Source organism: Streptomyces sp. GD-15H (assembly GCF_045291515.1).
Taxonomy (GTDB): domain Bacteria; phylum Actinomycetota; class Actinomycetes; order Streptomycetales; family Streptomycetaceae; genus Streptomyces.
The window spans coordinates 2232724-2348066 of record NZ_CP149447.1; the positions used below are offsets into that span (position 1 = coordinate 2232724).

Annotated in this window: 58 protein-coding genes and 12 pseudogenes (2 of these 70 only partly in view); 24 read left to right on the forward strand and 46 right to left on the reverse strand. The window is 72.2% G+C overall.

What is annotated here, in order from left to right:
- The 3 genes from WJ438_RS10690 to WJ438_RS10700 form a co-directional block, all read right to left on the reverse strand.
- Positions 1 to 1180, reverse strand: partial view of an MFS transporter gene (locus WJ438_RS10690; protein ID WP_406725022.1) — the 5' portion only. Its footprint begins 203 nt before the window's first position; the window shows 1180 of its 1383 coding nt (coding positions 1-1180); it begins with the start codon at positions 1178 to 1180; its stop codon lies beyond the left edge, outside the window.
- A gap of 381 nt (positions 1181 to 1561) precedes the next feature.
- A complete protein-coding gene (locus tag WJ438_RS10695; protein WP_406725023.1) occupies positions 1562 to 2665 on the reverse strand; it encodes a Zn-dependent alcohol dehydrogenase in 1104 nt (367 codons plus the stop codon).
- A gap of 47 nt (positions 2666 to 2712) precedes the next feature.
- Complete coding sequence (locus WJ438_RS10700) at positions 2713 to 3396, reverse strand: hypothetical protein (RefSeq protein WP_406725024.1); 684 nt, start codon at positions 3394 to 3396, stop codon at positions 2713 to 2715.
- Positions 3397 to 3658: 262 nt separating this feature from the next.
- Between WJ438_RS10700 and WJ438_RS10705 the strand changes: the two genes are divergently transcribed.
- From WJ438_RS10705 to WJ438_RS10730, 6 genes are all read left to right on the forward strand, one after another.
- On the forward strand, positions 3659 to 4027 hold the full coding sequence (locus WJ438_RS10705; protein WP_406725025.1) for a LysR family transcriptional regulator: 369 nt from the start codon (positions 3659 to 3661) through the stop codon (positions 4025 to 4027).
- Positions 4028 to 4056: 29 nt separating this feature from the next.
- A complete protein-coding gene (locus tag WJ438_RS10710) occupies positions 4057 to 4596 on the forward strand; it encodes a LysR substrate-binding domain-containing protein (protein WP_406725026.1) in 540 nt (179 codons plus the stop codon).
- 124 nt (positions 4597 to 4720) lie between these two features.
- A complete protein-coding gene (locus tag WJ438_RS10715; RefSeq protein WP_406725027.1) occupies positions 4721 to 6184 on the forward strand; it encodes a 2-hydroxymuconic semialdehyde dehydrogenase in 1464 nt (487 codons plus the stop codon).
- Positions 6185 to 6207: 23 nt separating this feature from the next.
- Complete coding sequence (locus WJ438_RS10720) at positions 6208 to 6996, forward strand: 2-keto-4-pentenoate hydratase (RefSeq protein WP_406725028.1); 789 nt, start codon at positions 6208 to 6210, stop codon at positions 6994 to 6996.
- Positions 6989 to 7417, forward strand: a complete 429-nt coding sequence (locus WJ438_RS10725) for a RidA family protein (protein ID WP_406725029.1) — start codon at positions 6989 to 6991, stop codon at positions 7415 to 7417. Before WJ438_RS10720 ends, WJ438_RS10725 begins: the two co-directional genes overlap by 8 nt.
- A 34-nt stretch (positions 7418 to 7451) precedes the next feature.
- Positions 7452 to 8429, forward strand: a complete 978-nt coding sequence (locus WJ438_RS10730) for an amidohydrolase family protein (RefSeq protein ID WP_406725030.1) — start codon at positions 7452 to 7454, stop codon at positions 8427 to 8429.
- A 637-nt stretch (positions 8430 to 9066) separates the two neighbouring features.
- On the opposite strand, the gene dmpG is transcribed toward WJ438_RS10730, so the two are convergent.
- The 3 genes and pseudogenes from dmpG to WJ438_RS10745 all read right to left on the reverse strand — a co-directional run bounded on the left by dmpG (position 9067) and on the right by WJ438_RS10745 (position 11840).
- On the reverse strand, positions 9067 to 10083 hold the full coding sequence (gene dmpG / locus WJ438_RS10735) for a 4-hydroxy-2-oxovalerate aldolase (RefSeq protein WP_406725031.1): 1017 nt from the start codon (positions 10081 to 10083) through the stop codon (positions 9067 to 9069).
- Positions 10080 to 11026 (reverse strand): annotated as a pseudogene (locus WJ438_RS10740) (acetaldehyde dehydrogenase (acetylating)). Before WJ438_RS10740 ends, dmpG begins: the two are co-directional and overlap by 4 nt.
- A pseudogene (locus WJ438_RS10745) lies at positions 11023 to 11840 on the reverse strand (2-keto-4-pentenoate hydratase). Before WJ438_RS10745 ends, WJ438_RS10740 begins: the two co-directional pseudogenes overlap by 4 nt.
- A 181-nt stretch (positions 11841 to 12021) precedes the next feature.
- On the opposite strand from WJ438_RS10745, the gene WJ438_RS10750 reads away from it, so the two are divergent.
- A complete protein-coding gene (locus WJ438_RS10750; protein WP_406725032.1) occupies positions 12022 to 12768 on the forward strand; it encodes an IclR family transcriptional regulator in 747 nt (248 codons plus the stop codon).
- Between the two features lie 105 nt (positions 12769 to 12873).
- Here WJ438_RS10750 and WJ438_RS10755 read toward each other — a convergent pair whose 3' ends face one another.
- Positions 12874 to 13845, reverse strand: coding sequence for a LysR family transcriptional regulator (locus WJ438_RS10755; protein ID WP_406725033.1), 972 nt, complete (start codon positions 13843 to 13845; stop codon positions 12874 to 12876).
- 102 nt (positions 13846 to 13947) lie between these two features.
- Between WJ438_RS10755 and WJ438_RS10760 the strand changes: the two genes are divergently transcribed.
- The 3 genes and pseudogenes from WJ438_RS10760 to glpK all read left to right on the forward strand — a co-directional run bounded on the left by WJ438_RS10760 (position 13948) and on the right by glpK (position 17088).
- Positions 13948 to 14313 carry a YybH family protein gene (locus WJ438_RS10760; RefSeq protein WP_406725034.1) on the forward strand — a complete coding sequence of 122 codons (366 nt, stop codon included), beginning with the start codon at positions 13948 to 13950 and terminating at the stop codon, positions 14311 to 14313.
- Between the two features lie 309 nt (positions 14314 to 14622).
- Positions 14623 to 15507, forward strand: a pseudogene (locus WJ438_RS10765) (MIP/aquaporin family protein); the annotation flags it as partial.
- A 64-nt stretch (positions 15508 to 15571) separates the two neighbouring features.
- Positions 15572 to 17088 (forward strand): annotated as a pseudogene (gene glpK / locus WJ438_RS10770) (glycerol kinase GlpK).
- Between the two features lie 22 nt (positions 17089 to 17110).
- On the opposite strand, the gene WJ438_RS10775 reads toward glpK, so the two are convergent.
- Positions 17111 to 17302, reverse strand: coding sequence for a hypothetical protein (locus WJ438_RS10775; protein ID WP_406725035.1), 192 nt, complete (start codon positions 17300 to 17302; stop codon positions 17111 to 17113).
- A 173-nt stretch (positions 17303 to 17475) separates the two neighbouring features.
- On the opposite strand from WJ438_RS10775, the gene WJ438_RS10780 reads away from it, so the two are divergent.
- Entirely contained in the window at positions 17476 to 18609 is a 1134-nt protein-coding gene (locus WJ438_RS10780) for a glutathione-independent formaldehyde dehydrogenase (protein WP_406725036.1), read from the forward strand.
- A gap of 228 nt (positions 18610 to 18837) precedes the next feature.
- On the opposite strand, the pseudogene WJ438_RS10785 reads toward WJ438_RS10780, so the two are convergent.
- From WJ438_RS10785 to WJ438_RS10820, 8 genes and pseudogenes are all read right to left on the reverse strand, one after another.
- Positions 18838 to 19170, reverse strand: a pseudogene (locus WJ438_RS10785) (HAD-IA family hydrolase); the annotation flags it as partial.
- A gap of 322 nt (positions 19171 to 19492) precedes the next feature.
- Positions 19493 to 20437 (reverse strand): SDR family oxidoreductase, encoded by a 945-nt coding sequence (locus WJ438_RS10790; protein ID WP_406725037.1) that lies wholly within the window; start codon positions 20435 to 20437, stop codon positions 19493 to 19495.
- A gap of 435 nt (positions 20438 to 20872) precedes the next feature.
- A complete protein-coding gene (locus WJ438_RS10795; protein WP_406725038.1) occupies positions 20873 to 22375 on the reverse strand; it encodes an ATP-binding protein in 1503 nt (500 codons plus the stop codon).
- A gap of 528 nt (positions 22376 to 22903) precedes the next feature.
- Positions 22904 to 24277: a TIGR02679 family protein gene (locus tag WJ438_RS10800; protein ID WP_406725039.1), complete on the reverse strand. Its 1374-nt coding sequence runs from the start codon at positions 24275 to 24277 to the stop codon at positions 22904 to 22906.
- The gene (locus WJ438_RS10805) at positions 24268 to 28512 is read right to left on the reverse strand and encodes a TIGR02680 family protein (protein WP_406725040.1); all 4245 of its coding nucleotides are present in this window, start codon (positions 28510 to 28512) and stop codon (positions 24268 to 24270) included. The genes WJ438_RS10800 and WJ438_RS10805 overlap by 10 nt, the downstream gene beginning before the upstream one ends.
- Positions 28509 to 29603, reverse strand: a complete 1095-nt coding sequence (locus tag WJ438_RS10810; protein ID WP_406729646.1) for a TIGR02678 family protein — start codon at positions 29601 to 29603, stop codon at positions 28509 to 28511. Before WJ438_RS10810 ends, WJ438_RS10805 begins: the two co-directional genes overlap by 4 nt.
- 227 nt (positions 29604 to 29830) lie before the next feature.
- Positions 29831 to 31348, reverse strand: a pseudogene (locus WJ438_RS10815) (TIGR02677 family protein); the annotation flags it as partial.
- Positions 31349 to 31372: 24 nt separating this feature from the next.
- Positions 31373 to 32730, reverse strand: a pseudogene (locus WJ438_RS10820) (3'-5' exonuclease); the annotation flags it as partial.
- A gap of 282 nt (positions 32731 to 33012) precedes the next feature.
- On the opposite strand from WJ438_RS10820, the gene WJ438_RS10825 reads away from it, so the two are divergent.
- Positions 33013 to 33174 (forward strand): helix-turn-helix domain-containing protein, encoded by a 162-nt coding sequence (locus WJ438_RS10825; RefSeq protein WP_406729647.1) that lies wholly within the window; start codon positions 33013 to 33015, stop codon positions 33172 to 33174.
- A gap of 4 nt (positions 33175 to 33178) precedes the next feature.
- Here the strand turns inward: WJ438_RS10825 and WJ438_RS10830 are convergent, their stop codons facing one another.
- The 22 genes and pseudogenes from WJ438_RS10830 to WJ438_RS10935 all read right to left on the reverse strand — a co-directional run bounded on the left by WJ438_RS10830 (position 33179) and on the right by WJ438_RS10935 (position 98443).
- Positions 33179 to 33337 (reverse strand): hypothetical protein, encoded by a 159-nt coding sequence (locus WJ438_RS10830; RefSeq protein WP_406725041.1) that lies wholly within the window; start codon positions 33335 to 33337, stop codon positions 33179 to 33181.
- Positions 33338 to 33985: 648 nt separating this feature from the next.
- A complete protein-coding gene (gene fabD / locus WJ438_RS10835; protein WP_406725042.1) occupies positions 33986 to 36823 on the reverse strand; it encodes an ACP S-malonyltransferase in 2838 nt (945 codons plus the stop codon).
- Positions 36811 to 37245 (reverse strand): acyltransferase domain-containing protein, encoded by a 435-nt coding sequence (locus WJ438_RS10840; RefSeq protein ID WP_406725043.1) that lies wholly within the window; start codon positions 37243 to 37245, stop codon positions 36811 to 36813. Before WJ438_RS10840 ends, fabD begins: the two co-directional genes overlap by 13 nt.
- Complete coding sequence (locus WJ438_RS10845) at positions 37242 to 42701, reverse strand: beta-ketoacyl synthase N-terminal-like domain-containing protein (protein WP_406729648.1); 5460 nt, start codon at positions 42699 to 42701, stop codon at positions 37242 to 37244. Before WJ438_RS10845 ends, WJ438_RS10840 begins: the two co-directional genes overlap by 4 nt.
- Entirely contained in the window at positions 42692 to 49264 is a 6573-nt protein-coding gene (locus tag WJ438_RS10850) for an amino acid adenylation domain-containing protein (protein ID WP_406725044.1), read from the reverse strand. Before WJ438_RS10850 ends, WJ438_RS10845 begins: the two co-directional genes overlap by 10 nt.
- Positions 49265 to 49419: 155 nt before the next feature.
- Positions 49420 to 55080: pseudogene (locus WJ438_RS10855) on the reverse strand (SDR family NAD(P)-dependent oxidoreductase); the annotation flags it as partial.
- A 260-nt stretch (positions 55081 to 55340) separates the two neighbouring features.
- Positions 55341 to 57980, reverse strand: a complete 2640-nt coding sequence (locus tag WJ438_RS10860; RefSeq protein ID WP_406725045.1) for a type I polyketide synthase — start codon at positions 57978 to 57980, stop codon at positions 55341 to 55343.
- A gap of 27 nt (positions 57981 to 58007) precedes the next feature.
- Positions 58008 to 59141: an OzmP gene (locus WJ438_RS10865; protein ID WP_406725046.1), complete on the reverse strand. Its 1134-nt coding sequence runs from the start codon at positions 59139 to 59141 to the stop codon at positions 58008 to 58010.
- Positions 59142 to 59209: 68 nt separating this feature from the next.
- The gene (locus WJ438_RS10870) at positions 59210 to 61285 is read right to left on the reverse strand and encodes a non-ribosomal peptide synthetase (protein WP_406729649.1); all 2076 of its coding nucleotides are present in this window, start codon (positions 61283 to 61285) and stop codon (positions 59210 to 59212) included.
- Positions 61286 to 61311: 26 nt separating this feature from the next.
- Positions 61312 to 62682, reverse strand: coding sequence for a formyltransferase family protein (locus tag WJ438_RS10875; RefSeq protein WP_406725047.1), 1371 nt, complete (start codon positions 62680 to 62682; stop codon positions 61312 to 61314).
- A pseudogene (locus WJ438_RS10880) lies at positions 62679 to 77719 on the reverse strand (SDR family NAD(P)-dependent oxidoreductase). Before WJ438_RS10880 ends, WJ438_RS10875 begins: the two are co-directional and overlap by 4 nt.
- Before the next feature lie 134 nt (positions 77720 to 77853).
- Positions 77854 to 85857 carry an amino acid adenylation domain-containing protein gene (locus WJ438_RS10885; protein ID WP_406725048.1) on the reverse strand — a complete coding sequence of 2668 codons (8004 nt, stop codon included), beginning with the start codon at positions 85855 to 85857 and terminating at the stop codon, positions 77854 to 77856.
- Positions 85858 to 85873: 16 nt separating this feature from the next.
- Positions 85874 to 88357, reverse strand: coding sequence for a beta-ketoacyl synthase N-terminal-like domain-containing protein (locus WJ438_RS10890; RefSeq protein ID WP_406725049.1), 2484 nt, complete (start codon positions 88355 to 88357; stop codon positions 85874 to 85876).
- A complete protein-coding gene (locus WJ438_RS10895; RefSeq protein ID WP_406729650.1) occupies positions 88321 to 92439 on the reverse strand; it encodes an SDR family NAD(P)-dependent oxidoreductase in 4119 nt (1372 codons plus the stop codon). The genes WJ438_RS10890 and WJ438_RS10895 overlap by 37 nt, the downstream gene beginning before the upstream one ends.
- Positions 92439 to 93530: a phosphopantetheine-binding protein gene (locus WJ438_RS10900; protein ID WP_406725050.1), complete on the reverse strand. Its 1092-nt coding sequence runs from the start codon at positions 93528 to 93530 to the stop codon at positions 92439 to 92441. Before WJ438_RS10900 ends, WJ438_RS10895 begins: the two co-directional genes overlap by 1 nt.
- Positions 93531 to 93727: 197 nt before the next feature.
- A pseudogene (locus WJ438_RS10905) lies at positions 93728 to 93997 on the reverse strand (hypothetical protein); the annotation flags it as partial.
- Between the two features lie 184 nt (positions 93998 to 94181).
- Positions 94182 to 94832, reverse strand: coding sequence for a 4'-phosphopantetheinyl transferase (locus tag WJ438_RS10910; protein ID WP_406725051.1), 651 nt, complete (start codon positions 94830 to 94832; stop codon positions 94182 to 94184).
- Between the two features lie 54 nt (positions 94833 to 94886).
- On the reverse strand, positions 94887 to 95759 hold the full coding sequence (locus tag WJ438_RS10915) for an aspartyl/asparaginyl beta-hydroxylase domain-containing protein (protein WP_406725052.1): 873 nt from the start codon (positions 95757 to 95759) through the stop codon (positions 94887 to 94889).
- Positions 95760 to 95827: 68 nt separating this feature from the next.
- Positions 95828 to 96073, reverse strand: a complete 246-nt coding sequence (locus tag WJ438_RS10920; RefSeq protein ID WP_406725053.1) for an MbtH family protein — start codon at positions 96071 to 96073, stop codon at positions 95828 to 95830.
- A 739-nt stretch (positions 96074 to 96812) separates the two neighbouring features.
- Positions 96813 to 97097 (reverse strand): hypothetical protein, encoded by a 285-nt coding sequence (locus tag WJ438_RS10925; RefSeq protein WP_406725054.1) that lies wholly within the window; start codon positions 97095 to 97097, stop codon positions 96813 to 96815.
- A 332-nt stretch (positions 97098 to 97429) separates the two neighbouring features.
- The gene (locus tag WJ438_RS10930; protein ID WP_406725055.1) at positions 97430 to 97681 is read right to left on the reverse strand and encodes a transposase; all 252 of its coding nucleotides are present in this window, start codon (positions 97679 to 97681) and stop codon (positions 97430 to 97432) included.
- A gap of 360 nt (positions 97682 to 98041) precedes the next feature.
- Entirely contained in the window at positions 98042 to 98443 is a 402-nt protein-coding gene (locus WJ438_RS10935; protein WP_406725056.1) for a nuclear transport factor 2 family protein, read from the reverse strand.
- Between the two features lie 66 nt (positions 98444 to 98509).
- On the opposite strand from WJ438_RS10935, the pseudogene WJ438_RS10940 reads away from it, so the two are divergent.
- From WJ438_RS10940 to WJ438_RS10965, 6 genes and pseudogenes are all read left to right on the forward strand, one after another.
- Positions 98510 to 99148: pseudogene (locus tag WJ438_RS10940) on the forward strand (zinc-binding dehydrogenase); the annotation flags it as partial.
- A 1059-nt stretch (positions 99149 to 100207) separates the two neighbouring features.
- Positions 100208 to 100777: a hypothetical protein gene (locus WJ438_RS10945; RefSeq protein WP_406725057.1), complete on the forward strand. Its 570-nt coding sequence runs from the start codon at positions 100208 to 100210 to the stop codon at positions 100775 to 100777.
- 247 nt (positions 100778 to 101024) lie between these two features.
- Complete coding sequence (locus tag WJ438_RS10950) at positions 101025 to 101483, forward strand: DUF4383 domain-containing protein (protein ID WP_406725058.1); 459 nt, start codon at positions 101025 to 101027, stop codon at positions 101481 to 101483.
- A 1949-nt stretch (positions 101484 to 103432) separates the two neighbouring features.
- Complete coding sequence (locus WJ438_RS10955; protein WP_406729651.1) at positions 103433 to 103705, forward strand: glutamate-cysteine ligase family protein; 273 nt, start codon at positions 103433 to 103435, stop codon at positions 103703 to 103705.
- The gene (locus WJ438_RS10960; RefSeq protein WP_406725059.1) at positions 103702 to 104169 is read left to right on the forward strand and encodes a GAF domain-containing protein; all 468 of its coding nucleotides are present in this window, start codon (positions 103702 to 103704) and stop codon (positions 104167 to 104169) included. The genes WJ438_RS10955 and WJ438_RS10960 overlap by 4 nt, the downstream gene beginning before the upstream one ends.
- Positions 104154 to 104414, forward strand: a complete 261-nt coding sequence (locus WJ438_RS10965; RefSeq protein ID WP_406725060.1) for an ANTAR domain-containing protein — start codon at positions 104154 to 104156, stop codon at positions 104412 to 104414. The genes WJ438_RS10960 and WJ438_RS10965 overlap by 16 nt, the downstream gene beginning before the upstream one ends.
- Before the next feature lie 43 nt (positions 104415 to 104457).
- Here WJ438_RS10965 and WJ438_RS10970 read toward each other — a convergent pair whose 3' ends face one another.
- Together WJ438_RS10970 and WJ438_RS10975 are read right to left on the reverse strand one after the other, a co-directional pair.
- On the reverse strand, positions 104458 to 104865 hold the full coding sequence (locus WJ438_RS10970) for a DEAD/DEAH box helicase (RefSeq protein ID WP_406725061.1): 408 nt from the start codon (positions 104863 to 104865) through the stop codon (positions 104458 to 104460).
- Positions 104850 to 105005 (reverse strand): DEAD/DEAH box helicase, encoded by a 156-nt coding sequence (locus WJ438_RS10975; protein WP_406725062.1) that lies wholly within the window; start codon positions 105003 to 105005, stop codon positions 104850 to 104852. Before WJ438_RS10975 ends, WJ438_RS10970 begins: the two co-directional genes overlap by 16 nt.
- Positions 105006 to 105127: 122 nt before the next feature.
- Between WJ438_RS10975 and WJ438_RS10980 the strand changes: the two are divergent.
- A pseudogene (locus WJ438_RS10980) lies at positions 105128 to 105274 on the forward strand (hemerythrin domain-containing protein); the annotation flags it as partial.
- Positions 105275 to 105312: 38 nt separating this feature from the next.
- Here WJ438_RS10980 and WJ438_RS10985 read toward each other — a convergent pair.
- The 3 genes from WJ438_RS10985 to WJ438_RS10995 form a co-directional block, all read right to left on the reverse strand.
- Entirely contained in the window at positions 105313 to 105561 is a 249-nt protein-coding gene (locus WJ438_RS10985) for a hypothetical protein (RefSeq protein WP_406725063.1), read from the reverse strand.
- A gap of 77 nt (positions 105562 to 105638) precedes the next feature.
- Positions 105639 to 106268 carry a Rho termination factor N-terminal domain-containing protein gene (locus tag WJ438_RS10990; RefSeq protein WP_406725064.1) on the reverse strand — a complete coding sequence of 210 codons (630 nt, stop codon included), beginning with the start codon at positions 106266 to 106268 and terminating at the stop codon, positions 105639 to 105641.
- A gap of 368 nt (positions 106269 to 106636) precedes the next feature.
- Positions 106637 to 107110, reverse strand: coding sequence for a hypothetical protein (locus WJ438_RS10995; RefSeq protein ID WP_406725065.1), 474 nt, complete (start codon positions 107108 to 107110; stop codon positions 106637 to 106639).
- Positions 107111 to 107294: 184 nt separating this feature from the next.
- Between WJ438_RS10995 and WJ438_RS11000 the strand changes: the two genes are divergently transcribed.
- Positions 107295 to 107894, forward strand: a complete 600-nt coding sequence (locus WJ438_RS11000; protein ID WP_406725066.1) for a hemerythrin domain-containing protein — start codon at positions 107295 to 107297, stop codon at positions 107892 to 107894.
- 177 nt (positions 107895 to 108071) lie between these two features.
- Here WJ438_RS11000 and WJ438_RS11005 read toward each other — a convergent pair whose 3' ends face one another.
- The 3 genes from WJ438_RS11005 to WJ438_RS11015 form a co-directional block, all read right to left on the reverse strand.
- On the reverse strand, positions 108072 to 109166 hold the full coding sequence (locus tag WJ438_RS11005) for a glutamate--cysteine ligase (protein WP_406725067.1): 1095 nt from the start codon (positions 109164 to 109166) through the stop codon (positions 108072 to 108074).
- Between the two features lie 93 nt (positions 109167 to 109259).
- Complete coding sequence (locus WJ438_RS11010) at positions 109260 to 109628, reverse strand: hypothetical protein (protein ID WP_406725068.1); 369 nt, start codon at positions 109626 to 109628, stop codon at positions 109260 to 109262.
- The gene (locus WJ438_RS11015) at positions 109559 to 109990 is read right to left on the reverse strand and encodes a hypothetical protein (protein WP_406725069.1); all 432 of its coding nucleotides are present in this window, start codon (positions 109988 to 109990) and stop codon (positions 109559 to 109561) included. Before WJ438_RS11015 ends, WJ438_RS11010 begins: the two co-directional genes overlap by 70 nt.
- A gap of 246 nt (positions 109991 to 110236) precedes the next feature.
- Here WJ438_RS11015 and WJ438_RS11020 point away from each other — a divergent pair, with 246 nt between their 5' ends.
- The 4 genes from WJ438_RS11020 to WJ438_RS11035 all read left to right on the forward strand — a co-directional run.
- Positions 110237 to 110971, forward strand: a complete 735-nt coding sequence (locus WJ438_RS11020) for an IclR family transcriptional regulator (protein WP_406725070.1) — start codon at positions 110237 to 110239, stop codon at positions 110969 to 110971.
- Positions 110972 to 111205: 234 nt separating this feature from the next.
- Complete coding sequence (locus tag WJ438_RS11025; protein WP_406725071.1) at positions 111206 to 113290, forward strand: hydantoinase/oxoprolinase family protein; 2085 nt, start codon at positions 111206 to 111208, stop codon at positions 113288 to 113290.
- 23 nt (positions 113291 to 113313) lie between these two features.
- A complete protein-coding gene (locus WJ438_RS11030; protein ID WP_406725072.1) occupies positions 113314 to 115065 on the forward strand; it encodes a hydantoinase B/oxoprolinase family protein in 1752 nt (583 codons plus the stop codon).
- Between the two features lie 46 nt (positions 115066 to 115111).
- On the forward strand, positions 115112 to 115343 hold the beginning of the coding sequence (locus tag WJ438_RS11035) for a hypothetical protein (protein ID WP_406725073.1). Its footprint extends 635 nt past the window's final position; the window shows 232 of its 867 coding nt (coding positions 1-232); the start codon lies at positions 115112 to 115114; its stop codon lies beyond the right edge, outside the window.

The window sequence follows — 115343 nt, forward strand, 5'->3', positions numbered from 1 at the left end:
AGGTGGGGAACCGCTCGTTGATGTATGCGGGCATCAGCCCGAACGGCGCGACCACGATGGCGACCATGGCGATGGTGGCAGCCACCGCGATCGTGGCGTTGCCCGTCCCGAACTCCAGCAGGATGTAGTAGAGCGGCGAGCAGACCACGGTGATGAGCACCCCGCCGGTGATCAACACGGGCAGGCGGCCGAAACGCTGGCCGGCCAGGCCGAAGAGCACGTTCATCCCGGCGAGCAGGAGGTAGCCCACGACCAGGGTGGCGGTCGTGCCGCGCGCCGACAGCCCGACATCGTCGACGAGCACCTTCGGCAGCGTCGCGGCGATCGGCTGGGTCGCCAGCCACAGTCCGGACAGCAGCAGGAACACCTGCAGAAGGGTCTTCCGGGTGTCGCCCCTCATCAGCCGGCGCAGGGGCGCTTCGCGCTTCTCGGTGCCGGACTTGGCCTTGGTGTCGGTGAACGCCTCCGACTCCGGGATCTCGCGGCGCACGTAGTTCGCGGTGAGGAACGCCATGAACGCGCCGATGACGAACGGGATCCGCCACCCCCAGTAGGCGTACGGCGACTCCGGACCGTCGGCGGGGATCAGGAACAGCAGCAGCAGGGTGAGCAGGGAGATGGCCGCGTAGGCGAGGGGGAAGCCGGTGTTGATGAGCGCGCTGTACAGGCCCCGCTTGCGGATCGGCGCGTTCTCCATGGCCAGGGGGTTGGCCCCGGTGTAGGCCCCGCCGAGGAACACCCCGCCGATCAGGCGCAGCGCGATGAACAGGAGGGCGCCGGCGATGCCGATCTGCGCGTGGCCGGGCAGGAAGGCCATGAGCAGGGTGATGCCCGCGGCGCCGTACATGGAGATGATGGTGGCCTTCTTGCGGCCCAGCGCGTCGCCTATCCAGCCGAAGATGATCGAGCCGAGCGGCCTGGCCACGATGGTGGCACCGAAGAGCAGGCCGCCGAGGATCGCGGTCGTTCCGGCGTCGAGCGTCTCCGGCAGGAAATAGGCCATGATCGGCGCGAGCACGACCACCGGAAGGTAAATATCGAACAGGTCGACGAAATAGCCCACCCAGGCGCCGATCATCGACTTGCGGCCACCCACGTCAGCTGTGGCGGCGGCGTCCGGCGACGCGGGCGGAGAGGAGGGGGCCGTGTGCCCTGGCTGCATGGACTGTTGTACGGACACGGGGTTTACTTCCTTGGTTCTCAGAGGTGCTGGAGAGTGATGCAGGCTCCGTGTGAGGTGGGGCGGAGGCGTTGCGCGGCGTTTGTCCAGGCCGACGGCCGGAGGCCAGGAGTCGGCGGTCGGCGATCTGCGGGCGGTCGGCGGTCGGTTCAGGAGCCGGCCAAGGCCCAGTGGGTCGGTGAGGGGTGGGATCTCGCAGGCCGGCGAGCGTCCGGGAGACCCCGCACGGAACCAGGGGCGATGCGTACGACCGCCGCCGCCTCGCGATCACGGGGAGGGGGTCGTCCCGCTCGCGTGCCATGGGGACGGGGGAGGGTTCGCCTCGCCGGACACCGTCCGAAAAAGGTCCTGGCCGAGCCGGCGAGGACGGAGACCGGTTTCTCAGTCGAAGAGGATCACGCCTCGGAGGTTCTTGCCCGAGTACATGTCCTCGTAGCCGAGGCTGATGTCGTCGAGCGCGTAGGTGCCCGAGACGAGCTCGTCGAGCCGCAGGTCTCCGCTCCGGTAGAGGGAGATGAGCCGGGGGATGTCGATCTGGAAGTTGCAGCTGCCCATGGCGCTGCCGACGATCCTCATGTCGGCGCGCGCGATGAGGCTGACGGGCAGGTCCAGGCGAAGGGTGTCGGCGTTCCCCATGCCGGCCAGCACCAGGGTGCCGCCCTTGCGCAGCATCGAGAAGCCCGACTCGGCAAGTCCGGGGACCCCCGCCGTGACGATCGCCTTGTCCGCTCCGTGACCGCCGGTGAGTTCCTGGACGATCTCCTTGGCCTCGTCCGCGGTCGTCGCGGTCCTCGTGGCGCCGAGCTTCTTGGCGATCTCGAGCTTGTCCTGCACCGGGTCGACCACGACGGTCTCCGCCGCGCCCGCCATCCGGGCGCCCTGCACCGCGTTGATGCCCACGCCGCCCGATCCCAGGACGACGACCACCTCGCCGGGCCGCACGTCACCGGAGTGCACGGCGGCGCCCCAGCCGGTCGGCACCGCGCAGCCGAGCATCGCCATGCTCGTCAGGGGGAGGTCCTCGGCCACCTTGATGCACGAGAAGGCGGGTACGACCGCGCGCTCCGAGAAGGTCCCGAGCATCGCGTTGGCACCGACGTCCAGGTCACCGTGGTGGAACCGGAAGGTGCCGTCCGGCAGCGAGCCCTCGAACAACCGCGCGCCCTCGTCGCACAGGTTGCTCTTGCCCATCGCGCAGAACCGGCACCGCCCGCAGGCGGGCCGGAACGAGCAGACGACCGGGTCGCCGACCGAGAGCCCCGTCACTCCCTCGCCGACGGCCTCGATCACTCCGGCGCCTTCGTGGCCACCGACCAGCGGATAGCGCGGGCGCAGTTCGCCCAGGCGCATGTATTCGTCGGAGTGGCACAGACCGGCGGCGACGAACCGCACCTGCACCTCCCCCGCCTTCGGCGGGTCGAGCTCCAGCTCCACGACCTCCCAGGGGCGTCCGGGCTCGAACACCACAGCGGCTTTCGTCTTCATCTCACTCCTCAGGGCATGCTGGCGGGCACAGCCCACCACTCGGGCGGTTACGGACGGTGAAAGCGGGCGACGATCTCGTGGTAGGAGCGGCAGAAGGTGTCCTGGTCGATGACTCCCGCCCAGAGACCACCCCACGGCGCCTTGCCGGCCCGGCTCCGGACCAGGTCCTCCGCGGCGTCGGACTCGTAGAAGACCCAGTAGGTCTGGTGGTCGCCCGACGCGTCCCGCTGCATGCGCCAGCCCCGGTGGAACCCCTGGCCGCGGCAGATGTCGCCGACGTGTTCGTAGGTGTACCACTCGTTGAAGTCCCGCTCCTGCGCCTCCGCGTCCTGCTCCGTGGCGCGGAAGTCCACTCGGACGGCGACCAGCCAGCCGCCGTCGAGCGAGGACGCGTCGAAGGAGCAGAGCTCCGCGCGGGAGTGCACGGCCGGGTCCGTCACCGCTGCCGCCAGCGGCCCCCAAACCTCGTTCCCGCGCCGGACCAGCTCCTCGGTCACGATGCCGGGATCGATGGTCCGCCACGCCATGACCACGTCGAATCCCGGATCCACACCGGCACTGTGCTCGTGGTCCCGCGTCAGCAGGACGAAGGCGTCACGGACCGTTGCGGACGCACCGACCTTCTCCAGAGCGCTCTGCAGGTTCTCACGGTCGAGCGTGTGCGCGTCGACGCTCGGATCACGCAACCTCGCCGTGGCGAACACCCACGTCCATCCAGTTCCCGGTGCCATCGTTTCTGTCCCACTTTCCTGTGTCGCCGAGACCGGCCTTGTCTGCCGGTTGTTCACCCCTGCGAAGTGAGGAGTCCGCCTCAGTGCGCTCACCTCCGGCTGTGGCGCACACACTGGTCGACAGGGCCGGGAGCGCGCCAATACCTCTTTCCTGACGAGGTATGCCTTTTAGGTGTGGACGTCGGCGCCGACCCTCAGCAGGTATGCCTAAAATGGACATTACGGCGTCTATCCCATGCTCTTGGCGCTAGTATCCATGGGCATGGAGACACCACGCCTGCTCGACGGCCGACTCAAGCTGCGCCACCTCCTGCTCGTCGACGCCCTCTCCGAGCAGGGCAGCATGGTGGGTGCCGCCGCAGCCCTGCACATCACCCAGCCCGTGGTCACCCGCGGCCTTCATGATCTCGAGACGATCCTCGGCGTCCGCCTCTACGACCGCGGGGCCCGCGGCATCACACCGACCGAGTTCGGCGTCGCCTTCACCGAGCACGCCCGTACGGTGCTCGCGCAGCTGCGGCAGGCGGCCCGCCATGTCGAGGAGCTGGCCGACGCCACCCGCGGGCAGGTCGTCGTGGGCACCCACCTGGCCGGCTCGAACCTTCTCCTCCCCGGGCCATCGCCCTGCTGAAGCGCGACCGGCCCCAGCTGGGGGTGGTGGTGCGCGAGGCGAACCCCGAGGCACTGCTCACCGAACTGACCGCCGGCCGGGTGGACCTGATCGTCGGACGCCTCACCGGACGGGCACCTGACGGCGTACACCGCCGCAAGCTCTACGACGAGTCAATCCGCATCGCGGTGGGCACCCACCACCCCCTGACCGGACGGCCCCGGCCCACCCTGCAGGACCTGTGCGACTTCCCTTGGATCCTGCCGACCGTGGAGACCGCGTTGCGTCAGGAGCTGGAGACGTTCTTCGCCCGCCAGGGCGTGGAGATCCCCGGCAACCAGGTCGAGGCCACCTCGTTCCTCACGGTCCGGCAGCTGCTGAGGGAGACCGACATGGTGGCCGTCCTCCCCGGCCTGATCGTGGGCAGCGACCCGCAACTGGCCGCACTGCCCTTCTCCCTCGAACCACTGGGGCACAGCGTCGGACTGACCCTCCCCGCTCACCGGCAGCTCAACCCGGCGACCCGCGCACTGGAGGAGGCACTCCAGGCTGCCGCCGAGGACCTGCGGCAGGAACCCGACGTCGGCTGAAGCCGGGCGCGGACGGCCAGGGTCCCGACCTCGCCGCGCCACCCCGCAAGGCATACCTAAAAGACATACCTGATACCGCATTCGGCATTGGTCAGGCATGGCCGCTGTCTCTACGCTCGGCAGCATGACCGCACCCACCGAGGCTCTCAACCACGTCGGGGGCAAGTTCGTCACCGGACTCAGCACCTTCGACAAGGCCAGTCCCGTCGACGGCCGACCCGCCGTCACCGTCCATGAGGCCGGGCCCGAGCTCGTCGACGCCGCAGTCACGGCGGCACGCAAGGCGCTGAACGGCTCCTGGGGCTCCTCCACCGTCAGCGAGCGGACGGCTCTGCTCCGCCGGGTGGCCGACCGGATCGAGGCCCGCTTCGACGAGTTCGTCGCCGCGGAGGTGCGCGACACCGGCAAGCCGGAGACGCTGGTCCGCGAGCTCGACGTGGCCCGCGCGGCCATGAACTTCCGTTCCTTCGCCGACACCGTCGCCGCCACCGGGATGGACTCGTTCCTCACCGACCTGACCGACGGCCGTCAGGCACTCAACTACGCGGTCGCCAAGCCGCTGGGCGTGGTGGCGGTGATCGTGCCGTGGAACCTGCCGCTGCTCCTGCTCACCTGGAAGGTGGCGCCGGCGCTGGCCTGCGGCAACGCGGTCGTGGTGAAACCCTCGGAGGAGACCCCGTCCACGGCGACGCTGCTGGCCGAGGTGATGGCCGAGGCGGGCGTACCGGACGGCGTCTACAACGTGGTGCACGGGTTTGGCCCCGGTTCCGCGGGCGAGGCGCTCACCACCCACCCCGGCGTCGACGGGGTCACCTTCACCGGGGAGTCCGCCACCGGCTCGGCGATCATGCGAGCGGTGGCGCCGCGGGTGAGGCCGGTCTCCTTCGAGCTGGGTGGCAAGAACGCGGCGGTGGTCTTCGCCGACACCGACCTGGACCGCACCGTCGCGGGTCTGTCCCGCTCGGTGTTCCTCAACACCGGCCAGGTGTGCCTGTCCACCGAGCGGGTGTACGTCGAACGCCCGCTGTTCGACGACCTCGCCGCCGGACTCGTCGAGGCGGCAGGCAAACTGCGCCTGGGCCGCCCGGACGACCCGGCCACCACGACCGGCCCGCTGATCTCCCACAAGCACCGGGAGAAGGTGCGGTCCTACCTCGACCTCGCCGTCGAGGAGGGTGCCACGGTGCTGACCGGTGGCGGTGTACCGGACCTGGGGCCCGGGCTCGCCGGGGGTTCCTGGATCGAGCCCACCCTGTGGACCGGCGTGGACAACACCGCCCGCGTCGTACGCGAGGAGGTGTTCGGCCCGGTGGCGGCGCTGATCCCCTTCGACTCCGAGGAGGAGGCGGTCCGCCTGGCCAACGACACCGACTACGGCCTGGCCGCGGCGGTGTGGACACAGAACCTGGAGCGCGGGCACCGGGTGGCGCAGGCGATGCGGGTGGGGATGTCCTGGGTGAACACCTGGTACCTGCGCGACCTGCGCTCGCCGTTCGGCGGTGCCGGCCTGTCCGGCATCGGCCGCGAGGGCGGACGGCACTCGCTGCACTTCTACACCCAACCGACCAACGTCTGCGTTCAGCTGTGACCGCGGCGGGGACAGGAGAGACCATGACCGACCGCAGGATGCTGGCCGCCCGCCTCGACGAGGCGGTGCGCACCGCGGTGCCGATCCCTCAGCTCACCGCGGAGACCGAGCTGGACCTCGAGGAGGCCTACGCCGTGCAGGCCGCCGGCGTCGCGCTGCGCGTGGACCGGGGTGAGCGACCGGTGGGCGTGAAGCTGGGCTTCACCAGCAAGGCCAAGGCCGAGCAGATGGGTGTCAGCGACGTCATCATCGGCGTGCTCACCAGCGGGATGGAAGTCGCCGACGGTGGTGTGGCGGACGTGGACCGGATGATCCACCCCCGCGTCGAGCCCGAGGTGGCGTTCCGCCTGGGCCGCGACATCGACCCTCACGACCCGGACGACGATCCGCTGACCGCCGTGGACGCGGTGGCGCCGGCCCTGGAGATCATCGACAGCCGCTACCGCGACTTCAGGTTCAGCCTGGCCGACGTGGTCGCCGACAACACCTCGGCGTGCGCCTTCGTGATCGGACCGTGGCAGCAGCCGGGCTCGGCCGACCTGTCCGATCTCCCGGTCGACCTGCACGTGGACGGCGAAGTGGTGGCGACGGGTTCGTCGGCCGACATCCTCGGCCACCCCGAACGGGCGCTGGAAGCGATCAAGCGGATGGCCCGGCTGCACGGGATCGCGCTGCCGGCGGGCGCCGTGGTGCTGGCGGGTGCGGCCACGGCCGCCGCTCCGCTCACCGCGGGCAGGGAGGTCGTCGCCACGGTCGGCGACCTGGGCAGGGTGTCGGTGCGCACCGCCGGAGTGGAGGCGCACGATGGCTGAGGCGCAGGTCGTCGAGGGGAAGGCCACGCCGCGCGGCCGGTTCCCCCACGTGAAGGTCGTCGGCGACCTGGTCTTCGTCTCCGGGACGAGCAGCCGCCGGCCGGACAACAGTTTCGCCGGAGCCGACGTCGACGGGATGGGCGTGACCGACCTCGACATCCGGGTGCAGACCCGGGCGGTGATCGAGAACATCCGCGACATCCTCGAGGCGGTCGGGGCGGACCTGTCCGACCTGGTCCAGGTGACGACGTATCTCGTGAACATGAACGACTTCGGTGGCTACAACGAGGTCTACGCGGAGTTCTTCGACGAGTCCGGACCGACCCGGACCACGGTCGCGGTGCACCAGTTGCCCCACCCCCACCTGCTGATCGAGATCCAGGCCGTTGCCCGCCTGGCACCCAAGGAGGAAACCCGATGACCGCCGTCCCGTCCGTCTGCGAGGGATGAGTCCTATGGGCACCATCGATGTGCATACGCACTACGTACCCAACGGATGGCCCGATCTCGGTGAGGGCCTGCCCTGGCTGAAGGTGGAGTCCGAGCGCGAGGCCGTCATCATGGTCGGCGACTCAAAGTTCCGCCGGATCCAGGACGACTGCTGGAACGCCGAGGTGCGGCTGAAGCACATGGAGGAGGACGGGGTCGAGATCCAGGTGGTCTCCCCCACCCCGGTCTTCTTCGGCTACGACCTGCCCGGCGGACAGGCCGAGAAGATCTCCCGGATCTTCAACGACCTCGCCCTGGAGATCTGCGCACCCGCACCCGACCAGCTGCTGCCGTTCTGCCAGGTTCCGCTGCAGGACACCGACGCGGCCTGCCGGGAGCTGGAGCGCTGCCTGGAGGCCGGCCACGTCGGCGTGGAGATCGGCAACCACGTCGGCGACCAGGACCTCGACAGCGAGGGCATCGTCACCTTCCTCCAGCACGCGGCCTCCCTCGGCGCACCGGTCTTCGTGCATCCCTGGGACATGCCCTTCTCCCCGCGCCTGGACCGGTGGATGGCCCGCTGGCTGACCGGCATGCCCGCCGAGACCCACCTGTCGATCATCGCCATGATCCTCGGCGGCGTCTTCGACCGCGTCGACGACTCCCTGAAGATCTGCTTCGCGCACGGAGGCGGCTCCTTCGCCTTCTGGCTCGGCCGCTTCGAGAACGCCTGGACCATGCGCCACGACCTGATCGGCACATCCGAGCACCCGCCCTCGCACTACCTCGACCGGTTCAGCGTCGACAGCGTGGTCTTCGACCCCGCCGCCCTGCGCACCCTCGTCGACGTCCTCGGCCCCACCCAGGTCATGACCGGCAGCGACTATCCCTACCCCCTCGGTGAACGACCCGTCGGCGCCGTCGTCAAGAACGCCGAGTTCCTCGACGACACCACCAAGCGACTGCTGCTCGTGGACAACGCTCGGAAGTTCCTCGGCCGCTGACCTGCCCCTGGTCATCGGCGCGTTGTCCACAGGGAGCGCCGGTGCGTCGGGGACGTCGAAGCGCCGGTGGCGTGATACAGCCGGCCCGCCCTCCCCCACGTGCGACGTGTGGGAGGGCGGGCCGGCTGATGCGTGTCGGCTCCTTGAGTACGAACGCGGATACGGGTAACGCTGAGCTGTGACCAGGTGCTTCCGGGCGCCTGGGTGCTTCATGGGCGTTGAGGAGCGAAACTGGCGGGTTCGTGGATTCTGAAGGTCGACCGGACACGAACCTGCTGGTGAGGGCGGACTGTCGAGCGGTGGGAGAGGTGACGCCGCACAGGCGCATCAGCCGGACCGGGTCCGCGGTCTCTCGTGCCTCGTCGAGGAACCGGTCCTGCCGAAGCTGTGGCGTTGACCCCTGTCCGGTCGCGGAGCGCTTGGAAGTGCGAGGTGCCGACCGCCGGCTGGTCGACGTGCAGGACCGGCTGGTCGACGTGCAGGACGGTGAGGGGGCCGGCGATCAGAGGGGGACGGGTGCTCAGCGGCCGGCGGCGGTGACGCTCGACCAGCCATCCGCGAGAGCGAAGCCGGCGGCCCGGCACGCGAGGGGCCCGGCCGTCCCGAACAGGACGGCCGGCCCCTCGCGTGCTCCGGTTCAGACGGCGGTGCGGGCCGCTGCGAGGTCCAGCGCGATGTCGGTGATCATGTCTTCCTGGCCGCCGACCAGCCCGCGCTTGCCGACCTCGACGAGGATGGCGCGGGTGTCCAGTCCGTGGCGGGCGGCCGCGGTCTCGGCGTGGCGCAGGAAGCTGGAGTACACCCCGGCGTAGCCGAGGGTGAGCGTCTCGCGGTCGACGCGGACCTCCCGGTCCTGAAGGGGTCGGACGACGTCGTCGGCGGCGTCCATCAGCGGGAACAGCTCGCAGCCGTGCTGCCAGCCCATCAGGTCGGCGACCGCGACGAACGCCTCCAGCGGGCAGTTGCCCGCGCCGGCGCCCTGGCCGGCCAGCGAGGCGTCGACGCGGGTGACGCCGTTCTCGACGGCGACGACCGAGTTGGCGACGCCCAGGCCGAGGTTGTGGTGGGCGTGGATGCCCAGCTCGGTGGCCGGGTCCAGGACCTCGCGGTAGGCGCGCACCCGGTCGCGCACTCCGTCCATGGTGAGCCTGCCGCCGGAGTCGGTGACGTAGACGCAGCCGGCGCCGTAGGACTCCATCAGCTTGGCCTGGCGGGCCAGTTCGGCGGGCTCGGCCATGTGGGACATCATCAGGAAGCCCGCCACGTCCATGCCCATCTCGCGGGCGGCGGCGATGTGCTGGGCGGAGATGTCGGCCTCGGTGCAGTGGGTGGCCACGCGCACCGAGCGGATGCCGAGCGCGTGCGCCTGCTTCAGGTCGTGCAGGGTGCCGATGCCGGGCAGCAGCAGGGTGGTGGGCACCGCCTGGGTCACGGCGTCGCAGACGGCTTCGATCCACTCCCAGTCGGTGTGGGCGCCGACGCCGTAGGTGATGCTGGAGCCGGACAGGCCGTCGCCGTGGGCGATCTCGATCGCGGCGACCCCGGCGGCGTCCAGGGCGGTGGCGATGGTGCGGGCCTGCTCGACGGTGTAGCGGTGGCGGACGGCGTGCATGCCGTCCCGCAGGGTCACGTCCTGGACGTAGAGGGAAGTCATCGGGATGCCACCTCCGTGGCGCGGTGGGCGGCCATGCGTTCGGCGGTGCGCAGCGCGGCCGAGGTCATGATGTCGAGGTTGCCGGCGTAGGCGGGCAGGTAGTGGGCGGCGCCCTCCACTTCGAGGAAGACCGACACCTTGGCCGCCCCACCGGTCCGGGAGGCCTGCGGGAGCAGCGAGCGCAGCGGGTCGTCGGCGGCGACGCGCTCGAACTGCACCCTCTGCTTGAGCCGGTAACCGGGCACATAGGCCTGGACGCGGGCGACCATCTCCTGCACCGAGGCGGTCACCGCCGCCTCGTCGCAGTCGCCGACCAGGCAGTGCACGGTGTCCCGCATGATCAGCGGCGGCTCGGCCGGGTTGAGGACGATGATCGCCTTGCCGCGGGTGGCGCCTCCGACCTGCTCGATGGCCGCCGAAGTGGTCTCGGTGAACTCGTCGATGTTGGCCCGGGTGCCCGGTCCGGCCGAGCGGGAGGAGATCGAGGCGACGATCTCCCCGTAGTGCACCGGCGTCACGGCGGCGACGGCGGCGACGACGGGGATGGTGGCCTGGCCGCCGCAGGTGACCATGTTGACGTTCGGCGCGTCGAGATGGGCGTCACCGTTGACCGGCGGGACGACGTACGGGCCCAGCGCGGCCGGGGTGAGGTCCACGACGGTGCGGCCCAGCGCGCGCAGCACCTCGTCGTGGCGGCGGTGGGCGCCGGCGGAGGTGGCGTCGAAGACGAGCGAGACGTCCGCGAACTCGTCCAGCTTCACCAGGCCGTCCACGCCCTGGTGGGTGGTGGCGACCTTCGCCGGCGGGCGCGGGCCAGTCCGTCCGAGTCGGGGTCGATGCCGGCCATGGCGGCGATCTCCAGGGATTCGGACAGCCGCAGAACCTTGATCATCAGGTCGGTGCCGATGTTGCCCGACCCGATCACGGCGACCTTGGTGGTCATGCTCCCGCTCCTTCCGTGGCGCCGGCCGCGAACGCGGTCGTGACCGTGCCCAGGCCTTCGATGTGTGCGGTGAACTCGTCCCCTTCGGCGGCGAGGGCCATCGGCCCGAGCGCGCCGGTCAGGACGAGGTCGCCAGCCGCAGCGGGTCGCCCAGGCGGGCGAGGGTGGAGGCGAGCCAGAGGGCGGCGGTGAGCGGGCCGCCCAGGCAGTCGGCGCCGGTGCCCCGGGAGACCGTTTCGCCGTTCTTGGTCAGCGTCATTCGCACCGCGCGCAGGTCGACCCGGTCCAGCGGCACCGGGGTGCCGCCGAGCACGAACAGGCCGCAGGAGGCGTTGTCGGCGACGGTGTCGACGATGGTGATGTCCCAGTCGGCGATCCGGCTGTCGACGATCTCCAGTGCGGGCAGGGCGAAGGCGGTGGCCCGCAGCAGGTCGGCGACGGTCGGGTCGCGGTGCGGCAGATCGGCGCCGAGCACCAGGGCGACCTCCGCCTCCACCTTCGGCTGCAGCAGCCGGCCGGGCGCGATCGGCTCCCCCTCCGGGACCGCCATGTCGGCGAACAGCGCGCCGAAGTCGGGCTGGTCGACGCCGAGCTGGCGCTGCACGGCGGGCGAGGTCAGGCCGATCTTGCGGCCCACCAGCCGCCGGCCCGCCGCGAGGCCGCTCTCGACGTACCGCCGCTGCACCGCGTACGCGGCGTCGAGGTCTCCCGCGGGCAGGAGCGTGCGGACCGGCGGGCACGGCACACCGGTGCGGGCGGCCTCCTCCAGAACGGCTGCCGCCTCGGTCACGGCGGCGGACTCGTCGGCGCTCATGCCCGCCTCCTCGGGGCGGTGGTGCTGTGCTGCGGAACGGACATGCGGGCTACCTCCGGAACAGAAGCGAGCGTGCGATGAAAGCCGCGGGGACCATCGCGTCGTGATGGGACAGGTATAGGAGTGCGGCCTGAGCGATGGCAAAATCTGTTCCATGACACGGAACAGCGCGCAGGGAAATATGCTCGACAAGGCGGTCCTTGTCCTCGACTGCTACCGACCCGAGGGTGGCGCGTTCCGTCTCACAGAAATCGCCTCGCGTACGGGACTGGCCAAGACGACCGCGTTCCGCCTCTGCGCAGACCTGGTCCGCCTCGGCCTGCTGGAGCGCGACGCGGAGACCTACCGGCTCGGCGGCAAGCTCTTCGAACTGGGTTCGCTGGTGCCGCACCGGTACGACCTGCGGGAGGCGGCCCTGCCGTTCCTGCAGGACCTGTTCGAGGCCACGCACGAGACCGTGCACCTCGGGGTGCGCGAAGGCCACGACGTGGTCTACGTCGAACGCATCCACGGTCACGAGGCGCTGTCCCTGCCGTCCCGCATCGGCGGCCGGCTACCCCTGACGTGCACCGGGGTGGGCAAGGCCCTGCTGGCGTTCTCCGGCGCCGAGCTGGCCGAAGAGACGCTGGCCCAGCCGCTGCCCCGGCTGACCCCTCACTCGATCACCGACCCGGCGCGGCTGCGTACCGCCCTTGAGCAGATCCAGGTGTCCGGCCTCGCCTACGAGGAGCAGGAAGCGGCCCTCGGCGTGAGCTGCATCGCCTCGCCGGTCTTCGACGGACCGACAGCGGTGGCCGCCCTGTCGGTGGCCGTGCCGCGCGCTCAGTTCCACCCTGCCCGGCTGGCGCCCGCCGTGCGGACGGCCGCCCTGGGCCTGTCCCGAGTGCTGCGTTCGGGCACCTACGCCGCGCGCGGGACGCCTTCCTGAGACGCCGCCCGGCCGCACCGGGCGGCGGCCCGCCCGCACCCGCCCGCTCCCGCCGGTGGCACGGCGCACCGGTCACCGCGCCGGGCCCTCGGTGAATCGACCCGATCAGCCCGTACCTGCCGCACGGCACCGCCGACGGGTACGGGCCGGTCGCCGCTGTCCGGCGGTGGCCTCACGGGGCGGCGCGAGCGCCTCGCCGGCCGGGTCGCCGAAGGACTTCCGGCAGTGCACCAGCAGTTCCCGCAGCGCCGGGCTCTTGGTGGGCGCGGAGACCAGTGCCAGCACCGCGGCGATGTCGGCGTCGGTGAGGGGCACGGTCCGCAACTGCGGGTGCTGGGCGAGCATGGACTCGCTCAGCACGGCCACCCCCAGTCCGCGCTCGGCGAGATGGACCACCGCTCCCGGCGCGGCGGCCTGCAGGGCCACGGTGGGTGCGAGGCCCCGCGCGGCCGACGCCTGGTCCAGTACCGCCCGGATGCCGGTGCCCTTGGGCAGGCAGATGACGGGGTGGGCGCTCAGCTCGGCGAGGGTGACGCCCTCCGCGTCGGCCAGCGGATGTCCGGGCGGCACCGCCGCGGCGATCGCCTCGCTGATCACCTGCTGTCCGTCCAGATCCTCCGGTGCCCGGCCGGCCGCGCCGATCAGCGCGAGGTCGACGGCACCTTCGCGGACGTACTCGATCAGCTTGGCCGAGTCGTCCTCGACGAGGCTGATCTCGACGCCGGGATGGGCCGCATGGAAGCTCGACAGCGCTTCGAACAGCGGGGTGACGGTGCACGCCGTCACCATGCCGACGACCAGCCGGCCGCGGATCAGCCCGTTCATCTCGTCCACCGCGTGCCGGAGCGCCTCCACCGCGGCCAGCACCGCGCGCGTGTGGTCGAGGGCCACCTCCCCCACCGCGGTCAACCCGACGCTGCGGCCGGACCGGTCGATCAAAGTCGCGCCGAGGTCTTTCTCCAGTTGGCGGATCTGGGCACTGATCCCGGGCTGGCTGACATGCACGCGCTCAGCTGCCCGGGTGAAGCTGGATTCCTCGGCAACGGCGAGGAAGTATTTCAATTGCCTGAGCTCCATAACCTCAGATTATAGAGGCGATCGAAACGATTGATTAGACTTCTTCTGAGTCAATGCCGGACGATGGCTGGGCTTGAATTCGGCACCCTGGAAAGGAACGTCGTGTCCGAGAACGAGAAGGCCCTGAAGCCGGAGGACCTCACCCGTCTCTTCGTGGAACGCGCCAACGCCGGTGACGCCGCCGGCCTCGCCGCGCTGTACGAGGAGAACGCGGTGATGGCCTACCCGCCCGGCAGCACCACGGTGGGCCGGGAGGCCATTCGTCAGCTGTGGGAGAAGGTGCTCGTCAACGCGCCGCCCTTCGAGGCGGAGGACCCGCTTCCGACCCTCGTCTGCGGCGACATCGCGCTGACCGCCACACCGCCGAAGGACGGTTCGGGCGCCCGTGCCCAGGTGGTCCGGCGGCAGGCCGACGGCAGCTGGCAGCGGATCATCGACCAGCCGGAATTCCGACCGCCCACCGGCTGACGGCCACCGGGATCCAGCCCTTCACGTCGGGTGCCGTCGGTGACCCTTTTCCGTGGAAGATCCACGACCGTGCGATCCCGCGCTGAGCCGCCACACCCCGCGGGAACCGGCCTGACGGCGGGCCGCCCCGCCCCGGACACCGAGGTGCGGTTCGGCGCGAGACGCGGGTGAAGGCGGCGGACGGCGCGGAAATGGCGCATTACTCCATGGGAGGGAATTCTGGCGCCGCGCAGGCGGGATCCCCTCGGTGGACATAGGCTTCCGGTATTGGGGAGGGCAAGTCTGCGCCATTCCAGCCGAGGAGAACCGATGGCTGAACGCATTGTCCGTCGACGTGGTTACCGAAAAGGCCTCGCCGGTGAGATGCTCGCAGAATTCCTGGGAACATTCGTCCTGATTCTGCTGGGCGTCGGCTCGGTGGCCGTTGCCGTCGTCGGCCTGCCCGGATCAGGTCGACAAACGGTGGACTTCGGGCCCGCCAACTGGCTCATCATTTCGTGGGGCTGGGGTCTCGCCGTGGTGTTCGGCGTATATGTGGCGGGCGGTATCAGCGGCGCCCACATCAATCCCGCGGTGACTCTGAGTTTCGCCGTCCGAAGGGATTTCCCCTGGCGGAAGGTCCTGCCCTACTGGCTGGCACAGGTCGTGGGGGCGTTCGTCGCCGCCGCGCTCGTCTACGCGTCCTACCGGTGGGCGATCGACGCGGCCAACGCCCAGGCGGGGGTCCAGCGGGACGAGTCACTGGCGACATACTCGATCTTCGCCACATTCCCCGCCGAATACTTCGGGAATTCCTGGTGGGGCCCCTTGCTCGACCAAATCATCGGCACCGGGATTCTACTGCTGCTGATCTGTGCACTCATCGACACCCGCAATATGGCTCCGATGTCCAACCTGGGCCCGTTCCTCATCGGCCTGGTGGTCGTCGCGATCGGCCTGACGTTCGGCACCAACGCCGGATACGCGATCAATCCCGCCCGGGACTTCGGGCCCCGGCTGTTCACTTTCTTCGAAGGCTGGGGCGCCATTGCCCTGCCCGGAACCTTCGAATGGTTCAGCGGCTATTGGTGGATCCCCATTGTCGGCCCCCTCATCGGCGGAGTCATCGGGACCGGCGTGTACGACCTGCTCATCAGCCCGGTGCTCAAGGCCAGGCTCAGTGAGGCCGAGGAGGGCCCGGCCACCAAGGAGCCCTGGGCAGGCCACAGGCGGACGCGCCCGCACACATCTCGCACGACCACGAGGAGAGGTGGCCACAATGCCCGAATTCGTCGGCGCGGTGGACCAGGGCACCACCAGTTCACGCTTCATGATCTTCGACCACGACGGAAACGAGGTGGCGAAGCACCAGCTCGAGCACCGCCAGATCCTGCCGCGGTCGGGGTGGGTCGAGCACGACCCGGTGGAGATCTGGGAGCGCACCAACACGGTGATCCAGAACGCCCTCCGTGCCGGAAACCTGTCGGCCACCGACCTGCAGGCCATCGGCATCACCAACCAGCGCGAGACGACCGTGGTCTGGGACCCGCGCACCGGCCGCCCGTACTACAACGCCATCGTCTGGCAGGACACCCGTACCGACAGCATCGCCGCCGCCCTCGAACGTGACGGCCACGGCGAGGTCATCCGCCACAAGGCCGGCCTGCCGCCGGCCACCTACTTCTCCGGCGGCAAGATCAAGTGGCTGCTGGAGAACGTGGACGGACTGCGCGAGGCCGCCGAGGCGGGCCACGCCCTGTTCGGCAACACGGACGCCTGGGTGCTGTGGAACCTCACCGGCGGGCCCAACGGCGGTGTGCACGCCACCGACGTGACCAACGCCAGCCGCACCATGCTGATGAATCTGGAGACCCTGGACTGGGACGACGAACTGCTGGGCATTTTCGGCATCCCGCGCGCGATGCTGCCGGCCATCCACCCCTCGTCCCATCCCGAGGCGTACGGCCAGGCCCGCACCTCGCGGCCGCTGGGCGCCGCCGTTCCTATCGCCGGGATGCTCGGCGATCAGCAGGCGGCGACCGTCGGCCAGGTCTGCTTCTCCCCGGCGAGGCCAAGAACACCTACGGCACCGGCAACTTCCTGGTGCTCAACACCGGAACGGAGCTGGTGCGCTCGCAGCACGGACTGCTGACGACGGTGGCGTACCAGTTCGCCGGCAGCCCCGCGGTCTACGCGCTGGAGGGGTCCATCGCCGTCACCGGCGCGGCCGTGCAGTGGCTGCGCGACCAGTTGAAGATCATCACGAGCGCCCCGGAAAGCGAGCGGTTGGCGCGTTCGGTGGACGACAACGGCGGGATGTACTTCGTCCCGGCCTTCTCCGGTCTGTTCGCCCCGTACTGGCGCTCCGACGCCCGCGGCGCCATGGTCGGCCTGGCCCGTTACAACACCGGTGGTCACCTCGCACGGGCCACGCTGGAAGCCATCTGCTACCAGAGCCGCGACGTGGTCGACGCCATGGAACAGGACTCGGGCGTGCACCTGGACGTACTCAAGGTCGACGGCGGCGTGACCACGAACGACCTGTGCATGCAGATCCAGGCCGACGTGCTGGGTGTGCCGGTCAGCCGTCCGGTGGTCGCCGAGACCACCGCGCTGGGCGCCGCCTACGCCGCCGGGCTCGCCACCGGATTCTGGCGCGACACCGACGAACTGCGCTCGCACTGGCAGGAGTCGAAGCGCTGGAGCCCGGTATGGAGCGAGGAGCAGCGCCAGAACGGCTACCGGGACTGGAAGCGTGCCGTGGAACGCACCCTTGACTGGGTCAAGGTCACCTGACGACCGGCGGCCGACACGGCCGTCAGCGGTCGGCGATGTCCTCGCGGAGGCCGTCGGAGAACTCCCACCATGCCAAAGAAAGCCAGTCGCCGTTGACGAAGGCGTCGACAGTCGCGCCGCGACCACGGACGGTCACGGTCGTTCCCGGCGGGTAAGTGGTGCCGGACAGTCCTGGCACGGGGACGAGCAGGGTTCCCAGCCTCTGTGCTGCCATTTTCCGCCGCTCCCCTTTCATGATTCATGGTACTGCACCGGACACATATTTATGCGGAGAGTACTTGACTTGCCCGATCGGGCGGGCCGGAGAATCATGAGAGATGCGTCACGCGGAGAATTCCGGGGGCGCGGCAACCAGCAGCGCATATCGTCAAGCGGAAGGTTGCAACCATGAAGGCCGTCGTTTATAAGGGCCCGTTCAGCGTCGCTGTGGAAGACGTGGACAAGCCCAGCATCCAACACCCGAACGATGTGCTCGTACGCGTCAGCTCCACCGCGATATGCGGCTCCGACCTGCACATGTACGAGGGCCGCACCCGTGCCGAGCCCGGCATCGTCTTCGGCCACGAGAACATGGGGATCATCGAGGAGGTCGGTCAGGGCGTCACCTCGCTCAAGGAGGGCGACCGCGTGGTCATGCCCTTCAACGTCGCCTGCGGATTCTGCATGAACTGCGTCGAGGGGTTCACCGGATACTGTCTGACCGTCAACCCGGGTTTCCCGGGCGGCGCCTACGGCTACGTCGCCATGGGGCCCTGGAAGGGCGGCCAGGCCGAATACCTGCGTGTCCCCTACGCCGACTTCAACTGCCTGAAGCTGCCGCCAGGAGAGGAGCACGAAACCGATTTCATCCTGCTCGCCGACATCTTCCCCACCGGCTACCACGGCTGTGAACTCGCTCAGGTCCGCCCGGGAGAGAGCGTCGCGGTGTACGGCGCGGGGCCGGTCGGACTCATGGCCGCCTACTCGGCTCTGCTGCGCGGCGCCAAGAAGGTGTTCTCCGTGGACCGGGTCCCCGAGCGCCTGCAGAAGGCCGAGGAGATCGGCGCGGTTCCGATCAACTTCGCCGAGGGCGACCCGGCCGAGCAGATCAAGGAGCAGACCGAGGGCGCCGGCACGGACAAGGGCATCGACGCCGTCGGCTACCAGGCGACGGTGGGTGGCACGGAGCGCGAGGAGCCGGCGACCGTCCTGAACTCGCTCGTCGGCACGGTCCGGGCCACCGGAGCGCTCGGCGTGCCCGGCCTCTACGTCCCGGCCGACCCCGGAGGTCCGGACGAGCAGGCCAAGCAGGGCATGCTCCTCGTCGCGATCGGCAAGCTCTTCGAGAAGGGCCTGCGGATGGGGACGGGACAGTGCAACGTGAAGCGCTACAACCGGTTCCTGCGCGACATGATCATCGAGGGCAGGGCGAAGCCCAGCTTCGTCGTCTCCCACGAACTGCCCCTGGACCAGGCGTCGTCGGCCTACGACAAGTTCGACAAGCGCATCGAGGGCTACACCAAGGTGGTGCTGCACCCGTAACACCACAACCCTCCGTCCCAGGAAGAGAGGAGCGTGAGCACCGACCCGGTCGAGTGCTCACGCTCCCTTTCTCTGCGCCTCGCCCTCTCGGACACCCGACTGCCCACGCAGCAGCCCCGGCGCTCGACAGGGTGGAGAAGGGGGAGACACTCGGCGGTCCGGAGGTCGTCCAGGCGTCGGCGGACACGCACTACGGAGCGCCGGGCGGAACAGGCGACCGTTGCGCTTCTATGCCGCTGTGAGCGTGGTGGACAGTTCGTCCAGGCCGTCCGACCGCCAGTCGAAGGCGTCGGCCCTCCGCGGCGGATCCCCCACGGGTCGCCTCACGTAGGCGGTGCGCATGCCCACCGCCTGGGCCCCGCGGAGATCCCAGGCGTGGGCGGCGACCATCAGCATGCGCTCCGGCGGGCAACCCGCCGCGTCCAGTGCGAGCCGGTAGACCTCCGGTGCGGGCTTGCAGGCCCGTGCGTCCTCGGCGGGCAGGGCCTGGTGCCGGCGCAGCCCCGCGTACGCGTTGAGCCGGAGCAGGGACGCGCGACTGGCATGGGCTGGTCCCGACACGAGCAGGCGTGGCTGGACTTGACCATGATGTCCGCGCTCCGGTCGATGCCGAATCTGGTCGGCGCGACCCTGCGCATGGCCCGGCACGAGGTGACGGCGCAGACGGTCCGCGGTCTCCTCCGGAACGGAGGGATCCGTCGCCCGCCATCTCCGTCCCCGGACAACGGCGAGGTGTCCGTCGGGGGTCTTCTCCGGAGCCCGGCCCGCGTCCATGGCGCCCCTTCCGTCCCTCGCCGCCTCGCTCGGCCGTCCCGGTCATCCGGTCGAAGCGACGAGGACGCCGGTCAAGGCATTCGACCGGAACCGTCCGCCGCCAGAACTCCTACTCCCGTCCCGGAGCGGTTCCGGGACGGGTGGTGGACAGGAACACCTCCCAGTCGGCACGGCCGCCCGCGCCCAGCACTCCGACATCGGCCCCGAGCTCGCCGGTGGACGGCTCCCGCAGTTCGCGGCGGGCGATGCGGGCGACCACGGACGGGAAGAGCGGTCGCAGAGGCTGGCACCAGCGCAGCCACGGCGGGGCGTAGACGTGCCGGGCGCGGTGTGCGATGCCGGTGGCGAGCCAGTCGGCCACCTGATCGGGGCTGTGCACTCGGCGTGCGAACCACGGCTGATGCCGCCGCAGGGCCCGCAGGACCGGATGGTCGTCGATGCCGGCGACCATGTCGGTGCCGGTCCAGTGGAGGTAGGCGATGCCGACGGTGACCCCGTCGGGCTCCACCTCACCCCGTAGGGCCTGGGCGAAGGACTCCGCGCCCGCCTTGGACGCGCAGTACGCGCTCATCATGGGCGCGGACCCAAAGGCGGCGGTCGAGGCGATCTGCAGGAAGTAGCCGTGGGTGCGGGTGAGCTGCGGCAGGAAGGCCCTGGCCGTGTTCGCCGCCCCGACGAGGTTGACGTCGACGACGCGCCTCCACAGGTCGGCCGCCGTACGGCTGAAGGGGCCGCCCGCAGCGATCCCCGCGTTGGCCACGACGACGGCGGCCGGTCCGAGCCGCTCCTCGACCTGCCGTGCGGCCTCGTCGAGCGCGGCCTGGTCGGTCACGTCCGTTTCGACGCAGATGCTCGGAGAGGTCAGTGCGGCCGCCGCCCGGTAGAGGGTCTTCTCCTCGCGGCCCAGCAGGGCGATGCGCATGCCGTCCGCGGACAGGCGCCTGGCGAGGGCTTCGCCGACGCCGCGAGCCGCCCCGGTCACCACGGCGACGCGCCCACGCAAGGGGCTGTCGTGAGCTGCGGTGTGTACGCGTGTGCCGGTGAAGGTGCGCATGCGTTCCTCCTCTCTCCCCGCCCGAAAAGCCGGCTGTCCCTGTGCGTACCCGGAATCGCGACGTGCCCGCCACGGCACCGTCACCGGGCCGAGAGGGGGCCGCCGACCGGGCAGCGCTCACCCGCGTGGCCGTCGCGATTCCGCGAGAGGGCCACCGGCCCACCGGCAGCGTGTCCACTCCTGCGGTCGCGCAGGTGCCGACCACCGATTCCGCCGTCCGAGCGTCGGCGGGCCCGAGGGGGTCCGCATCCAGTGTCCTGTGGAGGAGCCGTACGCGCATCACCGGCACGAGGACCGCGGACCGGACCGGATGCCGTCCTGACGGGCCGCGCGTATGCGTCCCGCGCGATCCGGGGGCATCTCCGCCGGCGCTGTGCGCGGGCACGCCCCATCGCGCCGCCGGGGCCACCGATGACTTCGTGACAGGACTGGTGGTTAGCCGATCCCGTAGAGAGTCGCCAGGTCGACCAGGAGCAGATCTACGCGACCGGCCGCGGACTCGATCAGGTCCGGGTAGAAGCCGTGCAGGGAGAAGAGGGCCAGGGTGGTGCCCGTGGTGTCGTAGCCCTGGTCGGTGAGCAGGGTGCGGATGTGCTCCAGGCGTTGCAGGTCGCCGGTGCCGCGGCGGGCGGCGGTGGCCTTGGCCTCGCCGATGAGGGCGATCCTGGCACGGGGAGCCTGCGGGCGCTCGCCCAGGGCCAGGGCGAGGACATCGACCTCGTGCTTGGTGCGGGCCGCGGGGTCCGCCACCTCGGTGGTGCCGACCGGGCCGGGCAGACCGCCGGGAAGCAGGGTGTGGGCGTATCGGCGGGTGAAGGCGCGGGCGAGGTCCTCGAAGTGGGGGCCGAGGATCTTGGAGTTGAAGGTCGGCGCGGCGGCCTGCCACGCCTCTTCGGCGAAGCCCTGTTCGACGGTGGCCGCCTGCGGCAGGGTGATCAGCTGATTGAAGCGGATGACGGGGTCGGTCAGGGTGATGACGGGGTGGCGGGGACGCAGGATGTCCTGCTCGCGCTGGATGTAGCCGGTGGACTCCAGGACGTCGAGAGGGTGGGTGACCGCGTTGCGCTGCCGTTCCAGGGCCGCGCCGATCCTGGTGGGGGTGGTGGCGCCCCGGGCGATCGCGGTGAGGATGTCGTAGTAGAGGGTGTGCTGGGTGATCCGCGGATCCTCGCGCAGCAGGTACTCCGTCTCCGTGCGCGAGTACACCGCCCGCCCCGGGTCCAGGAGCGTCCGCGTCAGCCAGGCGGCGAAGCCGTCGCTCGGGTGCGGGCGGGCCGCCACCGGCCGGTAACCGGGAGCACCGCCGAGGACGGCGTGCACCCGCAGGGCGGTCAGCGGGTCCTCGATCTGCCAGAACACACGGCTGGCCCGGTAGTCGAAGGCCCCCAGCCGCAGATCAACCACCGCACGGCCGCGCAACGGCTTCGTTCCCGACAGCAGTTCGTGCATGACGCTCATCGCGGACCCACACAGGATCACCCGCGCTCCGGGTCCGGCCCCGGTGCCCCGCTGACGCTCGTCGTAGAGCTGCTGGAGCAGGCCGGGGATCTCGGGAGAGTGCTGGAGGAGATACGGCAACTCGTCGATCACCAGCAGCGGAGTCCGTGAACGCGCGGTGACGTCAAGGGCGTTGGACAGGACCTCACGCCAGTCGGTCAACCGCAGCGTGCCGGGCTGCAGACCGGCGTGAGCCGCGATGGCGTCGCTGAACCGCCGGAGCGCCGGCAGCCGTCCTTCCTCCCGCACCGCGGTGACGTACAGCCCCCCGACCCGCTCCGACAGCGCCTGCGGGAGATACGACTTCCCGTGCCGCCTGCGCCCCGACACGGTCCCCAGACGCATCGCCGGATCCGGGTCCGTGACGAACTCGGTGAGCAGACCCCACTCACGCTCACGGTCGACCACGTCCTCGGGCTTGGCAAGCACGCTCTCGTCCACCGAAACTCCCCACCAGCCTGGATCGACCACGATTCTGTCTCAGTCTCCTTAGACAGAATCCGTCCAGCCCGACTTTCCTGACGGTCGGCAGCAGAGGTCACTCGCGGTGATCGCCACAGAGCCGTGTCAGCGACTCCCCGACAAGGCCGTTACGGGCGTCACGCAGCCGCTCCCACCAGTCACTCCCGCACAGATCCCCAGGTGGACGGGCCCGATCCGCTCGACCTGCCAGATATCGCGAAACAGGTCGAGACCCACCGGCGCTGCTATCGAACCGCAGGTCAGCCGCTCTTTCCCGCAGGCTCCAGGATCGCCACGCACTCCACACGTGGTGCGTCATCGGAAAGACATCCGATGCCGAGGGAGCAAAAAAGCACCAGGTCAGAGGGTATTCATCGATCCTCCGAGTGGGCTGCTGGGCTCCCGGAGCGCCAAACGGGCGTCATGATCCCCAAGACGGCAGAGCTCTGGTCGCCAATGGCTCGGTACTCGTCGGATTCCGTGCTCGCCACACGTGGGGGACGCACCTCAACGGGACCCTGGCCCGAGGTCCGCGAGCAAGTCGTCCAGCACCGCTTCCTCCTCGACCCGGACACCTCGCTCGACGAGAGCGACGGCCAGGGCGGGGTCCCAGGGAGTCGCGGCGGGCGGGCCCGTCAAGTCCGGGGCTTCGGTCACTGCGGCCACTGCCGCTCGGTAGTGGACGGCCTCGTAGCGCCACGGCTGCCAAGGGACGTTTCCCGCCAGTGCTGCGGCAATGCGTACACCGCCCCAGTCGAAATCGCCATGGTAGAGAAGGCCGGCTCCCCGTGCGGACAGGTCGCGCAGCAAGGTGAGAGCGGCGGCCGACGGTTGCCCCTGGAGGCACACCATGGGCGGGCATGCCGGGCCGAGGGTGTCGGCGGCGGCGGACAGCACAGCCGGGTTCTCGCAGATGTAGAGGGCTCCCGTCACCGGAACGGCGACAACCGGTGCGCGACGGGTGAGGGAGCGGAGCGTCAGCACCGCCGGCTCCCCCGCGTCGGCCATCCAGTCGAGGGAGGGAGTGCCGCGCAGGTTGAGGGTGAGGACGGTCGAGGACAGGTCGTCCATGAGCAGACCCGCCGAGGCCCATGCCTCCCGCCGCCACTGCGCACCGGAGCCGTCGGGGAAGCCGGTGAGGGAACGGATGCCGGACAGGACGAGAGTGGCGAGCGGCGTCCCCTCATCCAGGGCATGAGCGCCCGAAAGGTTCCGTGCCGCGAACGTCGCTCGCGAGATCGGGGGTGACGCGGGCAGCGCACGCAACGCGCGCACGACCGCCTGCACCAGGGGGCCCGCGGCCTCCGGTGTACGGGCGAGGCGCCGTATGAGACCGTCCCCGCGGGCCCGCTCGGCCCAGGGCGCCAGTCCGGCACCGAGGGTGCCGAGCGGGGCGTACGCCTCCGCCCAGGCCCGTTCCTCCCTGTCCCGTGTCTCCGCACGGAGGGGGACGGGGCCGGTGAGGGCCACCACGGCGGCCGCCAGCCCGTCGGGGCTGACACCGGAGCGGCGCAGGACCGCGTCCACGGTGTCGAGGCGGACGCTCAGGGAACCGCCCGCTCGTGGCGCCCTCCCCAGCAGGCGCTCGGCGGCCCGGCGTTGGGACGCGTCGGGGGCGGACAGGGTGACGGAGCCGGTGAGCGGCCTCCCGCGTGCCATCCGCTGTCGGACGCGGTCCACGAACCAGGCGAGGCCGGGATCACCGAGCAGACGGCCGAGACGCTCGGCGTCGACGCCGGCCCGGTCTCCGGCCCGTGGCGGCGCGGTCGGCGCCGCGTCCACGACGGTGTCGTCCGCCGGTGTCTCCCCTCCGGCCACCGCCTGGATTCCGGGACTCCGGCAGCCGTGGGCGGACGGAGTCGCCGCAGGATTCACCTCCACCGGGGCTCCTGTCCGCCGGTGCCAGTGCCGTTGGCGGTGGCAGTGGCGGTGGCAGTGGTGATTCGCCCCGGCTCACCGTGGGAACTCCCAGGCTCCTCGGCCGCCTCGCCGGGGGCGTCGGCAGGGGAGGCCGCCTCCGACGTGTCCATCCGCGCACCGGGCTCCGGGCCGCGCCGCCGGTCGCTGCCGTCCCACTCCCACCGCGTCACCAGCACGGCGTCGATGTCGTCGACGCGGGAGAGCTGGGCGATCGCGATGCCGGGCACCTGCGGGTAGCAGGCCCATTCGCGTTCGCTGGTCATGACGACGTCGAGGTCGAAGGCCCGGAGCAGGCCGAGGCACTTGGCGCGCGAGTCGTCGTCGACGCCGGCGAACGCCTCGTCCAGGGTGACCAGGCGCGGGGCGTGGGCGCCGCTCGCGCTCGCGTAGTGGGAGGACGCGGCGGCGAACAGGGGCACGGACGCGGCCAGGACCCGTTCTCCGCCCGAGGCGGGCCCGGTGGCCGGCACCCACTTGCCGTGCTGGTGGCGTTCGACGCCGAACTCGTGCCAGGCCCGGTAGTCGAGGGCGGCGGTGAGGTCCTCCAGCCAGCTGCCCGCGCTGTCGTCGGCCTGCCGGCGGGCGATCTGCTCCTGGAGGAACGCGCCGACCGCGGCCCGGTCCTCGATCGACCAGGCGTCGGCGGACTGGCGCAGCCGTTCACGGGCCTGGGCCAGCCCCTGCGGAGCCCGGCGGGACGCCCTCCACACCAGCCGCAGCGTCATTCCCGTGGAAGTCGGGCGCTCCTCCAGCTCCCTGTTCATGGCGGCCACCTGCCGTTCGGCCGCTCCGATCAGTTCCTGGAGCGTCCCGGCGACCTCGGTGATCAGGTGGGTCTGCAGGATCTCGCGCTCGTGTGCGGACAGGATGCGGGTCAGTTCCGCGACCTCGACGGCCAGTGCCTCGGCGAGTTCGGGCACGGCCCGTTCCCGGCCCTGGTAGACGATGTCGACCCGCATGCCGTCCTCGCTCGGGCGTGCGGTGGCGGTGTGGCCGTGCCGCGACAGCGCGTCCTGGAGCCTGCCGAACTCCTCGCTCAGCCGTTTCTGCACGCGCTCCCAGACCGCGTCCGAGTCGTCGACCGAGGAGAGCCGGGACTCGACGGCTCGCGCGAGCGTGATGGCGGGGGTCGCCGCCCAGGTCCCTCCGGTGCCGTCCGGTACGTCGAGGTCGGGCAGTGCGACGGCGAGGAGCCCCGTCGAGGCGAACCTCTGGAGCGCCGCGACGGCTTCCTCCCGCGCGGCGGTCACCTCGGTGACGTCCTCGGCGAGCCGCTCGATGCGCCCCTCGGCGCGGCTGGCCCGACGGTCGGCGTCACCGTGGTCCTCCTGGGCCTGCCGCTGCTCGCTCTCGCAGGCACGGGCCGCCTCGGCCGTCTCCTCCAGTTGCCGCTGGAGCTCGGCGACGGCCGCTCCGACGGTGGAGCGGAGCGTCGCGAGGTGTGCGTCCGCCGCCGCGGCCACCCGGGCCGCCTCCTCAGCGCGCTCCGCGAGTTCGGAGACGAGGAGGTCGGCCCGGCGGGTCTCCTCCTGCTCGCCGGTCACCGCGCGCTCGGCCTCCGCGTGTTCGCGCAGCGCGGGCCACAGGGCCGCCAGGAGGGCGGTGTGGTCGGCGAGCGCCTGGCGCACGGCGCCCAGTGCCGTGCGGTCGGTGGGAAGGTGCAGGGCGGCCGCGGTCTCGGCGAGTTCGGCCGCCGCACGGTCGGCCCGTTCCACCGCCAGGGCCAGTTCCGCGGCCCGTTCGTCCTGCCGGGTTCGGGCCCGGTGGGCCGCGTCGGCCGCGGCGGTGACGCGTGCGTGGGCGTGGCGCAGGTCGTCGTCGCCCGGTACCGCGGCGAGTTCGGCGTCGAGCACGGCGCGGCACTCGGCCACGACGCGGGCCTCCTCGGCCAGTTTTTCCCGTTCCGCCGCCAACCCGTCGATTTCGGTGCGCAGTTCGCCGATCCGGGTGCGGCGTGCCTGTTCCCGCGCTCCTTCTCCGACGTACTGGGCGCTGTCCTTGGCCCAGCTTCCGGTGAGTGCGCCGACCCGGAAGCGCCCGTCCGCGCAGACCCAGGTGTCGTGACCGCCGGCCTCCCAGGAGGTCTCCTCGCCCCCGTTGCCGTCTTCCGCGGCCAGCCCGATCGAGGCGAGCAGGCGCGCGACAGTCTCCTCCCCCACCGCGGCGGCCCCCGCGTCCGCCGGGTCGACCGCCGGGCGCAGCGCGCGGTCGAGGCCGGCCCCGCCGAGCAGCCCGACCGGGTCGAGCAGCACGTCGTGGCCGTCCGCCGCGACCGCGGAGCCGTCCGGCCGTACCCAGGCGTCGAGGAGCCCCGACGCCTCCAGCGCGGCTTCCAGTCCCGCGCGGTCGGCCTCGGCGACGTGCGGGCGGAAGTCGACGAGCCGCCACAGCGGGGCGCCGAGGCCCCGGTCCCGCATGTCGGGCGTGCGCGTGTGGGGAGCCGCCGGACCGCGCTCCCCACCCGTTTCCAGGGCGGTCAGTTCTTCCACCGCCAGCCGCTGCCGCTCCGCCGTCGCCGCCTGGCGGTGGGCCAGCCCGGCCGCCCGGTCGGCCAGGCGGGAGGCGGCGGTGCGATGCGCCTCGGCCGCCGCCGTACGGGCCGGCAGTGGGCCGTCGAGACGGCTCACCCAGTCCTGTACGGCGTCCAGGACCCCCGGCAGTCCGGGCACCCGCAGCTCCACGCACCCGGAAAGGTACTCCCGCACGGCCGTGACGAGCGCCTGCCCCGCCCCGGCGACGTTCTCCTCCGCCTCGGCCAGCCGCTCCCCGCTGTGCACGGCCTCCTCGTCGGCCTCGTCGGCGCGCAGCCGGGCGGCCCCGCGCCGCTCCTCCGCCCGCTCGGCCCGGGTGGCGAGTTCCGCCACGTGCTCGACGGCGCGCCGCCGGCCCGCCGTCGTCTCGTTCGCCTCGCGGCGCAGGACCGGTTCGGGGGCTCCCTCCGTCCTGGGGACGTCGAGCCGGGCCGCGGCGGCGCTCTCCGCCACACGGTCCTGGATCTCGTCGAGGGCCTCCTGGGCGGCCGTGAGCCGGTTGCCCGCGGTGGCGAGCCGGCCCTGGGCCCGGGTGTGCGCCTCGGCCGCCGTCCGCCGGTCCCCCTCGGCCCGCGTCAGCTCTCCGGCCGTGCGGGAGGCGTCGGCCGCCGCCCGGTCGAGGGCGCGGGCGTCGCGCATCTCGGGTCCGGATCGTAGTGCGGCTTCCTGGGCGGCCAGCCGCGCGGCCCGTTCGCCGAGTGCGGCGCCTCTCGCACGGGCCTCCTCCCGGTCCGTGGCGGCCTGGTCCCGGTCCGTCTGCGCCTTGAGGAGTTCCCGCTGGATGTTCTCGTACCGTGCGTGTTCGCGGCGGGGCAGGCGGGCACGGCGCCGGGAGGCGATGCGGGCGTAGCGCCGGTAGTGGTCGAGGAACGCCGAGGATGCCTGCTCGGCCTCGCGGGCCGCCCGCAGTTCCTCCTTCTCCTCGTCCAGCGACCTGAACGCCTCCGCCGCGTCGGCGACGACGGCCTGGTCCATCGGCGGCAGTGCCTCGGTGAGCGCCCGGGACAGGGCGGCTTCGCTCGGGCGCTTGGACAGTTGGGGCTGGCGCAGCTGGATCAGGAGGTCGACGAGGGCGCCGTAGCGCCGCTCTCCGAGCCCGAAGAGGGCTTCGTCGACGGCTCTGCGGTAGGCCTTCGCCGTGTCGTACACCATGCCGCGGTCGCCGACGGCCTCGGCGAGCCGGTCCCGGGACAGGGCTGTCCCGGTCGCGTCCAGCAGGTCGAGGCCGGCGCCGATCCGCTGGTCGGTGACCGCGAACCAGTGGCGGGCGATGCCACGTCCGGCGACCGCCTTCAGCCCGCACAGCAGCGTACGGAAATGCGCCTCGCCCGTGGTGTCGTCGAGCCGTCCGAACTCGATCCAGGTGTAGCCGAGGCGTTCCGGGTGCGGGTGCGCGCCGCCCAGGAGCAGGTTCCACTCCATGCGCTTGCCCGGGTCGCCGTCGGGTTCGACGCGGCGGGCGGAGAGGTCGCCGTCCAGCAGGAACGGCAGGGTGAGGGCGAGCACCTTCGACTTGCCGGTGCCGTTGTTGCCGCGCAGCAGCAGCCGGCCGTCGCGGAACCAGAACTCCTCGACGTCGTAGTGGAACAGGTCGACGAGTCCGATGCGCAGGGGCCGCCACCGGCCGGGGGCGGGGTTCGGGAGCGCGGTCACAGGGTGGTTCACGTTCGCCTTTCGTCCTGCACGGTCATGGAAGGCCGGCGGGCCCGTCCGGGTTCCCTCACGACGGGATCGCCGACCGCGTACCGCGCGAGGGCCGGCCGTGGGACGACGCCCCGTTCCGTGCGCTCGGCGAGTCCCAGCGCCACCAGCTTGGTCAGCGCCTTCTCGACGAGTTCGGGCTCCGCTCCCGGCTCCCTCGCCGACTTGGACCAGAACCCGCCGTGTTCCGCGGCGAGTTCCCGTACCCGGGCCGCCAGTTCCGCCGGTGCGACGGGCCCGGCCGCTCGTGCCAGGTGCCCCGCCAGCAGCAGGGTGAGGTGACCGTGGGTGCCCTGTTCCGGCATGCGCACGTCGGTGAGGTCGTCCAGGGGATCGACCATGGCGACGCCTTCGGCCCGGACCTCCGCGACCAGTCCGGTCAGTTCGTTGATGCGCGCGGTGATGAAGCCGCGCTGCCGGGTGAGGTAGGCCAGTTCGTCGTCGGTGAGGTCGTCGTAGTAGAGCACCGGGTCGTCCAGGAGGACACGGGTCAGCTTCCAGCGGATCGCCCGGAACCTGAGCTCGTCGCTGTCGAGCGCGGTCCGCGCGGTCATCTCCGTCAGGCGCTCCTCGAAGCCCTCGGCCTCGACCATGGAGGGACCCCGCAGGGACGCCGGCATCCCGGCCAGCACGCGCCGCCGCACGTCGTACAGCACGTCGCCCGATCCGCTGACGTAGGCGTCCTCGTCGCCGGCCACCCGCCGCAGCACCCCGAGCCGCAGCAGCAGGCGGACGACGGCCGCGAGGTCGAGGCGCTCGTCGCGCCGCTCCAGGGTGAACGTGATCCCGGCGGCGACGAGTTCGGGATCGGCGGCGGCCAGCACGACCTGTTCGGCGAGGCGTCCGAGCGCCACCTGCGACTCGCCCCGTTCCAGCGCGGCCAGGGCCAGGCAGAGCAGGACGTAGCGGCGGCGGGTGAAGGGCAGGGCACTGCGGGCGGCCTCGCGCGCCGGGTGCGTGGCGTCGGTGAGGGTGCCCGGTGTCTTGCGCAGCCGGGCGGCGTCGGCGTCCGTGCGCAGCGCCCAGCCGACGTTGCGCTCGAACCACTCCCGCAGCTCGGCGGCGTGCCAGGCGCACCAGCCGGAACTCGTCGGCGTACGGCCCGTCGGCGGTGAGCAGCGGTTCCTTCAGCAGGGCGCGTGCGGCCTTCTGCAGGTCGGCCTGCCGCTGGCCGTCCAGGACCTCGGCGAGGGGGCCGCTCATCGGTCCTCCGTGAGCCGGGGGAGGTGTCCTCCCGCGGGGCGGGTATGGGAACGGGGGCGGGTGCGGCGCGGTCGCCGTGCCCCGCCGTGAGGTCGACGATGTCGATCAGGTGGTCGGGGCCGCTGAACACACCGTCGGGGGTGCGCACTTCGGCCGTCGATCCGTCGTCGAGCGCGGTCAGTCGGATCTCCATCGAACCGTCCCCGCTGGTGGCCGCGGTGGTGGTCGTGTCCGGCCGCCAGGTGGCGAGCGCGTCGCCGAGCAGCCGCAGGAACAACTGGAAGGCGGGCGGGTCGAGTTCGCCGAGCCGGGACAGCCGCACCGGCCCACCCGTCACCAGACGGTCCCGGGCCCGCCTGGTCTCCTCCGCCTGCCGGGCGGCGATCTCGGCGAGCCTGCGCTTCGCCTCGCCCCGGTCCGCCACCTTGCGTGGTTTGCCGCGCCGTTCGTAGCTGCCGGTGCGGCGCAACTGGGGGCTGATCCGCAGCGGGCGAGCCTCGCCCCACGGGGTGGAGGCCGGCTCCGGGGAAGCCGTCCGTTCGGCCAGGGTGTCGGCGTCCACGGTGAGGTGCCTCGAGGAGTGCAGCCCGAACGCCACCCGCCACAGCCGGTGCCGCGCCGCGTCGTCCGGCGCCTGGGCGAACCAGCGCGCCAGGGTGCGGAAGTCGGCCGAGCGGTCCGAGCGCCCGGCCCGCCGCTCGTTGAGCTGCCGTACGACGGCCAGGAGCTGCGGGATCGAACCGAGCGCCCGCCCGCGCAGCAGCCTGGCCTGCGACTCCCGCCCCTCCCCCGACACGAACCACTCGGCGAGCCCGGCCCACCGGGCGGCCCACTTCTCGTAGGCCGCGACCTCCGCGCGCCCGGCGTCCTCGGGAGCGGCGTCGGCGGCCTCCCGGGCGGCGGCGAGCGACAGGAGCGGTTCCACCCTCCCCTGCTCCTCCAGCTCCCCGATCAGCAGGGCGATCCGCCCGCCGAGGGTGATGAGGTCCTGGATGAACCGCTCCAGGTACTGGATCAGCCGGTCCTTGTACGCGAGGAACGCCTCGACCTCGATGTCGTGCAGGTCGATGGTGCGCTGGAGCGAGCCCATGAAGGCGCGGGCGTTGTCCGCGAGGTCGGTGAACCGCGCCGTCAGCACGGACAGGGCGACGTACGTCTTGGCCGGGTCGGGCTCCTCCTCCGCGGCGATCACCAGGAGCGCCCGCAGCTGCGTGACGATGTCGTGCAGCGCGACCGCCTGGAGCTCGCCGCGCCGTCCCAGCACCTCGTCGTACGTCCCCAGCGCCGCCTCGGCGGCCTCACCGGCCCGGGTGAGCTGGTAGATGAACCGCCTGCGGTAGAAGTCCTCGACCGCCGTCACCCGCGCGTGGTCCGGATCGGCCCGCAGGTTGCCCCACTCCACGAGCTTGTCCAGCGCCTGCGTCACCGCCTCGGGGTCGGCGGGCCGGCCTGCGCCCAGGGCGGCGTACACGTCCTCCGGCCGCAGATGCACCGCGAACCGCTCCTTGGCGGCGAGGAAGGCGCGCATCACCTGGCGGTAGAGGGCGGCGTTGGGGGCGGTGAGGTGGGCGAAGGGGGTGTAGCCGGCGGAGGTCATCTCGGCACATTCTTCCACCCTCGTTCACGGGCTCACGTGGGAGTCGTGAACATGCGCCAGGAAGCGGCTCGGTTCGCCGTGCCAGGTGATGGCGAGTGCGTCGCGGGCGCGGGTCGCCGCGACGAAGAGCAGCGAGCGCGCCCGGCGCAGTTCTCGCCGGTGGCGGCTCGGGTCCGTGTGTTCCCAAGCGTCCACGGAGGCACGGGGAACGAGTCCTTCGGCCACCCCGGCGATGATCAGACAGCGGTACTCCAGTCCCTTGAAGCGGTACATGGTGCCGATGTGGACGCCCTGGTCGCCGCGCGGCCCGTCCTGCGTGATCTCCGTCGGGGTGATGCCGCGCCGAGCGAGGCGGTCGGCGAGCTGGGTGACCATGTCGTTGGTCGGGACGCAGACGGCCGTGGACTCACGGGGCACGTCGTGCCAGGCCCGCAACTGCTCCACGACGAGGTCCATCTCCTCGTCCCAGCTCCGCGCACCACGCAGCGACGGGGCCGGGCCGTGGAGGACCGAGCGGTACCCGGCAAGGGTGTCGGCGTTTCCGTCGAGGTCGTCGTAGTCGGCGTCGCCCAGAACCCGGATCGCGTCCCGGAGGATCTCCCGGGTCGTCCGGTAGCTGAGGGTCAGCCGGGAGGACCGGCCGCGGATGTGGACGCCCAGGCTGCCGAGGGTGACCTGGTTGTCGTAGATCCGCTGGTGCGTGTCGCCGACGAGGAAGATGTCGTCGGGCTCGGACGGCGCCATGGCGCGCAGCATCTTCCAGTGGGCGGCGCTGAGGTCCTGGGCCTCGTCGACCACGATGTGCCGGTACCGGTAGCGCAGCCAGGCACCGGAGCCGGCCTCGGCGTGGAGGTTGTCCAGGCCTCCCCGTTCCTCGCGTTCCTCCGACCGCCTGTCGATCCTGGCCTTGCGGGCCATCTCCAGCCGCGCGGCGCGCTCCGCGACCTGACGGTGGGTCTCCAGCCCCTTGGTCTCGAGGCGCTGGGTGAAGCGTTCGGCGAGCTGCCAGATACCGGCGCGCTCGACACGAGTGACGCTGCGGCCCCGTCCGGCACGCCGGACGGCGAAGTACTCACTCCTGCAGGTCACGGCCTGGCCGAGGATGACCTGGTTCCACTCGTCATGAGGAACTCCGCGCTCCAGCGGGTCTCCCCCGCCTCCACCAGCAGCTCCCGCCACTCCCGGAGCGCCGCCGTGTCGTCGATCCGCCGCTTCGCGTTGCCCGGGTCGGCCTCACTGACGATGCGGGTGGCGAGCTGGTCGACATGGGCGATGCCGACCCGGGCCAGCACGTCGGGGCCGCCGAGAGAGAGGAGCCGTGCCCGCAGGTCGGCGGCGAGGTTCCGGTTGAACGTGGTGAGCAGGACGGGCTTGGTGCGGCCGGGCCCAGGGGGTTGTGGAGCTGCCGCTGCACATGGCCTGGTCGGAGATGGCCTCGTACGACCTGGGCAAGCCTCGCCAGCACATGATCCTGTACCGCACCGTCCTGCACGAGGACCTGCCCCGCTACCTCAATCCGGACCTGCGCCTGGAACTGTGGCCGGTGCTGCGCACCCTCGTCGGCCGCGAAACGCCCCGCGATCTGATCGACGTGTTCGCAGCCTCCCGCCGGTGCCCTGCCGACCCGGATGCGGCAAACCGCTTCACGGCGCCGGCTGACCATGATGGAGGCCGCCGAACGCGGCTCCATCCTCACTGCTCTGCGTCAATCGGGAGGCAACCTGTCCCAGGCAGAGTCCGCGCCGGGCATCGGCCGAAGCATGCTCTACCGCAGGATGCGGTTCCACCGCCTCGATTGGCGACGGCGTCCCGCCCCTCCGCCGTGAGGGCTTACTTCGCCTGGACTCCCAGGGCCTCACGGGCGGCGAGGATCTGACCCTCGACATCGCCCTCCAGGTCCGTCACGGGGAGGTGCTGAAGCTCGGTACGGAACAGCCCGACGTCCTTGAGCAGGAGGTCGTACGCGACATCCTTGATGTTGTCGCTCATCCAGCTCTGCCCCGTGGAAACCGCGAGGACCTCGGCCAGTTCGCCGGCCCCACAAGGGAGTGCAGGTCGTCCGGAGTACCCACGAAAATGCCGCGGACGGTAATCATCTTGAGGGCCCTCAGCGCGGTAGACACGGTCAATTCACCGCCGAGCAGTCCGACCTGGATCAGGTGACCACTCTTCTGGGGGGCGTCGAATGCCGCAGTGGCGGTGGCTCCGTCGTTGACGAAGTCGATCGCGGTGAGACCGACGCCTCCCATCCCAGCACGACGACCGGTTCCTCTGGAGGCAACAGTTGCCCCGAGTCCGTCCGGGCCGGTCCCCGAACGATCGAGTGCCTGCCGAAGCCGGAACGGTTCAGCCCGCCCGCGCACGGCGGTCGTCGCCGGTACCGAGTCCCGTGGACAGCCGGACAGCCCGTACTGGCTTCAGCAACCTTTCCTACCCGGGAAACCTTCAGGGCGGGCAAGAGGGGAACGGGACGCCAGCCGCGCCCACCACCCTGTTGACCAGGAAGTCGTCGACTGCAAGGTGGCCGCCGACGGGCTGGGGTCAGCAGGGCGTCCACTCCTCGCGGCTCCGGGCCGAGCGAGGCACCCTGGTACTCGCTCGGCCGGTCGTGGCTCACTCCTCGCTGATCCGACGAGGTCAGCCGGCCCGGTGGAAGGCGCGCAGGCGGGCGGTCAGGTGAGCGGCCGCGCCCTCCATCAGGGTGTCGGCGATGGCCTCCACCGTGCGGACGGGCCAGGGCTGCAGGTCGGTTCCCTCGACCACCTGGTTGAAGGCGCCCATCGCCGGTCCGCAGTGCACCAGGTAGTCCACCCGGTGCCGCTCGTCGCCGGTCACCGCGAGCCGGAAGCCTCGGGTGAAGTACGTGCGGAAGAGGTCCGCCAGTTCCTGCTTGGGGTCCGTGCCGGGTGCCTCGGGCGCGGGGCGCTCGCCACCCAGGTAGCGGTCGAGGATCTGGCTCCTGGTCGCCTCGTCCAGTTCGGCCGCGGAGGTGTGCCGGCGCCACAGCTCGTGCAGCCGGGTCGCGCGGGCCGGGAAGAACAGGCCCCGCTTGAGGTAGCGGGCCCGCGTGCCGAACTCGAACAGTTCGCCCCACGGCGCCGTGTCCACCTCGTACTCCCGCGCCGCCTGGAGGATGTCCTTCACCTCGGCGCTGGTGGCGGCCTCGACGGAGCACTGGTTGACGGAACCGGTCAGCACGAACTCGGCGCCGAGCAGGAACGCCGCCGTCACCGCCTCCGGAGTGCCGAGGCCGCCCGCGCAGCCCACGTGGACCCGGTGTCCGGAGCCGGCGGCCTCGTCCCTCAGCCGCAGTACCGCCGGGAGGAGGGTCAGCAGGTCGGCGGTGCTGCTCAGCCAGCCGCCGTCGGCCTCCACGCACAGGTCGTCCGCCATCGGCCGGCCGGCCGCGGCTCGGGCCTCCTCCGCGGTGACCTCTCCGGACTCCACCAGCCGGGCCACGAGCCGCTCGGGGGGCGGGGCCAGGAACTCCGCGGCCACGTCGGTGCGGTTCACCTTGGCGATGATCCGGCCGCCCTTGAGCCGGAAGCGGACCAGGGCCGGGGTGATCAGCGGGAATCCGGATGCCTCCACCAGGTCGACGCCGTGCCGCAGCAGCAGGTCCACCAGCGCCGACTCCTCCTGCGGAGCGCCGTGCCGGTAGAGCAGGTTGACGCCGAAGGCGCCGCCGCGGCCAAGGTCGCCGGTCAGTTCACGAAGCCTGCTGTCGACGTCCTGCAGGGTCAGGCCACCGGTGCCGAGGAAGCCGAGCAGGCCCGCCTTCGAGGCCGCGCCCAGCATCTCGCGGCCGGATATCCCGCCGTAGAGCGCGCCCAGGAGGTAGGCGCGGCGCAGGCCGTAGCGCTCCCGGAAGCCGGCGGCGCCCAGGGTTTCGGCGGTGACCGGCACGGCATCCTGGGGCGGCGTCTGCACCACCGCCGGCACCTCGGCGGGAGTGCCCGCCGGAGAGGCGGACGGTGTCCCCGGCACGGGCGCCGGCTCGGTGCGGGGGCGCGCGGTGGGAGCGGGCAGCGGCTCCGCGGTTTTCCTGATCTTGGCGACGAGGTTGGTCAGCACCCGGCCGGGGCCGAGTTCGACGAAGTCGAAGTCGCCGTGCCCCATCAGCCGGCGGACCGTGTCGGTCCAGCGGACCGGCGAGACGATCTGCGCGGTCAGCGTCTCCTTGATCGCGTCGGGGTCGTACGGCTGCCCGTCCACGTTGGCCAGTACCGGGACGCCGGGCGCCCGCAGGGTGAACCCGTCGAGGAAGCGGGTGAACTCCTCGGCGGTCGCGCGCATGTAGCGGGAGTGGAAGGGTGCGCTGACGTTGAGCCGTACCGCACGCGCACCGGCGGCCTCCACAGCGGCGCAGGCCGCGTCGATCGACTCGCGCGGGCCGGAGAGCACCAACTGCTCGGGGGCGTTGTGGTTGGCGATGTCGAGGTCCTCGATGCCGGCGTCGGCCAGGGCCCGCAGCAGGCCCGCCTCGTCCAGGCCGACCGCGGCGACCATGCCTCCGCCGTCGGCCGCGGCCATCAGGGCGCCCCGCTGTTGCACCAGACGCAGCCCGGTCTCGAAGTCGAAGACGCCGGCGGCGAAGAGGGCCACGTACTCGCCGAGGCTGTGGCCGATCAGGTAGTCGGCCGGCTCGGGGTCCTCGGCCTGCCGCTCCAGGTAGCCGAGGGCGCTCACGGCGTACAGCGCGGGCTGGGTGAACTCGGTTTTCCCCAGGCGGCGTTCGGGGTCGGTGAGGCACAGTTCCGCGAGGGAGTAGCCGAGCACGCGGTCGGCGGTCGCGGTGTGCTCGGGGTACTTCTCGAACAGGTGCCGACCCATGCCCCGCTGCTGAGACCCCTGGCCGGGGAAACCGTAGACCTTCATGCGATGCGCCTTCCTTGCTGTCTTCCTTGGTGACTTCGGTCGGTTTCGTGTCGTCGGGCCGGCCAGTTCGCGGGCCTTGTCCAGCAGGCCCGGGTCATGGCCGAACGGGCTGAGGAGGGCGAGCGAGGTCGATCGCGTCCCCGCCGGGAGGTTGCCTCGGACGAAGTTGTGCAGGGTGCCCGAGGGTCCGAGGTCCAGGTAGAGGAAATCACCGCGGGCGCGCATCGCGTCCATGGTCCGCTGGAACTCGATGGGCAGTCGGGCCACTCGCCAGAAGTGCTCCGCGCTGGGCCGTTCGACGAGGTGCCCGTCGACGCTGGACACCCAGGGCAGGGTCGGAGGGGCGAAGTCGACCTCGTCCAGGGAGGCCCGGCACTCGGTGAGCACCTCGTCCATCAGACGGGAGTGGTAGGCGTACTCGACGGGGACGCGCTGGTGCAGTACGTCGGCGCGACGCAGTTGCGCCTCGGCCCGGTCGAGGTCCTCCTCGGTGCCGGCGACCACGAAGTGCCCCGGGTAGTTGCGGGCGGCGACCTCGCAGTTGCGCAGGTCGGGCACCCGGTCGAGCCGGTCGGGCCGGGCGATCACGGCGAGCATGCCGCCGCGGGGCCGGCCCGCAGGCCGTCGGCCTGACGGACGAGCAGGCGTAGGCAGGTGTCGGGCGCGATGCTGCCGGACACGGCGGCCGCTGCGTACTCACCCAGGCTGGAGCCGAGCAGGTAGTCGGGCTCGACACCCGCCGAACGCAGGGTCTCGGCGAGGGCGAGTTCGATCATCACGATCGCCGGGTGGGTGAGTCGGGTGTCGGTGAAGGGGTCGTTCCTGCGGTGGTTCGGGTCGAAGAGCCGGGCGAGCACGGACTCGCCCAACTCCTCGGCCACGACGGCGTCGTGGCGTTCCAGGGCGGCCCGGAACACCTCGTTCTCGGCGTAGAGTTCCCGGCCCATCCCGTAGTACTGCGAGCCCTGCCCGGAGAACATGAAGACCACGGGCAGCGGCCTCGCCGCTGTGCCGGTCATCGGTACGTTTCCCAGAACAGGCCAGCCGCGGGCTGGGCGGGTGCGTCGGACCCCGCGTCGGACCCCGCTTCGGTGCCCCGGACGACGACCCTGCGGTCGAGCGGGGGCTCGGGCAGCGGGGTGCGGGTGGCGCGGTGGTCCGCCGGGGCGGGGGCGAGCAGTACGTGGGCGTTGGTGCCGCCGTCGGCGAAGCAGTTGAGCGCGGCGGTCCCGGCCGTGGCCGGCCAGGGAGCCGCCTCGCGCGGGAGGTACAGCGCGGAGGCGTCCAGGTCGAAGTGGGGCAGCGGTTCCTGTCCGGAGCGGAAGGGCACCTGGGTGCGGTGGTGCAGCATCAGTACGACCTTGATGAACGCGGCGATGCCCTCGGCGGCCAGCGGGTGGCCGATGTTCGGCTTGATCGAGCCGAGGGCGACGGGCACCGAGCGGGCCGCCGCGGTGCCGTAGACGCCGTCGATCGCCTTCAGTTCGAGCAGGTCGGTGATGGCGGCCCCGGTGCCGTTGGTCTCCACCCAGCCGATGTCGTGCGGGGCGTGGCCGCTGCGGGCGAGCGCCTCGGTCATGACGTCCTTCTGCGCCTGGAGGTTGGGGGTGGCCGGCCCTGCCGTACGGCCGTCGTTGTTGACGGCGATGCCGCGCAGCACCGCGAGCACCCGGTCGCCGGCGGCGCGGGCGGCCTCCAGCGGCTTGAGGACGACGACGCCGACGCCCTCGCCGAGGACGAGTCCGGCCGCCCTGCGGTCGAAGACGTGGAACTCCGCACCGGGGTTGAGCAGTCCGCGCCGGCCGAAGACCTGGTGCGCCCGGTCGTCGGCGAGCAGGCTCACCCCGGCGACGACCGCCGACTCCACCGAGCCGGCCCTGAGGGCCTGCACGGCCATGTCCATCGCGACGAGGGCGGAGGAACAGGCGGTGTCCACGACCAGGCTCGGGCCCTGGAAGTTGAAGAACTGGGAGACGTTCGCCGCCAGGTAGTTCTGTCCGGTCACCACGACCGGGTTCCGCGCCTGTTCCAGGGCGGCGGAGTCGGGGGTATGCGTGGCCCGGCCTCCGACGTACACGCCGATCCTGCGGCCCTTGAGGTCCGCGGGCGCGTAACCGGCGTGGTGCACCGCGCTGTTGACCTCCTCGAGCAGCAGCAGCGCCTGCGGGTCCATGGCGGCGACGTCCGCCTCCGACAGCAGGAACGCCTCCGGGTCGAACCGCAGGACGTCCGGCAGCAGACCCGCGTGGTAGCCGAGCGGGCGGCCGAAACGCTTCTCGGGGATCGGCCGCAGCGCGGAGCGGCCCTGGCGCAGCAGCTCCCAGTACGCGTCGGCGTCGCCGGCGTCGGGGAAGCGGCAGGACAGGCCCACGACCGCGATGTCCGCCGTGGCCGGCGTGCCGGGCACGAGGGACGCGGGGGGCGGCGTGGGGGCGGTGTCCCAGGCCCACGGGGAGCCGTTCGCCGGGGTCGCGGGTGCGGTCGGGGCCGGGGTCGCGGGTGCGGTCGGGGCCGGGGTCGCGGGTGCGGTCGGGGCCGGGGTCTCGGGTGCGGTCGGGGCCGGGGTCTCGGGTGCGGTCGGGGCCGGGCTCTCGGGTGCGGCGGGGCCGGGCGCCATGTCATCCGCCGGGCTGCCGAAGGCGGCCAGGAGTTCCGTGCGGTGCTCCTCGGCCAGGTATCCGGCGAACCCGTCGACGGTCGGGTGCTCCAGCAGCGCCGAGGGGTCGACGGAGACGTCCAGGCGCTTGGCGACGGACTGGACGAGCTGGGAAACCATGATCGAGTCCATGCCGTAGTCCTGGACCGGCACGTCACCGGTGAGTTTGGCCCGGTCGAAGCGCAGATCCTCCGCGAGCCGGTCGAGCAGCCACTCGGTGACCGCGCCGACCGCCGTACTCACCTGGGCGGGAACGGACACCTCCCGGCCGGGCGCGGGAGCCGCTGCGGTGGCCGGAGCCGCGGGCGCGGTGGGGGCCGACGGCGTCGCGTCCAGGCGGCGGGCGGTCAGGCGCGCGGGGTCGAAGTCGGCGTCGGGGCGCGGCACGACCGGCATGACCACCCGGGCGCCGCTGCCCAGTGCCCGCTCCAGCAGGGCGAGCCCCTGCTCGTCGGAGAGCGCGGCCAGCCCGGATCCCTGGTAGGCGGCGCTGCGCGCCTCGCCCATTCCGGTGTCCTTCCAGCTCGGCCACTGCACGCTGACCAGGGGAAGCCCGTACGGCCGGGCCAGCGCCACCGCGTCGAGGTACGCGTTGGCCATGGCGTAGTCGCTCTGACCAACCGCGAGGGCCGGTACGGCGGCGGCGACGGAGGAGTACACGACGAACATGCTCAGCGGCTCGTCACGGAACGTCTCCAGCAGCGCGTCGAGTCCGAACACCTTCGGGCCGAGGACACGGGCGATGCCGGACTGCGGCTTGCGGACGAAGGCCGGGTTCTCGAAGTCGGTGAAGCCCGCGCTGTGCACCACGCCGCCGACCGGGCCGAGTCGCCCGCGGACGTCGGCCAGCGCCTTGGCGAGCACCTCCCGCTCCTCCAGCGGCACCGCGAGGACTTCCAGCTCCACGCCCTGGTCGGCGAGTTCGGCCAGCGGGCGCAGCTTGCGGCCGAGGGGGCTGTCCTGGGCGATGTGCGCGGCCCACTCGGCCCGGGGCGGCAGTTCCTCGCGCCCGGTGAGGACCAGTTTGCGCACACCGTGGGCGGCGACGAAGTGGCGTGCCGTGAGGAGTCCGATGCCGCGCGTGCCGCCGGTGACCCACAGCACGTGGCCGGCCGGGAAACGCGGCGCGTCCGCCCCGCCGGAGACTTCGGTCAGCCGGGCCAGGTGCCGGGCGCCGTCGCGGTAGGCGACCTCGGCGCTCTCGTCGCCGTGGCGCAGTTCGTCGGCCACCCAACGGCACAGCTGCTCGTCGCCGCCGGTGGCGTCGACCTCCACATGGCGGGACCGGACGTGCCGGTACTCGCTCTGGAGCATCCGGTACAGGCCGATGCGGGCCGCGCCCCCCAGGGCGGGTGCGCCCTCGGGGGTGACGCGGGTGACCAGCAGCGCGCGCAGGTCGCGCCGTCCGAGGTCGACGAGATGCTGGAGCCAGCGCAGCCAGGTGGGCAGCGTGCCGTGCGCCGGTGCCGGGCCGGGATCGGCGCAGCCGGCCAGGTCGACGACGGCGTCGAACCGGTCCCAGCGGGTGCTGTCGCTGCCCAGCTCGGCGGCGAGCCGGTCGGGGGTGAGCACCTCGGCGGCGGGCAGGACGGCCGCGAGCCGGGCGGCCAGAGCCTCGGTGCCGGGGGCGGCGAGGACGGCGGTCAGGCCGGGCTGTGCGGTACGCGCGACGGGCGGGGCGGGCGTCCACCGGCGGGTGAGGAGGATGCCCTCGGTCGCCGGTGCGGTGGTCAGGGCGGCCAGTTCGGCGTCGGCCGTGGCCAGCCAGACCCGGTCTCCGTCGAAGGGGTAGCCGGGAAGTGCCACCCGGCCGGGGTTGCCACCGGGGTGCAGGGCTGCCCAGTCGACGGTCTGACCCCGGGTCCAGGCGTCGGCGAAGGCGGCGGGGTCCGCGGACAGCGGTGTGCCGGGGGCGGGGCGGCGGGGGTCGACCACACCGGTCCAGCTGCCGGCCGGGCTGCCGCTGGCCGCGAACTCCTCCAGTCGGTCGGCGAGTTCGGGCAGCTCGTGGAAGAGGACGGCGAGCCGGTGGGCCATGGCCTCGCGCCCGGTCTGCAGGGTCCGGGCGATCCGCTGGGGCGTCGCCTCGACGTCCTCGGCGCGCACGTGACCGGCCAGGCGCCGGGCCTGGGTGAGCAGGCGGCCGGCGTCCCGGGCGGAGAGGACGGCGAGTTGCGGTCCGGCCGGGGCGGGCGCGGTGGACGCTCCCTGGCCGAGGTGCTCCTGGAGGATGATGTGGGCGTTGGTACCGCCCGCGCCGAAGGAGCTGACGCCCGCGGTCCGGGGCCGGACGGTGCCGTCGTCCAGGACCCGGCGCGGCCAGGGCGCCCGCTCGCGCTGGACCTCGAACGGGGTCGACGGGAAGTCGATGTTCGGGTTGAGGCGGTCGGCGTGCAGGGACGGCGCCAGCTCGCCGTGCCGCATCTGGAGCAGCACCTTGGTGATCGCGGCGATGCCGGCGGCGGACTCGGCGTGCCCGATGTTGGACTTCACCGAGCCGATGGGCAGCCGCTCGGGCGTGTCGCCGGCGAAGGCCCGCAGCATGCCGTTGACCTCCACCGGGTCGCCGAGCGCGGTGCCGGTGCCGTGCGCCTCGAGGTAGTCGAGGTCGGCGGGACGCAGTCCGGCGCGGTCCAGGGCGGCCCGGACGAGGTCGCCCTGTGCCCGGGGGTTGGGGACGCTGTATCCGGCGCCCGCGCCACCGTGGTTGACGGCGGACGCCTTGACCACGGCGAGGATCCGGTCGCCGTCGGCGACCGCCGCGTCCAGGCGCTTGAGCAGCACGGCGCCGGACCCCTCGGCCGGGACGTAGCCGGTGCCTCCCTCACCGAAGCTGCGGCAGCGGCCGTCCTCGGCGAGGAAGCCGCGCTGGGCGAGCTGGAGGAACTTCACCGGGTGGCTGGAGATGTTGACCCCGCCGGCCACGGCGACGTCGCAGTCGCCGTTGCGGATGGCCAGGCATGCCTGGTGGATGGTGACCAGCGACGAGGAGCACATGGTGTCCAGGGCGACGCTGGGACCGTTGAAGTCGAAGAAGTACGACACCCGGTTCGCGACCGAGGCGTACGACGAGGAGGTCGCGAAGCCCTCGCCGCGCAGCGCGTCCTGCACGCCGTAGAGCTGGTAGTGGCCGTACATCATGCCGACGAACACGCCGGTGCGGTGACCGCGCAACTGCTCGCGGGTGTAGCCGGCGTCCTCCAGCAGATGCCAGACGGTCTCCAGGAACACCCGTTCCTGCGGGTCGGTGTGCTCGGCCTCGATCTGTGACATCCGGAAGAACAGCGGGTCGAAGCGGTCGGCGCCGCGCACGAACCCGCCCCATTTGCCGTAGGTCTTGCCGCGGGCGGCTTTGTCGGGGTCGTAGAAGACACCGTGGTCCCAGCGGTCGCGGGGTATCTCCTCGACGCTGTCGCGGCCGTCCCGCAGGTTGTGCCAGAACTCGGTGACGTCGTCGGCCTGGGGGTAGCGGCCGGCGACGCCGATGATGGCGATGGCGTCCGTGTCGCCGGTGGGCGCTGCGGAGACCGTCACCGTGGCCCGGTCGTCCGGCGCGGTCTCGGCGACCGTCGGTGCGGACTGCGGGACGGGGGCGCTCGTGAAGGCGTCGGGGTGGGCCTCGGCCAGGTGGGCGGCCAGGTCGCGCACGGTCACGTGCTCGAAGAGCAGGGTCTTCGACAGCAGTCCGACGTGCTGCTCGAGGCCGCGGATCAGGCTCATGGTGATCAGGGAGTCCACGCCGTACCGGTCGAAGGGCTCGGTGACGGTGATCTCCGCCTCCGGCGTCTTCAGCTCCTGTGCCAGCAGACTCAGGACCAGGCGCTCGGCCTCCTCGCGGGAGCCGGTGTCCGCACCCGCACGGGGGCGGCCGCCGGGGCGGGCGACGCGCCCGGGGTGCCGGCCAGCGCGTCGAGGGTCCGGGCCGGGTCGCCGGACGCGAGGAGCAGCGTCGGCGCGGTGCCGGCGAGGGCCCGCTCCAGCGCGTCCAGGGCGGGACGGGCGGGCAGCGGGCGCATGCCGAGCACGCGGTCCATGTACTCCTCGGCCGAGGCGTCGATGCGCATGCCGCCGTCGGCCCATACCGGCCAGGCGGCGGAGAGGGTGCGGCCGTGGCGTGTGCCCGCTCGGCGCTGCTCCTCGCGGCGCTCGGCGAACCGGTCGAGGAAGGCGTTGGCGAAGGCGTAGTCGGTCTGGCCGGCGTTGCCGAACGCGGCCGCGGCGGAGGAGTAGACGACGAAGTAGTCCAGCGGCTCGGTGGCGGTCGCCTCGTCCAGCAGCGTGGTTCCGCGCACCTTGGCGGCCAGGACGGCGTCCGCGTCGGCGCGTTCCTTGCCGCGCAGGAGACCGTCCCGCAGCACACCGGCGGCGTGCAGGACACCGCTGACGCGACCGTGGGCACGACGGGCCTCGGCGATCAGTGCGCGCACGTCCCCCGCGTCGGACACGTCGGCGAGCACGACGTCGGCGCCGAGGGCGTCGATGCGGGCCCGTGCCGCGGGCCCGGGGGCGGTCCGGGCGGCGAGCACGATGCCGCCCCCGGTCACACCGGCCGCGCGGCGTGCGGCGGCGATGTGTTCGGCGGCGAGCAGGCCGAGAGCGCCGGTGCCGCCGGTGACGATGTGCGCGCCCGCGCCGGTGAAGGCCGAGCCGGAGGAGGCCGGCAGCGCCGTCCGGTGCCAGGAGCGGCGTTCCCGGCCTGCCGCGGTGAGCCGTGCCTCGGTCTCGGGACCGCCCTCGGCGACGAGTTCGGCGACGACGTCCGCCGCCGGCGTGCCGGGGGCGACCGCGAGCACACCGAGGGCGACCGCCGGGTGCTCCAGGCGGACCGAGCGTGCGAAGGCGGCCAGGGCCGGGTCGGCGGGCGACGCGGCCGGCTGGGGTGGGCGTAGAGGTAGGTCAGCGCGTCGCGCCGCTCGCGCTGCCATTCCTGGAGGAATGCCAGGGCCGTGTGGAAGCCGTGTGCCACGGCCGCGTCGCACTCCGCGGTGCAGGCGGACAGGTGCAGGACGCTGACGGGGCCGGAGCCCGCGGCACGGACGGCCGCGGCGGCGTCGAAGACCGGAGCGAGCGGGACGCGGCGCACGTCGGCGCCGGCCGCCGTGAGCGCGGCGCCGAGTTCGGCCTCGCGGAGCGTGCCCGGCAAGCCCTCGGTGGTGGGGGCCAGCAGCAGCACCGTGCCAGGCCGGACGTGCCTGGGGCCGGGGCGCGGGCTGCCAGCCGGGGGCGAAGGCGGCCACGGTGCCGGTCGTGGGCAGGGCCCGCAGGGTGAAGGACGTGAGGGTGGCGACGGCCGCGCCGTGCTCGTCGAGCAGCGCCACGTCGAAGGTGAGTGATCCCGCCGGGGCCGGCTGCGCGGACGGCGTGGCGTGGGCGTACACGCGTTCCGGCAGCGGTGCGTGGAGCCGCACCGAGCCGAGGGAGAACGGCAGGTAGGGCGCGGGACCCGCGGGGTCGCCCGCGCCCGGCACAAGGCGGCCGGCCGTCTGCAGGGCGGCGTCCAGCAGCGACGGGTGGAAGACGTACGCGTCGGCGTCCGCGCGCAGCGTTTCGGGCAGGACCAGCGTGGCCAGCACCTCGTCCGGGCCCTCGGCGATCTCCTCGATCACCTGGAAGGCGGGTCCGTAAGCGAAGCCGAGCCGGGTGAAGCCCGTGTAGCAGTTCTCCCCGGTGGTGACGCGGGAGCAGCGGGCGCGGACGTCCGTCAGGCTGACCGAAGCGGGCCGGGGGCCCGGGGCGTTGGGGCGCAGGATGCCGCTGGCGTGCACGGGCCCGCCGTCGGCGGCGCCGCGCACCTCGAAACCGGGGCGCGCGCGGTCGCCGGTGACGCGGACGAGCAGCGGGTGCTCGGCCCGGCCCGCGGGGAGCCGGACCGGGGCGGCCCACACCAGGTCGTCCACCCCGCGTACGGGCGTGCCCCCGGTGGCGTGTTCACCGGCCAGACGGCCCATTTCGAGGTAGGCCACACCGGGCAGGACCCTCTCGCCTCCGACGACGTGGTCGCGCAGGAAGAACTCCTCCCCCGTCAGCGTCTTGGCGAACGCCTGCTCTCCCAGGGTGGAGACGTTGGTGTCGAGGAGCGTGGGGTGCAGGCAGGCGGGGGCGTCCGGCCCGGTGGGTGCCGTGGCGGTGCCGGGGGCGGCCCAGTGACGGGGACCGGCGAACGGGTAGGTCGGCAGGTGGACCCGGCGGCGGGGTCCGGCGTGCAGGACGGACCAGTCGACGTCGGCGCCGCGCAGCCAGTCGGCGGCGACGGCCCGCAGGTCGCGCGGGTCGGCGGCCGAGGGGGCCGGGCGGTCGTCCTTCGCGTGGCCGGTGCGCACCGCCGACGGCTGCCCTGCCAGGTGCGCCACCAGCTCGGCGCGCAGCGCGGCGGCGCTGTCCGCGACGACGGCGAGGCGGTGCGCCATGGGCTCACGGCCCGTCTGCAGGGTGTGGGCGAGGTCCGCGGCCAGGACGTCGTTCCGTTCGAGGTGGTCGGCGAGCCGCCCGGTCAGGCGGCGCAGCGCCTCGCCGTCGCGGGCGGACAGCACGAACAGCTGCTCGGCCGTGCTCTCCTCGCGGGTGTCCGGCATGGGGGGTTCCTCCAGGACGATGTGTGCGTTGGCCCCGCCGAAGCCGAAGGAGCTGACGCCGCCGCGACGGGGCGGCTGCGCTCCCCCGGTGGCACGCGGACGCGGCCAGGGCCGGGCGGTGGCGGCGATCTCGAACGGGCCGCCGTCGAGTTCCAGATAGGGGTTCTGCTCGCGGAAGTGGAGGCTGGCCGGGATCGTCCGGTGCCGCATCGCGAGGACCACCTTGAACAGGCCGGCGATGCCGGCGGCGGCCTCCAGGTGACCGATGTTGGTCTTCACCGAGCCGATGGCGCAGGGTTCGGTCGCCTCCGCGAGCCCCTGTTCGGCCCGGATCCGCCGGAACGCGGTGCTCAGTCCGGTGGTCTCGATCGGGTCGCCCAGCGCGGTGCCGGTGCCGTGCGCCTCGATGTAGCCGACGGTGTCCAGCGGGACCCCGGCGGCGCGGTAGGCGTCGACGAGCAGGTCGGCCTGGGCGTCGGGGTTGGGGGCGGTGAGCGAGGTGGTCCGGCCGCCGTGGTTGACGGCGGCCGCCTTGATCACGGCGTGCACGGCGTCACCGTCGCGGCGGGCCGCGTCGTGGGACTTGAGCAGGACCACGCCCGCGCCCTCGCCGCGTACGTAGCCGTCGGCGCGGCTGTCGAACGCCTTGCAGCGGCCGTCGGGGCTGAGCATCTCGCCCTGGCTGAGCGCCTCGTACACGCCGGGGGCCAGGATGAGGCTGACGCCGCCCGCGATGGCCAGGTCGCAGGTGCCGTCGCGCAGTGCGGCGGACGCCTGGTGGATGGCCGTCAGTGAGCCGGAGCAGGCGGTGTCGACGGCGATGCTGGGTCCGCGCAGGTCCAGCACGTACGACACCCGGTTGGGGATGATCGACAGGGCGGCGCCGGTGAGGGTGTGGCCCTCGGTGCCGCGTCCGGCCGCCCGCTGGACCTCCAGGTAGTCGGAGTTGGTGACGGCGACGAACACACCGACGCGCCGTCCGGCCAGCTCCGACGGGCGGTAACCGGCGTTCTCGATCGCCGACCACACCGTCTCCAGCATCAACCGCTGCTGCGGGTCCATGAGTTCGGCCTCGCGGGGCGAGATGCCGAAGAACGCGGCGTCGAAGCGGTCGACGCCGGGCGCGAAGCCGCCCCAGCGGGAACGGGAGCGCGGGTGGTCGCGCCAGTCCCAGCGGTCGGCGGGGATCTCGCCCACCAGGTTGTCCCCGGCGGCCAGGTGCTCCCAGAACTCCTCCAGGTCGGCGGAGCCGGGCAGTCGGCCGGCCATACCGATGACCGCGACGTCCGCGCCGGTGGGGCTCTGCCCGGACGCCGGGGCGTGCCGCTCGTCGCCGGCGGTCGTGGACCGCGCGTCGGCTTCGGCCGTGCCCCGCGGCTCGCTCCCGGTACCGGCCGTGCCGAAGCGCGCCGACATCTCCGCCGGGTGCTCCTGCCACAGGTGCTCGGCGAGGGCGTGCAGGGTGCCCCGGCGGTAGAAGAGGGTCGGGTAGACGGTGATGCCGTACGCCTTGCGCAGCTCGGCGCTGAGCGCGGTGAAGCCCACCGAGTTCATGCCTGCCTCGCCCAGCGGGGTGTGCGCGCCGATGTCCTCGGGGCGCAGGTCGGTCAGTGCGGCGACCATGCGGGCCAGGTCGGCTTCGAGGTCCGGCCGGCCGCCCCCGGTGGCGGGAGCCGGCGCGGAGGCCGGCGCGAACCGCGAGGGGCCGGTGCCGAAGCGGGCACGCAGTTCGGGCAGCGGCAGGGCGGCGAGCGTTCCCCGGTCCACCTTCTCGTTGAGGGTGCGCGGGAATCCGGTGACGCGGACGAGTGCCTCGGGCACCATGTGGTCCGGCAGCCACGCCCCGAGCTGCTGCCGGGTGGGCTCGGCCGCGCCGTCGTCCAGGACGTAGCAGGCGAGCAGGGTGTGCGAGCCCGCGGCCTGGCCCCGCGCCACGACGACGGCCTCGCGGACGCCGTCGACGCGGCGCAGGGTCGCCTCGATCTCCTCCAGCTCCACCCGGAAGCCGCGCACCTTGACCTGGGAGTCGATCCGGCCGAGGTACTCGATCCGGCCGTCGGCCAGGCGGCGCACCAGGTCACCGGTGCGGTAGATGCGGGCTTCGGGAGCGGCGTCGAACGGGTCGGGCAGGAAGCGCTCGGCGGTCAGCTCGGGCCGGCCGAGGTAGCCGTCGGCGACGCCGTGGCCGCCGATGTGCAGTTCGCCGGCCACCCCGGTGGGGACGGGCCTGCGGGCACTGTCCAGCACGTACAGGCTGGTGTCGGCGACGGGGGCGCCGATGGAGACGCGCTCGCCGGGGGCGAGGCGGCAGGCGGTGGACCAGATGGTGGTCTCGGTGGGGCCGTAGAGGTTCCACACCTCGCGGTTGCCGGCGATGAGGGCCTCGGCGGTGTCGGCGGGCAGGGCCTCGCCGCCGCACAGCACCTTCAGCCGGGCATCGCCCCGCCAGCCGGCCGCGAGGAGCATGCTCCAGGTGGCCGGGGTGGCCTGGACGACGGTGGCCGTGCTCCGTTCCAGCGCCTCGCGCAGCCGCAGGCCGTCCCGGGCGTCCTCGGCCGGGAGGATCTCCACCACGCCGCCGGTGATCAGCGGCAGGTACAGCTCCAGCGCGGAGATGTCGAAGCAGACGGTGGTCAGGGCCAGGACGGTGTCGCCGGGCCCGCATCCGGGTTCGCGGGCCATCGACCACAGGAAGTTGGTCAGGGCCCGGTGCGGGACGCGGACGCCCTTGGGGCGGCCGGTGGAGCCGGACGTGTAGATGACGTACGCGGTGTCGGACGGGCCGGCCGGGCCGGGCGAAGGCAGGGCGGGCGGCTGCTCACCGGTGTCGACGGTGAGCCGCGGCACGCCGCCCGGCTCGCTCGCCACCGACGAGTGGGTGAGCATCAGGTGCAGCCCCGCGTCCTCGGCCATGTAGGCCAGCCGGTCGCTCGGGTAGGCGGGGTCGAGCGGTACGTAGGTGCCGCCCGCGGCCTGGACGGCGAGCAGCGCGACGGGCAGGCCGGCGTCGCGCGGCAGCAGGACGCCGACGGTGCGGCCGCGGCCGACGCCGGCCGCGGTGAGCCGGGCGGCGAGGGCGTCCACACGCTCGGTGAGCTCGCGGTAGGTCAGCTCGGTGCCGAGGTGGCGGACGGCGATCGCGTCGGGACGTGCCTCGGCCTGGCGCCGTACGAGCTGCCAAACGAGGGTGTCCGCGGGGTAGTCGGTGGGCGCGGGCGGGACGAGGAGGGCCCGCTCCCGGGCGGTGAGCAGGTCCAGTTCGCCGACGGCGGTGGTGGGCCGGTCCACGGCCGCGGCCAGCAGGGTGGCGAAGTGCTCGCCGAGCCGTGCCACGGTGGGCTCGTCGAACAGGTCGGGGTCGTACTTCAGGGTGTAGCGGCAGCCCTCCGCCTGCTCGACGACCTCCAGTGTGAGGTCGAACTCGCCTTCCTGGTGCACGCCTTCGACGGGTGCGAGGACGACGTCGTCGGCGCCGTCGCCGGTGCGGGCGGCGCGGGTCCAGTTCTGGAAGTAGAAGGCGACGTTGAACGGGACGGCCTCGGGCTGCGCGCGGCGCAGGTCGTCGGCGAGGGCGATGAGCGGGTAGGCGCTGTGTTCCAGGGCGCCCAGCACCGTCCGGTGCACCCGGCCGAGGAGGCCGCGGAACTCCTCGCCGCCGTCGACGCGTTCGGCGAGCACGACCATGTTCATGAAGTAGCCGAGGACGTCGTCGTAGCCGCTCGGCGGGCGGCCCGCGGTCGGCGTGCCGACGGCGATGTCGGACTGGTCGCTGTAGCGGTGCAACATCGCGAACCAGGCCGCGAGGACCACGCCGAACAGGGAGGTCTGCTCGGCCGCGGCCAGTGCGCGGGCGCGGTCGGTGACCTCTGGGGGATGGTGCCGTCCAGGCTGGCCCCGCGGTGGCCGGGCACGGCCGGGCGGGGCCGGTCCAGCGGCAGCGGCACTTCCGTGCGGTGCCCGCGCAGCCGTTCGGTCCAGTACGCGCGCAGCCGTGCGCCCTCGTCGCCGGCGAGCAGCTCGCGCTGCCAGGCGGCGAAGTCGGCGTACCGGCGGGCGGGGCGCTCCTGCGGCAGCGGCCCGCCGGCGCGGACCGTGCGGTAGCCGCGTTCGAGTTCGCGCAGCAGCAGAGCGATGGAGACGCCGTCGAAGACCAGGTGGTGGAAGGTCAGGAGCAGGGCGTTGCGGCCGTCGCCGAGGGTGTAGAGCGTGGCCCGCACCAGGGGCCCCTCGGCCAGGTCGAAGGGGCGGCGCAGGTCGGCGCGCATCCGCTCGCGCAGCTCGTCGTCGGCGACGGAGGTCAGGAAGACCTGCTGGAAGGGAAGTTCGGGTTCGACCGCCACGCGGGCGTAGGGCGTGCCGTCGTCGCCGGCGCGGACGGTGGCGCGCAGTGCGTCGTGCCGGTCGACCAGGTCCTGCAGGACGGTGCGCAGGGCGAGGACGTCCAGGTCGCGGTCGAGCCACAGGGCGAGGGGCAGGTTGTAGGCGTAGGTGCCGGGGGCGATCTGCTCGATCACCCACAGAGCGCGCTGGCCCTCGGAGAGCGGGTGGGTGGTCTGCTCCGCGTCGGTCCGGGGGCGCAGGACGCGCTCGGCGGCGACCGTGGCCCCCGGGGCCGGTGCCAAAACGGCGTCTTCGGGGGCGGGCTCGGCGGTGTCCGCTTCGGCCAGCCAGTTGGCGGTGAGGTGGGTGGTCAGTTCGCGCAGGGTCGGGCGTTCGAAGAAGTCGCCGAGCGGCACGGCGACACCGAACGTCTCGTCCACGGCGGCGACGATCTTCATACCGCTGAGCGAGTCGAAACCGTAGTCGGCCAGCGGCCGGTCGGCGTCGATCCGCTCGTCCAGCTTCAGCACGTGCTCGACGAGTTCCCGCAGTCGCTCACCGATCCGGTCGGCGCTGCCGGCGGCCGGGGCGGGCACGGGGGCCGGGGTGGCGGGGGTGCTCGGCGCGGCGGGGCCCGCCGGAGTGGTCACGGTGGACGGCGTCGGGCGGGTGGCCGGCATCGCGCCGAGCACGACGCCGTCGCTCTCGGCGACCAGGACGGTCTGTCCCAGCTCCGGGTCGCCGGCGCCGAGTGCGGTGACCGTGGTGTAGCCCTCCTCGTGCAGCAGCCGGGTCCAGCCCTCGGGCGAGGCGAGCGGTGAGTCGGGCAGGCGCAGTTCGTCGTCCCCGAACGCCCACCAGCCCTCCAGGACGCCGCCGCCGATGGTGAGCAGCGGCCGTACGGAGGTCAGTTCGTTGAGCACCAGCCAGCCGCCGGGGCGCAGCAGTGCCTTGGCCTTGCGCAGGGTGGCCCGCAGGTCGCTGGTGGCGTGGACGACGTTGGTGGCGAGCACCAGGTCGGCGGTGGCCGGGGTGAAGCCCTGGTCGCCGAGGCCGCGTTCGAGGTTGAGCACCTGGAAGCGGGTGAAGGGGTACTGCTCGGCGAAGCGCTCGCGGCCGTGCTCGAGGAAGCGGGGCGAGATGTCGGTGAAGGTGTAGCCGACCCGGCCGGGGTGCCGCGCCAGGGCGGGCAGCACGCGTTCGCTGGTGGCGCCGGTGCCGGCGCCGAGCTCGACCACCTCGATGCGGCGGTCCTCGGGGAGTCGGGGCAGCCGTGCGTCGAGGAAGTGACGGACGGTGTCGTGGACGAGGAGGTTGAAGGAGTCGGTGAGCGGGTTGCCCTTGTAGAAGTTCTGCACCAGCTTCATCGAGGAGCCGGGGAACATGATCTCGGTGGCGCCCACCTCGCCGCGCAGGATGCGCGGGTAGGCGTCGAGGAAGAGGCGGTTGAGGGTGACGGTCGGCTCGATGTCGGGGTGTTCGGCGGCGATCCGGTCGAACTCCGCCTCCCAGCGTCCGGCCGCCTCGGCCTGGTCCACGGCGTCGACCGCGGGGGTGGTGGTGATCCGGTCGCCGTCGCGGGTGAGGTACCCGGCGCCGACGAGGATGTTGAGCAGGGCCTCGTGCAGGCGGGCGAACCGGTCGAGAATGCCGAGACGGCCGCGCAGCGCGTCGGCGCCGTGCTGTTCGCCGGAGCGCCGCAGGACGCCCATGCGCTGGTAGACGCCGAGCAGCATGGGCGCGGAGACGGCCTCGAGCTCCTCGTAGCCGGCGACGACGCGCCGGGCGGCGGGGTCCGGGCCCGGCCCGGCCGCCAGGTGCGCGGCGGCGCCGGCGAGGGTGGCCGGGTGGCCGTCGGCCGCCAGTACGCCGTCCAGCGCCGGGTCGTGGCCCATGGCCTCCAGGGCGCGGCGTCCGGCGCGGATCGGCATGACCTGGGGCAGTCCGCTGCCGAGGATCCGTCGTACGGCGGCGATGCCCTCGGCGGGGGCGAAGTCGCTGATGCCGAGTCCGCCGAAGATCTCGGCGAGGCCGGGCTGGGCGCCCGAGCCGACCCTGCCCCAGTAGCCCTGGTTGACGACGACGACGGGGTGGGGCAACCGGTCGCGCAGGAACAGTGCGTAGGCGTCCTCGGTGGCCGAGGCACAGATGTAGGCGCCGTTGCCGGCGAAGCTGCCGAAGGATCCGGCTGAGGAGAAGTAGGCCAGGAAGTCCAGCGGCCGGCCGGCGACAGCTGCGGCGAGAGTGGCGGCGCCGACGGTCTTGACCTGGGTGGCGGCGGTGAAGGCGGCCTCGTCCAGGTCGGCCAGCTGGTGGTTGTCGAAGACCATGGCGGCGTGCACGACGCCGTGCAGGGCCCCGAACCGATGGTGTGCCTCGGCGACGGCGGCGGACAGGTCGGCGACGGAGCAGGCGTCGCCGCGGACGTGGATGACGTCGCCGCCGAGGGCGCGGATCTCCTCGGCGGTGGCGCGCTGCTCCGGTCCCAGCTCGCCGCGACTGAACCACACCAGGCGGGCGTGGTGGCACCGGGCGAGGTGGCGGCTGAGTTCCTGGGCGATGCCCCCGGTGCCGCCGACGAGGAGGTAGACGCCCCGGTCGCGGAAGACGGGGCTGGGTTCGGGCAGGGCGACCCGGCCGAGGCGGCGGACGTAGCGGATCCCGCCGCGCAGGGCGACGGTGCGGCCGGAGGCGTCGGCGGGAGCGGTCAGTACGGCGTCCACCAGGGCATCGGTGGTCCCCTCGCCGGTGAGGTCGGCGGTAGCGAGGTCGAGGGCGCTGACGCGCAGGTCGGGCCGTTCCTTGGCCACCACCTGGAGCAGTCCGTGCAGCCCTGCGGAGAACGGGTTGGCGACCGTGCTGCCCGCGACGGGATGCACGTCGCTGGTGACCACGACGAGACGGGTGGCGGCGAGGGTGCGCACCAGGCGGAACAGGGACAGCGGGCCGTGCCGCAGGTGCTCGTGCGCCTGTTCCAGCCCGGTGCCGTCGGGGACGGCGGCGCCCACACCGCCGAGGTGGAGCACCAGGTCGGCGCCCTCGGTGGCCTTCCCCCAGGCGTCCGGGGGCAGTTCGTCGAGGGCGACCAGTTCGACGCGGGCCTGCGGGGCGCGGGCCGCGACCGCCTCTCCGAGCCATCGTGAGGCGGCGGTCACCAGGGCGACGACGCGGCCGGCTCGCGGCGCCTCGGTGACGGTGGGCGCGGTCTCGCGTATCCACAGCGGGCGGTAGAAGTCGGGGACGTCCACGGCGGGGCCGTGCGCGGACTCGTCCTGGGGAGCGGGCGGTTCGGGTATCCAGTAGCGCTTGCGGGCGAACGGGTAGGTGGGCAGCTCGATGCGGCGGGCCGCCGCGGGAGTGACGCGGGACCAGTCGACGTCGACGCCCGCGACCCACTGCTCGGCGACGGCCGTCAGGTCCCGCCGGGTCAGGGCCTGTTCGAGGGCATCCGCCTCGGCTTGGGTGGGGACCACCCGGGTGCGGGTGGCGCGGCCGGTGGTGATCCGCGCGTCGGCCTCGCCGTCGGCGTACGCCTGCAGCAGGGCGGCCGCCTCGGACAGCCGGCGGGCGGGCAGAGCGAGGCGGAACTCGTAAGCGCTGCGGCCCACCTGGAGGGTGTGTGCGATGTCGGCAAGTCGCGGCGCGTCGGGCGCGTGCGCGACGCCGGGCTCCGGCGGCCGTACGGCCGCCACCGCGTCGGCGATCGCGCCGATGGTCGGTGCCGAGGCGAGGGCGGCGGGCAGTTCGCCGTCCAGTTCGGCGGCGAGCAGCTCGTGGTAGCGGACGCGGTCGGCGAGGGTGAACCCGCACTCCGTCAGGTCCGTGCCGAGGTCGAGGTACTCGGTGGGCACACCGATCGTCCGCGCGGCGAGGTCCAGGCACAGGCGCTGCGCGGCGGCCGGCGACGCCGTTTCCGCGTCGGGCGCGGCGGCGCGGTGCAGGAAGGCGGCCAGGTCCGCGGCGTAGGCCCGCAGCCGGTCCTCGCTCTTGGCGGAGAGCACCAGCAGCTGCTCGTCGGCGGGCGGCACGGGCGCGGGTTCGGTGGCGGCCGGCCGGTACTCCTCCACCAGGAGGCAGGCGTTGGCACCGCCTCCGCCGAAGGAGCTGACGAGTGCGCGCAGCGGGGTGTCCTGCCGCAGGGGCTCCCAGGGCTCGAGGGCCTGCTGGACCTCGAAGGGCGTGGTGGTGAAGTCGATGTCGGGGTTGCGGCGGGTGGAGTTCAGGGACGGGGCCAGCGTGCGGTGGCGCAGTTGGAGCAGCACCTTGGTCAGGCCGGCGATGCCGGCCGCGGACTCCAGGTGCCCGATGTTGGACTTCACGGAGCCGACCGCCACGGTCGGCCGCTCGGTACGTCGGGCGGCGTCGGTCCGGCCGCCGAACGCCTCGGTGAGGCCGGCGATCTCGATGGGGTCGCCGAGCGGGGTGCCGGTGCCGTGGGCCTCCACGTAGCCGACGGTGGCCGCGTCGACCCGGGCGCGCTGGAGCGCTGCCCGGATCACCTCGGTCTGTGCGGCGGCGCTGGGCACGGTGTAACCGCCGGTCTTGCCACCGGCGTTGATGGCGGAGCCGCGGATGACACCGAGGATGCGGTCCCCGTCGGCGACGGCCGCGGCGAGGGGCCGCAGCAGGACGGCGCCCACGCCCTCGCCGTCCACGAAGCCGTCGGCGCCGGCGCCGAAACTCTTCAGTCGGTCGTCGTGGGAGATCATCCCGCGGTCCGCCAGCATGCGCAGGTGCATGGGGTGCAGGATCAGGTTGACCCCGCCGGCGACGGCGGCCTGGCACTCCCCCGACCGGATGCTCTCGCAGGCCAGGTGGATGGCGGTGAGCGAGGCGGAGCAGGCGGTGTCGACGGCGAGGCTGGGTCCGGTGAAGTCGAAGGTGTAGGAAGCACGGTTGGCGATCGACCAGTGGTTGGAGTGGGCGTCGGTGCGCACGCCGTGCGCGGTGGCCTCACCACCCATCCATTCGTAGTTGTTGTTCATGACGCCGACGAAGACGCCGACCGGTCCGCGTGCGGCGAGGCGGGCGGCCGGGTGGCCGGCGTCGTCCAGGACGGCGGCGACGGTCTGCAGGAAGAGCCGCTCCTGCGGGTCCATGGCCTCGGCGTCGGCGGGTGAGATCTGAAAGAAGAGCGGGTCGAACTTGTCGACGTCGTCGATGAATCCGGCCCACTTGCTGTAGCTGCCGTGCGTCCCGGCGGGGTCGTAGTGCCGCTCGGCGTCCCAGCGGTCGCCGGGCACCTCGCGGATGCAGTGACGGCCCGCCCGGAGGTTCTCCCACAGCTCGCCGACGGTGCCGGCCATCGGGTAGCGGCCGGAGACGCCGACGATCGCCACGCCGTCGCCGGCCGGGGCGGGCCCGGAGTCCCGGTCGGCCAGCAGGCTCAGCAGCAGCTTGCGCTTGTCGTCCACAGTTGCTCTCTCTCAGGTCTTCGATCGGCCGCCACGGGCCGGTGGTTCGCCGCCGCGGGGCGGGCCCGCCGGGGCCGCGGCCGGCCCCGGCCGGGTGAGGTGGTCGGCCGGGGCGGCCCGGACGTCCGGCGGGGACGTCCGGGCCGCCGGGGTCAGGCGCTGTCCGTGTCGCGGGTGGCGGCCCGCTGGGCGCGCCGGGAAACACGGGCCGGGGCGGCGGTCGCGGTGCCGGTGGCCGGGGCGAGGCCCATCAGCTCGGCGAGGTTGTCGACGAAGGTACGGATGGTGGGGAACTCGACGAAGGCCGTGGCCGGGACCTCGAAGTCCAGTTGTTCGCCGAGCTTGGCGACGACCTCGATCAGGACCAGGGAGTCCAGGCCCAGGTCGAAGAGGCTGGTGTCGAGGGTGACGCGGTCGCGTCCGCCGAGAATCTTGCCGATCTCCTCGATGAAGTAGTCGGTGATGAGCCCGACGTTGTGCCGGGGGTCGTCCGCGACGAACCGGTCCAGCAGTCGGTCCCCGTCCGGGCCGGTACGGGCCGCGAGGGTGTGGCCACCGGACTCCACCCAGTGGCGGCGCCGCTCGAAGGGCTGGGCGGGCAGCGGTACGCGGTGGATGTCCCGGCCGTCGTGGACGGCGGCGAGGTCGAGGTCGGCACCCCTCGTCCACGCCTCGGCGGCGAGGGTCAGCAGGTGGGCGTGGCCGGCCGCCCCGCCGTCCTGCGGGGCGAGCGGGAGGGCGAAGCCGCCGGTGTCCGCGAGCAGCGCGTCGATGCCGTCGAGAGTGCCCCGGTCGGTCCAGGTGGCCGGGGTGCGGCCCTCGTCCTCGGTCATCCAGCGGCCGGTGCCCGGGTTCAGGACGGGCAGCCGGGGCTCCTCGGCACGGGCCGGCGCGGTGCCGGTGGCGAGGGCGAGGGCGGCGTCGAGCGGAAGGGCGCCGGCGAGGGCCGCCGCGACGGCCAGACCGGTGCCGGTCGCGGCGAGGCCGGCCGGGGTGACGCCCCAGGTGGTGAGGGCGGTGGCCAGGGCGTACTCGTGGGTGAAGACCCCGTGCGGGTCGTCGCCGGCGAGCAGTTCCTCCGTCCGGCCGGCGCGGCCGAGGGCGGCGGCGCAGGCGTCGGCGGCGTCCCGGTAGGCGGGCACCGCGCGGTGGAGTTCCGCCGTGTCCGCCGCGTCGGCGCCGGTGCCGGTCAGGACCAGTACGGCACCGGACTGTCCGGGCGCAGTGACGCCCCGCCGGGTGTTCTCCTCGTCGCCGAGCGCGAGGGCCATCGCGGCCTGGCGGGTGCTCCTGGCGACCAGGGCGAGCCGGTGGGTGTGTGCGCGGCGGCCGAGGCCGAGGGTCTGGGCGACGGCGGAAAGGTCCAGGCCGGGGTGGGCCCTGAGGTGACGGGCGAGCGTGCCGGCGCTCTGCCGCAGGGACTCCTTGGAGCGGGCGGAGAGCACCAGCAGCTCGGGGGTTTCCTCGGCGTCGGCCCCGGCGCGGGCGGGCGGCTGCTCGAGGATGACGTGGGCGTTGGTGCCGCCGATGCCGAAGGAGCTGACGCCGGCCCGCAGCGGGCCCTCCCCCTCGGCCTTCCACTCGGTGGCCTCGGTGTTGACGTAGAAGGGGGTTTCGGCGAAGTCGATCTCGGGGTTGGGCCGGGTGAAGTGCAGGCTCGGCACCAGCCGGCGGTGTTCCAGCATGAGTGCGGCCTTGATCAGGCCCGCCATGCCGGCCGCGGTGTCGAGGTGGCCGATGTTGGTCTTCACCGAGCCGAGCGCGCAGTACCCGGTGCGGTCGGTGCCACCCTGCCGGAACGCCTCGGTGAGCGCGGCGACCTCGATCGGGTCGCCGAGCGGGGTGCCGGTGCCGTGCGCCTCGACGTAGCCGATGGTCTCGGGGGCCACGTCGGCGACCTCCTGGGCGTCGGCGATGACCTCGGCCTGCCCGGCGATACTGGGCGCGGTGTAACCCGTCTTGCCGGAGCCGTCGTTGTTGACGGCGGAGCCCTTGACGACGGCGTGGATCCAGTCGCCGTCGGCGAGCGCGTCGCTCAGCCGCTTGAGGACGACGACACCGGCACCGCTGCCGATCACGGTGCCACGGGCCTCGGCGTCGAAGGCGCGGCAGTGGCCGTCGGGGGAGAAGATCATGCCGTCCTGGTACTGGTACCCCTGGTGCGACGGGGCGAGATGCACGGCGCCGGCCAGGGCCACGTCGCACTCCCCGCCGAGCAGGGCGAGGCACGCGGTGTGCACGGCGACCAGGGAGGTGGAGCAGGCCGTGTTGACGCTCATGCTGGGGCCGCGCAGGTCGAGCTTGTAGGACACCCGGGTGGCCAGGAAGTCCTTGTCGTTGGCGAGCATCAGCCGGTACTTGTCCACGGAGGACCCGGCCCGGTACCGCTCGCCGAGGTTGTCCAGCAGGTAGGTGTTGAAGCCGGCGCTGGCGTAGACACCGACGTGTCCGTCGGTGCGCTCGGGGTCGTCGCCGGCCCGCTGCAGGGCCTCGAGGGCGCACTCCAGCAGGACACGGTGCTGCGGGTCGAGGATCTCCGCCTCGTCGTGGGTGACCTGGAACAGCTCCGCGTCGAACCGGTCGATGCCGTCGATGGTCTGGGCGGCCTTGACATAGCGGGAGTCGGCCAGCCGCTCGGCGGGCACGCCGGCCGCGAGCAGTTCCTCGTCGGTGTAGCGGGTCAGGGTCTCGCGGCCCTCGCCGAGCACGTCCCAGAACTGCTCGACGGAGTTCGCGCCCGGAAACCGGCAGGCCATGCCGACAATGGCGACGTCGGAATCGGAAGGGGTCATGGTGGTTCTCCTGTTGCTGGTGGTGTCTCAGGCGAGCCGGATGCCGAGATCGGCGGCGACGGTGCGCATGTCGAGGAAGCTCTGTGCGACGAACCGGGCGGCTTCCTCGGTGGCGTCCATGCTCTGGAACACGTCGACGAGGGTGCGTTCGTGCTCGTCGCGGTCCCCCTCCCCGGCGGCGATCGCCATGACCACCTTGCCGAGCCGCTCCTCCACGCCCTCGATGTCGAGCGAGCGCGGGAACTTGATGCTGAAGGTGTTGCGGTCGAACGAGGCGTTGCGCGCCACCGACCGGGCGTGACTGGACGCGTTCAGCTTGTAGAACATGCAGTCGAAGTTCTTGAACGAGTAGTAGTTCAGCAGCGGGAACAGCGTGCAGTGCGTCTCCAGCGGTGAGGACTCGTAGAGGCCCTTGGCGCGCAGTTCCTCGACGATGCGGTCCGGGTCGTAGTCGTGGCGCGTCGCGATGAACGGGAAGACGATCTTCGGCAGGTTCTCGTCGTCGTCGAAGAGCAGTTCCTCCAGCTGGCCTCCGAAGAGGGTGTCGGTGAGCCGCTCGCCGAAGGTCTTGTAGAAGTCCCGCACGATCTCCCGGGCGTTGGACTCCATGGTGAGGATCTGCTGCGGGTCCGCGCACAGCGCGATGTAGGGGATCTTCTGCCGGTAGGCCAGCAGGATCGCGCGCAGCATGAAGAAGCTGCGGCAGGAGATGCAGGGCAGCTTCTCGTCGAGGTACTTGGCGGGCTTGCGGGGCGCGGGGCGGTTGAACACCTCCCGCATCATCGTCTTGATGTTGTCGTCGTCGGAGTCCAGCACGAAGGTGGCCGGTATCTTCTCGCGGGCCAGGGCGATGTTCTGCGCGGCGTGCACGCTCTCGAAGGGGACGTCGAAGGTGTAGGCCAGCACCCGCTTGCCGTACTCGTTGACGAACTTGTCCAGCATGTACGTGCTGTCCTTGCCGCCGCTGTACATGAACAGGCAGTCGTACTCGCCGGGGGCTGCCGCCGCCTGCTGGAACTGGGTGAACGTGTCGCTGGTGTATCGGTAGTTGTCGAGCAGATCGGTCGCGAAGTCGAGGGTGCACATGTTGCACACCCCCTGGTCGTCGAGGACCACTCCCGGATGGTCGGACTTGAGTGAGCAGACGGTGCAGCGGGACACGGAACCCCCTGTGGGACCAGTCGAATGCGACGGTGCGGTGTGTGTGGTCGGTGTGGTGCGGTGGTCGGTCATGCCTGGCGCTGCCTCCGGTCGCGTCGGCGCGTGAGTGCCTGGACGTCCCGGGACCGCCGGGGCCGACGTGCGGCGGTCCCGGTGTCGTCGGAGACGTGTGCGGCCATGGCCCGGACGGTGGGATGGCCGAACATGTCGAGGCGGGTGACCTGCAGGCCGATCCGCTCCCGGAGAGCGGCGACCACGGAGGTCAGGCGCAGTGAGTCGCCACCCGCGTCGAAGAAGTTGTCCTCGGCGCCGACCCCTTCGAGGCCGAGCACCTCGCACCAGATGTCGGCGATCCGGCGTTCCAGGTCGGTGCGCACGGCCGTTTCGGCGCCCGCCACGCGGGTGCCGCCCGGCCGGGGCAGCGCCTTGCGGTCCACCTTGCCGTTCGGGGTGAGGGGCAGTTCCGGCAGGGCGACGACGGCGACCGGGACCATGTAGGCGGGCAGGACCTCGCGCAGGGCGGTGCGCAGTTCGTCCGGGAGCGGGGCGTCGGCGCCGGTGACGTAGGCGACCAGACGGCGTTCCCCCGGCCGGTCCTCGCGGACGACGGCGACGGCGGCCGCGACGCCTTCGGCGCGCCGCAGCGCGGACTCCACCTCGCCGAGTTCGATGCGGTACCCGTTGAGCTTGACCTGCCCGTCGATGCGCTCCAGGTACTCCAAGCGGCCGTCGGGCAGGTACCGCACCAGGTCACCGGTGCGGTAGGCCCGGCCGGTGCCGTCCCGGGGGGCGGCCACGAAGCGTTCCGCGGTCAGCTCCCGCCGGCCGAGGTAGCCGTCGGCGACGCCGTCGCCGGACAGGTACAGCTCGCCGGGGACTCCGGGCGGGACCGGGACACCGCGCTCGTCGAGAACGTGGCACCGGGTGTTGCCGATGGGACGGCCGATGGTGACCGGCTCGCCGACACGCACCCGGTCGACGGTGGACCAGATGGTCGTCTCGGTGGGTCCGTACATGTTGTACAGGGCGCCGACGAGCGGGGCGAGCCGGTCGGCGAGGGCCTCGGGAAGCGGCTCGCCGCCGCACAGCGCGCGCAGGGCGGGGTCGCCCCGCCAGCCGGCGGTCAGCAGCATCTGCCAGGCGGTCGGGGTGGCCTGCAGAACGGTGGGCGCGGACCGTTCGACGCTCTCGCGCAGGGCGAATCCGTCGGCGGCGACGGCGGCCGGCAGCACCTCCACGGTGCCGCCGCGCACCAACGGCAGGAACAACTCCAGTCCGGCGATGTCGAAGCACACGGTGGTGAGCGCGAGCAGGGAGTCCGTGGAACCGAAGCCGGGGGTGCGGGCCATGGTCCACAGGAAGTTGACCAGCGCCCGGTGCCCGACCTGGACGCCCTTGGGCAGTCCGGTGGAGCCGGAGGTGTAGATGACGTAGGCGGGCGCGTCGGGTTCGGACCGGTCGAACGGCTCGGCCCCGCCGGCCAGGGGCGTGCCTGCGGCGAGGACTTCCTGCACCGGGACGGGGGTGACCGGGAAGCCGGCGAGAGTGCTTCGGAGAGACTCGTCGGTGAGGACCAGCCCCGCCCCGGAGTCCGCCAGCATGTGACCGATGCGGGCGGACGGGTAGATGGGATCGATCGGCACGTAGGCGGCGCCGCTGCGCAGCACGGCGAGCAGGCTGACCACCAGTTCCGTCGAGCGCTCCAGCAGGACACCGACGAGAGTGCCGGGGCCGGCGCCCAGTCCGGCCAGGTGCCGGGCCAGCCGGTCGGCCGCGGCGTCCAGTTCCGCGTAGGTCAGGGCGCGGTCCTCGAAGCGTACGGCGGTGACGGCCGGGGCGGCGCAGGCGATGTCGCCGATGAGACGGCTCACGGTGCACTCGCGCGGGTAGTCCTCGGCGGTGTCGTTCCAGCGCCGGAGCACCAGTTCGCGTTCCCGGGAGGTCAGCAGCGGGACGCTGCCCAGCGGGCACCGCGGTTCGGCCGCGACGCCGTCCAGGTACTGCGCGAAGTGCTCGGCCAGCCAACCGGCCTGGCGTTCCGTCAGTTCCGTACCGCCGAAGTGCACGGTGCCGTCGGTGCCGATCCGGACGGTCAGCGGGTGCCGGGCCGGCCCGGCAGGCGCGTCGGACAGCAGCACGGCCACGGGCAGTCCGGTGCGGGCGGCACCGGTCAGGGCGGGGTGGCGCAGCGGTACGTCACGCCGGTACGGCGAGCGGGCCCGGACCCGGTCGAGTTCGGCGCCGGCCAGGTCGGCGAGGTCGGACAGCGTGTGCTCCAGCAGGCCCTGCGGGGCGCGCAGCGGCACCTCGGGCGCCAGCAGGCCGGCCGCCGTGCCCTCGACGGGCGGGGCGGACACGGCGACGTCGCGTTCATCGCCGCGGGAGAGCCGGGCGAGAAAGGCCAGTACCGCGGCGAGCGCGACCCGCTCGGGCGTGCTGCCCCCGCCGGTGAGGACTTCGGGCAGAGGGACCGGGCCGGCCGGGCGGCCCGGGTCGGCCAGGCTACCGAACCGGGGGGCAGCACGGGCTCCAGCGACCGGAGCAGCCGCAGCCATCGGCGCTCCTGACGGTGCGCGGCGCGGGCGGCCTCGACCAGCTCGGCCGCGGCGGTGTCCGTGAGGTGCGGGAAACGGCCGTCATGGACGCGGGCCACGGTGTCGGCCAGCGCGACGGGGTCGAGCCGTTCGCCCGTCGGGCCGGCGAGGTCGGTGAGGCGCACGTCCCGGTCGCCGGTCGCCACGGTGAGGACGTCGGGAGCGGAGCCGACGACCGTGCCGGGCTCGGCGGTGGAGGTCCGGTCGGTGACCTCCACGCCGCGTACGGCCACCAGCTCGTCGCCGAGGGCGAGCAGCGCGGTGCCGAAGTCGTTGCCGCGGCGCCCGAACGAGGTCGCCCGCACCAGCGCGTCCAGCTCGGCGGCGGGCTGCCGCCAGTCGAACACACCGGCCCGCGGCGGTCCGTCGTAGCGGCCGTGGTAGGTCCGCAGGCCGAGGTCCTGCGGGGTGCGCGTGACCGTGCCGGCGGCGAGTTCGTCGACCAGTTCGGCGAAGGACTCGATGCCCGCGTCGAAGCAGGCGACGTCCAGGTCGTGCGCGGTGGCCTCCGGGTCGACGGGTACCGGGCGCTGCTTGAGCACGTCGCCGGTGTCCGCCTCGCGGTTCATCACGTGCCAGGTCACGGCGTGCTGCTCGTCGCCCTCGAGGATCGCCCAGCTGGTGGCGAACAGACCGGCGTGCCGGGGCAGCGGACCGTCGTGGAAGTTGACGGGGAGCTCGGCCGGCAGTGCCAGGACCTCGTCCGGCAGCATCCGCAGGTTGGCGATGCTGAACAGGTAGTCGAAGCGCAGCGGCGCCAGCCGCTCGGCGAGGTCCGGGCCGAAGCGCACGGCGGGCAGTCCCTCGCCCTCGGCCCAGGCGAGCAGCTCCGGCGACGGGGACACCACGGCGGCCACCGTGTGCCCGCGGGCCAGGAGTAGTCTCGTGCACTCGGCGAGGAGCGTCTCCTCGCCGATCACGACGCAGCTGAACGGCTGGCCAGTCATCGTCCGTCTCCTTCGTTCGCTCCGCGCTCGGACAGCAGCGCGGTCAACAGCTCGTCCACGGCTGCGTCGGACAGTCCCGCGACCAGACGCTCGGCGTCGGGTCCGGCCGACGCGTCGACGGGGCCGCGGGCAAGGGGTTCGGCGGGTGCCGCACCCGGTTCCACGGCGGGGACGGCCGGTTCGTCGGCCCGGGCCGGGGTGGGCCCGGTGGCCGCGGTCGCCTGGGCGTGGAAGTGCTCGGCCAGGCGCCGGACGGTGATGCGCTCGAAGAGCAGCGTCGCCGGCTGAGGGCCGTACACGCCCTCCAGGGCCCTGGTCAGCTCCAGCACGACCAGCGAGTCCACTCCGTAGTTCTCGAAGGTGAGGTCGGGGTCGAGCTGGTCCGGAGCGATCTCCAGCACCCGGGCGAAGACCTCGGTCACCTTCCGGAGCACGTCGGCGACGGCCGGGGCCGCGACGGGAGCCGCCTGGCCCGCGACGGGAGCCGCCTGGCCCGCGACGGGAGCCGCCTGGCCCGCGACGGGAGCCGCCTGGCCCGCGAGGGGAGCCGCCGGTGCAGCGGCGACGGCGCGGTGCGCCACCGGAGCGGTCTCGGGCCGGGAGGCCGGAACCAGTCCGTCGCTGACCGCGGCGATGACGCTCTGGAAGGCCGGACCGGCCTCGGTCGTCGGCGCCGCCGCGCTGAGGTGGGTGAATCCGCAGGCGGCCAGGGCGTCCCGCCACTGGCGCTCGCTCGCCAGCGGAGAGCGGGGCAGGCGCTGCTCGGGGTCGGCGAACAGCCACCAGCCGGCCGTCAGGCCGAAGACGAGCGCCAGCTGGTGCTGGGGCCGGGTGCCCTCGACCAGCAGCAGGGCCCCGCCTCGCCGCAGCAGCGCCTTGGCCCGCAGCAGCGTGTCGGTCAGGCGGTGTGTGGCGTGGAAGACGTTGGTGCCGAGCACCACGTCGTGTGCGCCGGTCCCGATTCCCCGGCCCTCCGCGTCGGCCTCGATGTCGAGCACCTCGAAGCGGACGAAGGGGTGGTCGGCGCCGAACCGGTTCCGGGCCTTGCGGACGAAGGCGGCGGAGACGTCGGTGAAGACGTACTCGACGGAGTCGGCGAAGGGGGCGAGCGCGGCCAGCACCGTCGCGGTGGTGCCGCCCGTGCCCGCGCCGACCTCCAGAATCCGCACGGTGCGGTGGGGCTCGGCCGACCGGCGGGCTCGGACCTGCTCGACCACGAGCCGGGCCACCTCCGCGTTGCAGCGGTCGGTGACCGGGTCGCCCCGGTACACGGCGGCCACCCGCTCGGCGGAGCCGTCGGGGAAGAGGACCTCCATGGCGGGGCGGCGGCCGGTGAGGATGCCGGGCAGCGCGGCCAGGCAGTCGCGCAGCAGGAAGCCGACCGGTGCGACGGCCGGGTGCCGGTCCGTCAGCTCCTCCAGCGCGGCCACCAGGCCGGCCTCGTCCTCCACGACACGGTCCGTCGGGCGGAGGCGGCCGTGGTCGGCGTGCAGCCAGCCGGTGGTCACCAGGATGTCGAGCTGGGCCTCGAACAGCGCGAGGTGCTCCGGCACGACGCCCAGCCCGGCGGCGAGTTCCGCGTGACCCGACGCGTGGGCGCCCGGCGTGAACTGCTTGAACAGGCCGGCCCGGTGCAGCACCGAGGCCAGCAGTCGGTGCGCCAGGTCCTCCAGCAGGCCGACGGCGCGCTGATGGTCGTCCAGTTCGCCGTCGGGAGCGGTCCGGTCGGGGAAGCGGACCTCGGGCAGCGGGTCCGGGGCGTCGCCGGGCAGCACCGTGAGGGTGCGGTCCGGATCGATGCCCAGGTTGTCCAGGATGTTCCGCTCGGCGTCGAGCGTGAACACCTGCGGCAGGCCCGCCGTCAGGGCCCGCTCCACGACGGTCATGCCGCGTTCGGCGGTCAGCGGCCGGATGCCGGCGGCCTCGAAGCGGCGCAGCACCCGCTCACGTTCGGCGTCGCCGCCCGCGTGCCAGTAGCCGAGGTTCAGGACGCGCACCGGGAAGGGCAGCGTCCGGTCGGCGTGCAGGGCGTAGGCGTCGGCGAAGGTGCAGCCGGCCGCGTAGCCCGCCTGGCCGTGGTTGCCCTCGAAGGCCACGCCGGAGGAGTAGAAGAGCACGAAGTCCAGCGGCTCCTCGTGCACCGCGCGCAGCACTGCGAAGGCGGTGTCCGTCTTGGACTCCACCGCGCTGCGCAGCTCCGGCTCGGGCAGGTCGCGCAGTTCCCGGTTGACCAGCACCATCGCCGCGTTGACCACGCCGTGCAGGGCGCCGAACTCGTGCCGGGCCAGCTGGACGGCCTCGGTGAGCGCGGCCGGATCACCGGCGTCCAGGGCGAGGTAGCGCACCTCGGCCCCGTCCTTCTCCAGCTCGGCGATCGTGTGCCGACGCGTCTCGTCCAGCGGGGAGCGGCCGACCACGACCAGCTTCGCCCCGTAGGCGCGGGCCAGGTGCCGGCAGGTGTCCCGGCCGACGGCACCGAGACCGCCGACGACGAGGTAGACGCCACCCTGCCGGAACGGGGCAGTCGTCTCGGGCAGTTCGACGCGCTCCAGGGTGCGGACCCGGCGTACGCCCGCCCGGAGCGACACCGGGGCCGGACGGGCCGGGAACGGCTCGGCCACGATCGCGTCCGCGGTGCCGGCGGCTTCCGTGGAGCGCACGTCGACCAGCGCGACCCGCAGGTTCGGGTACTCCTTGGCCGCCACCGACGCCAGCCCGGTGAGGCCGGCGCTCCACGGGGCGGAGGCGTCGCCCGCCTCCAGCGGGTGCGTGTCGGTGGTGACGACCTTCAGCCGCAGCGGCTGGTCGAGGGCGCCGTGCCGGTGCAGAGCCCGCACCAGGCGGTAGAGGGCGACGACTCCCCGGTCCGTGACGGCCCGCAGTGCGCGCCGGTCGGTGGGCTCGCGGTCGGGCTGGGTGCCGAGGAAGTAGACCAGGTCCCAGGTGCCCTCGCCCAGGACACGGTCCAGGTCGGCGTCGGTGAGGCCGGCAGGTCCGATCCCCAGGTGACGGACGTCCGCCCCGGCGTGGATGCGGGCGATCTCGGCGGCGAGGCCGGCGTCCGGGCGCTCCGCGACCAGCAGCACGGCTCGGGCCGGCTCGGCCTGTCCGTCGGCGGGCCGCGCGGTCCACACGGGCCGGTGGACGACCACGGGCGAGGACTTGGCCTCCCGGTAGGTCAGGCCCGTGAACCGTGCGCGGACGGCGCCCGCCTCGTCGCAGAGCAGCACGTCGCAGCGGTCGGTGCCGGTCCGGCGGACGTACGACCACCCGGTCGTCGGGACCTGGCCGAAGACGTCGACGCGGTCGACCGCGAAGGGCAGCATCGGCCGGGCCCGCTCGCCCCGATGACGTGCCATCAGGGCGGCCACCGTGTGCAGGGCGGCGTCCAGGGCGCCCGGGTGCAGGGCGTGGGCCCGGTCGTCGTCGACCGCGCCGATCCGGCCGAGTACCTCCTCCTGGCCGGTCCACACCTGGCGGACCCTGCGGAAGAACGGTCCGTACGGCAGGCCCTGGCCCTCCAGGAGCCGGTAGAAGGCGTCCTCGGCGGGGCCGGCGTCGAGGCGGGCGCGCAGGTCCGCCACGTCGAGTGCGGCCGGGATCTCCCGGGCGTCGCCGACCCGGCCGTAGGAGCGGACGGTGCCGTCGGGCCCGTGTACCTCGTAGCGCTCGCCGTCGAGGGCCACGGCCACGTCGCCGACGGGGCCGGACAGGGCCAGCGGTGCCACCCAGCGCACGTCCGCCAGGGCCCGGCCGGTCAGTCCGCCGTGTGCCTCGGCGACGAGGTCGAGGTGGCCGACACCGGGCAGGATCGGCCGGCCGTCGACGACGTGGTCGCGCAGCACGGGCTCATCGGCGGCGAGCCGCCGCCGCCACACGCGGGACGCGGCGGTGCCGCCCGCGGGTGCGGGGACCGCGGTGGGCCCTCCCGGGTGGACGCCGTTCGACGCACTGGGTGCCGGGGCCCGGTCCGTGCCGCCCGACCCGGCGGGGACGGGTGCCGGTGTGCCGGGCGCGGCCACCGGGGCGGGGATGCCCGAGGCGGCTGGTCCGGTGTCCAGCCAGTGCCGTACGCGCTCGAACGGGTACGTCGGCAGCGGCACACGGCGGGCTGCACCGGGGCGCATCCGGTCGACGAGGTCCCATTCGACGGTGACGCCGGAGACCCACATCCGGGCCAACAGGTCGTCTCCCCCGGCGCGGATCTGTGCGGCCAGGAAGTCCTCGCCGCCGACGGCGTCGGTCAGCAGGCCGGCCAGTGCCGGATGCTGCTCGACCCGGCCACGGTGCAGCCACTGGCCGCCCTCGCCGTGCCCGAACGCGGTGAGCTTGGCCGCCGCGTCGGCGAGATCGGCGGCGACGAACGCCAGCCGTTCGGCGAGGGGTTCGCGGCCCGTGCGCAGGGTGTGGGAGACGTCGGCGAGCCTCGGCCCGGCCGGGCCGGCCTTCGCCGCGGCGCCGAGGGCGCGGCCCATCTCGTCGGCGTAGGCCCGCAGCCGGGTCTCGTCGCGGGCGGAGAGCACGATCAGCTCGGGCGTCTCGGGTCCGGCGTCGGCGTTCTCGGGAGTCAGGTACTCCTCGACGATGACGTGGGCGTTGGTGCCGCCCGCGCCGAAGGAGCTGACGGCGGCGCGGCGCGGCAGCGGGCGGCCGTCGGCGTCGTTGTGCCGGGGCCAGGGCGCGGTCTCGCGCTGCACGGTGAACGGCGAGCGGGTGAAGTCGATGACCGGGTTGGTCTCCTCGGCGTGCAGCGTGGGCAGCAGGATGCCGTTGCGCAGCTGGAGCACGGCCTTGGTGAGACCGGCGATGCCCGCGGCTCCCTCCAGGTGGCCGATGGCGGACTTCACCGACCCGAGCGCGCAGAAGCCGGTGTCGGCGGTGTGCCGGGCGAAGGCCTGCGCGAGCGCGGTGTGCTCGATGGGGTCGCCGAGGGCGGTGCCGGTACCGTGCGCCTCGACGCAGCCGATCGTGCGCGCGTCGATGCCCGCGGCGGCCAGGGCCTGTTCGATCAGGGCCTGCTGGGCCTGCGGGTTGGGCACGGTGAACCCGCTGGTGCGCCCGCCGTGGTTGACGGCGGTGCCGCGGATGACGGCGTGCACGGTGTCGCCGTCGCGCTCGGCGTCCGACAGCCGCTTCAGCAGCACCGCGCCGACACCCTCGCCGGGCACGTAGCCGCTGCCGCCGGCGCCGAAGGCGCGGCACCGTCCGTCGGAGGACAGCATCGTCTTGCGGCTGAGGTGCACGTACTTGTCGGGGTGGACGGCGACGTTGACGCCGCCCGCGAGGGCGTACGAGCACTCCCCGCGGCGGATGCTCTCGCATGCCTGGTGGACGGCGACGAGGGACGCCGAGCACGCGGTGTCCACGACCACACTGGGTCCGCGGAAGTCGCCGAAGTAGGAGACCTGGTTGGCGAGGGAGGCACGGTTGGCGAGGACCACCTGGTGGTTGCCGCGCGCCGACTCGGTGGCGGCGAGTACGGCATAGTCGTCCCACATCACGCCGACGAACACGCCGACGTCGTGCCCCTGGCCGCCGAACCGCGGCGCGGGGATGCGGGAGGGCGGGTAGCCGGCGTTCTCCAGCGCGGACCAGGCCGTCTCCAGGAAGATCCGTTCCTGCGGGTCCATGGTGCGGGCCTGCTTGGGCGAGATCTGGAAGAACAGCGAGTCGAAGCTGTCGACGTCGTCGAGGAAGCCGCCCCAGCGGCCGTAGCTGCGGCCGGGTGCCGTGGGGTCCGGGTCGAACAGGGCGTCGGCGTCCCAGCGGTCGGCGGGGACCTCGGTGACGCAGTCGCGTCCCTCGGCGAGGTTGCGCCAGAACTCTTCCAGGTCACGGGCCTTGGGATAGCGGCCGCTGATGCCGATGACGGCGATCGGCTCGTCCTCGGCCGGGCTCGGCTCCGGGAGCCGGGGCCGGGCCGCGGGCGCCGGGGCGGGCGCGGTGACGGGCGACGCGATCGCGGCGTCCGGTGCGGCCGGGAAGAGGCGGGCGACGGCGTCGGCGTGTTCGGCCAGGACGTGGTCCGCCAGCTCGTCGACGGTGCGGCACTCGAAGAACACGGTGCCGCGCAGGCCGGGGAAGTCCTTGCCGAGCAGGGAGTTGGACTCCATGACGAGTACCGAGTCCAGGCCGTAGTCGTCGAGCGGGATGCGGCTGTCGAGCCGCCCCACGGGCAGCTTCAGCACTCCCGCCAGGGCGTTTCGCAGGTGCTCCACGAGCCGCGTCCGCACGCCGTCACCCGGTCGCGCGGCGGGCGGAGCCGGTGCCCCGGCGACGGGCGGCGCGGGGGTGCCCGACGCGGGCGGCGCGGGGGTGCCCGACGCGGGCGGCGCGGGGGTGCCCGACGCGGGCGGCGCGGGGGTGCCGGTGAGGGCCGCGTCGACGGCGACCGCCTCGCCCCAGGCGGGGACGAGCCACGGGGTGCCTGCGACGAGGGCACGGTCGAACAGCGCGACGCCCTGTCCGGCGTCGAGCGGCCGCATGCCGCTGCGGCGGGTGTAGGCGGCCAGCTCCTGCTCGTTGACGAGCCCGTCGACGCCGCCGACGTCCCACAGCGGCCAGGCCAGGGACACACTGCGGCCGTGCCGCAGCCCCTGTCGCCCCCAGCTGTCGCGCAGGGCCGTGTAGAGGTCGGCGAAGCGATTGGCCGTGGCGTAGCTCGCCGCGCCGAAGTCGCCGATGAGCGAGGAGACGGACGAGAACACCACGAAGCAGTCGAGGGTGTCCTCGCGGGTGAGCCGGTCGAGCTGGACCAGGCCGTGGGTCTTGGCCGCGAGCACCCGGGTGAATCGTTCCCGGTCGCCGGCGTCGGCGTGGCCGTCGTCGGCGACGCCCGCCAGATGGAACACGCCGTGCAGGGCGCCGAACCGGTCGCGGGCGGCGGCCAGGGCGGCGTCGAGTTCGTCGGCGCGGGCCACGTCGGCGCGCAGGGCGAGCACCTGAGCACCGAGCGCGGTCAGGGTGCGGTGCCAGGCACGGGTGGACTCGTCCGGCTCGGAGCGGCCGATCAGCACCAGCCGGGCCGCGCGTGTGCGGGCCAGGTGCTCGGCGAGGACGCGGCCGATGGCTCCGCCGCCGCCGGTGACGACGTAGACGCCGCCGTCGCGCAGCGGCGGCTCGGACGCGCCGGACGGCTGCGCCGGACGCAGGACGCGTACCTGCCGGGCGCCGCCTGCCGTGCGGCGGACCTCCAGCCCGGCCGCGCGGGGCACGGCGCACAGTTCGACCGCCACGGCCTCGGCGGTCTCGGCGGCGTCGACGGCCGGGTCGACGCCCAGGGTGAGGAGTTCCAGGCGGGGTGCGGTGGGCGCCGTGGACCGGGCGAACCCGGCCAGGGCGGCCCACTCCGGCCGGTCGAGGCCGCCGTCCTGCGCATGGAGGACGAGGAGGCGCACACGGCCGGGGAGCGCCTCGGACCGGGCGGCGCCGAGCACCTCGAGCACCGTGCCGCAGACCCGGTCGAGCTGGTCGGCCGGAGCCCACGCCTCGGACGTCGGGGCGGGTTCGGCAAGGCCCCGCACCACGGTGAGGTCGAGGCCGTCGGGGTGCGCCAGCCCCGCGAGGGCGTCGGCGAGGGCGTCGGGATCCTCGGGAACGTTGACCACTCGGCGCCACACTCCGGTGGCGGCCAGTGCAGCTTCCAGCTCGGGGTGCCGGCCGAGGACGGCGAGGGTGTCGGCGGCACTCCCCTGCGCGGGCTCGTCGGCGGGGTGCCAGCAGGGCTCGTAGAGGTGGGCTTCCCCGCTCGCCGGGGCGGGAGCGGGCGGGGCAAGGGACGTGACCCCGGCTGCCGTTGCGGGCGCGGTCGCAGGCGTCGCGGCAGCGGCGGGCGCGGTGGAAGGCGTCGCGGCAGCGGCGGGTTCGGCGGGTGACGGGGTCCGGCCCGCGAAGTCCCGCAGTTCGGCGAGGACGCGGCCCTGCTCGTCGTAGACCGTCAGGTCGAAGCGGCGCACGCCGGCCGTCTCCCCGTCTGCCGGGCGTGGGCGAGGCAGACGGGGGGCAGCGGGGCGTGCACGTCGAGCGCACCGAGGCTGAAGGGCACCGCGAGGTCGCCCGCGCGGGGCGCGGTGGTGCGGCCGGCCCAGTGGCAGGCCCTCAGGGCGCCGTCGAGCAGTGCCGGGGGCACCTCGACGCCCGGGTCGTTGGCGACGGCGAGCCGGACCAGGGCCTCGCCGGACCCGGCGCGGATCTCGTCGATGACCTGGAAGGAAGGTCCGTAGCCGAACCCGGCGGCCGCGTAGTCGGCGTAGGCGGTCGCCCCGTCGCGTACGACGGTGAGCCGGGCGCGCAGCACGTCGAGGTCCTCCGGCCCGGCGGGCGGGGCGGCGGAGGCGGAAACGGCACGGCCCCGGGCATGGGTGGTGCGTTCCGTGCCGGTGCCGCTGTACACCTCGAAGGCCAGGGTGTCGCCGTCGGGCCGGAAGGAGACGTACACCGTCCGCTCGCCGTCGGCGACCTCCACGGCCCGGCCCCACACCACCTCGCGCAGGGCGTGCCGGACTCCGGGCTGGGCGAGACGGGCGGCGGCGCGGACGAACTCCAGCGTCGCGGCACCCGCGAGCAGGCGCCGCCCCTCGATGACGTGGTCGCGCAGCAACGGGTCGCCGGCGCGCAGGGTCTTGCGGAAGCGGACCTCGGTGACGGTGGACTCGTTCGCGTCGACCAGCGGATGCGGGGCGGACGTGACCGGGTCGGGGTCGAGGGGGATCCAGTAGCGCTCGGCGGCGAACGGGTACCGCGGGGCGCGCGTCCGACGCGGGGCGGGGCCCGGCCGGCCGGCGTGCCAGGCGGCCCAGTCCACGTCGGTGCCGGTCAGCCAGCGGCGGACCAGCTCCCCCAGCGCACCGCCGTCGGTGACCTCGGGGGCCGGTTCGCCCTCGGCGCAGCGGCGCAGCGCGGCGACGATCGTGGCACCGTCGGTGGCGACGACCGCGAAGCGCTCGCCCATGGCCTCCCGCCCGACCTGGCTGGTGAAGCACAGGTCGGCCAGCGGCACCCGCTCCGTCTCCAGGAAGCGGGCGGCCTGTTCGGCGTGGGCGCGCAGCCGTTCCCCGTCGCGGGCGGACAGGACGAACGCCACCGCTTCGCCGGTGTGCTGCTCCGCCACGGGGACGTCGGTCAGCGGGTCGGGGTGCGGCGACTCCTGGAGGACCAGGTGGGCGTTGGAGCCTCCGGCGCCGAAGGAGCTGAGTCCGGCGCGGCGCGGGGTGCCGCTGTCGGGCCAGGCGGTCAGATCGCGCTGGACCCGGAACGGGGAGCGGTCGAAGTCGATGTTGGGGTTCAGCTCCTCCGTGTGCAGCGACGGCACCAGGGTGCGGTGGGCGAACTGGAGCAGCACCTTGGTCAGTCCGGCCATGCCCGCGGCGGACTCCAGGTGACCCACGTTGGACTTGACCGAGCCGATCGGCCACGTGCCGGGCCCGGCGTCCGCCGAGTGGTACGCCCGGGTGAGCCCGGTCAGTTCGATCGGGTCGCCGAGGGCGGTGCCGGTGCCGTGGGCCTCGACGTAGCCGATGTCGGCCGGGGACACGTGGGCCTGCGCCATGGCCGCGGTGACGGCCTGCTGCTGGGCGTGCGGGCTGGGCACGGTGTAGCCGTTGGTCTTGGCGCCGTGGTTGACGGCGCTGCCGAGGATGAGGCCGTGGATGCGGTCGCCGTCCGCCAGGGCCCGCCGGTAGGGCTTGAGGAGGACGGCGCCGACGCCCTCGCCGGGCACATAGCCGTCACCGCCGGCGCCGAAGGCACGGCAGCGGCCGTCGGAGGACAGGAAGCGGCCCTGGCTGAGGAAGGCGTACTTGTAGGGGTGGACGGACACGTTGACGCCGCCCGCCAGGGCGAGTTCGCTCTCGCCCCGGCGCAGGCTCTCGCAGGCGAGGTGGATCGCGGTCAGCGAGGAGGAGCACATCGTGTCCAGCGCCAGGCTCGGGCCGGAGAGGTTCAGGGCGTAGCTGACCCGGTTGGCGATGCTCGCGAAGGACGAGCCGGTCAGCGGCCCGCCCCCGCGCAGCACGTCGAGCGCGCCGTGGAACTGGTACTCGCCGTACATCACGCCGACGTACACGCCGACCGGCCAGGCCAGGTCGGCGCGGCGGTAGCCGGCGTCCTCCAGGACGTGCCAGGCGTTCTGCAGGAACAGCCGTTCCTGGGGGTCCATCAGCTCCGCCTGGCGCGGGGAGATACCGAAGAACAGGGGGTCGAAGCGGTCGACGTCGCGCAGGAAGCCGCCCCAGCGGGTGTGGGCGCGGCCGGGTGCGGCCGGGTCCGGGTCGTACCAGCGGGTGTGGTCCCAGCGGTCGGCGGGGATCTCGGTGACGCAGTCACGGCCCTGGACGAGGTTGCTCCAGAACTCCTCGACGTCGTCCGCCAGGGGGTAGCGGCCCGCGATGCCGACGACGGCGATGGCGTCGTCCTCCGGCGAGGGCTCCGGGACACGGGTCGCGCGGGCCGTGCGCGCGGAGCGCCGGGTCCCGGTGGTCGAGGACGCGGCCCTCGGCAGCGAGGGGGCGGCCCCCTCGGTCTCCGGGGCCGCTGTCGTCGCCTCGGTCGTCTCCGTGCCGTCACGCAGTTCGGCGGCGTGGTGCTCGGCGAAGTCGCCGGCGAGTTCGCCGAGGGTCGCGTACTCGAAGAAGAGCGTCTTGGACAGGCCCTCGAAGTGCCGGTCGAGCTCGCGGTTGAGTTTGGTGATCGTCAGCGAGTCGATGCCGTGGCGCTCGAACGGGTCGTCCTCGGCCAGTTCGGCCGGGTCCAGGCCCGTCTCGGCGGCGATCAGCGCGCGCAGCAGCCGTACGGCCCGGGCGCGCGCCTCGGCGCCCTCGGCTGTTCCGACGACTCCGGTGTCGGCGGGCACCCGGCCGGCGGGCGCGGGTCCCGACAGCGCGGCGGTGATCCGCCGCAGGTCGCCGTGGGCCGCGACGAACGCGCCGGGCACGCCGAGTACCTGCTCGAAGAGGGCCAGGCCCGTCGTGGTGGGCAGCACGCCGAAGCCGGTGCGGGCGGCGATGTCGGCCGCGGCCTCGGCGGTCTGCCGCATGCCGCCGTCGGCCCACATCGGCCAGGCGATCGCGGTGACCCGCGCGTGGCGTTCGGCGTAGGCCTCCAGGTAGGCGTTGGCGTACGCGTAATCGGTCTGGCCGGCGCTGCCGATGTGGGCGGCGATGGACGAGAAGGCGACGAAGAAGTCCAGTGGGTCGTCGGCGGTGGCGGCGTCGAGGGCGCGTATTCCGTGCACCTTCGGGGCGAGGACGGCGGCGAAGTCGTCCTCGGACTTGGTCAGGGTGAAGCCGTCGCGCAGCACGCCGGCCGCGTGGACGACACCGTTGACGGGACCGAACTCTTCGCGTATTGCAGCCAGTTGCCGCTGTACGGCGGCCGGATCGGACACATCCGCGGTGCGGTGGACCAGGCGGGCGTCGGGTGCGGCGGGGGGCTGCTCGCCGCGCCCGAGGAGCACCACGCGGGCGTCGGCGCGGTCGAGGATCCACTCGGCCACGGCGCGGCCGAGTACCCCTGTGCCCCCGGAGACGACGTAGACGCCGCCGTCCCGGAGAGCGACCGGGGTGGCGGCCGAGGCGGGTACGGGCCGGGGCACGCGGCGGCCGTCGGCGGTGTGGGCGACCTCGGGGTCGCGGCCGTCGCCGGCCAGTTCGGCCACGAGCGCGGCCGTCTCGTCCACGCCTTCGCCGAGGCCGACGGCCTGGACTGCGAGCAGCGGGTTCTCGGTCCGCACGGTCCGGGCGAAGGCGGCCAGCGCGGCGCGCTCGGGTCGTGCGCCGTCGGCCTCGTGGCGGTGCACCAGCAGCACGCGCACGGGCGTGGTGGGCCGTGCCCGCAGCAGCCGCTGGACCAGCCGCAGCGCCTGCGCGGCCTCGGGCTCGTCCACGAGCAGCACGTCCGGTACGGCCGTCGGGCCGTCGCCGTCGTCGGCGCCGGGCAGGGTGACCTCGGTGACGCCGCCGGCGGCCAGGACGGCAGCGAGCCGCTCGCGACGGCCTGCCGTGGCCGCGACGACCGCGCCCGTGGCGGCGGCCCGGGTGCCGCTGGGTTCGACGGGTGCGTCCGTCCAGCGGCGCACCAGCAGGGCCGACTCGCGCGGTTCGCCGAGCACCCGCACGGCGAGGTCGCTCATCCGGGCGAGGACGTGCCCGTGCTCGTCGGTGAGGGTCAGGTCGGCGTGCGCGGTCCGCTCGCCCGACCGACGGGTCTCCACCAGAGCGCGGCAGGCTCCGCTGACCGGCGCGTACACGGCCAACTCACCCAGAGCGAGCGGCAGGAACCCCTCGGCGCTGTCCCCGTAGGCGCGGGCGAGGAGCAGCACCAGGGCGTGCAGGGCGCCGTCGACGAGCGCGGGGTTGAGGACCGCGCCGTCGAGCGCGGCGCCGTCGGGCGTTTCGAGGGTGGCCAGTGCCTCCGCCTCGCCCAGCCGGACCTCGGTGAGGGCGCGCATGCGGGGGCCGTAGTCGAGGCCGAGGCCGCGCAGGGTGTCGTAGCACTCCGGCCGGGCGAGCGCCTCGGCGCAGCGGGCGGCAGCGGCCTCCAGGTCGACCGGGGCGGGCTCCTCGGCCGGGCCGGGCTCGATCGCGCCGGCCGCGTACACGGTGTCGTCGCCGGTGACCTCGAAGCCGACGCCGTCGTCCTCGCGCCACAGCTCGACCAGCGCGGTGCGCGGCCCGTCGGCGTAGCTCAGCAGGTGCTGGAAGGAGATCCCCCGCAGCGAGACCGGGGCGCCGAAGGACAACTGCCCTGCCGCGCGCGCGAGTTCCAGGTGTGCGGCGGCGGGCATGACGGGTTCGCCCTGAACGCGGTGGTCGGCGAGGTAGAACTCGTCGCCGGTGCGGGTGGTGCGGTAGGCGAACGTGTCGAGGGTGGAGACGTTCTCGTCGAGCAGGGGGTGCGGGCCCGGTGCGGCGGCCTCTGCCCCGGCGGCGGTCGCCGGTCCGGTCAGCCAGCAGCGGCGGCCTTCGAACGGGTAGGTCGGCAGCGGCACCCGGCCGCGTTCCTCGTCCGCGAACCAGCCGGCCCAGTCGACATCGGCGCCGGCCTGCCAGGCGCGGGCCACCGCGTCCCACGGTCCGTCGGCGACACCGAGAGCGACACCGCGCACCTCGTCCGAGGCGCCGCGCAACGCCACCCCGTCGCGGGTCGCGGCGGGGCGGGGCGCGTCCTCTCCGGGGCGGCCCAGGGCGGCCACCGCGTCGGCCGGCGGCAGCGCGCCGGCGACGGCCGCGGCGGCGAGGGCGGCGAGTCCGTCGCCGTGGACGGCGACGGGCCTCAGGCCCCGGTCCAGCCACAGCCTGCCGAGCGCGTACTGCAGGGCGAAGGTCTCACCACGGGCGCCGTGGTCGCGCGCGCCTGCCGCGAGGGCCGCGTCGTGGTGCTCCGCGAAGGCGGGCTCGCCGGCGCGCCACCGCTCGGCGAATGCGGCGGCGTCGGGCACGTCCTCCGCGAACACGAAGGACACCTCGCCCGTGGCGGGCTGTTCGGGCGTATCGGCCCGGCGCAGCGCTTCGGCGAGGGCGGCGCGGTCGCCGCCGGTGACGGCGAGCCGGTACTCGTGGGTGCGGCGACCGACCGCGAGCGTGTAGGCGATGTCCGCGAGCGCGGTGCGGTCATCGCGTTCGAGGTGGGCGGCCAGGTTGTCGGCCGCGGTGCGCAGCGCGCTCGGGGTGCGGGCCGACACCACCAGCACCTGCTCGGGGCGGGAGTCTCCGGTGGCGGGGGCGGCCGGGGCCTCCTCCAGGACGGCGTGGGCGTTGGTGCCGCCGATGCCGAAGGAGCTGACGCCTGCGCGCAGCGGCCCGGGGCCCGTCCAGGGTGCCGTGTCGGTGCTGACCTTGAAGGGGCTCGCGGCGAAGTCGACGGCAGGGTTGGGCGTGTGGTGGTTGACGGTCGGCACCAGCGTGCGGTGCTTCATCATCAGCGCCGTCTTGATGACGCCGGCGACGCCCGCGGCGGCGTCGAGGTGACCGATGTTGGACTTGACCGAGCCGATCGCACAGAAGCCGGTGTCGGCGGTGGCCTCGCGGAACGCCTTGGTGAGGGCGGAGACCTCGACGGGGTCGCCCAGCCGGGTGGCGGTGCCGTGGGCCTCGACGTAGCCGATGGAGCGCGGGTCGACACCGGAGACGGTGTGGGCCTCGCGGACGACGGCGGACTGCCCTGCCGCGCCGGGGGCGGCGAAACTGACCTTCCCGGAACCGTCGTTGTTGGTGGCCGTGCCCTTGATGACGGCGTGGACGGTGTCCCGGTCGGCGAGGGCGTCCCGCAGCGGCTTCAGGACGAGGACCCCCACGCCGTTGCCGAGGACGGTGCCGCTGGCGTCGGCGTCGAACGCACGCACGTGCCCGTCCCGCGACAGGATGGCGCCTTCCTCGTACAGGTAGCCCTTGACCTGGGGCAGCTTGACGGTGACACCACCGGCCAGCGCCATGTCGCATTCGCCGTTGATCAGGCCCTGACAGGCCAGGTGGAGGGCGACCAGTGAGGTGGAGCAGGCGGTCTGCACGGTGTAGCTCGGCCCCTTGAGGTCGAGCTTGTACGAGAGCCGCGTGGCCAGGAAGTCCTTGTCGTTGCCGACCATCACCGCGAAGTGGCTGGAGGTGGTGGTCTGGTCGACCCGCGGCAGGACCTGCTGCTGGAGGTAGGTGTTGATGGCGGCGCCGGCGTAGACGCTGATCAGCCCGTCGTAGCGGGCCGGGTCGTATCCGGCGTGTTCCAGGGCGGCGTGCCCGGTCTGCAGCATGATCCGGTGCTGCGGGTCGGTCATGGCGGCCTCGGCCGGCGTGAACTCGAAGTACCCGGTGTCGAACAGATCGACGTCGGGGAGGATTCCGTGCGCCGGGACGTACGCCGGGTCCCGCAGCAGCCGGGCGGGCACACCCGCCGTCGCCAGCTCCTCGGGACTGAACCGGGTGATGCCCTCACGGCCCTCGCTCAGGAGGCTCCAGAAGGAGTCCAGGTCGTCGGCGCCGGGGAAGCGCCCGGCCATGCCGATGATCGCCACGTCCGTCTCGGACGCCTGGACCTCGTGGGTGCTCACTGGGGCCAACTCTTTCTTCTCGTAAGGCTGTCCGGCTCCGGACAGCCGGTTGCCGGCACTGTCGGGGTGGGTGCGTCCGTCCGTCGGCCGCGCCGGGGCGGGGCGCGGCGACGGCTGTCGCCCGTGGGGGTGGCTCATCGTCCGCTCCTCCGTCGTCCGGGGCGTCGGCCGCCCTTGGACCGGGACTTGGCGGGCCGGTCGGACGGGTCGGACGAGACCGGCGCCTCGTCCCCGTCAGGCCCCTCCGCCGGGGCGCGCAGCGCGGCGAGCGAATCGTCGGGCCGGTCGGCGATCCGGGCGAGGAGATGTTCGTACGCACGGGCCAGGTCCCGGGCGGTGGCCGGGGAGAACAGGTCGGTGCTGTACTCCAGGTATCCGGCCAGCCCCTCGCCGGTCTCCTGCACCACCAGGCTCAGGTCGTACCGGGACGTGCCGGCGTCGACGGGCACCTGCGTCACCGCCGGAGCGTCCGGCTCCTCGCCGGGAGCCGTGTCCCAGGTCGGCAGGAGGTTGAACGTCACCTGGAACAGCGGCGAGTGGGCGGGGTCGCGGCGCGGCACCAGGCTGCGGACGAGGTCCGCGCACGGCACGTCCTTGTGGGCGTGGGCCTCGCTGGTGATGTCCCTGGCCTGGGAGAGCAGATCGGTGAAGGCGCGCTGCGGGTCCGCATCAAGGCGCATGGGCAGCATGTTCACGAAGTAGCCCACCACGTCTTGCAGTTCGGTCCTGGGCCGGTTGGCGACCGGGGAGCCGATGACCAGGTCGTGGTCGTCGGAGTGCCCGCCGAGCAGGGCGGCGAACGCCGACAGCAGGATCATGTAGGGCGTGGCGCCGCGGTCATGGCCGAGCTGCCGCAGGGCGGCGGCCACCTCACCGGAGACGCTCAGGTCCACCGAGGCGCCCTGGTACGTCTTCACCGGGCACCGCTCGTAGTCGGTGCGCAGTGCCATGCGCTCGGGCAGGCCCTCGAGCCGTCGCATCCAGTGAGCGCGCTGCCGGTCGAGCTCCTGCGGGGTGACGGCCGTGCCCTGCCAGCGGGCGAATTCGGCGTAGTCCATGGGCAGCGGCGCGAGAGACGGCTCCTCGCCCGTGGCGAACGCCCGGTACAGGGCCATCTGTTCGGTCAGGACGATGTTCACCGACCACCCGTCGAAGACGCCCCAGGGGCGGGTCAGGACGGCGATGTGCCGGTCGTCGGCCAGGGTGAGCAGGTGGGAGCGCAGCGCGTAGGGGCCCTCGGGGGCGAAGGGGCGGGCCCGTTCGGCACGCAGCCAGGCGGTGAGGCCTGCCTCGTCGTCCGGGGCGGGCGCGACGGTCACCGTGAAGTCGGCGGCGTCGTGCACGCGCTGGGTGAGGGCGCCGTCGGCGTGGCGGTGGTAGCCGGTGCGCAGGATCGCGTGGCGTTCCACCAGGGCGCGCACGCTGCGGACGAACGCGTCGCGGTCCAGGGGCCCGTCGAGCCGGAAGGCGAGCTGGACGTTGTCGTGCGCGGCGGCCAGGTGCTCGGGCCGGTCGAGGAACCACAGATCCCGCTGCTGCAGGGACAGCGGTGCCGTGTCGCCGGTCCGCACGGCGACCGGGCCGGCCTGCGCCGTCTCCTCCTGCCTGCCCCGCAGCTCGTCCACCGCGGCGGCCATCTCTGCCATGCCGGAGGCGGTGAAGATGACCTGGAGCGGGAGGTCCGCGCCCATCTCCTTCTTCACGCGCAGCGAGAGCCGGGTGGCGAGCAGCGAGTGGCCGCCGAGGTCGAAGAAGGAGTCGTGGAGGCCGACACGAGCGACCCCGAGCACCTCCGCCACGATGCGGCACAGCTCGCGCTGGGTGGGCGTGTGCGGGGCGAGGTACTCCTCGCGGGCCAGGTCGGCCTCGGTCGGGGCGGGCAGGGCGCCGCGGTCGACCTTGCCGTTGCGGTTGACGGGCAGTTCGTCGAGGACGACGAACGCGGTGGGCACCATGTAGTCGGGCAGCCGCGCGGCCAGGTGCTCCTTGAGCGGCCGGGCCAGCGGTGCGCCGGTGCCGACCTCCTCGCGCCAGCGCTGGGTGGGGCTGACGTAGGCGACGAGGGCGCGGGCGGCGCCGGTGCCGTGCGGCAGGACGACGGCGCGGTGCACGGCGGGATGTCCGTGCAGGGCGTTCTCGATCTCGCCCGGCTCGACGCGGAAGCCGCGGATCTTGACCTGGTCGTCGACGCGGCCGAGGTGCTCCAGCAGTCCGTCGGACCGCCACCGCACCAGGTCGCCGGTGCGGTACATGCGGGTGCCGGGCGTGAAGGGGTTGGCGACGAACCGCTCGGCGGTCAGTCCCGGCCGGCCGAGGAAGCCACGGGCGAGCTGGTCGCCGGCGACGTAGAGCTCGCCGGGGACTCCGGTGGGCAGCGGCCGCAGCGCGGCGTCGAGGACGTACGCCTGCGTGTTGTAGACGGGTGCGCCGATGGGCACCCGGGTGGCGCCGGGCTCGGGCGTGTACGGGGCGTACAGGCCGAGGGCGCCGCCCACCTCGGTGGGACCGCACAGGTTGAACAACTGGGTGTCGGGCAGCGCACGCGTCACCCGCTCGGCCAGTTCCACGGAGAGCGGTTCGCCGGTGGCCTCCAGACGGACCAGGCCGGTACACGCGGCGGCGGACGGTTCGGAGAGGAACTCGGCGAGCATGGAGGGCACGAAGTCGACGTCGGTGACGCCGTGTTCGCGGATCGCCGCGGCCAGGTACTCGGGGTCCTTCTGGCCTCCGGGGCGGGCGATGACGATCGTCGCGCCGACCTGGAGCGGCCAGAACAGCTCCTTGACGGAGACGTCGAAGCCGATGGAGGTCTTGAACAGGACCCGGTCGCCCTCCGTCCCGCGGTAGACGCCCTGGTCCCAGGCGAGCCAGTTCATGCTGGCGCGGTGGGTGATGACGACGCCCTTGGGTCGGCCGGTGGTGCCGGAGGTGTACAGCACGTACGCGGGGTGGTCGGCGAGCACCTCGGCGCCGGGGTCGGTGTCGGGCAGGCCGGAGGTGTCGGGCAGCTCGTCGAGGACGAGCAGCGGACGGGCGTCGGAGACCATCTGCTCGCGGCGCTCGTCGGGCAGGTCGGGATCGAGCGGCAGATAGGCGGCGCCGGACTTGAGAATGCCGTAGACCGCGACGAGCAGGTCGAAGGAGCGGGGCATGCCGACGCCGATGATCCGCTCGGGGCCGGCGCCCTGCTCGACGAGCCAGTGCGCGAGCCGGTTGGCCCGGGCGTCGAACTCCGCGTACGTCAGGGTCCGGTCCTCGTGCACCAGCGCCGTCAGGTCGGGCGTGCGCGCGGCCTGGGCGGCGAAGGCGGCCGTGAGGGTGGGCGCGGGCATCGGCGTGGTGGTGTCGTTCCACTCGGTGAGCAGGCGTCGCCGCTCGGTGCCGGGCAGGACGTCGATGTCCATGGCGCGGGTGCCGGTGCCGTCGTCGGCGGCGAGGGCGTCGACGAGTCCGGTGAGGGCGGTCAGGAGGTAGTCGGCGACGGCGTCGGCGGACAGCGAGTCGTCGACCTGGAGGTCGAGGGAGAGTTCGCTGCCGAAGTCGTCGACGGACACCGACACCGGGTAGTTGATGCCGTCCGCGGCGGCGACGAACCGCACGCCGGCGTCGTCGATGCGCAGGGCGGCGGCCTCACCGTGGCCGGGCTCGAAGTGGCGGAAGTTGGCGACGGCGCTGAACAGCGGGGCGTCGCCGTCCAGGCCGCTGCACCGCTGGGCCAGGCCGAGCGGGGTGTGCTCGCGGAGCACCAGGTCGCGCAGGGCGACGTCGACCTCGTCGATCAGCTCGCGGACCGTGCGGCCGTCCAGCCGCACCCGCAGCGGAAGGGTGTTGATGAAGTTGCCGAGCATCCGCTCCACGCCGGGCACGCCCTGGAGGCGCCCGGACAGCACGGAGCCGAAGACCACGTCGTCGCGGTTGCTGCAGGCAGCCACGACCCGCGCCCAGGCCGCGTGGAAGAGGCAGGCGGGGCTCAGCCGCAGCCGCTTGGCGTGGGCGCGCAGGTCCCGGGCGAGTTCCGCGGGCAGGGTGCGGCGCAGTTGGGTGACCCGGCGGGCGTCGCCGTGTACGTCGGTCAGGCCGAAGGGGAACGTCGGCTCGATGACGTCGCCGAGGGCGGTGCGGAAGTAGTTTTCCGCGTCGCCGGTGGTCTGCTGGTGCAGGGTGTGGGCAACGAAGTCGCGGTACGGCGGCGGGGGCGGCAGCAGGTCGGTGCGTCCGGCCATGTGCAGGGCGAGCTCGTGGAGGGTGAGCCGCAGCGAGGTGGCGTCCTCGATGAGGTGGTGGGCGGTCAGCAGGAGGTACCGGCGTTCGGAGCGCGGGTCCTCGGCGACGGTCAGGCGCAGCAGCGGAGCCGTGTCGAGGCGCATGCGCTCGGGGCCGGTCAGCAGGGCACGCGCCTGCGCTTCGGCGTCCCCGTCGGCGTCCAGGTGGACGCGGCGCACCGGCACCCGGGCGGAGCGGTGCACGACCTGCACGGGCTCGGGCAGTCCCGTGGTGAGGACGGCGGTGCGCATCACGTCGTGCCGGTCGGCGATCGCCTGCAGGGCGTCGACGAACCTTTCGCACGCCGCTTCGTCGTCGGCCACGTAGAGGGTGGAGACGAGGTAGGGGTCGTGGTCCGGGTCCATCAGGTGGTGGAAGAGGATGCCCTCCTGCGTCGACAGCAGGGGGTAGACGTCCTGCACCTGGGGCGCGCCGCCGGGCACGGCGGCCGTGATCGTGTCGATCTGCTCCTGGGTGAGGTCGATCAGGGGCAGCATCCCGGGGGTGAGCCGTGTGCAGTCGTCCGGGATCAGGTTGGGCGGGGCGTTCTGTGCGGGAGCCGCGGGGGCGTCGTCGATCCGGGCGGCGAGGGCGGCGAGGCTGGTCTCGGCGAAGACGTCCTGCACGGTGACGTTCAGGCCGTGCTCCTTGAGCCGGGCCACCAGCACGGTGATCATCAGGGAGTGGCCGCCGAGGGCGAAGAAGTTGTCGTCGGCGCTGACCTGTGCGGCGTCGAACCCCATCAGTTCGGCCCACACCTGGGCCAGCAGCCGTTCGGTGCCGGTCGCGGGGGCGACGTAGGCGCTCTGGGCGAAGGCGTCGATGCCGGGCGCGGGCAGGGCCCTGCGGTCGAGCTTTCCGTGGGCCGTGACGGGCAGGGTGTCCAGGGCGACGAAGGCGCTGGGCACCATGTACTCGGGCAGGGCGCCCTCGAGGTGCCGGGTCAGCTCGGCGCGGTGGTCGTCACAGGGGTGTGCGGGGTCGAGGACGGTGTAGGCGATCAGTCGGGGGTTGCCCGGCTGGTCCTCGCGGATGACGACCGCGCAGGCGCGGACGGCAGGGTGTTCGGCCAGGCGGTGCTCGATCTCGCCCAGCTCGATGCGGAAGCCGCGCAGCTTGACCTGGTCGTCGACGCGGCCGAGGAAGTCCAGGGTGCCGTCGGGCAGCCACCGCACCAGGTCGCCGGTGCGGTACATGCGGGCAGCGGGCCCCGCGAAGGGGTTGGGCACGAACCGTTCGCGGGTCAGTTCCGGCTGGTGCAGATAGCCACGGGCGAGGCCAGCGCCGGCGATGTACAGCTCGCCGACGCAGCCGACGCCCTGGGGCTCGCGGGCCTCGTTGAGGACGTACAGCTGGATGTTCTGGATGGGGCGGCCGATGGGCACCGTGCGCGGGGCGGGCCCGGCGGGGCAGGTCCAGTGGCTGACGTCGACGGCGGCCTCGGTGGGGCCGTAGAGGTTGTGCAGGGGTGCCGGGTGGCGCTCGTGGTGGCGGGCGCACAGGTCCGGGGGCAGGGCCTCGCCGCTGCAGAAGACCTGCCGGACGCTGGTGCAGTCGGTCCAGCCGGGCTCCTCGACGAGGGTGCGCAGCATGGAGGGAACGAAGTGCAGAGTCGTCACGCCGAATCGGCGGACGGCGGAGATCAGGGCGGCGGGGTCGCGGTGGGCGCCGGGCTCGGCGACGGCGAGACGGGCGCCGAAGAGCAGGGGCCAGAAGAACTCCCACACCGACACGTCGAAGCTGTAGGGGGTCTTCTGCAGGACGACGTCGTCCTCGGTGAGGCGGTACTCGTTCTGCATCCACTCGATGCGGTTGACCGCCGCCCGGTGCTCGACCATGACGCCCTTGGGGCGGCCGGTGGAGCCGGACGTGTGGATGACGTACGCCAGGTGGTCGCTGGTCAGGCCGAGTTCGGCGGCGGACGGGTTGTCCTCGCGCCCGCCGGTGACGTCCTGCCCGGTGCCGTCGCGCAGCGTGCCGTCGGGGTGCAGGCGGAGCAGGTGGGCGGCGTCGCTCAGGGGCTCGGTGTCCAGGTCCGGCTGGGTGAGGACCACCTGGACGCCGGTGGTCTCGACGAGTTCGGTGCGGCGGGCGGCGGGGTGGGTCGGTTCGATGGGCAGGTAGGCGCCGCCGGCCTTCAATGAGCCGAGGATGCCGGCGACCATCTCGGCGGAGCGGTGCGCGTGCAGGCCGACGAGACTGTCCGGCCCGATCCCGTGACGGCGCAGACCGTGGGCGATCCGGTTGGCCCAGGCGTTGAGTTCGGCGTACGTCCAGGAGCGGTCGGCGTCGACGAGGGCGGTGCGGTCCGGGTGGCGGGCCACCTCGTCCTCGAACAGCTGGTGCAGGCAGCGGTCGGCGGAGTACGGCCGCTCGGTGTCGTTCCACACCTCGACGACCTGGCGGCGCTCCTCGGCGTCCACCATGGTCAGCCGGGAGACGGGCAGGGCCGGGTCCGCCGCGACGGCCCGCAGCAGCCGTGTGTAGTGGCCGACGAAGCGGCGCACGGTCGCCCGGTCGTACAGGTCGGTGTTGTACTCGACGGTGCCGACCAGACCGTCCGGGGTCTCCCGCAGGTCGACGGTGAGGTCGAACTTGGTGAAGCTGAGCTCGATGTCGACCGGGGTGACGTCGAGGTCACCGAGGGAGGTGGTGCGCCGGGTCTGTGCCTCCTGGAGGACGAACAGGGTCTGGAACACCGGCGAGTGGCTGAGGCTGCGCTCGGTGTCCAGGGCGTCCACGACCGCCTCGAACGGCACGTCCTGGTGGTCGTACGCCTCCAGCGCGGTCTTCCTCACCCGGGTGAGCAGTTCCGGGAAGGCCGGGTCGCCGGACAGGTCGGTGCGCATCACCAGGGTGTTGGCGAAGAAGCCGATCAGGTCCTCCGCCTCGCGCCGGTTGCGTCCGGCGACGACGGTGCCGACGGCGATGTCGGTCTCGTGCGTGTAGCGGTTCAGGACGACCGAGTAGGCCGCCAGCAGGGTCATGTAGAGGGTGACGTCGTGGAACTTGGCCACGTCACGCAGCGCGCCGAGCAGATCGGCGGGGCACTGGAAGGTCTCGCTGGCTCCCGCGTACGTCTTCACGCGCGGACGTTCCCGGTCGACAGGCAGGGTGAGCCGGGGGTCGACTCCCGCCAACTGGCGCTTCCAGTAGGCGGTCTGCCGCTCCTGCACCTCGTCCGCGAGCCACTGCCGCTGCCAGTGCGCGTAGTCGGCGTACTGCACGGGCAGCGGCTCGAGCGGAACGGGCCGCCCCGCGCAGAACGCCTCGTAAGTGGCGACCAGATCGCGGTAGAAGACGCCGACCGACCAGCCGTCGCACACGCTGTGGTGGGTCGTGACGAGCAGGTAGTGCTCCTGGTCGGTCCGCCGCAGCAGCCGCGCCCGGATGAGCGGGCCGCGCGCGAGGTCGAACGGGGCGGCGGCCTCCTCGCGACAGATCCCGGGCAGCCGTGCCGGATCGGCCAGTTCCTCCTCCACGACGTGGAAGTCCGCGCCGTCGCCGACGATCTGGTGCGGTACGCCCTCGTGCTCGGCGAACCGGGTGCGCAGCACCTCGTGCCGCTGGACCACCGCCGCCAGGGCCCGCAGCAGCGCGGGCCGGTCGAGCCGGCCGCTCAGCCGCATCGCCGCCGGAATGTTGTACGCGGCCCCTGTACCACCCAACTGGTCCAGGAACCAGAGGCGTTGCTGCGTGAACGACAGGGGCAGCGGTTCGCCCGTGTCACGCGGCAGGCGCGGAACGGCCTGCAATGCGGACAGGTCGACGCCCTGCTCGCGCAGCAGTGCGATCAGCGCGCGCCGCCGCTTGGCGGGCAGGCAGCGGATCCTTTGGACGAGGTCCGGTCCGGTGTCCTGGCTGGTGGTTCCCATCGTCAACTCCTCTGCCTCAGCTCTCGGTTTCCAGGGCGTCCAGCTCGTCGTCGCTCATGCGCTCGACGAGGGCGATGCTTTCGAGGATCAGGTCCACGTCGAGCGTGCCGGCGGGCCCCGTGCCGGGGGCGTACTGCCCGAGTTCCCGCGCCATGTCGGCCAGCCGGGGTGCGGAGAAGACCGCCTCCACCGGGAGCTCCACGCCCACCTGCTCCTTCAGCCGGTTGATCAGGCGGGTGGCCAGCAGCGAGTTGCCGCCCAGCGAGAAGAAGTCGCTGCGATCGTCCAGCCGCGCGGCATCGACGCCCAGGACGTTGGCCCAGGCCAGTGTCATCGTCCGGGTGGTGTCGGTGGACGCGTCCGGGGCGGGCGGCGCCGCCGCCGGCCGCTGGTTCCCGGCGGGCGGCCGGGATGTGCGGCCGACCCAGTGACGGCCGGTCTCGAAGGCGGTCGGCGGCAGCGACACCATGGGGCGCGGCCCGTCGTGCAGACCGGCCCACGGCACCCGGACACCATGCGCCCACAGTTCGGCGAGCTGTTCCAGGGCCCGGTCCTGGACCAGGCCGGCGAGGAACGCCTCGCCGCGGGCGCCGGTCAGGACCGCGGTCACCGGGCCGGCGTCCTCCTCGGCGTTGCCGCGGTGCACGCTCGCCCGAACGGCCGTCGCGGCGGGGTCGTCGGTGAGCTGGGCGGCGAGGGCGTCGCGGAGCTGGTCACGGTCGGCGGCGACCACGGCGAGCCGTTCGGGCTGGGGCTCCCGGCCCAGCTGCGAGGTGTAGGAGATGTCGGCGAGGCTCTCCGTGCCGTCGCGGCCGAGGAAGTCGTGCAGGCGGCCCACCGCCGTGCGCAGCAGCTCGGGGGTGCGGGCGGAGAGCAGGACGACCTGCGGTCCCGGGTCGGCCGGGGCCGTGCGCGCGGTGGCGGGGGGCGCCTCGACGACCAGACTGACGTGACTGCCGCCGGCCGCGAAGGAGTTGATGAGGGCGCGGCGGGGCGCGCTGCCGCGCGGCTCCCACTCGGTCAGCTCGTCGACCAGCCGGAGCGCCGAACCCTCCAGGTCCAGACGCGGGTTGGGGTCTCCGGCGGCGACCAGGGGGGCGACCTGGCCGTGCCGCAGCTGCAGCACGACCTTGGTGAGCTGGGCGATGCCGGAGGCCGCCTCGGGGTGGCCGAGGTTGGACTTCACGGTGCCCACCGGCACGTTGTCGGCGACGTCGGCGAACACCTCGCGCAGGGCGCGCAGTTCGACCTCGTCGGAGAAGGCGGTGCCGTTGGCGGCGGCCTCGACGCAGCCGATGTCGGCAGGTGCGGTGCCGGCCCGCTCCAGGGCGCGGCGCATGGTGGCGACCTGGGTGCGGTGGCTGGGCGTCATGAAGCCGTTGGAGCGGCCGCCGTGCAGGGAGGCCGTGCTCCTGATGACCGCGTGCACGGTGTCTCCGTCGCGCAGGGCGGCGTCCAGCGGCTTGAGCAGAACGGCGCCGACCACCTCGGCGGGCAGATAACCGTCGCCGTCGCGGAAGCTGCGCGCGCCGGGGTGCGTACCGAGCAACTGCATCTCGCCGAGCGCCACGTACTTGTCCGGGTGGACGGTCAGGTTGACACCGCCGGCGACCGCCAGCTCGCACTCGCCGCGCTCCAGGTCGGCGCAGGCGAGGTGCAGGGCCATCGCGGAGGACGTGCACATGCTGTCCACCGCCAGGCTCGGCCCCTCCAGACCGAAGAAGTGCGAGACGCGGTTGGCGATGAGGTTGTACGAGGCGGAGGAGGTGAGCGCCGCGAGGGTCGGGTCGTCGTCCCGGTCCGCCCGGTACATCTGGTAGGCGGCACCGACGTAGACGCCGACGCGCCGGCGGTACTGCCGCTCGACGACCTCCTGGGTGACGCCCCCCTGCTCCAGCAGGTGCCACACCGTCTCCAGGAACAGCCGCTGCTGCGGGTCCATGGCGGCAGCCTCGCGCGGCGCGATTCCGAAGTGCAGCGGGTCGAAGCGGTCGATGCCGTCGAGGAACGCCCCCCACTGGGCCCGGCCGCCGGTGTCCCAGCGGTCGGCCGGCACCTCCGTGACGCAGTCCCGGCCCTCGCGCAACGCCGCCCAGAACTGTTCCGGATCGTCGGCGTGCGGGTAGCGGCCGCTGAGCCCGATGACGGCGACGTCACGCGGGCCGTACTCGGTGTCGCGCCCGGCCGGGGCGGGGGTCTGCGCGGCGCGGGGCGCGGTGGCCTCGGCGCCGGCGGCCGTGACCGGTGCCGGGTCGGGCTCGCCGACCAGGGCGCGCAGGGCCTGCGGGTGGTCGGCGGCGAGGTTCCGGGCGAGGCCGCGCACGGTCTGCACTTCGAACAGCAGCGTCCGCGACAGCGGGCCGAAGGTCTCCTCCAGCGGCTGGAGCATGGTCACCGCGAGCACGGAGTCCATGCCGTACCGCTCCAGCGGTGTGTCGGGGTCCAGCCGTTCGGGCCCGAGTTTCAGGGTCGAGGCCAGCACCCGCCGCAGGTGGGCCACGGCACGCTCTTCGAGGCCCGGTACGGCCGTGCCGGCGGGGGCGCGGGCGCGGGCGCGGGGACGGTCGCCGTGCGGGCGGCGGTCGCCGGGGTCGGCGGGGTGCTGTCCGTCAGTCTGGCCAGCAGTTCCGTGCGGTCGCCCGCGACGACCAGCAGTCCGGCGTCCTCGCGTACGCCCTCGTCGGCCAGGGCGAACCGCAGTGCCTCCAGGCCGCGTACGGTGTCGAGCGGGGCGAGTCCCGTGGCACGCAGCTGCCGGCGGACCGAGTCCTCGGCTCCCATGCCGCCCTCGTCCCACAGCGGCCAGCCGACGGACACCGTGCGGCCGCTGCGCAGTCCGGCGCCGACGAGCCGGTCGCGGTGCGCGGCGTAGGCGTCCATGAAGGCGTTGGCGGCGGCGTAGTCGCACTGGCCGGGGTTGCCGAAGGCTCCGGCGATCGAGGAGAAGCACACGAACAGCTCCAGCGGCTGCTCGCGGGTCAGCTCGTCGAGGTGGACCAGCCCGGCAACCTTGGGGGCGAGGACCCGCTCGAACTCCTCGGCGTTCTTGCGGACGACGAAGTTGTCGTGGACGACTCCCGCGGAGTGCAGGACGCCGGTCAGCGGTCCGTGCTCGGCGGAGATGTGGGCCAGCAGGCGGGCGAGGGCCTCGCGGTCGGTGACGTCGGCAAGCTGGTGGTCGACGGTCAGCCCTGCGGCGCGCAGGGCGTCCAGGGCGGCCCGCTGCTCGTCGGTCAGCGGGGAGCGCCCGGTGAGGATCACGGTGGCGTCACCGGTCGCGGCGGCGATGTCCCGCGCCACGACGAGGCCGAGTCCGCCGACGCCGCCGGTGACGAGGTAGACGCCGTCCGCCCGCCAGGGGGTGGGCGCGGACCGCAGCGGGGCCTCGGTGGGGCGGCGGACCAGTCGGCGGCCGTCGCGGTGGCGCACCTCCGGTTCCAAGGCGGTGGCCGCCTCGGCCACCAGACGCGCGGCGACGGTGGCGGGCGGGGCGCCGTCCAGGCACTCCACGTACTGGGTGTGCAGCCGTGGGTTCTCCAGGTGTGCGGTGCGCAGCAGCCCGGCCAGGCCACCGAGGCAGGCGGTCTCGTCGTCGGGGCTGCCGACGACGGCGACCTGCAACAGGGTGGGCCGCCGGACGCCTCGCAGCAGGAGGTCACGGGTCAGACCGAACACACGGCGCGCCGCGTCGGTGAAGCGGCGGTCCAGGGGACCGTCGGCGGGTTCGACGACGGTGCAGTGCGTGCCGGCGGGCAGTGCGGCCAGCAGGGCCTCACGGCCTGCGGCGTCGATCCGGCCGAGCACGGCGAGGTGTCGCTCGGCGAACGCCTCCCGGGGCGCGGCGGCCCCGACGTCACAGGCGGTCCAGCGGGGTCGCAGCAGCACGACGTCGTGCCCGTCATCACCGGTGGACCGGTGCGGCGCGCCTTCGGTGTCGATGTCGAACCAGCAGCGCTCGCGGGCGAAGGGATAGCCGGGCAGGCTGATCCGGTGGGGGGCGGCGCCGTCGCGGCGGGCGAGTTCCCACGTCACGTCGGCGCCGTCGGCCCACAGCGCCAGCAGCGTCTCGTGCCTCTCCTGCTCGCGCCAGGCGGACAGGGCGGTGCGGACGGCTTCCTCGTTCCCCGGCCGGTTCGGGCGGGCGGTGCCCCGGACCCAGGGGCCGGACGTTGCGGGGGCGGCGGCGAAGGCGGCCAGCCGTTCCCGGGCTTCGGTCAGCGAGTTCGCGACGAAGCCGAACCGCTGTTCCAGGGCCATGCGCCCGGTCTGCAGGGTCCAGGCGACAGCCGCGAGGTCGGCGTCGGTCAGCTCGCCGAGCCGGGCGTGCAGTCGGCGGGCCTGCTCGACGAGCTGGGTCTCGGTCCTGGCCGACAGCACGAGCAGGGCGGGGCCGGCAGGGGCGGCCTCGGGACGGGCCGGCGCCCGGTACTCGGCGATGACGACGTGGGCGTTGGAGCCGCCGCCGCCGAAACTGGAGACGCCGGCGGTGCGGGGCAGGGTACGTGGTCCGCCGTCGGCGGTGTCCAGGACCGGGCGGTGCCACGGCTCCAGGGTGCGCTGCACCCGCAGGGGGGTGCGGTCGAAGTCGATGTGCGGGTTGAGCGCGGCGGAGTGCAGGCTCGGCACGAGCTCCCCGTGCCGCAGTTGCAGCAGCACCTTGGTGACTCCGGCGATGCCGGCGGCGCTCTCGCAGTGCCCGATGTTGGACTTCACCGAACCGATGGCGAGCCTCTCGGGGGCGCCGCCCGCGCGGCGGAAGGCGCGCTCCAGACCGGAGACCTCGATGGGGTCGCCGAGGGAGGTGCCGGTGCCGTGCGCCTCCAGGTAGCCGAGGGCGCGCGGCTCGACGCCGGCAGCGGCGAGGGCGTCGGCGATGACCTCGCCCTGCGCGACCGGGGTGGGCACGGAGTACCCGGAGGTGCGGCCGCCGTGGTTGACGGCGGTGCCCTTGATCACGCCGTGGATCTGGTCCCCGTCGGCGATGGCCCGCTCCAGCGGCTTGAGCAGGACGGCGCCGACGCCCTCGCCGGGCACGTAGCCGTCGCCGCCCTCACCGAAGCTGCGGCAGCGGCCGTCGCTGGAGAGGAAGTTGCGCTGGCCCAGCACGAGGTACTTGTTGGGGTGCGGGGTGAGGTTGACGCCGCCCGCGAGCGCGGTGTCGCACTGACCGCTGCGGATGGCCTCGCAGGCCAGGTGGATCGCGGTCAGCGAGGAGGAGCACATGGTGTCCACGGCCAGACTCGGGCCGTGGAAGTCGTAGAAGTACGACACCCGGTTGGCGACCGTGGAGGCGCTGCCCCACAGGGCGTCAAGGCTCCCGCGCTCCTGCGCCTGGGCGCCGAGGAGCTGGTACTCCTGGTACATCACGCCGACGAACACACCGACCTTGGCGTCGTTCGACAGGCGGTCGGCGGTGTAGCCGGCGTCCTCCAGGGTGTGGTGCGCGCACTGGAGGAACAGACGCTCCTGCGGGTCGAGGTGGTCCGCCTCGAGCAGGGATATCTGGAAGAAGAGCGGGTCGAACCGGTCGATGTCGTCCAGGAACCCGCCCCAGGTGCCGGCACCGCTCTCGGCGTAGCGGCGGCTGCTCCAGCGGTCGGCCGGGATCTCGCGGACGCAGTCGCGGCCCGAGCGCAGGTTCTGCCAGAACTCGTCCAGGTCGGCGGCCTGCGGGTAGCGGCCGCCGACACCGATGATCGCGATGTCGCCGGTGCGCGCGGGGTCCGGCTCGGTCACGGCCGCCTCTTGCGGGGCGGGGTCCCGCAGGAGGCGGGTGGACAGGCCGGACAGCTCCGCACACACCCGGCCGTGCTCGTCGAGGACGCTGATGTCGAGGCGGGCCGTGGTGCTGTCGGTGGTGGAGCCGGGCTGGTGCCGGATCCAGGCGTACGCCGTGGCCGGGGTGGCGGTCACGGCCTCGACACGGTCGAGGGCGTACGGCAGGGCGAGAGGGGCGGAGCGGCCGTCGGCGGCCTGAGCCGCCCACAGGCCGATCGTGGCCTGGAGAGCGCCGTCGAGGATGCTCGGGTGCATCAGCTGGCCGGGGCCCGGCGGTTCGGCCTCGGCGGGCAGCCGCAGCTCGGCCAGGACCTGGGGGCGGCCCTCGGCGTCGGTGCCGGTGCGCAGTCCGGTCACGGACCGCTGGGAGGGGCCGTAGACCATGCCCATGCTGTCGAACAGGCCGTACAGGCGCCCGGCGGCGTACGCGGTGTCGGCACAGGCGGCGCGCAGTTCGTCGAGGAGGAGCGGGCGAGGGGCGCCGTCCTCATGGAGGGCCGCGCGGCCCTTGCTGCACGGGGTTGCCTCACCACGGTCGTCGACGCTGTCGATCTCGTAGGCGCAGCCGCCCGGCGCGGAGGTCCGCACCCGCACCCGCAGGGTGAGCCCGTCGGGGCCGCAGGCCGCGGGCCGCAGCCACACCACGTCCGTGAGCCGGACGGACGCGGCGTCGCCCCGGCCCAGCGCCCGCGCGACCGCCACCCGTGCCATCTCCAGGTGGGCGACTCCGGGCAGGATGCGGTCGCTGTGAACCCGGTGGTCGCGCAGAAAGGGTTCGTCGCCGCTGAAGCGGGTCTCGTACATCACGCCGTCGCCGTCGCCGGTGACGGTCGGGGGAGCAGAGGGTGCGACCGCGGTGCCGGTACCGCCGTCGACAGGGCGCGGTGCTCGCGCGAGAGGTACCCCGCCAGGGCGTTCAGGGTGCGGTGCTCGCGGAAGACTCCCGGCGCGATCGTCAGCCCCAGGCGCGCGCCGACACGGTCGGCCAGGCGGGCGAGGCCGTTTACGTCCAGCCCGAACTCGGCCAGCTCGGCGTCGGCGTGCACATCGGCGACGGCGACACCGAGGAAGGCGGCCACTTCGTTGGTGAGGTCGGCGCGGAGGCCGGCGAGCGGGTCGTCGCCCCGTACGGCGGAGGACGGTACGGCGGGGACAGGGACGCTGCCGGCGGCCGGAGCGGAGGGAGGGACGCTCGCCGGCGGGACGGGAGCCGTCGGCGCGGTCGCCGTCGCCAGGACCTGAGCGGGAACCTGGGGCTCCAGCCACGCCGCCAGCTCCGCGATCGTCCGGTACTCGAACATCACCGTCGGCGACAACTCCACCGACAGCCGCTCCTCCAGATCCGCGACCAACGACAGCAGGTCGGCGGACGCCAGCCCCAACTCGTAGTAACCGGAACCCACGTCGACCCGATCGGCAGCCACCTCCAGCCGAGCGGCCACCAGAGACCGCACCACGTCGACCAGGTCCCCCGACCGGCCGCCGGCAGGGCGCGGCTCGGCCGGCGTGGGCGTCCCGCCCCGCACGTCGAGGGCTGCCGCGGCCCGGATGCGCTTGGCGACGAACTGGCCGACCTCGGCCACCTTCGCGCCCTGGGCGTCGTAGAACTCCACTACCAGGCGGATGAGTTCTTCGTCCCGGCGAACGGAGTCGGCGGGGACGCGGACGTAGCAGCGCCCGCCGAGCGGCCCGGCGGCACGGAACCGCTCGAACATCAGCGGCAGGTACAGGCCAGGACCGTCGTTGTCGCTGTGCAGCATGCCGAGGCCGACGCCACCGCCGAGGAGCCCGGCCTCGAAGAGTGCCGGGTGGAAGAGGAACCCGGCCGCGGAGCCCTGGTGCTCGGGGGCGAGTTCGAGTTCGGCGACCCAGTCACCGGTGCGGTGGTGTACCACTCCCCGATCTTCATCAGGCCGGAGTGGAAGAGGTCGTACTCGCGGCACCAGGTGTAGATCTCGTCCATGGTGGTGCGCCGGGCGGCCCCCTCGACGGGCACCTGAAGCCGCTCGGTGAAGCTGGCGCGGGGCCGGCGGTGCGCGGTCGCGACGGCGTGGACCACCTCGGTGGTGTCCTCGGAACGGCGGCTGCGCACCTCGATGCGACAGCCGCCGCCGGTCGCGGGACGTCCCTCGACGGTGGTCAGGACGTGTTCCTCGGGCCCGGCGACGAGCGGGGCGAGGATCGTGAGATTGCGCAACTCCACGTCCGGCATGGAATGGCCGTGCCGGGCCAGGACTTGGAGGACCAGATCCACGTAACCGACGCCGGGCATGAGGCTGCGCCCGTACACGACGTGGCCGTGCAGCAGCGGGTTGTCGGCGGTGACGGTGAAGGATTCGGTGAATGTGGTCGTTTCAATCATCGGTGTCCGTCCCAGAAGGAGCGTCAGGCCGGTGGGCCTTCCCGGCGGGGCCCAGCCGTCGGAAAACAGCCGGAGGTGCACAAGCGGGGCGTCGGAATGCCGTTTCCGGCAGACCGTGGTGCGAGGCGGAGGGAAACCGGAATACGGAAGTCCCCACGCCCCTGCGGGACCTGGGCCGGTGGGCTCAGCACAGGGCGACGGCGGTCAGGAGGAGCCCGTCGCGGTGCATCCACCGGCCCGTCAACCGGGGAACCGCCCTGCCCGCGGCCACCGGTGGGGGAACCAGGAACCGTGCCCGGAACCGGCCCCCGGTTTCGATGTCGACCCGCACCGCGTCGAATCCCAGCATTCGCCGGGCGAGCGGAAAGGAGGCCTTGTACACGGCCTCCTTGCAGCTGAACAGCAATCGGTCCCAGGGAGGAGCGGACCTTTGCACGCCGAGCCGGCCGATCATGGCGCGTTCCTCGGGCAGTCCGATCAAATCGAGCACGCCCTCCGGGAGCGGCTCGTCTCGCTCGGCGTCGATGCCCACGGAATGCACGCGACTCGTCCGGGCGACGGCTGCGGCGCGATAGCCGACGCAGTGCGTCATGCTGCCCACGACTCCGGCGGGCCAGCGTGGAGCGCGCTGTGTGCCCGGCGGCAGGGGAAAAGGAGGGATACCGAGGTCGCCGAGCGCGGCTCGGGCACAGTGACGCACCGTGGTGAATTCCCGGCGGCGTGCCGGTACAGCACCGGAAATAGCCGCCTGCTCCTCGGCAAAGAGATGGCTGCCGCGGTCGTCGTCGAATGCTTCCGCGGAGGCCACTTCCAGCGGAAGTATCTCCTCGATCACTTTCTCCCCAGATCTTTCTTCCTGCCGCCGCACATCGCGGGAGAGTATTCTGCGCTACCAGGTGGTGAGCGAGAAGCGCTCGCCCAGTTCGCGGGCACCGATGGCGAAGTCCCTGATCCGCTCGGCCTTCTCCACCATCTTTTCGTCGCCGGCCCGCTTGGAGATGGCGACGAGCCATTCGTAGGTCTCGCTGGGGTGCACGTCGTAGGTGAAGTGCACCTTGGAGAGCAGGAAGAGGATGTCCCTGAAGTTCTCCCGCTCTATGACGCCGGCCAGCGAGAGAATCTTCTCTACACGCTCCTGGGTGAACGGCTTGCGATGCGGGATGTCCGGGGTGGCGCCGGGGGCGTAGACGGATCCGTCGGCAAACGCCTCCTTCTCGTCGAAGGAGCCGTCGAAGGCGAGGTCGACACAGAGCGCCTGCCGGCTGAGGTCGGTGAAGTTGACGGCGGAGTGAACGGCCGCGGCGTCCAGGAACCAGATCTCGCCGGGCCGCATGCGGACGACCGTGTCTTCGTCCGCGTGGAAGGCCAGCGGGCTTTCCTCAAGGATCATGAAGGTGCGGAAGTACCGGTCGAGTTCACGGTCGAGCTCGACGAAGTCCCGGTGCGGAATGACGATGGCGTTCTTCAGGTTGCGGGTGCGCGCCATCTGGACCCGGTCCTGGTTGAAAACCGTGGTGACGAGCTCGTTCAGGTAGGGAACCTGCTCCGCGTGCTGGGTGGGCTGCGCGGGTGCGTCTTGGAGGTCTCGGTAGAGCCGGTCCTCGCTGCCGCCGCTGGCGTTGTACAACGGAATGTTCTTCCAGAACCCATTGCTGAACTCGTCGTATTCCTCTTCCACGGTGGGAACTACGGCGAGGTATTCGAGGTCCTTCTTCAGGCGCTCTTGGTCGAGCTCTATGCGGCCAAGTATATGAGAGCGCATGCGTCGTACTCCATCGTAAACAAGCAACTGTTCGGACAGGATCGAGCGTGAGGGGAGCCAGGAGGGTTTTACGAGGATCCACTTTCGGCATGCCGGACGGTGGAAGGCGACGTCATTGCCTCACGGAGACTTACTGGACGCATGTCGGTCCAGTGTTCCTCGATGAATTCGAGGCACCTCTGACGGTTTGCAGCTTTCAGCGCCACATCCCACCCCGGCGGCACGTCGAGAGTGCCGGGCCACAGAGAGTACTGCTCTTCGTGGTTGCGTAGGACCCGATAGATGCCATCGGCCTCTTCAAAGGGATTGGACATACCGCACCTCCGTTGAATCAGCGCGAGTGCCCAAAACCTAACAGATGGAATTCTTCGCTTCTCCCTACGGGCGACCAACGCCAGGAGTCGAATGTCAAACACTGAGTGAACAAAGCGCAACTGAACGCACGATCGCCCCACATTTCGGGCAGCCGATTACGGGGGACCCCACACGTCCTCACACGCTTCGGACCTAAGTCGCTCGTAAGTTCACGACCCCCCCGTCGCCCCCGCCATCACGGTCGAACTCACTCACGAGAGGGTCAGAGCCATGATCGAATTGAGGTGGAGCATAGAGCAGCCACTTCCAAGTCGTCAACAGGAGAGTTCCGGCCAACCAGGCGCCGGCTGCAGTACGGCGCGGAACGAGGTGCAGCCGATCTTCGAAGTCGGCGACCGGAACCGGGGAGCGCGTCCATGCGTGATGGTGAACGGGCAAATCCGGCCCTCGGCTCGGGTCGCGTCCACGGAGAACGCGGAAGCCGCCCAGCGCTCCCACGAGCGTATCGCCGCACGCACCGCCGACCTGAGCCTGTCGGTGCCGCGGAAGTGGGCGGGAGAGTGGATCGCCGCGGCCCGCAGCCCCAGCATCCGGAGGCGTCGGCTCACCGCATCACCGCATCGCCCCCTCGACACCCGCCACTGGCTTCATTCACGAGAATGGGTTCTGGCTCGCCTTCCGTGACGCGTGCACGGTGAGTGATATCCGCTGGGCAACCAGTGGGACCGATGATGGGTCTCAGGTGCAGACGATGGGGCAGCCACGCCGGATCGAGTGCTGGGCAGCTCGCAGGAACAGTGCGACGTAGAAGGCTGTGTCCAGGTCCGTGCTCCACAGTCCTGTTCGAGTAGTGGCCAGTTCGCTTGCTTGGTCCCTGAACCACATGCTCAGGTCGGGGTTGTCGCATGTTGCCGGGGTTTCGGGCGGCAGTTCAATGGCTGCCGCCAGTTTCTCCGCGAGCGGCAGCACCTGGGGAGCACCGACGACCATGGTCGACTCGCAGTAGCCGGAGTCGATGGGCAACCAGATCTCCTCATCGAGCGAGAAGGGCACGAGCACGGTCCAGCCGCAAAAGGTCTCGGATTCCTCATGTGACAGGTGCGTCTCGCACAAGGTGAGGGACCCGGTCATGGAAGGGGTCAGCTTCTCCTCGAAGGCTTGCCCTCAGCCGGCTGCGAAGTCCGTCTCTGGGGGTACGTCCTCGTAGGGCGGCAGTCCCCGCCGCCTGAGTTCAGCGTTGAGTGCTGAAGCAACTTCGCCCCATCCCTCTTCCTCCTCACCGAACCATTCCTCCGCGCCGACGCTCACCAAGTACACACCCATGTGGGGAAGTTACTGTTCGCATCTGAAATCGATCAGTAAGCCAACAGGACTCGCTTGCGTAAGAGCGCGAATCCTGCGCGGCAGAACATCTGGCGCTTGAGCATCTTGATCCGGTTGACGTGTCCTTCGACGACGCCGGAACTCCAGGGCAGAGTGAGGCCGGCGATGACGGCGTCGCGGTCGCGGTCGATGCCTGAGGCGAGGGTGCGCAGGCTGGGCAGGTCGTCCTGGCGAACGGCGTCGAGCCACTCGGGCAGCCGCTCGCCCTGGCGCTCGGCGAGCATCTGGGCGAAGGACCGGACGTGTCCGGTGAGGGCCTCGAGTTCGGGGCAGTCGGCCAGGCCGTCTTGAGCCGGAGTTGTTCGCTCTCGGTGAGGGATTCCGGGCGGCTGAGGGTCCACCTGGTCACCACGCGGGGTGCCGGCGGCTGTGCGGTGACCGGACGGGAGGAGGTGCGCTTCTTCCTGATGTAGGCGCTGACAATGCCGTAACGAGCGCTGAGGAAGTCCCGCCGCTGTTCGGTGGAAGGCCCTAACGAGACTGGCGAGTGCTCGACATCGGATCAGGGCCCGGCCACTGCACCATCCACCTGGCCCGAGCCTGTACCCGTCGTGCCGGCTCTCCAGGCTCTCCCTTCCGCCTCTTCACGGAGTCGTGTGGTAGTAACGCGTGCAGGCGCGCACCATCGCGTCGTCGGCGATGGTGAAGAAGTCGACGAAGCGCAGACCCCTCTCATCGGCGCCGGGGACGATGCGGCGGCCGACGGCGACAACGCTGTGGTCGTGGGCGACGATGTGGTCGATCTCGTGGCGGGTGGTGAGCGCGACGTCCACGCGGTGGGCGTGGAGGACCGCCGTACGGCCCCGGGCAGGAGGCTGGCCGGGCAGTTCGAACTCGACTTCGTCATGCAGCAGGGAGGCGCAGGCGTCGAGATCACCCGCGTTGAGATAGTCGTAGACCAGACGGACATGGTCGACCCCCGCGGCGGTGACCAGATCGGCCGGGAGCCCCCGTGGTTCGGCTCCCGCGTAGTAGTTGCTGTTCATCCCTGTCCCTTCCGCATCCACGCTCCATCCTGCGAACCGCCCGCAACTTCTCCTTATCGCCGGGCCCTGGTCAAGCTCCCGAACGAGGTGGACGAGGCACTCCTGCTCACCCTCGCCGACGTCTACGGCACCGGCTACCACGCCGCCCACCAGGCCCAGGTCAAGTCCGGCGACTCCGTCACCGTCATCGGCGACGGCGCCGTCGGCCTGCTCGCCGTGCTCTCCGCCAAACAGCTCGGCGCCGAGCGCATCATCCTCATGGGACGCCACAAGGAACGTACCGACCTCGGCCGGTACTTCGGCGCCACCGACGTCATCGCCGAACGCGGCGACGAGGGCATCGCCAAGGTCCGCGACCTCGCCGGCGGCCACGGCACCCGCGCCGTCCTGGAAGCCGTCGGCCACATGCCCGCCTACGAGATGGCCATCGGAGCCGTCCGCCCCGGCGGCGTCATCAGCCGCGTCGGCGTTCCCCAGTACGAGGACGCCCCCGTCGGCTTCGGCAGCCTCTTCGGCCCGAACGTCACCCTCACCGGCGGCCCGGCCCCCGTCCGCGCCTACATCGAGAAGCTGCTGCCCGCCGTCCTGGACGGCACCGTCGACCCTGGCCGCGTCTTCGACCGCACCCTCACCCTGGAGCAGACCCCTGACGGCTACCGCGCTATGGACCAGCGCGAAGCCCTCAAGGTCCTCCTCACCCCGTGACACCCGGAGCGGCGCGGCGACGACAACGAAGTCACCGCGTGCACGGTCAGCGCATGCACCCCCAAAAGCCTCCGCCGCCCCGGTCCAGAATTCCTGCGGGGACGCAGTACATCGTGATCGCTGGCGGCTCCGGTGAGGCCGGGTGGCCTGGGGCGGCCCGGGAACCTCTCCTGCTGCCCAACGATCGTCGCCAAGGCTCCGCCATGACGAGCATCCCGGGCTCCGCGGACACCGGCCCCAGGCAACTTCACGGTCCGTACTGCTCAGTGGGCTCGACGCTCACCCTTCCCGGCGAAGACCGCCGCAGCATGCTCGCCACCCCTGCACTCCTGGCTGAAACCGCAGGTCAGAGTAATTTGTCCGGCATGCCGCGCACTCCACGTCGTGCACCCACGGAAACAGATCGGCCCGACCGGCCCGAGATCGACAGGAGCAGGAGAAGCTGCAGGTCAGCGGCTCTTTCCCGCAGGCTCCAGAATCGCCACGCACTCCACGTGGTGCGTCATCGGAAACAGGTCCCAAGGCATGGTCCCAGGAGAACATGCAGGTCAGCCCCGATTTACCCGCCTCAGGAGAGGTCCGCCGCACACCCGGAGCGTCAACTGAGCGTCACGGAGCCGGCTCCCTCGGACGTTTCGTGAACCGGGCCCGCAGCGAGGGGCTCACCCTGAACGGGGAGAACGGCCTGCTGAAGGGGCTGGTGAAGCTGGCCCTGGAAGACGCCTTTTACGGCGACCGCGCCACCGACCACCCGTAGGACCCGCACGACGCAGAAGAAGGGTCATCACCGGGGCTTACCCAAAGAAGAAGACACTCCCCGTCGACCGGTTGCGGTACGTCTGACGAGTCCGTCCGGACGGGCGGCCGTACGCGGTCCGAGGGCAAGGGCTGTTCCGCCACTGCGTGAACTCCGGACACGTTGCTCCTGCCGCCTTCCTACGGTGCTGCACCCGTCCGGGTCAGCCGCGCTGGCGGTGGGGCCGGAGCCGGGCGAGGGTGGGGTAGTGCTCGACGTTTTCGTTGGCCTGCCCCCGGTTCGCTTTGTGAAGGAGCACCGTCATGTCCGAACGCAACACCCTCGTCCGCAGCCTGCACGATGTGGGTCTGGCTGCCTGGTTCGGCGGCTCGCTGATGGGCGCGGTCGGCCTCAACCGCGCGGCCAAGGACGAAGGCGGAAATGAGGCGACCAGGGATCGGATCTCTTCATCGGGATGGGCGAAGTGGACGCCGGTCAACGCCGCCGCCATCGGCGCGCACCTGTTCGGCGGCGGCGGGCTGCTCGCTGTGAACGCCCACCGCGTCGCCACCCAGCAGGGAGTGGCCGCCTCCACCACGGCCAAGACCGCCGTCACCGCCGCGGCCCTGGCCGCCACCGCCTACGCCCGTGTCCTGGGCAAGAAGGTCGAGCTGGCCTCCTCTGCGGACCCGCAGGACGCCGAGAAGGCGCAGCAGCATCCCATCGACCTCGACAAGGCCCGGCGGCAGCTGGCCCGCGCGCAGTGGGCGGTGCCGGCGCTGACCGGATGCCTGGTGGTGCTCAACGCCCTGCACGGCGAGCAGCAGCGTCCCGAGGAACAGCTGCCCGGCATGTGGGAGCGGGCCCGCTCCGCGACCCACTTCATGTCGTAGGGCTGCGCCCTCGGGGACGGGGTGCGTCGCCCGCCTGTCAGGCCGGCCCAGCGGCTTCCCCGGGGCGAGTGTCACAAGACGAGTCGGCCGTGACCATCCCGTCGAAGATCGCGCACCCGGGGCTCGTGGCGTTGCTCGCGCACGAGGTGCTGTGCGATATGTCCCCGACGGCTGCGGGCACCCGTCGACCGCAACGATGAAACCGGACAGCCGAGCCGGGTTCCGAACCTGAACGAGGAGAGCGTCCATGTCCACTCCCGCGCGTGAGCCACGTACCGCCCGAACACCGGTCCAGCAGGCGGCCCGGCTGGTGGGAGTGGTCTTTCTGCTGATCGGTGTTCTCGGCTTCATCCCGGGTATCACCACGGACTACGACACCATGGAGTTCGCCTCCCACCACTCCGAAGCCGAGCTACTGGGCATCTTCCAGGTGTCGATCTTGCACAACCTTGTGCATCTGGCCTTCGGTGTCGCCGGGCTGGCGCTGTCCCGCACCGCCTCGCAAGCCAGGCTCTACCTCCTCGGCGGCGGCGCCGTCTACCTGGTCCTGTGGTTGTACGGACTGCTCATCGACCACGACAGCGCCGCGAACTTCGTCCCTTTCAACACCGCCGACAACTGGCTCCACCTCCTGCTCGGCCTGGGCATGATCGCTCTGGGCGCCCTGCTCACCCGCGGACGCAACGCGACACGGACTGCTGCGTGACCACCGGAGGCACTCGAGGCCCCGACCCTGGTGCAGGACCGGGGCCACACGGTGCTCGTCCTCGTGGCAACGACTTCGGCTGTTCGGCAGCCCAGGCCGATCGGCCCGCCGAACAGCCCGTCGAGGCTGCTCAGCAGCGCGCCGGTGCGGACCCCGTCGGCACCAGGACCAACACGGTCACGACAGATGATCTCGGAACCGGGATGTTTCCGCAGCAAGTCGGCCGGGGTCGCCGCGTCGCGGCCGGGTAGCAGGTCGCGAGGCCGGCCTGCCGCCCGACGTCCGGGCTGAAGACGGAATCCGTCCAGCCCGACTTCTCTTGAGGCCGGCACCAGAGAGCACTCGCGGTGATCGCCGCGAAGCCGTGTCAGCTGCTCCGCGACAAGGCCGTCACGGGCACCACAACACGCTGTTCCAGTCGGCCTCACCGACGGGAGGCGAGCGTCGCATGAGCGTCAGGAGTCCCGACGACCGGGCATCACGCAGCCGCTCCCACCAGTCACCCCAGCACCGATCCCCAGGTGAGGCGAGCCCGGTAGGTCTCCACCTGCCGGATATCGCAAGGCAGGTCGGGACCCACCGGCACTACTGCCGAACCGCGGGTCAGCGGCTCTTTCCCGCAGACTCCAGAATTGCCACGCACTCCACGTGCGACGTCATCGGAAACACGTCACCAGCCGAGGGAAGCTGGCTTAGTCACAGGTCAGCGGCGGTTTGCGGTCCTGCTGGAGGGTCTTCGGACGTCCGGAGCGTCAAACGAGCGTCATGCCCCGGCACGCTTCTCAGCGTCGGCCGGCCGTTGACCGCCGAGCGGATCACAGGCAACGACCAAAGACCTCAGGCCGCCCTGCCGACAGAAGACAGGGTCTCCGCTGGAGCGCCAAGGTGACCACCCAGCCTGTTGACCGGTCGTCGCTCTCCGCGGTGACCTGCCCAGGCACGGTCGTAGCGGGAGAGGACAACGGGCTGTGCCCGCCGGACTGGGTCCGCCACCTGGCACGCCGGGCCCGGCCGGGACGCACCGTGCTGCCGTCGGGCGCGCACGCGTTTCCCCATCCGCACCCCGCCGTCACCGCGAAGCTGTCTCCCCAGGCACAGGGAAGGTTGCCCTGACGCGGCCCGGGAGGTACGAGGCGATCGACGCCTCCCGCGGATTCGAATGCCGTTTCAGGAAGGCAACCGATGACATCCTGCTTGATCGCACGCGCCACGGGTAGTCGGCAGGCCCTGTCCCCGATCCGCGCCGAGAAGGAACCCGGGCCCGTGAGCGACTACGAAGCGTCGGCAGCCATGCCCGCCATGGCGGAGCAGGTGCTGGAGAGGCTGGCCGGTCAGGTGAACACACGCAGGGAAACAACGGAATGACGCCGGCACCTCGAGCGGCGGAGCCGTGGCGCAGCTCACACTGCACGCGGAAGAACACCTCGTAGTTCACGGTCAACCGTGCGCGGGTGCGGAGGGGACGGTGTCCCCGGGCCTCACCCATTGCCGGTGGGGACGATCGTACGGCTGAAGCCCCACGGAGCCACTCCCCGAGAGGTGACCGCCCTTCGCCCCGCCCTTTACTGCTCCGTTCGGCCCTCCCGCCGGCCGGGGCTTTCTCCTCCTTGCGGGACTTGACCGAGGGCAGGCGCGACATCGGCCGCCGCTTGATCGTGGCCGCCTTGACCACGGGAGCGTGAACCGCCCGCAGGTCCCGCTCTGCGGTCCGGGCACGCGCGTCCGTGCCTGTGTGCGGGCGCCGGAGAGCACAGACGGCGTCCGCTCATCAGGATCCTGCGGCACATGAGGCGATTCGCGGGCTTGCACAGGGCGACGCAGGGCACCCGGCATGCGCGGATCGGCCTCCGCTGCGAGCACGGGGGCCGCGAGTCGGCGGCGGCTGACCGCTTGAGACGGCAAGGGGAGACACCGTGACGGTGCGCATCGGGGCATGGGAAGAGTTTCGCGTGCTGGACGTGGCGAGTGTGCCCCTGGTGCCACGGGCCCGCGCCGTTCTCGACCGGTGGGACAGACCTGACTTCACAACCGAGCTCCAGCCATCGGTCGTGGAGACCAACAGCCAGGTACCTGACACCCTTGACGCCCTGTACGCGGACCTGGCCAGGACCAGGCGCCGACTCGACGAAGCGGCCTCCTCACTCGGTCTCTCCGTGGTGGCGTCCGGCACCGCAGCTCCGCCACCCGTCTCAGCCGCGCGGGGGCAGCGGAGGGTCGGATGACGGCCGAGGTGATGAAGGCGGTGCGGCTGGTCGCGGAAGCCGCAGCGGGCGCACCTGACGAGGAGGTTCCCCGGCGGGTGTGCGCGGCGGTGTGTGAAGGGCTCGGAGTGGACGGCGCCACCCTGTCGTTGCTCACCGACACCCCGTCCCGCCAATTGCTCGCCGCGTCGAACGATGCCGCGCTGCTGCTTGAAGAGATCCAGTTCACGGTGCTGGAGGGGCCCTGTATCAGTGCCGCACGAACCGGCGAGCCGGTAGCCGTGGCCGATCTGCGACACGAACTGACGCTCTGGCCGCTGTTCGGGGCCATGGTGCGCGAGAAGCTGCCGCATGTGGGCTCGGTGTACGCGCTCCCCCTTTCTTCGGCGACTACGTCCTCGGGTCGGTCGACCTGCTGGCGATGCGATCCCACGCTCTCAGTGCGGACGCCCTGGAGCAGGCGTCCACCGTGGCCGACGCGGTGACGGCCGCTCTCCTGCCGATCCGCGAGACGCTGCTCACGGGGAAGAAGGCCCCGGCGTGGGAGCCGGAGCAGGTGGTCCGCGCCCACTGGTTCGACACCGCACGTGCCATCGGAGCCCTGGTGGCCCGACGGGGGATCAGCCCTGAGGAGGCGCTTGCCCTCATGCGCGCCGAGGCCTTCCGCACCGGCAGGTCGCTGGCGGACATCACCACGGACATCCTGCGCGACCCGCCCCGTACGTGGTAGGCGCGCACCGCCAGGTGGATGGTGGGCCGATCGGTTTCGGCTGTCACGACAGGGCGCCGCACATGTGCAGGCGCTCGATGATGTCGGCCCGGACCGGGGCCGCGGCCGTCGCCGTCAGCGCGAGCACCGGCGGACGGCCCAGCCGTTCGGCGGCCTCACTCAGGCTCAGGTGATCGGGGCGGAAATCGGACCCCCGCGCGGAGACGCAGTGGGCCTCGTCGACGACGAACAGCGAGGGGCCCAGCTCACGCGACCGCTTCAGAACACTGTCCTTGGCGAGCAGCTCCGGTGACAGGAGCAGGTACTCGGTCGGCATCGCCCTCCCGGACCGCCCGCCCCTGTCTGCGGCCGACTCAGACTGCGCGGAGTTCACGGCCACGGCGTCCGGTGCCGCACTCTCCCGCAGTCCCGTGACCTGGTCGCGCTGCGAGGCGATCAGCGGCGACACCACGATGGCAGGCCGCCGAGCACGACGGTCGGTACCTGGTAGATCGCCGACTTGCCGGAACCGGTGGGCATGACGACCAGCACGGCGCGGCCGTCGAGCAGTGCCCCCATCGCCTCCGTCTGCTCGGGGCCAGGTCGCTCCACCCCAAGCGCTCCCGGGCGATGCGGCACAGCTCGGCGATCCGGTCGTGCCCCTCTCATGGCCTCCCGGCCGGCTCCCGGTTCGGCGGTTCATGGCATGCCCGGCCGGTCCGCCGTGCGTCTCTGCGGTCCGGGCCGCCGAGGCCGTGGCGCCCACCCGCCCGCATCCGGGAGTCGAGACCGCGGCGGAGAATATCGCCGTCGGGCCCACGGCAGCCCTGATCGACCGGACCCGCGACGCCGTCCGCAAGGCGACGGGCAAGGGCAGCTGATCAGCTCCGGCCGATCCGCTTGCCGCCGTCCGGTCTGCTCAGGCCCCGAGCCGTGTCAGGGCGGCGTCCAGACGAGCGGCGATCTCCTCCAGATCGTGCCGGGACGCGACGTCGGTGCCGAGCTGGGCGACGAGATCCTTTCGGGAGATGATCTCCATAGCCCCTCGGTACCGATCGGTGCCCAGCGCCGACGCCGGTACGACCACGCCGGCGCCGGATACGACGATCAAGGTCGGCTCATCGGCGTCGGGCTCCAGCAGGGCCTTGACCTGCTCAGGCGTGATCATGCCAGTGCTTCCTTCCTTACCGATCTTGTTCAGGGCAGCCGACAGGGGCGGGGGCGGTGGGCCGGACTGTTGCCGTGTCAGGAGCCGCGCTTTCCGCTGATCGCGTCGATGAGTTCTTCCTTGCGCATGTCGTGAACACCGCTGAGACCCTTCTCGCGGGCCATGTCGCGCAATTCGTTCACTTTCATCTCGCGGAGTCGCTCCTTGGAGACATCCGGTGTGCCGGACACCCGGGACGCTCCGGCAGGGGTCGTCGCGCTGGGCGGTGACGTGGGGTAGCCCTCTCCTGCCTCGCTCGAGCTCATCTGCTCGACCAGCCGGCCAAGCAGCTGTTCCGTCTCGCGGCACGCCTTTGCGGACAGGTCGAAATACAGCGTGCCCTTGAACTCCTCGCCGGCATCTGCGCTCGCGCGCAGGACAATGCGGGTCGCCTCGATGACGGCCATGGTCGTCGGTGCGTCGTAGCCCGTCTGCCGGGCCAGGATCCGGGCGGCGACCGTGCACAAGTCGGCGCAGTCGTTGTCGAGCCGCACGCACTTGATGGACATCACGATCTTTTCCGGGTCCTGCTCGGCGGCGGCCGCGTCGGCGCAGGTGAGACAGACGCCGGCGCACTCGTACAGCTTGTCGACCACCTCGCCCAGCAGCCTGGGCGGCGTTCCGGTCTCGGCGGGGTAGGCGTCGAGCAGCTTCTCGACCAACGACATGACGTCCTCCGCACCTCGGGGATGACAGCCGAAATATCCAGTGAAGTCCGATTCATTCCTACGCTCCCATCGAGGCCGGGGCCTCGCCAGCGGAGGCAAACCGCGTGACCGCCGTTGCCCGTGGCGAGGCCTTCCGACGCGACCACCCCGGGTCGACCACTCGGGCGGACCGGCGACGGGCGGAGACCGACATTCGTCAGGGCGCTCGATCCCTTCGTCCTGGTGTCAGCCGGAGCTCTCCTCGGACTCCGTTCGTTCCTTCAGGGCCTCGTCGGCGGGCTCGCCGGATGTGTCGGCTCGGGGTGTCCTTCCTCCTGCCCGAGCGATGGGGGAAAGCACCACCGTCCAGCAAGCGACGCGCTGCCGTCCTAGCTGTGCCGGTCCCCCGCTTCGGTCGCCCGCTGAGCCTGCCGTCGGGCGCCGTGCCGCTCCGACAGCGCCAGCAGCAGCAAGGACAGGCCCGCCAGCACCACCAGCACAATGCCCACGGCCACGTCGATCACCTGGGCGCCGTCGAACACTGCGGTTTCCTTCAGACTGAGCACACAAGAGGAGGCGATCATCCAGGCACCCGCGGCCAGCACTACCAGATCGGGCCACTTCCCGGGGTACCGGGCGAACCGGGCCATCGCGATGAACAGCACGACGATCCCGACACCCAGCTCGTTTCGGTGCGCGTCCTTGGCCGTGTCGGGAGAGCCCGCGATCCATGGAGCCACGGACAGCACCACCGCGCTGATGATCAGTAGCAGCCCGATGACCTGTTGCCGTTGCGCCCGCAGCAAGGACTGCTTGGGGTCCCGCTCGGACCGGGCCGCGTCCGGCTTGTGAACGGTCGCCATGTCGACCACCTTCGCCTGGCGGGTATTCCCCGGCCGGGTGCCCGTGCCCGCACCAAGCCACCCACTCGGCAGCAAAGGACGACTCGGCTTCAGAAACAAAGAGGTAAGCGTTTGCCGCACTCACACCGGGTGACCCGGACCGCAACCACATTCCCTGTCAGTTGCCAGCAGAGAGGGCAGCGTGATGAGCGCAGAGTTTCCCGGGATGGGTGAAGAATCTCAGCGGGGGCAGCCGGCGCGGATGCCCAAGGACGACGTGGTGGCAATCCTTCTCCAGCAACACTCCCGCATCAGGGCGCTCTTCAGCGAGGTCAAAGCAGCCGAAGGCGACCGCAAGAAGGACATCTTCAATGAGCTGAGGGGCCTGCTGGCCGTGCACGAGACGGCCGAAGAGATGGTCGTGCGCCCGGCCGCCAAGAACACCGCCGGCAAGGAAGAGGCCGACGCGCGCAACACCGAGGAAAAGGAGGCCAATAAGGTCCTGGCCCAGCTGGAGAAGATGGATCTCTCCAGTTCCGAGTTCGATGCGCGGTTCGCGCGGTTCGAACAGGATGTGCTGGCGCACGCCGCGCACGAAGAGACAGAAGAGTTCCCGGCGCTCGAATCCGGCTGCACGTCCGAGCAGCGGCAGACCATGGGCAGGCGCTTGCTGACGGCCGAGAAGGTGGCGCCGACCCACCCGCATCCCACTGCGGCCGGATCACCGGTGATGCAGTGGACGCTGGGCCCCTTCGCTTCACTCCTGGACCGGGCGCGGGACGCTTTCAGTACGGCGGGCAGGTGATCCTTCCGATCAACGAGCCCAGCCCCTGCCAGTCCCACTCCTCATCGATCCGCCCGGCGAGCTGGGCGGCATGCCCGTAAGCAGTCGGCAGCTCGCGAGTCCGGCAGAGAACCGGGGCGCGGAACCGACCGCCTCGTGCGCAGACCGACATAGGCGGGCCTTCCTGGAGGGGCGGCGTCAGGGCATGGTGCTCCGGGCGATGATCAGGTCGATGACTGCGTGTACGCCGCCTTCGGCGAGACCGGCGCGTTGCCGGTCCGCGCCGGTCCCGCTCTGCAGAAGCCGGTGGACCAAGGCCGTCACCTGCCGACTGTCGCCGGATGCGTCGAGCGCGGGAGCGACGTGCCGCAGGAGCTGGTAGAGCACGTCGCCGGCGCGGCGTGGTCGGCCGCTGGGGTCGAGCACGGTATCGCTCAGGCCGTGGCGGGCGGCGTGCCACATGCTCGCCTGCAGCAGTTCCGGGGCGCAGTCGGGCGTGGGAGCGCCGGCGGTCGCCTCCGCCAGGGCGGTATCCACCAGGGCCCGGGCGATCCCCGTGAGCATCACCGCGTCATCCGCGCACAGTTGGACGTCCGGGCACCGCACCTCGACGGTGGGGTAGCGAGCCGAAAGGCGGGCCTGCCAGTACAACTGACCGGTGTCCGAGATCAGACCGCTCTCCAGCAGTTGGTGCACACGCCGGTCGTAGTCGGCTGCGTCATGGAAGTACGGGGGCATGCCGCTGACCGGCCAGCGACTGGAGATCACGGTGCGCCAGCTGGCGAAGCCGGTGTCGTGACCGTCCCACAGTGGAGAGTTCGCGGACATGGCCGTGAGTGTCGGCAGCCAGGCCCGAATCCGGTTCAGAACCTGCACGCCCGCCTCCCTGCTGGGCACGGCGACATGGACGTGCATGCCGTTGACCAGCTGCTCCGCCACCAGTTGGGGCGCCTGAGTGAGCATGGCCCGGTAACGGGCCTGGTCGGTGACGGCCACGGGATGACCGTGGCGTAGCGGGGGTGTCGCGCAGGCGGCGATGCGGCAGCCGTACTGCTCGGCGGCCGCCCCGACGGCGTGCCGCAGCCTCAGCAGGTGTCCTCCGACCTCCTCCAGAATGCCGCACACCGGGGTGGCCACCTCGACCTGCGCCTGCAGCAGCTCGCACTGCACCTCCTGGTCGCCCACGAGACGTCCTAGTCCTGCGGCGGCGCGTACCTTGTCGGCCAGGGGTACGGGCAGACCCGTGACCGGGTCGAGCAGCAGGTACTCCTCTTCCACACCGATCGTCGTCATCGATCGCCTTCTGTTCCGCCCGGCTGCCGGACTGGATCCCGATGCGCCTCGCCGTGCATCTCACGCAGCGGCGGCCATCCCGGAGGGGGTCATTCACGGGTGACCCGAGTGCCACAGCCACTTCATGACAAACCATGACACAGCCATGGAGCAGACCACTCGCACCGGAAAAACCGCTGGTGCAGCGTGCCGCGCCACGACGGGGTACTCGCGCACCGACACTTCCGGCAGCCGCTGGAGCGGATGCCGGCGTCGTCGCCGGTCGGCAGAGAGGAGCGATCCGTGCCCAAGACCATCGAAGAGCAGACGGTTGAGCAACTGGGCGGTCCGAGCAGCGTCCTGGCGCGGCAACGCCGCGATCATGCCGAGTTGGACAGGCTGATGGATCGGCATCAGGCCCTGGAAGACGGTGGGGACCGTGAACGGGTCTTGCAGGAGACCGTCCAGCTGGTCTTCAGCCACGCCTTCGCGGAGGAAACGGTGCTGTGGCCGGCCGTGCGGCGCTCGGTCGAGGACGGGCAGGAGCTGCCCCCCGGGTCGAGGAGGAACATCAGCAGATCAACGATCTTGTCGCCGACATCGAACGCCTGAGTCCCGGCGATCCGGAGCGTGAGGAGAAGGCGCGGCGGGCCTTCGCTCTGATACGGCAGGACATCCGGGATGAGGAGGATCACCTCCTGCCCCGGCTGCACCTCGGGCGCCTTGTACACCGTCCGGACAATCTCGCCGGCGGGGATGCTGCCTGCGCAGGACAGTTCCACGAACGCTTCGATGCCCCACCCCAGCTTGGCGTGATCGACCTGCACCGTAAAGCCGGTGATCACTCCGGTCTCGCGGAGCGAGTCCCTCCTCCTCTTGACCGCAGCAATGGACAGCACCTCATCGGACGATCGCCGTGGTCGCCCTGGGGGAAGCCGACGGCGCTCGAAGCCGGTGTCGGGGTCTCCTCGCGATGCTCGCCCTCTGGTTGATCACCGCGCTGCGAGAACGCGGGCACCGCAGGTCCCGACCGCAACGATGGGGTAATCCAGGCCCGGTATGATATCGATCATGCGGGTAAGGGCTGCGGCATGATCGACGGTCTCGAACGGGCCGTGCGGATACTGGATCTCTTCTCCTCCGACGCTCCCGAGTGGACGGTCAGCGACGTGTGCCGCGCACTCGACCTCCCCAAGACGACGGTCTGGGATTACATGCAGAGCATGGCCGCTCTCGGCCTCCTGCGTCGCACGGGGCGCGGCCGCTACCGGCTCGGATGGCGCTCCTTCCAGGTGGGACTCCGCGCGCGGATGACCTCAGAGATCTCCGGTCCGGCTTGGTCAGAGATGTGCGACCTGGTCGACACCCACCACGAGACGGTTCAGCTGGCGTCCCGCTATCACAGCGAGGTCGTCTACCTGGAGAAGATCGCACCGCGTACCGGAGTCCGAGTCAATGCGACCCGGGTGGGCGAACGACTCCCGGCGCACTGCACGGCGGTCGGCAAGGTGCTGTTGGCCTACCTCTCCCCCAGTGAGCTCCGAACCATCTATGGCGAGCTGAGGTCCCTCACGGCTCGTTCCATCACCACGCTCTCGACGCTGGAGACAGAGCTGTCCTCGGTTCGTGAGCGCGGGTACGCCCTGGACATCGAGGAAGCTGTCGAGGGCATGTGCTGTGTCGCCGCACCGATCAGCAATCGGCACGGCGACGTGTCGTGGGCACTGAGCATGAGCTTCCTCGAGTACCGATTGCCCACCCATGGAGATGCGTACGCCCATGCTGTGCTCGAGGCAGCTCGGCGGCTCTCCGAGCACGCACCGTGACTTGACCCATCGGATCGCCCGACTCCCGAGGTGGCGCTTCGGCGTCTGTTCGGCTGAGCCGAACGGCGCGTTGTCGACGAATGTGGGGCGGGTTACGGTCACGGAAACACCGCCTCCTTCTGGTAAATCTCAGATTCGTTTCGCACTGGCTGCGCTATTCACGTGAGCTGCAATTGCACTGATGCGCTCCACGTCCTCCAGCGCGCCCCAGTTCAATGCAATGGAGTCTTCTTGATGGCAAACGCAAGCAACAAGGCGAGTCGACGGATCGGAATTGACATCGGAGGTACTTTTACCGATCTCTTCGTGGTTGAAGGGGACGGTGAGTCTCGTATCTACAAGTCCCCGACCACCCCGCACGATCCATCCGTCGGCTTGCTGAACGGATTGACCAAAGCAGCCGACAGCTTCGGTGAGTCGTTGGAAGACTTTCTCGGCGGGGTGTCCACGATCGTGCACGGCACGACGATTGCGACCAACGCCGTCTTGACCCGTCAGGGGGCGAGGACCGGCTTCGTCACGACGCACGGCTTCCGTGACCTGCTGAACATGCGCCGCGGCATCCGGGAGCGTCAGAACGACTCCAAGTACGCACCACCGGCTCCGCTTGTCCCCCGCGAACTCATTGCCACGGTCCGCGAACGTATCGATGTATCCGGCAATGAGCTCGTGGCGCTGCACGAGGACGACGTGCGTGCGGCAGCGCGTCAGTTCCGCGAGCAGGGCGTCGAGGCGGTCGCGGTCTCCTACCTGTGGTCCTTCCTGGATCCCGCTCACGAACAACGCACCGCAGAAATTCTGCGCGAGGAACTCCCCGGCGTTTTCATCACGATATCCAGCGATGTCGTGCCCCAGATCCGCGCCTACGAGCGACACAGCACCACGGTATTGAACGCCTTCGTCGGACCCAAGCTGCGGAACTACCTGGCGAACATCAAGCAGCAGCTGGCAGACCGCGGCTTCGGCGGAACCTTGCTCATCGTGCAGTCCAACGGCGGTGTGATGTCGCCCGAGATCGCCAGTGATTCGGCAGTCAATGCGCTCATGTCCGGCCCGGCGGCCGGGCCGGGGGCGGCCCTGCAGTACGCCCGTCGACACGGCTCCGAGGACGTCATCACCGTCGACATGGGAGGCACCAGTTTCGACGTTGCGCTGGTGCGCGACGGCGAATCGTTGCTCACCAGCGACAGCGAGATCGGCGGATATCGAGTCGCCCTGCCCATGCTGGACATTCACACCGTGGGTGCGGGTGGCGGTTCGCTGGTGTGGGTGGACTCCGGCGGCATCCTCCGGGTCGGTCCGCAAAGCGCCACCGCCAACCCGGGTCCTGCCTGCTACGGCCGCGGTGGCGAGAACCCCACGACCACCGATGCCGACCTCCTCATGGGCTACCTGAACCCGGACATGTTCGGGGACGGTGCCTTCACCCTGGACGTCGAAGCGGCCCGCACGGCCGTCGAGGAGAAGGTCGCGAAGCCGCTGGGGCTCTCGGTCACCGAAGCGGTCGAAGGCATCTACCACGTGGTGAACGCGACCATGGCCGAGGCCGTCAGCGCCGTCTCGGTCAAGCGCGGTGTCGACCCCCGTGAATTCACCATGGTGGTCGCCGGCAGCGCCGGCCCGATCCACGCCGTGCCGATCGCGCAGGAGCTCGGTATCAACCGCATCATCGTCCCCCGCGAGTCATCGGTGTTCTGCGCCGTCGGCACCCTGCTGACCGACCTCAAGCATCTGTACGCACGCACCTTCGTCTCGGACATGGACTCCCTGGATCTGGACCGGGTCAGCGAGCTGTACCGGGAGATGCGGGACGAAGCCGTCGAGACGCTCCGCTCGGAGAACGTGGAGGACGACGCGATCGACCTGGCCTTCAGCGCTGACGTGCGTTATATCGGCCAGTTCACCGAGATCGAGGTCCCCCTGACCTTCAACGGCGACCTCACCCCGGAATCGCTCAAGCAGCTGGTCATCGACTTCGAGAAGAAGCACGAGGCCCTCAACGGTTACGCCATGCCCGGGGAGGCCACCGAGCTCATCAACGTGCGCCTCACCTCGTTGGGTCGCACCACCAAGCCCGCCCTCGCCGACCACGCCTCCGCAGGCGAGGACCCCTCGGCTGCGCGCAAGGGCGCCCGTGAGGCGATCTTCTCCGGCTCACCCATCCAGACCGACGTCTACGACGGCCTTGCCCTGCGCCGTGACAACCGCATCCTCGGCCCCGCGATCATCGAGCAGCCCACCACCACCGTCGTCCTCATCGAGGGCTACGCCATGACGGTGGACTCGCAGGGCAACTACGTCATCGAGCCGGCGAACTGACCGGCCTGAAGGGAATCAAGCAGATGACACCGACGCAACCCACGTCCAACCCCATTCTCGTGGCCGTGATCGGCAGCGCCCTGGACGGCATCACCAGCGAGATGGGTCAAACCATGCTGCGCACGTCGCGCTCGCCGATCTTCGTGGAAGCCCGCGACTTCGCGACCTCCATCTTCAGCGCAGACTGCCGGCTGCTCGCCCAGACCCACTACATTCCCGTGATCGGTGGGGCGACGCCGTTCGCCTTGCGCGCCATCGCGGAGTTCTTCGGTGATGACGTGAACGACGGCGACATCTTCATTCACAATGATCCGTTCGACGGCGGCTCGCATCTGCCCGACATCACCATTGCCCGGCCGGTTTTCTGGAACGGTGAGCTCGTCTTCTGGGCCACGACCAAGGGGCACAATGCCGACGTCGGTGGCGGCGGCGTCGTCGGGTTCAACCCCGGAGCCCGGGATGTGTTGGAGGAGGGCATCCGGATTCCCCCGGCCCGCGTCGTCGAGAAGGGCGAGCTGCGGCGTGACACCTGGGAGCTCATCCTCTCCAACGTGCGGATGCGCGCCCTGGTGGAGAGCGTGCTGAACTGCCAGATCGGCGCCACTGCGATCGGCGAACGTCGACTTCAGGCGCTCCTGGAGAAGTACGGACCGCAGACCATCAGCGACGCCACCGATGAGCTGATGCAGGCGAGCGCACGCCAGGTCCGCGCCGCAGTAGCTGAAATCCCCGACGGCGAGTACAGCGCCGAAGCGCTGCTCGACAATGACGGCATCGACAAGGACCGGTCCTACCGGATCGCCCTGACAATCAAGGTCGACGGCGAGAACCTCACCTTCGACTTCAGTGAGAGCGACGAGCAGGCCAAGGGCTTCATCAACAGCACGATCGCCAACACTGTCTCCTCGGCCCATCTGGCCCTGTTCGGCTGCATCGACCCGGACATTCGCTACAACGCTGGTGCGATCGAGCCGATCGACGTGGTTGCCCCGGCCGGCTCCATCACCAATGCCGATGACCCGGCGCCCGTCGCCGCGTGTACCGTCCCGACCTGTGAGGCCATCGCCTCAGCGGTCTGGGTGGCTCTCTCCCAGGCCATTCCCAGCCGCGCCCACGCCGGCTGGGCTCGCTGGTGCACGCCTGCCACGATGGGGATGAACCCCCGCACCGGGCGTCACTTCGGCGACCTCCACTTCCTGGGCAAGGGCGGCAGTGGTGCCACCGAGGGCTTCGACGGCTGGGACCACCTCTCCCCCTCGAACACCCTGGGCGGACTGCGCGCTCCGGACCCCGAACTGCATGAGCTGGACACGCCGTACCTGCTGGAGGAGCTCGAGTACCTCCCCGACAGCGCGGGGGGCGGCCAGTGGCGTGGCGGTCTCGGCGTTCGTTACCGGTGGCGGATATTGGCCGACGACATCGCCTGCGCCACCTACGGCAGCGGCTTCATGCCCGAGACCGCGCCCGTGGGCCTGCTCGGTGGCGAGCCCGGCATCGTCCAGAGTCTGACCCTGACCCGCGCCGGCGCCGACCCCATCGAGGTCGAGTCCAACTCGTTCTACACCCTCAACAAGGGCGATGTCTTCGAGGTCATTGCGAGCGGTGGCGGCGGGTTCGGCGATCCGCATCTCCGTCCCGCCGAGCTGGTGTTGCGCGACGTCCGCGAAGGCGTGGTCTCGATCGACGCCGCCCGCACCGTCTACGGCGTCGACATCGACCCGGACACCCTGGAAGTCCGTCAGGACGAGACCCAGAACCTGCGCGCCGCGGGCTGACCACCGCTCCCCCATCCTCCTTTCGATCAACAAAGGAAGCCTCACCATGGCCAACGTCAGCCTCGCCGTGGCCGCGAGCCACGCTCCAGGCCTGGTCGGCATGTTCGATCAGGCACCCCGAGAGTCACAACAGGTAGTCAGTTCCGCCTACGGTTCGTTGGCACGACAGATCCGCGAGGCCGATCTCGATGTGATCATCATGGTCGCCAACGACCACATGGCAAACAATCGCATCCGGGAATACCCGGATTTCATCGTCGGTATGGCACCCGAGCACC

What these genes read in the sequence shown, in the direction of transcription:
- WJ438_RS10695 (WP_406725023.1), bottom strand. Translation starts at nt 2,665, where the DNA reads ATGAAGACGAAAGCCGCTGTGGTGTTCGAGCCCGGACGCCCCTGGGAG.
- WJ438_RS10700 (WP_406725024.1), bottom strand. Translation starts at nt 3,396, where the DNA reads ATGGCACCGGGAACTGGATGGACGTGGGTGTTCGCCACGGCGAGGTTG.
- WJ438_RS10705 (WP_406725025.1), top strand. Translation starts at nt 3,659, where the DNA reads ATGGAGACACCACGCCTGCTCGACGGCCGACTCAAGCTGCGCCACCTC.
- WJ438_RS10715 (WP_406725027.1), top strand. Translation starts at nt 4,721, where the DNA reads ATGACCGCACCCACCGAGGCTCTCAACCACGTCGGGGGCAAGTTCGTC.
- WJ438_RS10720 (WP_406725028.1), top strand. Translation starts at nt 6,208, where the DNA reads ATGACCGACCGCAGGATGCTGGCCGCCCGCCTCGACGAGGCGGTGCGC.
- WJ438_RS10725 (WP_406725029.1), top strand. Translation starts at nt 6,989, where the DNA reads ATGGCTGAGGCGCAGGTCGTCGAGGGGAAGGCCACGCCGCGCGGCCGG.
- WJ438_RS10730 (WP_406725030.1), top strand. Translation starts at nt 7,452, where the DNA reads ATGGGCACCATCGATGTGCATACGCACTACGTACCCAACGGATGGCCC.
- dmpG (WP_406725031.1), bottom strand. Translation starts at nt 10,083, where the DNA reads ATGACTTCCCTCTACGTCCAGGACGTGACCCTGCGGGACGGCATGCAC.
- WJ438_RS10750 (WP_406725032.1), top strand. Translation starts at nt 12,022, where the DNA reads ATGCTCGACAAGGCGGTCCTTGTCCTCGACTGCTACCGACCCGAGGGT.
- WJ438_RS10755 (WP_406725033.1), bottom strand. Translation starts at nt 13,845, where the DNA reads ATGGAGCTCAGGCAATTGAAATACTTCCTCGCCGTTGCCGAGGAATCC.
- WJ438_RS10775 (WP_406725035.1), bottom strand. Translation starts at nt 17,302, where the DNA reads ATGGCAGCACAGAGGCTGGGAACCCTGCTCGTCCCCGTGCCAGGACTG.
- WJ438_RS10780 (WP_406725036.1), top strand. Translation starts at nt 17,476, where the DNA reads ATGAAGGCCGTCGTTTATAAGGGCCCGTTCAGCGTCGCTGTGGAAGAC.
- WJ438_RS10790 (WP_406725037.1), bottom strand. Translation starts at nt 20,437, where the DNA reads ATGCGCACCTTCACCGGCACACGCGTACACACCGCAGCTCACGACAGC.
- WJ438_RS10825 (WP_406729647.1), top strand. Translation starts at nt 33,013, where the DNA reads ATGGAGGCCGCCGAACGCGGCTCCATCCTCACTGCTCTGCGTCAATCG.
- WJ438_RS10830 (WP_406725041.1), bottom strand. Translation starts at nt 33,337, where the DNA reads ATGAGCGACAACATCAAGGATGTCGCGTACGACCTCCTGCTCAAGGAC.
- fabD (WP_406725042.1), bottom strand. Translation starts at nt 36,823, where the DNA reads ATGCTCGCCGTGATCGCCCGGCCCGACCGGCTCGACCGGGTGCCCGAC.
- WJ438_RS10840 (WP_406725043.1), bottom strand. Translation starts at nt 37,245, where the DNA reads ATGACCGGCACAGCGGCGAGGCCGCTGCCCGTGGTCTTCATGTTCTCC.
- WJ438_RS10860 (WP_406725045.1), bottom strand. Translation starts at nt 57,980, where the DNA reads ATGACCCCTTCCGATTCCGACGTCGCCATTGTCGGCATGGCCTGCCGG.
- WJ438_RS10875 (WP_406725047.1), bottom strand. Translation starts at nt 62,682, where the DNA reads ATGACTGGCCAGCCGTTCAGCTGCGTCGTGATCGGCGAGGAGACGCTC.
- WJ438_RS10885 (WP_406725048.1), bottom strand. Translation starts at nt 85,857, where the DNA reads ATGGGAACCACCAGCCAGGACACCGGACCGGACCTCGTCCAAAGGATC.
- WJ438_RS10895 (WP_406729650.1), bottom strand. Translation starts at nt 92,439, where the DNA reads ATGTACGAGACCCGCTTCAGCGGCGACGAACCCTTTCTGCGCGACCAC.
- WJ438_RS10915 (WP_406725052.1), bottom strand. Translation starts at nt 95,759, where the DNA reads ATGCGCTCTCATATACTTGGCCGCATAGAGCTCGACCAAGAGCGCCTG.
- WJ438_RS10920 (WP_406725053.1), bottom strand. Translation starts at nt 96,073, where the DNA reads ATGTCCAATCCCTTTGAAGAGGCCGATGGCATCTATCGGGTCCTACGC.
- WJ438_RS10930 (WP_406725055.1), bottom strand. Translation starts at nt 97,681, where the DNA reads ATGCTCGCCGAGCGCCAGGGCGAGCGGCTGCCCGAGTGGCTCGACGCC.
- WJ438_RS10935 (WP_406725056.1), bottom strand. Translation starts at nt 98,443, where the DNA reads ATGAACAGCAACTACTACGCGGGAGCCGAACCACGGGGGCTCCCGGCC.
- WJ438_RS10945 (WP_406725057.1), top strand. Translation starts at nt 100,208, where the DNA reads ATGTCCGAACGCAACACCCTCGTCCGCAGCCTGCACGATGTGGGTCTG.
- WJ438_RS10950 (WP_406725058.1), top strand. Translation starts at nt 101,025, where the DNA reads ATGTCCACTCCCGCGCGTGAGCCACGTACCGCCCGAACACCGGTCCAG.
- WJ438_RS10960 (WP_406725059.1), top strand. Translation starts at nt 103,702, where the DNA reads ATGACGGCCGAGGTGATGAAGGCGGTGCGGCTGGTCGCGGAAGCCGCA.
- WJ438_RS10985 (WP_406725063.1), bottom strand. Translation starts at nt 105,561, where the DNA reads ATGATCACGCCTGAGCAGGTCAAGGCCCTGCTGGAGCCCGACGCCGAT.
- WJ438_RS10990 (WP_406725064.1), bottom strand. Translation starts at nt 106,268, where the DNA reads ATGTCGTTGGTCGAGAAGCTGCTCGACGCCTACCCCGCCGAGACCGGA.
- WJ438_RS10995 (WP_406725065.1), bottom strand. Translation starts at nt 107,110, where the DNA reads ATGGCGACCGTTCACAAGCCGGACGCGGCCCGGTCCGAGCGGGACCCC.
- WJ438_RS11000 (WP_406725066.1), top strand. Translation starts at nt 107,295, where the DNA reads ATGAGCGCAGAGTTTCCCGGGATGGGTGAAGAATCTCAGCGGGGGCAG.
- WJ438_RS11005 (WP_406725067.1), bottom strand. Translation starts at nt 109,166, where the DNA reads ATGACGACGATCGGTGTGGAAGAGGAGTACCTGCTGCTCGACCCGGTC.
- WJ438_RS11020 (WP_406725070.1), top strand. Translation starts at nt 110,237, where the DNA reads ATGATCGACGGTCTCGAACGGGCCGTGCGGATACTGGATCTCTTCTCC.
- WJ438_RS11025 (WP_406725071.1), top strand. Translation starts at nt 111,206, where the DNA reads ATGGCAAACGCAAGCAACAAGGCGAGTCGACGGATCGGAATTGACATC.
- WJ438_RS11030 (WP_406725072.1), top strand. Translation starts at nt 113,314, where the DNA reads ATGACACCGACGCAACCCACGTCCAACCCCATTCTCGTGGCCGTGATC.